At 42.9% G+C, this 115,343-nt stretch carries 98 protein-coding genes and 1 riboswitch (2 of these 99 cut by a window edge); of the genes, 83 read left to right on the forward strand and 15 right to left on the reverse strand.

Annotated features, from left to right (window positions below):
- The 3 genes from QR40_RS29600 to QR40_RS07085 form a co-directional block, all read right to left on the reverse strand.
- Positions 1–94 carry the start of a M56 family metallopeptidase gene (locus QR40_RS29600; protein ID WP_052430732.1) on the reverse strand. Its footprint begins 2,063 nt before the window's first position, so 94 of the gene's 2,157 nt are visible here — the first part of the coding sequence; it begins with the start codon at positions 92–94; the stop codon falls past the left edge of the window.
- Between the two features lie 9 nt (positions 95–103).
- Positions 104–463 (reverse strand): BlaI/MecI/CopY family transcriptional regulator, encoded by a 360-nt coding sequence (locus tag QR40_RS07080; RefSeq protein WP_027293051.1) that lies wholly within the window; start codon positions 461–463, stop codon positions 104–106.
- 118 nt (positions 464–581) lie between these two features.
- On the reverse strand, positions 582–845 hold the full coding sequence (locus QR40_RS07085; RefSeq protein WP_044294114.1) for a CD3324 family protein: 264 nt from the start codon (positions 843–845) through the stop codon (positions 582–584).
- A 420-nt stretch (positions 846–1,265) separates the two neighbouring features.
- On the opposite strand from QR40_RS07085, the gene QR40_RS07090 reads away from it, so the two are divergent.
- The 4 genes from QR40_RS07090 to rbr all read left to right on the forward strand — a co-directional run bounded on the left by QR40_RS07090 (position 1,266) and on the right by rbr (position 4,049).
- Complete coding sequence (locus QR40_RS07090; RefSeq protein WP_044294116.1) at positions 1,266–1,685, forward strand: YjdF family protein; 420 nt, start codon at positions 1,266–1,268, stop codon at positions 1,683–1,685.
- An 87-nt stretch (positions 1,686–1,772) separates the two neighbouring features.
- Complete coding sequence (locus tag QR40_RS07095; RefSeq protein WP_052430733.1) at positions 1,773–2,618, forward strand: ATP-binding cassette domain-containing protein; 846 nt, start codon at positions 1,773–1,775, stop codon at positions 2,616–2,618.
- Positions 2,605–3,333, forward strand: coding sequence for a hypothetical protein (locus QR40_RS07100; protein ID WP_027293055.1), 729 nt, complete (start codon positions 2,605–2,607; stop codon positions 3,331–3,333). Before QR40_RS07095 ends, QR40_RS07100 begins: the two co-directional genes overlap by 14 nt.
- A gap of 116 nt (positions 3,334–3,449) precedes the next feature.
- Entirely contained in the window at positions 3,450–4,049 is a 600-nt protein-coding gene (gene rbr / locus QR40_RS07105; RefSeq protein WP_027293056.1) for a rubrerythrin, read from the forward strand.
- Between the two features lie 42 nt (positions 4,050–4,091).
- On the opposite strand, the gene QR40_RS07110 is transcribed toward rbr, so the two are convergent.
- The gene (locus QR40_RS07110) at positions 4,092–4,952 is read right to left on the reverse strand and encodes a PHP-associated domain-containing protein (RefSeq protein WP_044294118.1); all 861 of its coding nucleotides are present in this window, start codon (positions 4,950–4,952) and stop codon (positions 4,092–4,094) included.
- A 238-nt stretch (positions 4,953–5,190) separates the two neighbouring features.
- On the opposite strand from QR40_RS07110, the gene QR40_RS07115 reads away from it, so the two are divergent.
- The 8 genes from QR40_RS07115 (at position 5,191) to epsC (ending at position 14,155) form a co-directional block, all read left to right on the forward strand.
- Positions 5,191–5,724: a cysteine hydrolase family protein gene (locus QR40_RS07115; protein ID WP_027293057.1), complete on the forward strand. Its 534-nt coding sequence runs from the start codon at positions 5,191–5,193 to the stop codon at positions 5,722–5,724.
- Between the two features lie 246 nt (positions 5,725–5,970).
- The gene (locus QR40_RS07120; protein ID WP_044289808.1) at positions 5,971–6,429 is read left to right on the forward strand and encodes a superoxide dismutase family protein; all 459 of its coding nucleotides are present in this window, start codon (positions 5,971–5,973) and stop codon (positions 6,427–6,429) included.
- 195 nt (positions 6,430–6,624) lie between these two features.
- Complete coding sequence (locus tag QR40_RS07125) at positions 6,625–7,956, forward strand: MATE family efflux transporter (RefSeq protein WP_027293059.1); 1,332 nt, start codon at positions 6,625–6,627, stop codon at positions 7,954–7,956.
- Positions 7,957–8,029: 73 nt separating this feature from the next.
- The gene (locus QR40_RS07130; protein WP_027293060.1) at positions 8,030–8,707 is read left to right on the forward strand and encodes a response regulator transcription factor; all 678 of its coding nucleotides are present in this window, start codon (positions 8,030–8,032) and stop codon (positions 8,705–8,707) included.
- A gap of 44 nt (positions 8,708–8,751) precedes the next feature.
- Positions 8,752–9,834, forward strand: coding sequence for a sensor histidine kinase (locus QR40_RS07135; protein WP_160295779.1), 1,083 nt, complete (start codon positions 8,752–8,754; stop codon positions 9,832–9,834).
- Between the two features lie 106 nt (positions 9,835–9,940).
- Positions 9,941–10,615: an ABC transporter ATP-binding protein gene (locus QR40_RS07140; RefSeq protein WP_200889735.1), complete on the forward strand. Its 675-nt coding sequence runs from the start codon at positions 9,941–9,943 to the stop codon at positions 10,613–10,615.
- Entirely contained in the window at positions 10,612–13,080 is a 2,469-nt protein-coding gene (locus tag QR40_RS07145; RefSeq protein WP_044294120.1) for an ABC transporter permease, read from the forward strand. Before QR40_RS07140 ends, QR40_RS07145 begins: the two co-directional genes overlap by 4 nt.
- Positions 13,081–13,195: 115 nt before the next feature.
- Positions 13,196–14,155 carry a serine O-acetyltransferase EpsC gene (epsC, locus tag QR40_RS07150; protein WP_044294122.1) on the forward strand — a complete coding sequence of 320 codons (960 nt, stop codon included), beginning with the start codon at positions 13,196–13,198 and terminating at the stop codon, positions 14,153–14,155.
- Positions 14,156–14,292: 137 nt separating this feature from the next.
- Here epsC and QR40_RS07155 read toward each other — a convergent pair whose 3' ends face one another.
- Both QR40_RS07155 and QR40_RS07160 read right to left on the reverse strand, forming a co-directional pair.
- Positions 14,293–15,681 (reverse strand): MATE family efflux transporter, encoded by a 1,389-nt coding sequence (locus QR40_RS07155; protein ID WP_027293064.1) that lies wholly within the window; start codon positions 15,679–15,681, stop codon positions 14,293–14,295.
- A gap of 16 nt (positions 15,682–15,697) precedes the next feature.
- On the reverse strand, positions 15,698–15,871 hold the full coding sequence (locus QR40_RS07160; RefSeq protein WP_027293065.1) for a hypothetical protein: 174 nt from the start codon (positions 15,869–15,871) through the stop codon (positions 15,698–15,700).
- Positions 15,872–16,112: 241 nt separating this feature from the next.
- Between QR40_RS07160 and QR40_RS07165 the strand changes: the two genes are divergently transcribed.
- The 8 genes from QR40_RS07165 to QR40_RS07200 all read left to right on the forward strand — a co-directional run bounded on the left by QR40_RS07165 (position 16,113) and on the right by QR40_RS07200 (position 29,719).
- Positions 16,113–17,492: an aldehyde dehydrogenase gene (locus QR40_RS07165; RefSeq protein WP_334291768.1), complete on the forward strand. Its 1,380-nt coding sequence runs from the start codon at positions 16,113–16,115 to the stop codon at positions 17,490–17,492.
- A 39-nt stretch (positions 17,493–17,531) separates the two neighbouring features.
- Complete coding sequence (locus QR40_RS07170; protein WP_027293067.1) at positions 17,532–17,906, forward strand: metallopeptidase family protein; 375 nt, start codon at positions 17,532–17,534, stop codon at positions 17,904–17,906.
- Between the two features lie 105 nt (positions 17,907–18,011).
- Positions 18,012–19,298, forward strand: a complete 1,287-nt coding sequence (locus QR40_RS07175; protein WP_027293068.1) for an aspartate aminotransferase type Ic — start codon at positions 18,012–18,014, stop codon at positions 19,296–19,298.
- A gap of 323 nt (positions 19,299–19,621) precedes the next feature.
- On the forward strand, positions 19,622–21,235 hold the full coding sequence (locus tag QR40_RS07180; RefSeq protein WP_052377723.1) for a L,D-transpeptidase family protein: 1,614 nt from the start codon (positions 19,622–19,624) through the stop codon (positions 21,233–21,235).
- Positions 21,236–21,400: 165 nt separating this feature from the next.
- Positions 21,401–22,429, forward strand: coding sequence for a D-alanine--D-alanine ligase family protein (locus QR40_RS07185; protein WP_044294125.1), 1,029 nt, complete (start codon positions 21,401–21,403; stop codon positions 22,427–22,429).
- Positions 22,430–22,502: 73 nt separating this feature from the next.
- Positions 22,503–23,873 carry a UDP-N-acetylmuramoyl-tripeptide--D-alanyl-D-alanine ligase gene (locus tag QR40_RS07190; RefSeq protein WP_044294413.1) on the forward strand — a complete coding sequence of 457 codons (1,371 nt, stop codon included), beginning with the start codon at positions 22,503–22,505 and terminating at the stop codon, positions 23,871–23,873.
- Between the two features lie 224 nt (positions 23,874–24,097).
- Complete coding sequence (locus QR40_RS07195; protein WP_044294127.1) at positions 24,098–25,057, forward strand: aldo/keto reductase; 960 nt, start codon at positions 24,098–24,100, stop codon at positions 25,055–25,057.
- A 12-nt stretch (positions 25,058–25,069) separates the two neighbouring features.
- On the forward strand, positions 25,070–29,719 hold the full coding sequence (locus tag QR40_RS07200) for a lectin like domain-containing protein (RefSeq protein WP_044294129.1): 4,650 nt from the start codon (positions 25,070–25,072) through the stop codon (positions 29,717–29,719).
- A gap of 148 nt (positions 29,720–29,867) precedes the next feature.
- Here the strand turns inward: QR40_RS07200 and ade are convergent, their stop codons facing one another.
- On the reverse strand, positions 29,868–31,565 hold the full coding sequence (gene ade, locus QR40_RS07205; RefSeq protein WP_044294131.1) for an adenine deaminase: 1,698 nt from the start codon (positions 31,563–31,565) through the stop codon (positions 29,868–29,870).
- A gap of 172 nt (positions 31,566–31,737) precedes the next feature.
- Here ade and QR40_RS07210 point away from each other — a divergent pair, with 172 nt between their 5' ends.
- From QR40_RS07210 to QR40_RS07220, 3 genes are all read left to right on the forward strand, one after another.
- The gene (locus QR40_RS07210; RefSeq protein ID WP_027293074.1) at positions 31,738–33,114 is read left to right on the forward strand and encodes a monomethylamine:corrinoid methyltransferase; all 1,377 of its coding nucleotides are present in this window, start codon (positions 31,738–31,740) and stop codon (positions 33,112–33,114) included.
- Between the two features lie 66 nt (positions 33,115–33,180).
- On the forward strand, positions 33,181–34,734 hold the full coding sequence (locus QR40_RS07215) for a hypothetical protein (protein WP_044294132.1): 1,554 nt from the start codon (positions 33,181–33,183) through the stop codon (positions 34,732–34,734).
- A gap of 12 nt (positions 34,735–34,746) precedes the next feature.
- Positions 34,747–35,010, forward strand: a complete 264-nt coding sequence (locus QR40_RS07220; protein WP_027293076.1) for a hypothetical protein — start codon at positions 34,747–34,749, stop codon at positions 35,008–35,010.
- Positions 35,011–35,071: 61 nt separating this feature from the next.
- Here the strand turns inward: QR40_RS07220 and QR40_RS07225 are convergent, their stop codons facing one another.
- Both QR40_RS07225 and QR40_RS07230 read right to left on the reverse strand, forming a co-directional pair.
- Positions 35,072–36,244, reverse strand: coding sequence for a DUF6179 domain-containing protein (locus tag QR40_RS07225; RefSeq protein ID WP_044294134.1), 1,173 nt, complete (start codon positions 36,242–36,244; stop codon positions 35,072–35,074).
- Positions 36,237–36,692 carry a DUF6323 family protein gene (locus QR40_RS07230; protein WP_052430735.1) on the reverse strand — a complete coding sequence of 152 codons (456 nt, stop codon included), beginning with the start codon at positions 36,690–36,692 and terminating at the stop codon, positions 36,237–36,239. The genes QR40_RS07225 and QR40_RS07230 overlap by 8 nt, the downstream gene beginning before the upstream one ends.
- 237 nt (positions 36,693–36,929) lie before the next feature.
- On the opposite strand from QR40_RS07230, the gene QR40_RS07235 reads away from it, so the two are divergent.
- Together QR40_RS07235 and QR40_RS07240 are read left to right on the forward strand one after the other, a co-directional pair.
- Positions 36,930–37,628, forward strand: coding sequence for a response regulator transcription factor (locus QR40_RS07235; protein ID WP_330373682.1), 699 nt, complete (start codon positions 36,930–36,932; stop codon positions 37,626–37,628).
- The gene (locus QR40_RS07240; protein WP_052430736.1) at positions 37,621–38,916 is read left to right on the forward strand and encodes a HAMP domain-containing sensor histidine kinase; all 1,296 of its coding nucleotides are present in this window, start codon (positions 37,621–37,623) and stop codon (positions 38,914–38,916) included. The genes QR40_RS07235 and QR40_RS07240 overlap by 8 nt, the downstream gene beginning before the upstream one ends.
- On the opposite strand, the gene QR40_RS07245 is transcribed toward QR40_RS07240, so the two are convergent.
- Positions 38,913–39,209 (reverse strand): YciI family protein, encoded by a 297-nt coding sequence (locus tag QR40_RS07245; RefSeq protein ID WP_027293081.1) that lies wholly within the window; start codon positions 39,207–39,209, stop codon positions 38,913–38,915. The two genes, QR40_RS07240 and QR40_RS07245, sit on opposite strands and share 4 nt — an antisense overlap.
- A 233-nt stretch (positions 39,210–39,442) precedes the next feature.
- On the opposite strand from QR40_RS07245, the gene QR40_RS07250 reads away from it, so the two are divergent.
- The 3 genes from QR40_RS07250 (at position 39,443) to QR40_RS07260 (ending at position 44,074) form a co-directional block, all read left to right on the forward strand.
- A complete protein-coding gene (locus QR40_RS07250) occupies positions 39,443–40,201 on the forward strand; it encodes an ABC transporter ATP-binding protein (protein WP_044294137.1) in 759 nt (252 codons plus the stop codon).
- Complete coding sequence (locus QR40_RS07255; protein WP_081998816.1) at positions 40,137–42,566, forward strand: ABC transporter permease; 2,430 nt, start codon at positions 40,137–40,139, stop codon at positions 42,564–42,566. The genes QR40_RS07250 and QR40_RS07255 overlap by 65 nt, the downstream gene beginning before the upstream one ends.
- A gap of 521 nt (positions 42,567–43,087) precedes the next feature.
- The gene (locus QR40_RS07260; protein WP_044294139.1) at positions 43,088–44,074 is read left to right on the forward strand and encodes a reverse transcriptase family protein; all 987 of its coding nucleotides are present in this window, start codon (positions 43,088–43,090) and stop codon (positions 44,072–44,074) included.
- A gap of 101 nt (positions 44,075–44,175) precedes the next feature.
- On the opposite strand, the gene QR40_RS07265 is transcribed toward QR40_RS07260, so the two are convergent.
- Together QR40_RS07265 and malQ are read right to left on the reverse strand one after the other, a co-directional pair.
- Positions 44,176–44,919, reverse strand: a complete 744-nt coding sequence (locus QR40_RS07265; RefSeq protein WP_027293085.1) for a lysophospholipid acyltransferase family protein — start codon at positions 44,917–44,919, stop codon at positions 44,176–44,178.
- Positions 44,920–44,960: 41 nt separating this feature from the next.
- On the reverse strand, positions 44,961–46,481 hold the full coding sequence (malQ, locus tag QR40_RS07270; RefSeq protein WP_044294141.1) for a 4-alpha-glucanotransferase: 1,521 nt from the start codon (positions 46,479–46,481) through the stop codon (positions 44,961–44,963).
- 196 nt (positions 46,482–46,677) lie between these two features.
- Here malQ and QR40_RS07275 point away from each other — a divergent pair, with 196 nt between their 5' ends.
- From QR40_RS07275 to nadA, 41 genes are all read left to right on the forward strand, one after another.
- Positions 46,678–47,268, forward strand: a complete 591-nt coding sequence (locus tag QR40_RS07275) for an anthranilate synthase component II (RefSeq protein ID WP_027293087.1) — start codon at positions 46,678–46,680, stop codon at positions 47,266–47,268.
- Complete coding sequence (gene pabB / locus QR40_RS07280; RefSeq protein ID WP_044294143.1) at positions 47,261–48,607, forward strand: aminodeoxychorismate synthase component I; 1,347 nt, start codon at positions 47,261–47,263, stop codon at positions 48,605–48,607. Before QR40_RS07275 ends, pabB begins: the two co-directional genes overlap by 8 nt.
- A 13-nt stretch (positions 48,608–48,620) precedes the next feature.
- Entirely contained in the window at positions 48,621–49,274 is a 654-nt protein-coding gene (locus QR40_RS07285; RefSeq protein ID WP_044294145.1) for an HAD family hydrolase, read from the forward strand.
- Between the two features lie 6 nt (positions 49,275–49,280).
- Complete coding sequence (locus tag QR40_RS07290) at positions 49,281–50,000, forward strand: aminotransferase class IV (RefSeq protein ID WP_044294146.1); 720 nt, start codon at positions 49,281–49,283, stop codon at positions 49,998–50,000.
- A gap of 69 nt (positions 50,001–50,069) precedes the next feature.
- Positions 50,070–50,489: a protease complex subunit PrcB family protein gene (locus QR40_RS07295; RefSeq protein WP_027293090.1), complete on the forward strand. Its 420-nt coding sequence runs from the start codon at positions 50,070–50,072 to the stop codon at positions 50,487–50,489.
- Between the two features lie 75 nt (positions 50,490–50,564).
- Positions 50,565–52,133 carry a DUF3794 and LysM peptidoglycan-binding domain-containing protein gene (locus tag QR40_RS07300; protein WP_044294148.1) on the forward strand — a complete coding sequence of 523 codons (1,569 nt, stop codon included), beginning with the start codon at positions 50,565–50,567 and terminating at the stop codon, positions 52,131–52,133.
- A gap of 135 nt (positions 52,134–52,268) precedes the next feature.
- Positions 52,269–53,144, forward strand: a complete 876-nt coding sequence (ispE, locus tag QR40_RS07305) for a 4-(cytidine 5'-diphospho)-2-C-methyl-D-erythritol kinase (RefSeq protein ID WP_027293092.1) — start codon at positions 52,269–52,271, stop codon at positions 53,142–53,144.
- 66 nt (positions 53,145–53,210) lie between these two features.
- Positions 53,211–53,885 (forward strand): GntR family transcriptional regulator, encoded by a 675-nt coding sequence (locus QR40_RS07310; RefSeq protein ID WP_027293093.1) that lies wholly within the window; start codon positions 53,211–53,213, stop codon positions 53,883–53,885.
- A 142-nt stretch (positions 53,886–54,027) separates the two neighbouring features.
- Positions 54,028–55,509: a spore germination protein gene (locus tag QR40_RS07315; protein WP_027293094.1), complete on the forward strand. Its 1,482-nt coding sequence runs from the start codon at positions 54,028–54,030 to the stop codon at positions 55,507–55,509.
- Between the two features lie 18 nt (positions 55,510–55,527).
- The gene (locus QR40_RS07320) at positions 55,528–56,619 is read left to right on the forward strand and encodes a GerAB/ArcD/ProY family transporter (RefSeq protein WP_044294153.1); all 1,092 of its coding nucleotides are present in this window, start codon (positions 55,528–55,530) and stop codon (positions 56,617–56,619) included.
- Positions 56,616–57,275, forward strand: a complete 660-nt coding sequence (locus QR40_RS07325; protein WP_044294155.1) for a Ger(x)C family spore germination protein — start codon at positions 56,616–56,618, stop codon at positions 57,273–57,275. Before QR40_RS07320 ends, QR40_RS07325 begins: the two co-directional genes overlap by 4 nt.
- Before the next feature lie 186 nt (positions 57,276–57,461).
- Entirely contained in the window at positions 57,462–58,100 is a 639-nt protein-coding gene (gene spoIIR / locus QR40_RS07330; protein ID WP_044289222.1) for a stage II sporulation protein R, read from the forward strand.
- A gap of 69 nt (positions 58,101–58,169) precedes the next feature.
- A complete protein-coding gene (locus QR40_RS32480; RefSeq protein WP_255348070.1) occupies positions 58,170–58,292 on the forward strand; it encodes a hypothetical protein in 123 nt (40 codons plus the stop codon).
- Positions 58,293–59,311: 1,019 nt separating this feature from the next.
- Positions 59,312–60,136: a purine-nucleoside phosphorylase gene (locus QR40_RS07335; RefSeq protein WP_044294157.1), complete on the forward strand. Its 825-nt coding sequence runs from the start codon at positions 59,312–59,314 to the stop codon at positions 60,134–60,136.
- A gap of 217 nt (positions 60,137–60,353) precedes the next feature.
- Positions 60,354–61,574 (forward strand): BMP family lipoprotein, encoded by a 1,221-nt coding sequence (locus tag QR40_RS07340; RefSeq protein ID WP_044294159.1) that lies wholly within the window; start codon positions 60,354–60,356, stop codon positions 61,572–61,574.
- Between the two features lie 5 nt (positions 61,575–61,579).
- On the forward strand, positions 61,580–63,157 hold the full coding sequence (locus tag QR40_RS07345; protein WP_044294160.1) for an ABC transporter ATP-binding protein: 1,578 nt from the start codon (positions 61,580–61,582) through the stop codon (positions 63,155–63,157).
- Positions 63,120–64,217 (forward strand): ABC transporter permease, encoded by a 1,098-nt coding sequence (locus QR40_RS07350; RefSeq protein WP_044294161.1) that lies wholly within the window; start codon positions 63,120–63,122, stop codon positions 64,215–64,217. The genes QR40_RS07345 and QR40_RS07350 overlap by 38 nt, the downstream gene beginning before the upstream one ends.
- On the forward strand, positions 64,217–65,176 hold the full coding sequence (locus QR40_RS07355; RefSeq protein WP_027293103.1) for an ABC transporter permease: 960 nt from the start codon (positions 64,217–64,219) through the stop codon (positions 65,174–65,176). Before QR40_RS07350 ends, QR40_RS07355 begins: the two co-directional genes overlap by 1 nt.
- 72 nt (positions 65,177–65,248) lie before the next feature.
- On the forward strand, positions 65,249–66,517 hold the full coding sequence (locus QR40_RS07360; protein ID WP_044294162.1) for an amidohydrolase family protein: 1,269 nt from the start codon (positions 65,249–65,251) through the stop codon (positions 66,515–66,517).
- Positions 66,518–66,756: 239 nt separating this feature from the next.
- Positions 66,757–67,512, forward strand: a complete 756-nt coding sequence (locus QR40_RS07365; protein WP_044294163.1) for an alpha/beta fold hydrolase — start codon at positions 66,757–66,759, stop codon at positions 67,510–67,512.
- 206 nt (positions 67,513–67,718) lie between these two features.
- The gene (locus QR40_RS07370) at positions 67,719–68,051 is read left to right on the forward strand and encodes a helix-turn-helix domain-containing protein (protein ID WP_027293106.1); all 333 of its coding nucleotides are present in this window, start codon (positions 67,719–67,721) and stop codon (positions 68,049–68,051) included.
- 104 nt (positions 68,052–68,155) lie between these two features.
- Positions 68,156–68,887: a LytR/AlgR family response regulator transcription factor gene (locus QR40_RS07375; protein WP_044289226.1), complete on the forward strand. Its 732-nt coding sequence runs from the start codon at positions 68,156–68,158 to the stop codon at positions 68,885–68,887.
- On the forward strand, positions 68,884–70,188 hold the full coding sequence (locus tag QR40_RS07380) for an ATP-binding protein (protein WP_044294165.1): 1,305 nt from the start codon (positions 68,884–68,886) through the stop codon (positions 70,186–70,188). Before QR40_RS07375 ends, QR40_RS07380 begins: the two co-directional genes overlap by 4 nt.
- A gap of 468 nt (positions 70,189–70,656) precedes the next feature.
- Positions 70,657–71,685 (forward strand): LacI family DNA-binding transcriptional regulator, encoded by a 1,029-nt coding sequence (locus QR40_RS07385; protein ID WP_027293109.1) that lies wholly within the window; start codon positions 70,657–70,659, stop codon positions 71,683–71,685.
- Between the two features lie 483 nt (positions 71,686–72,168).
- Complete coding sequence (locus tag QR40_RS07390; RefSeq protein WP_044294167.1) at positions 72,169–73,197, forward strand: LacI family DNA-binding transcriptional regulator; 1,029 nt, start codon at positions 72,169–72,171, stop codon at positions 73,195–73,197.
- Positions 73,198–73,252: 55 nt separating this feature from the next.
- Positions 73,253–74,215: a hypothetical protein gene (locus QR40_RS07395; protein WP_044294169.1), complete on the forward strand. Its 963-nt coding sequence runs from the start codon at positions 73,253–73,255 to the stop codon at positions 74,213–74,215.
- A 16-nt stretch (positions 74,216–74,231) separates the two neighbouring features.
- Positions 74,232–76,295, forward strand: coding sequence for a glycoside hydrolase family 36 protein (locus QR40_RS07400; RefSeq protein WP_027293112.1), 2,064 nt, complete (start codon positions 74,232–74,234; stop codon positions 76,293–76,295).
- A 125-nt stretch (positions 76,296–76,420) separates the two neighbouring features.
- Positions 76,421–78,154 carry a type 2 periplasmic-binding domain-containing protein gene (locus QR40_RS07405; RefSeq protein ID WP_044294170.1) on the forward strand — a complete coding sequence of 578 codons (1,734 nt, stop codon included), beginning with the start codon at positions 76,421–76,423 and terminating at the stop codon, positions 78,152–78,154.
- Between the two features lie 93 nt (positions 78,155–78,247).
- Positions 78,248–79,180 carry an ABC transporter permease gene (locus QR40_RS07410; protein ID WP_027293114.1) on the forward strand — a complete coding sequence of 311 codons (933 nt, stop codon included), beginning with the start codon at positions 78,248–78,250 and terminating at the stop codon, positions 79,178–79,180.
- Between the two features lie 33 nt (positions 79,181–79,213).
- Positions 79,214–80,125, forward strand: coding sequence for a carbohydrate ABC transporter permease (locus QR40_RS07415; RefSeq protein ID WP_152614179.1), 912 nt, complete (start codon positions 79,214–79,216; stop codon positions 80,123–80,125).
- Between the two features lie 46 nt (positions 80,126–80,171).
- A complete protein-coding gene (locus QR40_RS07420; RefSeq protein ID WP_044294171.1) occupies positions 80,172–82,205 on the forward strand; it encodes an alpha-galactosidase in 2,034 nt (677 codons plus the stop codon).
- 15 nt (positions 82,206–82,220) lie between these two features.
- Entirely contained in the window at positions 82,221–84,386 is a 2,166-nt protein-coding gene (locus QR40_RS07425) for a glycoside hydrolase family 36 protein (RefSeq protein WP_044294172.1), read from the forward strand.
- Positions 84,387–84,441: 55 nt separating this feature from the next.
- Entirely contained in the window at positions 84,442–85,860 is a 1,419-nt protein-coding gene (locus tag QR40_RS07430; protein WP_027293118.1) for an L-fucose/L-arabinose isomerase family protein, read from the forward strand.
- A 35-nt stretch (positions 85,861–85,895) separates the two neighbouring features.
- Positions 85,896–87,071: a uroporphyrinogen decarboxylase family protein gene (locus tag QR40_RS07435; RefSeq protein WP_044294173.1), complete on the forward strand. Its 1,176-nt coding sequence runs from the start codon at positions 85,896–85,898 to the stop codon at positions 87,069–87,071.
- 6 nt (positions 87,072–87,077) lie between these two features.
- Positions 87,078–88,163, forward strand: a complete 1,086-nt coding sequence (locus tag QR40_RS07440; protein WP_044289228.1) for an aldose 1-epimerase family protein — start codon at positions 87,078–87,080, stop codon at positions 88,161–88,163.
- A 38-nt stretch (positions 88,164–88,201) separates the two neighbouring features.
- Positions 88,202–90,127 carry a transketolase gene (locus tag QR40_RS07445; protein WP_044294174.1) on the forward strand — a complete coding sequence of 642 codons (1,926 nt, stop codon included), beginning with the start codon at positions 88,202–88,204 and terminating at the stop codon, positions 90,125–90,127.
- 27 nt (positions 90,128–90,154) lie between these two features.
- A complete protein-coding gene (locus QR40_RS07450) occupies positions 90,155–91,201 on the forward strand; it encodes a zinc-dependent alcohol dehydrogenase (RefSeq protein WP_027293121.1) in 1,047 nt (348 codons plus the stop codon).
- Positions 91,202–91,213: 12 nt separating this feature from the next.
- A complete protein-coding gene (locus QR40_RS07455; RefSeq protein WP_027293122.1) occupies positions 91,214–92,725 on the forward strand; it encodes an FGGY-family carbohydrate kinase in 1,512 nt (503 codons plus the stop codon).
- A gap of 22 nt (positions 92,726–92,747) precedes the next feature.
- On the forward strand, positions 92,748–93,869 hold the full coding sequence (locus QR40_RS07460) for a uroporphyrinogen decarboxylase family protein (RefSeq protein ID WP_160295781.1): 1,122 nt from the start codon (positions 92,748–92,750) through the stop codon (positions 93,867–93,869).
- A gap of 15 nt (positions 93,870–93,884) precedes the next feature.
- Entirely contained in the window at positions 93,885–95,021 is a 1,137-nt protein-coding gene (locus QR40_RS07465) for a Gfo/Idh/MocA family protein (protein WP_044289230.1), read from the forward strand.
- A gap of 342 nt (positions 95,022–95,363) precedes the next feature.
- Positions 95,364–96,263 carry a quinolinate synthase NadA gene (gene nadA, locus QR40_RS07470; protein WP_044294176.1) on the forward strand — a complete coding sequence of 300 codons (900 nt, stop codon included), beginning with the start codon at positions 95,364–95,366 and terminating at the stop codon, positions 96,261–96,263.
- Between the two features lie 161 nt (positions 96,264–96,424).
- Here the strand turns inward: nadA and QR40_RS07475 are convergent, their stop codons facing one another.
- Both QR40_RS07475 and typA read right to left on the reverse strand, forming a co-directional pair.
- Positions 96,425–97,246 carry a hypothetical protein gene (locus tag QR40_RS07475; RefSeq protein WP_044294178.1) on the reverse strand — a complete coding sequence of 274 codons (822 nt, stop codon included), beginning with the start codon at positions 97,244–97,246 and terminating at the stop codon, positions 96,425–96,427.
- 22 nt (positions 97,247–97,268) lie between these two features.
- Positions 97,269–99,089: a translational GTPase TypA gene (gene typA / locus QR40_RS07480; RefSeq protein ID WP_027293127.1), complete on the reverse strand. Its 1,821-nt coding sequence runs from the start codon at positions 99,087–99,089 to the stop codon at positions 97,269–97,271.
- 236 nt (positions 99,090–99,325) lie between these two features.
- On the opposite strand from typA, the gene QR40_RS07485 reads away from it, so the two are divergent.
- From QR40_RS07485 to QR40_RS07525, 9 genes are all read left to right on the forward strand, one after another.
- The gene (locus QR40_RS07485) at positions 99,326–99,952 is read left to right on the forward strand and encodes a single-stranded DNA-binding protein (RefSeq protein ID WP_027293128.1); all 627 of its coding nucleotides are present in this window, start codon (positions 99,326–99,328) and stop codon (positions 99,950–99,952) included.
- A gap of 98 nt (positions 99,953–100,050) precedes the next feature.
- A complete protein-coding gene (locus QR40_RS07490) occupies positions 100,051–100,554 on the forward strand; it encodes a cob(I)yrinic acid a,c-diamide adenosyltransferase (RefSeq protein WP_027293129.1) in 504 nt (167 codons plus the stop codon).
- A gap of 39 nt (positions 100,555–100,593) precedes the next feature.
- Positions 100,594–100,772: riboswitch (Lysine riboswitch) on the forward strand.
- A gap of 69 nt (positions 100,773–100,841) precedes the next feature.
- Entirely contained in the window at positions 100,842–101,732 is an 891-nt protein-coding gene (gene dapA / locus QR40_RS07495) for a 4-hydroxy-tetrahydrodipicolinate synthase (RefSeq protein WP_027293130.1), read from the forward strand.
- Positions 101,733–101,751: 19 nt separating this feature from the next.
- Positions 101,752–102,513 (forward strand): 4-hydroxy-tetrahydrodipicolinate reductase, encoded by a 762-nt coding sequence (dapB, locus tag QR40_RS07500; RefSeq protein WP_027293131.1) that lies wholly within the window; start codon positions 101,752–101,754, stop codon positions 102,511–102,513.
- 146 nt (positions 102,514–102,659) lie between these two features.
- Positions 102,660–104,603 (forward strand): fructose-bisphosphatase class III, encoded by a 1,944-nt coding sequence (locus QR40_RS07505; RefSeq protein WP_044289816.1) that lies wholly within the window; start codon positions 102,660–102,662, stop codon positions 104,601–104,603.
- A 249-nt stretch (positions 104,604–104,852) separates the two neighbouring features.
- On the forward strand, positions 104,853–106,184 hold the full coding sequence (locus QR40_RS07510) for an extracellular solute-binding protein (RefSeq protein WP_044294180.1): 1,332 nt from the start codon (positions 104,853–104,855) through the stop codon (positions 106,182–106,184).
- Between the two features lie 82 nt (positions 106,185–106,266).
- A complete protein-coding gene (locus QR40_RS07515; RefSeq protein WP_044294182.1) occupies positions 106,267–107,154 on the forward strand; it encodes a carbohydrate ABC transporter permease in 888 nt (295 codons plus the stop codon).
- Entirely contained in the window at positions 107,154–107,999 is an 846-nt protein-coding gene (locus QR40_RS07520; RefSeq protein ID WP_044294184.1) for a sugar ABC transporter permease, read from the forward strand. The genes QR40_RS07515 and QR40_RS07520 overlap by 1 nt, the downstream gene beginning before the upstream one ends.
- Positions 108,000–108,008: 9 nt before the next feature.
- A complete protein-coding gene (locus tag QR40_RS07525; protein WP_052430737.1) occupies positions 108,009–109,763 on the forward strand; it encodes a glycoside hydrolase family 13 protein in 1,755 nt (584 codons plus the stop codon).
- Here the strand turns inward: QR40_RS07525 and QR40_RS07530 are convergent.
- Positions 109,735–110,244 carry an alpha-amylase family glycosyl hydrolase gene (locus QR40_RS07530; RefSeq protein ID WP_044294187.1) on the reverse strand — a complete coding sequence of 170 codons (510 nt, stop codon included), beginning with the start codon at positions 110,242–110,244 and terminating at the stop codon, positions 109,735–109,737. The genes QR40_RS07525 and QR40_RS07530 overlap by 29 nt on opposite strands.
- 212 nt (positions 110,245–110,456) lie before the next feature.
- Between QR40_RS07530 and QR40_RS07535 the strand changes: the two genes are divergently transcribed.
- From QR40_RS07535 to rd, 5 genes are all read left to right on the forward strand, one after another.
- Complete coding sequence (locus QR40_RS07535) at positions 110,457–111,482, forward strand: LacI family DNA-binding transcriptional regulator (RefSeq protein WP_044294189.1); 1,026 nt, start codon at positions 110,457–110,459, stop codon at positions 111,480–111,482.
- 119 nt (positions 111,483–111,601) lie between these two features.
- Positions 111,602–113,491 carry an anaerobic carbon-monoxide dehydrogenase catalytic subunit gene (gene cooS, locus QR40_RS07540; RefSeq protein WP_027293138.1) on the forward strand — a complete coding sequence of 630 codons (1,890 nt, stop codon included), beginning with the start codon at positions 111,602–111,604 and terminating at the stop codon, positions 113,489–113,491.
- A gap of 14 nt (positions 113,492–113,505) precedes the next feature.
- The gene (locus QR40_RS07545) at positions 113,506–113,967 is read left to right on the forward strand and encodes a 4Fe-4S dicluster domain-containing protein (protein WP_027293139.1); all 462 of its coding nucleotides are present in this window, start codon (positions 113,506–113,508) and stop codon (positions 113,965–113,967) included.
- Between the two features lie 3 nt (positions 113,968–113,970).
- A complete protein-coding gene (locus tag QR40_RS07550; RefSeq protein ID WP_044294190.1) occupies positions 113,971–115,206 on the forward strand; it encodes an NAD(P)/FAD-dependent oxidoreductase in 1,236 nt (411 codons plus the stop codon).
- 72 nt (positions 115,207–115,278) lie between these two features.
- On the forward strand, positions 115,279–115,343 hold the 5' end (the start) of the coding sequence (gene rd / locus QR40_RS07555; RefSeq protein WP_027293141.1) for a rubredoxin. Its footprint extends 97 nt past the window's final position; the window shows 65 of its 162 coding nt (coding positions 1–65); it begins with the start codon at positions 115,279–115,281; the stop codon falls past the right edge of the window.

Raw genomic sequence — 115,343 nt, forward strand, 5'->3', positions numbered from 1 at the left:
TCTTTTTCGGCAGCCTATTCACAGCTATAGCACGAATGGCAATGATTGCTATAATTAAAACGGTTGCATAAAAACTCATCTCCCATAATGTCATAACTGCCTCCTATTCCAGATCCTGTACAAGCTCTTTAAGACGTTCAATTTCTGGTTTGGATAAATCTTTTCTGCCAAGTATGGATGCTACAAGGCGGTCAGCAGAACCATCGAACATTTTATTAATCAGTTCGTTCGTTTCTGTCTCCTGGGCGGTTTCCTGTGTTACCAGCGGGTGACAGACAAAATTCGGATCTCTTCGTTCAATTGCCCCTTTATCGATACATTTTTTTATCACGGTATAGGTGGTTGTCTTACTCCATTCCACCTGTTCTTTTAAGATTTTAGCAATTTCTTTTGCTGTGGTATCCCCGTCTTTCCAGAGAATTTCCATGACCCGTAGTTCAGAATCAAATAATTTCATATCCATGTGCATGCACTCCTTTTATACTGTGCTGTTAGTCAGCAAGTTAAAATGTTCTATTCTAATAGAATTCTATATTGAGATTCTACCGCGATAGAACAGAAATGTCAAGTGTGTCTATAAATTATTTCTTATAGATTATTTTTCGAATTGTATAAACCGACAAATGATACTCATCTGCCAGTTCCCAAAGTGATAACCCGGCAGCATATTTTTTAAAGATGTCCAGATTTCGCTGCGCAATTTCTTGCCGGTAACCGGATCGTTCGCCCCATTGTTTCCGCTGTTCTTTTTTTACCGGAATATAGAGATATTCTCCCTGGATATATTTTTGCAGTTCTTCTACCAGATGTTCCGGAAGAATTGTATTCGCATTTTCATAATTCATATGGCTTTCTCCTTTAATTTAAACTGAAATTCAGAAGCAAAGCCAGAAAAGCGGCATATCTACTCCATGCAGCCGCCGCTTTTGGGTACTGGCTCTGCATGGAGAGAAACGTCGTTCTTCTTACGTTTATTCATAATTATCACCACCTGTTACGGTCCATAAAAATTACTGGAACCTATTTTTACCATTATAAGAGATATGTGGGGGAATTACAAGGAAGGGGAGAATTTCGGATGGCTTTTTGAAGTAAAAAAATAGTTGCCAAACTTGACAAATTTTTGAAAAATGCTAGTATTTAAAGTACAAAGATAAAAACACAGTCCGGTTGGTAGTCCGGGCGCAGAATAAAGAATTCTGTCAGTAACCTGCCTCCTTTGGTTGTCCGTTCTTTGTTCAGCTAAATTAAAGGAGGAAATTTAAATGAACAAAGTAAAGACCAGTCTCACTATTATTTTCGATCCGCCCTTTTGGATTGGTGTTTTTGAACGGTCCACAGAGCATGGATATGAAGCTGCCAAAGTTACATTTGGTACGGAGCCGAAGGACTACGAGGTAAACAAATGGTATCTGGAAAATTGGAAGCGGTTGAAATTCAGCCCTCCGGTTGAGTCAGATGAGCATGAAGAGCGCAGGATTAACTTCAAACGTATCCAAAAAAAGGCGAAAAAAGCAGTAGAGGAAAAGGGGATTGGAACCAAGGCACAGCAGGCATTGAAGCAGCAGCATGAGTTGCGGAAGCAGGAACGAAGCGTCATGAGCCGGGAACAAAGAGAAGAAGAAAAAAGGCGCCAGTTTTTGATTCATCAACAGAAGAAAAAAGAAAAGCATAAAGGCAGGTAATCCGAAAAAAGGCTCCAGAGCGTGTAGGCTTCCCCTAAGTTTTTATTTCCAGTGCCGTTAACAGGGGAGAAGAGAGAGGGGATTTTAATGGCGGAAAATTTAATTGATGTAGTCGGTGTTTCAAAGCACTTTGGAAAAGACCAGATATTAGAGGATATTAACTTTTCAATAGAAAAGGGGAAGACGATCGCTTTAGTAGGACATAACGGATGTGGAAAAAGCACATTACTCAGAATGATTGCACATTTGACAACGGTGTCAGAGGGGAAAATTATCCATCATAAGAAATGGAAAATTACATATATTCCTGAGCGTTTTCCAAAGTCAGACTTTACGGCAAGAGAGTACGTGGTGAGTATGGGGATGCTGGATGGTCTGACGAAGGAAGAAGCAAAGGAGAGAGGCAGTTTTCTGTTCCGGCAGTTTTTTATGGATTCCATGGCGGATAAGCCCATGAAGTATCTGTCGAAAGGGACGCTTCAGAAGACAGCAGTGATTCAGGCACTACTTACGAAAGCCGATATCCTGCTGATGGATGAACCGCTGTCTGGGCAGGATGTGGAATCGCAGAACATATTTATGGCAATGATTCAGAAGTATGTAAATGACGGAGGATCTGTGGTGATGTCCTGTCATGAGAAGAAATTAATTAACCGGCTTGCAGATCTTGTTTATGAAATAAAGGACAGACACTTAAAACAGGCGGTATTAGAAGACACTTTTTTACAGGAATATGATGTCCTGATATTTGAACGGGAAGAGGAGTCTGGTGCCGGAACACTGCCAAAAGAGGTAAAAGATGCGGCTGATATGGTGGAAATGAACAGTTTTCATATTAAAATCAGATCATCCGCTGAAAACAGTAATCAGATTATCCGGCTTATGTTAAGCGCAGGATTTCAGTTAAGGGAGATGCAGAATGTACAAGAATAGAGTGTTATTTCGCTATATATTTGAATCTTATAAAAAATCAAATAAGTATATTCTGCCTCTGCTTGTTCTGGCTATGTATATGGGTTTTGCTTATACATTTTCACCTTTGGGTGTACTGGAAGGATATACCATGTCCATGGTATTTGTGATATGGATTATGACCTGGATCGGATGGACATTTAATGAATTGAAAAGCCCTGTTCAGGAGCAGATACTAATTTTGAAGGTACAAAGTGAGACCAGGTATTATCTGACCAATCTGTGCTGCCTTGCAGGTATAGGGATTTTGGTCAGTCTTTTTGCGGTACTCTTTCCGGTTTTTCAAAATGCTGTGAATCATTTTGCATTTTTTAACAGAACGATGACGGTAACGGATATATTGACTGCACTGGTCTTACATATTTTTGCAGCATATACGGGAGGTATTACGGGTGCTTTCCTCCATACCAGAATTATGCATAATAGAAAGGTTGCAGCTCTGATTACTTTTTTATATATGCTGATAGGTCTTGTGAAAATGGGCATTATGGAGGAGTATCCGGTTACCCGGTATTTTATGTGGATATTCCCCCCAGTAGCAGAATTTGTGAAGAGATTTGTCAATGAAGATTATTATTCTGTCTCCATGGTGATCCAGACACTGGCAGTTTTTTGTGTTTACTGTTTTATTTTGACGGTAGTACAAGTAAAGCTGCTGGTGAAAAATAAATTTTAATCAAACAGATAAATTTACAGTTACTGGAATAAAACTCTGCCGTAAGAGCATACTAAAAACATAACCTGGGTCTAAAGACAGGTTATGGAATGATTGATAAGATTGGAGTAGTGATTATGGCAGTGGATTTCAAAACAAGTGAAACAAAAGAGAATCTTATGCGTGCATTTGCTGGGGAGAGTCAGGCGCGTAACCGGTATACATTTGCCGCATCGGAAGCAAAGAAGCAGAACCTGCAGGTCATAGAAGCAATTTTTACTTTTACGGCGAATCAGGAAAAAGAACATGCGGAGATATTTTATGGTCATTTAAAGGAACTGGCAGGAGAAACCATTGAAATCGATGGGGGTTACCCGGTGGACTTGTATGATGATGTGGTTCAGCTGTTATATGCAGCACAGCATAATGAATACGAGGAACATGATCCGATCTATAAAGCATTTGCGGAAAAAGCAAGAGAAGAAGGCTTCCTGAAAGTAGCAGCCTCTTTTGACGGGATTGCAGGGATTGAAAAAATACATGGAGACCGTTTTGGAAAATTTGCGAAGTTACTGGAAGAAAACAAACTTTTTGTTTCCGATGTAAAAACCGGATGGATGTGCCTGAACTGCGGGTATGTATATGAAGGGGAAAGTGTTCCTCCCATGTGCCCGGTGTGCAAACATGACAAAGGTTATTTTATCAGACTGTCTCTGGCACCATATACGGAAGCCTGAGGAAAGTAAGGACCGCTGCAAAGGGATGCAGCGGTCTTTGTTTTATTTGGAAGCATGGTGGGGATGTCCGTTCCGGTACAGATCAGCTTTGCTTTCGGGAAGAGCTTCATGCTTGAATTTTTCCCAAAGTTCCTTTAAGTTTTTCAGGTTTACCTTTCTGGAATATGCCTTCAGAAACCCAAGTCCATAGTTATAAACTTTCCAGGCCAGACTGACAGGAAGTATTTTGGTAACGACCTTAGGTTCTGAGTACACTTCGTCCCTGCAACGGCAGCCTGCTATCTTTTTTAAACGCACGGCATTAATAAAATCGTTATTTCCCTTTATCGTATAATCAATGTCAGTATAAGCTGTGCCGATATATTTGATTTTATGAGCATCTGATCCCGCAATGGCTGGTTTGTGGTATCTCTTTGCCAGATCCCGTGCAAGTATATTTCCCTGATGCGGGTTACAGGTATTGTCCGTTTCTATAAAATCAAAATCGTAGATAAGTTCAGGGTGTCTTTTTAACTTTTTAGAATGCATGGCACTTAAGAATTTTGCACCATAAGGGTGGGCTGGTCCCAGGATTCCGCCAAACACATGTACAATTCTCATTAGCAGAGAGAGCGGCATTCCACGGATTTCCAGGATTGGGAGTTTAATTCTATCCGGCATAATCACCAGAAAGTGTCCGGCATCCAGGGTATCGTATTCCACACCTTTTAATACGATGAAGTCATCATATTTATGAGTGGATTCATGGAGTTTTTTGTAGGCACGGTAGCCATTATAGGAGTTGTGGTCAGTGATTAACATGCCGTCAAATCCGTGTCTTTGTAATAATTGAATATAGTTTTCTATGCTGACTTTACCATCCAGAGAGCCATGGCTGGTGTGGCAGTGCAGATCAAATTTCATAGTCTTACGTCCTTTCTATTCATTTTCCAGACAGACAGATGATGCGTCCGGTTAAAACACGCTCTGGTACTTAAGGTTATTATGTACAGTTTACATGAGAAGTTGCTATTGATTTTTCCTAACTATAGTGTATCACTTTTGTGGAAAAGTGCAATTACACAAAATGATCAGGTTGATAGTTTTTTTATATGATGTTAAGATAAATTATACAAAAATGCAAGGTAGAGGAGGTTCGAACATGAGCAGGATGTTGGTAGTGGTGGATATGCAGAATGATTTTATCGACGGCGCTCTTGGTACCAAAGAGGCGCAGGACATAGTAGCAAAGGTAGTGGATAAAATGAAAGCCTATGAGGCAGCAGGCAGAGAGATGGTATTTACCATGGATACCCATGATGATAATTATGCAGATACGCAGGAGGGAAGAAAACTCCCCGTGGCTCATTGCATAAAAGGTACGAAAGGATGGGATATCTGCGATGAGGTGAAATCAGCAGTAGATTTTACACAATATAAAAAATATGAAAAATCGTCATTTGGTTCTGACAGATTTGCAATGGATTTAGCCCATGGGGCATATAAAGACGTGACAGAAATGGAATTTGTAGGCTTGTGTACGGATATCTGTGTTATCTCCAATGCAATGCTTGCCAAGACGTTTCTTCCGGAGGCAAATATTATTGTAGATGCAGGATGCTGCGCCGGTGTAACCCCGAAAAGCCATGAACAGGCATTAGGTGCAATGAAAATGTGCCATGTGGATATTATCTGATCTACGCCCTATACTTCCGGGATTCCGGCTGCCGGTACAAAGCTAATTTTTTCAACATGGTTAGGGGATTTTTGAAAAGTGGTACAATTACTGGAATTAAGGCATATATATATTTTGCATGGTAGTTTATATACCGGAGAACTAGCCGGACACAGACATTTTCAAGACTTGCTCTGAGCTGGTGGGGAGACCGGGGCTGCTATATCAGGAGGTGTATTATTGTATCAGTCCAGTACAAGTATCATAATGCAAGAGATAAATAGGATGCCGGATGCCTGCGCCGTTGTTCATGGAAGTAGCAAATATCCGGGCATCAAAGGGCAGGTATATTTTTATCAGATGGATGGAGGAACAGTTGTAATTGCTGAAATTTACGGGCTGCCTACGAAGAAGGGGGCATGTGGGGAACAAATTTTTGGATTCCATATCCATAGTGGAGGTTCCTGTACGGGAACTAATACGGATCCGTTTGCAGACACTGATGGTCACTATAACCCGCGGGATTGTGAGCATCCTGACCATGCCGGCGATCTTCCACCGCTTTTTGGCAATGGCGGATTTGCCTGGATGATGGTGTTTACAGAACGCTTTTATGCACGTGAAGTAATGGGAAAAACCGTAGTCATTCACAGAAATCCGGATGATTTTAAAACGCAGCCGTCAGGAAATGCAGGAGAAATGATAGCCTGCGGTGTTATTTACTGATAAGCTGCAATTTCGAAATGGATGAAGCGGGAGGATAAAGAAGATAACGAATAAAAGCAGAACTAAATAAACGATTAATCAGAAGCAAAGGTGCATTGGAATTTCCGGCACCTTTGTTTTTTTGCTGTTTTTCTTTACATATAAATAAAAAGGAATATAATACATAAGAGTAAAGAAAACAGGGAGGCGATAGATTTGATTAAAGATTTGACAAGCGGTAAGCCCAGAAATGTACTTTGGGCATTTTCCATACCCATGTTAATCAGTGTGATGTTTCAGCAGATTTATAATATAGCTGACAGTATGATTGCCGGGAAATTTGCAGGGGAAGACGCTTTGGCAGCAGTAGGGGCATCTTATCCCATTACCATGATATTTATGGCAATAGCAATGGGCAGCAATGTAGGATGTTCTGTGATTATTTCCCAGCTGTTCGGCGGTAAAAAATTTAAGGAAATGAAGACGGCGGTTACCACAACTTTTATAGCCAGCGCAGTATTATGCGTGGTTCTGACAGTTCTGGGGCTGGTTTTCTGCCATCCGTTAATGCGTTTGATCCAGACGCCGGATAATATATTCCATGATGCGGCGCTTTATCTGAACATTTACATAGGCGGTCTGGCATTTTTATTTTTATACAATATCTGCACGGGCATTTTCAATGCGTTAGGGGATTCTAAGACACCTCTGTATTTTCTGATCGGTTCTTCTATTGGAAATATCATATTGGACCTGGTTTTTGTGATTAATTTCAAAATGGGTGTGGCAGGTGTGGCCTGGGCTACCTTCATTGCACAGGGGATATCCTGTGTCCTTTCCATTTTAACTTTGCAGAAAAGAATACGAGAGATTAAGACAGCAGACCGTCCGCCGCTTTTTTCAGGGAGAATGCTGGGGAAGATTGCATATGTAGCGATTCCCAGTATTTTACAGCAGAGTTTTGTGTCGGTAGGAAACATGTTTGTGCAGGGCCTGGTAAACAGTTTTGGTTCTGCGACTATTGCCGGCTATTCAGCGGCAATCAAGCTAAACACCTTCTGTATTACCTCCGTCACAACCCTTTCTAACGGATTGTCCAGCTTCACGGCACAAAATATGGGGGCAGGAAAAGCAGAACGTGTGAAAGACGGATTTAAGGCTGGGCTGGTTATGGTTGAAATAGTAACGGTACCGTTTTTTGCAGCATTCTTTTTCTTCAACGACACCATGCTGGGATTATTTATGAATGAAAGCAGTAAAGTGGCATTGGGAATTGGTACGGATTTTCTGCGGATTGTGGCACCCTTTTACTTTGTAGTGGCGCTTAAGCTGATTATTGACGGTGTCCTTCGCGGATCCGGTGCTATGATTTATTTTATGATCGATACCTTTTCAGATCTGGTACTGCGGGTTATCCTGGCATTTATATTTTCAAAGTTCCTGGGTACAACAGGCATATGGCTTTCCTGGCCGGTGGGATGGTCCATTGCCACCGTTATGGCTGTCATATTTTACGCACGGGGTGTTTGGAAAAAAGCACGGCTGTAGTCTGGGAGACGTTGACAATACCCTTGGGGGTGCTCTATAATCAGATTATCATAAGGCATAAGGAGAATATCAGGTGAGAAAAACCATTTTGCTTCTGGAGGACGATGAAAATCTGAACCGGGGGATTACCATGCGGCTGGAAAAGGAAGGATATCGTGTTCTGTCCGCATTCGGAGCGTCACAGGCGGAAGAGCTGTTTGAACAGAATAAAATTCAGCTTATTATCAGTGATATAACCTTGAATGAGGGAAATGGGATTGATTTCTGTCATAAAATAAGGGAAAAGAGCAGTGTCTATCTCATATTTCTAACGGCGCTGGACCAGGAAATTGATATTGTAAACGGCTATGATGTAGGGGCGGATGACTATATTACGAAGCCCTTCAGCCTCATGGTATTAGTGTCTAAGGTTCATGCGCTGATGAAGCGGGTAGAAGTAAAGCAGATCTCCTATCTTCTGTGCTCAGATATCCGCGTGTCCTTAAGGGAGATGAAGGCATGGAAGGGACAGGAGCTGCTGCTTCTGAGCAAAAAAGAAATGCAGTTACTGATTTTCTTTTTGGAAAATCCCAGGCAGATCTTTTCCAGAGAACAGATTGCGGAAGCCATCTGGGATATTGACGGGCAGTTTGTGGATGACAATACAGTACCGGTTAACATCAGCCGTCTGAGAAGAAGGCTGGAAAATGATGCAATACAGAATGTAAGAGGCATGGGTTATATATGGACAAAGGAAGTAATAAAAGAGTAGCCCTTTTTGCAGGACTGCTCTTTCTTGTAATAACAGGGTGTGTAATGGCTTGTATAGGATGGGTTGATACGGTACACAGGGAAGAATTGAAGCTGCTTGGACAATGCATTCTTATGGAGCCAAGAACGCAAGGAGAGTATGTCAGCATTTTCAAGGGGAAAACAGAGGCAGACAGTGGTCAGGCTGCCATAGCAGGACAGGAAGCGGCGGAAAAATACGGCTATGAATCTGGTTATCGGTCATTTTCCCCAGCGCTTTCCTCTTTTTTGCCGGTAATAATTTCTGCTTTTATTTTTATGACGTTTTTGATTGGGATTCTGGTCTTATACCAGAGGAGAAAATTTCAGCAGGCAGAAATAAAATTATTTGAAATGGACGACAAGCTGCAGCAGCTTAGTGAAGAGAACCAGGTATTAAGAGAAAAAATGAAACGGGAGGAAGTGGAGACAAAAGCTCTGGTTACCGATATTTCACACCAGTTAAAAACGCCGCTGGCTTCATTGAAAATGTGTTATGAGATTGCAGATACCGGAAGCTTTACAAAAGAGGAACAGCAGTCATTTTTACAACAGGGATTTCATGAAGTGGTAAAGCTTGAGAATCTGACGAAATCATTAATACAGCTGTCCAGACTGGAAGCAAACATGATACGGATTGAGAAAAAGCAGGAAAGTCTGAAAAAAACCCTTCTTGGCGCAGTTAACGGAGTTTTTATGAAGGCTTTCGATAAGAATATTTCTATTTCGGTCAATGAATTTGATGATGAAGAAGTTCTGCAGGATCCCGGATGGACCCAGGAAGCTTTACTGAATGTGCTGGATAATGCTGTAAAATATTCAGGGAAGGGAACCTCCATTGAAATACGGGTGATGCCCATGGTAAGTTATTTTTTGATCGAAATAGAAGATCAGGGAGTTGGAATTCCAAAAGAAGAGATGCATCGGATATTCAAACGTTTTTACCGTGGGAGATCATCTGCGGTTCAGAAAACAGAAGGAACAGGGGTTGGCCTGTATCTGACTAGAAAGATACTAGAGGAACAGGGAGGTAGTATTCGTGTAAAAAAAGGAATGAAGGGCTGTATTTTTCAGATTACGTTTCCAAAGAAGTATGGCAGAGTTCATTAAACGGGCAGGAGTTTTCTTACAAATCTGTTATCTTATCCGCAATGCTGTTGTAAGAATAAGCGTGTAAGATGAAGGAAGAATAACAGAGAAGAAAAGGAGAGTTCTAATGAGCACGATGTTACTGGAAATAAGGGATTTGTGTAAATATTATGGCAGCGGGGAGAGTCTGGTAAAAGCTATCGACCATACCTCCATGAATATCCAGAGAGGTGAATTTACTGCAATAGTGGGGCGTTCGGGATCCGGAAAGAGTACGCTGCTTCACATGCTGGGAGCGTTGGATCGACCGGACAGCGGAAAAATTCTGATTGAGGGGAAAAGTGTTTTTGATTTAAAAGATGAGCAGCTGGCTGTTTTCAGAAGAAGAAAAATCGGATTTATATTCCAGAACTATAACCTGATTCCGTCGCTTAACGTATGGGAAAATATTGTCCTTCCAATGGGGCTGGATAAGAAAAGGGTGGACAGAAACTTTGTAATGGATTTGGCGGAGCGGATTGGAATCTCAGATAAATTGAAGTCTCTTCCCAACACACTGTCCGGCGGACAGCAGCAAAGAGTAGCGATAGCCCGTGCCCTGGCGGCAAAACCGGCGATTATACTGGCGGATGAGCCGACAGGAAATCTGGATTCCAAAACGGAGCTGGAAGTGATTTCCCTGCTGAAGGCTTGTGTAAATGAATATGGGCAGACATTGGTGATGATTACCCATGATGAGACCATTGCCCAGATGGCAGACCGGATTCTGGTCATCGAGGACGGTAAGGTGGTGAGCCAATGAACACAGTAAATAAAACAGCGCTGTCCAACCTGAAACAAAATAAGGGAAAAAATATATTAGCCGGTATAGCAATTGTTCTTACTACCATACTTATATTTGTCATTCCTACAGTGGGTTTTGGAACCATAGATGTTCAAATGGCTGCTATCAATAAAGTTTTTCCTACCTTTCACGGGATGTACCGAAATGTAGATTTCCAAACAGCAGAGGAGATTTCCCACCGGGCTGAGATTGAGACCATGGGTCTGCGGCAGGACCCGGCACAGATTTCTATACCGGAAGGATCCGGAATGCTGTGTTATATGGATGACGAGGCTTTGAGACTTGGTAAAATGGAATTGGAAAAAGGAAGTTTTCCAAAGGGCGGAAATGAAATAGCAGTTTCTTCCGGACTTTTAGATGTAATGGGCATAGAAGCAGGTGTAGGTGATACCATTGAACTGCCATATCAGCCCATAGAGACAGGCGGTATCGGTTATGAGAAGAGAGAAGATTTTCTGATTACCGGACTGCTGCCTACGTCGAAAGAGCAAAAGGAACTGAAAGTTTATTCAGCGCTGGTTTCCAAAGACTTTATGGAGCGGGTACAGCCTGTGAAGGAACGGAAATACAGGGTTCTGTTCCGGGTCTCAGGAGCGGAATCCATGACAAAAGATCAAATTAAAAATGTCTACCGGGATTTGGCGGCAGACGTGGGAATTGTGGAAGCAGATATAGCGGATAACTCGGAATATCTGTTGGCTAATTATGTGGACCCTGCGTTTTACGCAGGAGTTGCGGCTATTCTTCTGGTGGTGATTTTTGCAGGCATCATGACCATATACAGCATCTATTACATTTCCATGATTTATAAAGTACAGGAATTTGGTAAGATTAAAGCGCTGGGTGCCACCAAACGTCAGATCCGTCAGATTGTATTTCGGGAAGGAATGCTGGTGGCAGCTGCGGCAATCCCCATCGGACTGATCATTGGGAGTATATTATCGTTTGTAGGATTCAGGTATTTGATGACGGTTTACTCACCGGATGATACCATAGGAATTGCAGTCAGGCAGCTGATCGATCAGCATGATGTTCCTATATTTAAAGCATGGATTTATATTATGGCATTGGCTGTAACGCTGCTTACCGCTGCAGTTTCCATGGTTCGTCCCATGCAGATTGCCGCTAAGATATCTCCGGTAGAGGCCATGCGGTATGACGGCAGCATGAAGACCCGGAAAAAAGGAAGAAAAGGCCATTCGGAGATGCGGCTTGTACATTTAACCGGAGCAAACCTCTCACGGAATAAGAAACGAACAGTAATGACAATCATCACGCTGAGTCTGACGGGTATTTTATATATGGTGCTTTCCACAGTTTTATCCTGTGCGGATCCGGTAGAGATTGCAAGAGCTGCCATGTTTGATGATTTCGAGGTATCTATTGACAGTTCCAGAGGTGATAAAATGCATCCGGAACGGGAATGGACTGCAATCTGCCAGAATAATCCGTTAAATGGGGAAATGGAAAAGAAAATCGCCGGCATCCCGGGAGTGAAAAAGATCACAAAATCCAGTGAAGCAGAAGTCCGGCTAAAGGATCTGAAAGACGGGGAAGAGCTTTGGAATACGCGTATTATTGGTATACCGGAAGAATATGCAGACGAAATGGAAAAGAGTATCGTGGAGGGAAACTGCACCTATGAGGATTTGCTCCAGGGTGACAAAATTATTATGGATGAAAATATGCAGCACTGGGCACCCGATTGGAAGTTAGGTGATACAATCCGCATAATTGTGGGAAATGGAGACAACAGTATTGAGAAGTCATTTGAAGTTGCGGCGGTTGCTGATATGCCCTATAGTTTAAATCAGTTGTGCAACTTTCTGCTCCCGAAATCAGTCGCAGATGAGCTGGGGGGATACAATATGGATTACCACTGGTCCATAGCTGCAGACAAAAAAGAACTTAAGAATGTGGAAAAGCAGCTGCGGGAAATTACAGACGGACAGGAATTTCTTAAACTGGAGACCTATGAAGAGGAAGTAAGTACGAATAAAAAGACAACGGCGCTTCTTTCTCAGCTGTGTTATGTTTTCATGGTTGTTTTAGGCGGCGTAGGCATCATGAATCTGGTGAACACCATGATAAACAGTATCTATGTAAGGAGAAGAGAACTGGGGGTCATGCAGGCTATCGGACTCTCGGAAAAGCAGATGGTAAGGATGCTTCAGTTGGAAGGAATCTTTTACACTGCCGGGACACTGGTACTTTCTCTGGGGATTGGAAACCTGCTGGGATATCTGACCTTCCTGAATGCGAAAAAGGACCGCATGTTTGGGATTATCAGTTACCATTATCCTGCTATGCAGACGGCTGCTCTGATTGCCGTGGTACTTATTATTCAGCTGCTGCTGACTTATTTAATCATGAAAAATTTCAGAAAACAAAGTATGATTGAAAGAATCCGATTTTCTGAATAGTGGAGGTTTTATCAACAAACCCATACTTTTGCTTGTAAATCAGTGACTTTATGATATATAATCAATATTATATTACGAAAGCAAAAATAAGCAGGCAGCTTTAAGGAGGAACACTATGTATAAAGCAACACCGGAGGAAATGAAAAATTTAGTGGATTCGTTACTGGTCAGTTATCAGAAGCATCCGGTTATTTGTAATATTGATTGTACGAACCGTTTGAATAGAAATATGACTATTGAAATATTGGAAATGATCCGCTTTGTTTTATTCCCGGGGTATTTTGAATTGAAGAATTTAAAAGGAAGTTCCATTGAATATCATGTGGGTGAACTGCTGGAAAATATTCAGTACAAACTGAAAAAGCAGGTAGCCAAAGCATTGCAGCATGAGCAGATTACCGGTGAATTACCGGAAGAAGTGGCGGAAGCAAGAGCAGAGGAAATTGTACTGCAGTTTCTCCAAAAACTTCCGGAACTGCGGGATATTCTTGCGACGGATGTCCAGGCGGCTTATGATGGGGATCCGGCGGCATATAATACGGATGAAATCATCTTCTCTTATCCTGGAGTATATGCGGTTACCATCAACCGGATTGCACACGAACTGCATGTTCTGGGAGTACCGCTGATTCCCCGTATGATGACAGAATATGCCCATAACCTCACCGGAATCGACATTCATCCCGGCGCTACCATCGGAAAGAATTTTTTCATCGATCATGGAACAGGTGTCGTAATTGGGGAGACAACAATCATCGGGGATAATGTAAAGATCTATCAGGGAGTTACCCTGGGAGCGTTATCGACCAGAGGCGGTCAGAGTCTTAGAAATAAAAAGCGTCACCCTACCCTGGAAGACAATGTTACCGTATATTCCGGCGCATCAATATTAGGTGGGGAGACGGTAATTGGAACCGGTGCTGTAATTGGTAGTAATGCCTTTTTAACTTCCTCCGTTCCGGCGCATACAAGGGTAAGTATCAAGAATCCGGAACTGCAGTTTAAAGACCGTTCTACGGTACGGACTGCTGAGATTGGCCAGGAAGGCTTCTTTAACCGGGTTGAGCAGGATTAAATAAGAGGACGCTTCGGAAGGAGCAATTTTTTAGAAAGAGTGGGCTGCAGGACGTTTCTATCCTGCAGTCCACTCTTTTTCAGCAGCAGAGCGCCAGATGGCAGGCATACCTGGCTATGCACAATTCAAATTCGCATTTAAGCAATATTGCAGGAATCCGGGTTTTGTTTTGCGTGATCCCTGAGAATTTTTTTGAATTTAAGGATAAACAGCGTTAGGGTTGTAAGTGCGGCCAGGATATCGGCAATGGGTTCTGCCAGAAATACAGCAAAAACTTTGTCTGATATAAACAGCGGCAGTATGTAAATAAACGGTATCAGCAGAATTATTTTACGCAGCAGCGCCAAAAACAGGGAAATTTTGGCCTGTCCCAGTGCGATAAAGGTTTGCTGGCAGGCAATCTGAACCCCCATCATAAATACACCGCCGGCATAGATCCTCGCTGCCCAGGCTGAGATATCCAGCAGTTCCTGACTGCTTGCGAATAAGGACGGCATCAGGTGCGGGAAGAACATAATAATCAGCCAGAATACCGATGTATATAGGATCGAAGCAATTAACAAAAGTCTAAAAGCGTGTTTTACACGATCCAGTTTGCGGGCTCCGTAATTATAACTGATGATTGGCTGGGCTCCCTGTGACAACCCCTGTAAAGGAAGCAGGACAAACTGCATGATACTTCCCAGAATGGTCATGGCGCCCACAGCCAGGTCGCCTCCAAAACGTTGAAGGGAAGAGTTAAAGCATATATTCAGCAGGCTTTCCGTGCTGCTCATAATAAAGGGAGAAGCTCCCAGTGCCAGCACCGGAATAATGATCTTTTTGTTAATTTTAAAATCCGCTTTTTTAATACGAAGAATAGTTTTCTTCCCGGTGAGAAAACGAAGTACCCAGATTGCGGATACACACTGGGATAAAATTGTTGCAAGTGCGGCACCTTTCACACCCATGCCAAAGCCGAAGATAAATATCGGATCCAGTACAATATTAATGATGGCACCGATAATAGTGGTCATCATACTGATTTTTGCAAATCCCTGTGCAGTGATAAAAGAATTTAACCCAAGTGCAGTCATAACAAATATGGTTCCCAGGACGTATATATTCATATAATCCAGTGAGTAGGATATTGTATTTTCACTGGCACCAAAAAGGAAAAGCAAAGGTTCACCAAAGATTAAGAAAAAAGCAGTTAATACAACGGCCAGGCCAATAAGCATCACAAAACAGTTGCCAAGGGTCTTTTCCGCCCCATCCATGTCATTTTCCCCCATCTTCATAGAGATCTGGGGAGCTCCGCCCATTCCGATCAGACTGCTGAAAGCCGTAATCAGGATAATTATGGGGAAACAAAGCCCGACACCGGTCAGCGCCAGGGGGCCTACATCCGGCATATGCCCGATGTAGATCCGGTCTACAATATTATAGAGCATGTTAACCAATTGGGCTGTAATTGCAGGCAGCGCCAGCTGGAGCATCAGATGGCTGACTTTTTTTGTACCAAGAAATTCATTACTGTTATTCATTAACGTTACCTCTTATCTAATCTATAATTGTGTATTCAAAGAATTCCTGACGAAGATGGGTGCCTTCCATAATTTCCGGCGGCAGAAGTGCACGGGCTGTCAGTTTTAACTCGCCGCATTCCTGATCCGTTCTCTTTAAATGCGCATAATCTCCGTCAATAGCTTCCACAACATACTCAAATGTTTCCATGTGTGATCACCTCCCAATCTTTCATTTGTCAAATTATACCTCTGCATATCGCAGGCTCAGATGCGATACTGCATTAATTGATAATGTGAAAGCAGTTTTCTTTCACACTTTAACTCTCAATATTATAGTATAGCGAAGTTGGGTATAATAAACAATAGTTTTATTTGCGTTTGTTAAGAATCTTCGTTATAATACTACTTAATGAAGCAAGTGGTCTGTATTATTATTTGAAAGGGGGAAAATGTCTATGAATTCAATAGAATCCATCATAAGAGAACAAAGAACTTTTTTTCGGGAAGGGCATACGCTGGATATCTCATTTCGGATCGAACAGCTTGGTAAACTTAGGAAAATAATAAAGAAATATGAAAAAGAACTTTACCTGGCATTAAAGGCTGATTTGAATAAGCCGGAATTTGAGGCATATGGAACAGAGATCGGGCTTGTCCTGGATGAAGTGAAGTATATACAATCCCATGTAGAGTCATGGGCGAAACCGAAGCGTGTAAAGACATCGCTGGCGAATTTCCCGTCAGCCAGCCGCATTTACCAGGAACCCTATGGTGTAACCCTGGTGATGTCGCCATGGAATTATCCGGTATTGTTATCTTTGGATCCCCTGGCAGGAGCTATTGCTGCTGGAAACTGTGTTGTTTTAAAGCCGTCTAATTATTCACCAGAGGTTTCCGGACTATTGAAGAAAATGCTGGGTGAGATTTATCCGGAAAAATATGTAGCGGTGATAGAGGGCGGCAGAGCGGAGAATCAGTCGCTTTTGAACCAGCGCTTTGATTATATTTTCTTTACGGGCAGTGTGCAGGTGGGGAAAATGGTTATGGAGGCAGCATCCAAAAACCTTACCCCCGTAAGTCTGGAACTTGGCGGAAAAAGTCCTTGTATTGTGGATGAAACGGCTGATTTAAAACTTGCTGCAAAACGGATTGTCTGGGGGAAATATCTGAACTCCGGACAGACATGTGTAGCTCCGGATTACCTTCTGGTCCAGGAAGAGGTAAAGGAGCCGCTTCTAGCCTATATGAAAGGATATATTGAAAAGCTTTATCAAAAGCCGGTAGATGGGGTGGAGATTTATACCAGGATCGTAAATGAAAAACACTACAGACGAATAATGGGTCTGATAGAAGGGGAAAAAGTAATAGCAGGAGGAACCGGGAATCCGGATAAACTGCAGATTGCCCCTACTATCCTGGATGAAATAACGTGGCAGTCACCGGTAATGCAGGAGGAAATTTTTGGTCCGGTGATGCCGGTACTGACTTTTCGGACACTTCAGGAAGCGATACGGATGGTATCCAGGCGGCCAAAACCCCTGGCGGCTTATTATTTCACCTGCAGCAGAAAGCGCGAAAATTATTTTCTGCAGCATACTTCTTTTGGAGGAGGATGTATCAACGATACGGTAATGCATCTGGCAAGTTCCCATATGCCTTTTGGAGGTGTTGGCGACAGCGGAATGGGAGGATATCACGGGAAGGATAGTTTTGAGACCTTTTCTCACAAGAAGAGTATTTTAAAAAAAGCGGGATGGCTTGATCTGCCGTTTCGGTACCCTCCATATAAAGGGATCCATTTTAAGATATTAAAAATGATCTTAAAATAAAGGAACTGTTTGAATAATGCCTGGCAAAGGAGGAGCTGCATGGTAACCATCGAGGAATTTGAAGAGATGATGTCTGAAATAGTAGCCACACTTCCGGAAGAATTTTTCCGGGAATTAAGCGGAGGTGTTATCTTAAAGGAAGAAGAGAAGCGCCACCCGGAGAGCGTTGGCAGAGAATTGAGCATCATGGGTCAGTATTGCAGGAATCCTTTTCTGGGAAGGTACGTTGTGATATACTATGGGTCTTTTCAGCGGATTTATGGCACATTGCCGAAAGAAAGGCTGAAAGAGAAACTCCGTAAGACTATTTTGCACGAATTCAGACACCATTTGGAGTCATTGGCAGGAGAACGAGATCTGGAAATCGAAGATGCCGTCCAAATTGCCCGGTATAAAAGTGAAAAAAAGACTTGACGAATGTGGACGGTAGTAATAAAATAGCAGATAGCGATAGAATATGTTTGTAGGACGCACAAATGTATCTCAGAAAAAGACAAAGCCGAAACGAGGAGGACTATTATGGCAACGTATATGGAAATGAGCAAAGAGGAACTGTTACAGGAAAAAGCAGAGTTGGAAGCACGCTTCCAGGAAATTAAGGAAAAAGGCTTACAATTAGATATGTCCCGTGGAAAACCTTCCGCAGCACAGTTAGACCTGGCTATGGGGATGATGGATGTTTTAAACAGCAGTTCTGACTTGAAATGCAGAGCGGGAGTTGATTGCAGAAACTATGGCGTATTGGACGGAATTCCGGAAGCACAGGAATTACTGGCTGATATGACAGAAGTACCGGCAAACCAGATTATTATCCACGGAAACTCCAGCCTGAACATTATGTTTGATACTATTGCCCGTTCCATGACTCACGGGGTTATGGGAAGTACTCCATGGTGTAAATTAGATAAAGTAAAATTCTTATGTCCGGTACCGGGATATGACAGACATTTCTTAATTACCGAATATTTCGGGATTGAAATGATCAACGTTCCCATGACGATGGATGGACCGGATATGGATATGGTAGAAAAGCTGGTAAGCGAAGATGAAGCGATCAAGGGTATCTGGTGTGTGCCAAAGTACTCTAATCCACAGGGCATTACCTATTCAGATGAAACAGTAAGAAGATTTGCACGTTTACAGCCGGCAGCAAAAGATTTTCGGATTTTCTGGGATAATGCATACGGCATCCACCATTTATATGATGACAAACAGGATAACCTGATTGAAATCCTGATGGAATGTAAAAAAGCAGGGAATCCGGATATGGTTTATAAATTCTGTTCCACTTCAAAAGTAAGTTTTCCGGGTTCCGGTGTGGCAGCAATTGCAGCATCTCCTGCAAACTTAGAAGCGATCAGAAGGCAGATGACAATTCAGACAATCGGACATGATAAATTAAACCAGTTAAGACATGTGCGTTACTTTAAAGATATTCACGGTATGGTTGAACACATGAAAAAACATGCAGACATTATGCGTCCGAAATTTGAAGCAGTAATTAACGGACTGGAATCGGAATTGGGTGGTTTAGAGATCGGAACCTGGATTCGTCCAAGAGGCGGATACTTCATTTCCTTTGATGCACTTCCGGGATGTGCTAAGGCAATCGTTGCTAAAGCAAAAGATGCCGGACTTGTTATGACAGGAGCAGGCGCAACCTTCCCATATGGAAAAGATCCTCAGGACAGCAATATCCGTATTGCACCTTCTTATCCTACTCCGGAAGAGCTGGCAGTGGCAACCGACATTTTCGTGCTCAGTGTAAAACTGGTAAGTATTGACAAAATATTGGAAAGTAAATAAGAATTATCCGGCTGCAGCCCCTGTATTACGGGCTGCGGCCTTTTCTTTGCAGCAGCGGCAGAAATTTTAAAAATTCCCGTTCTCTATATTAATATTTCCTGAAGTTTATTTACAAATGGCAGAGACGTGGTAGAATAAATGTAGCTATTCAGCAGGTCTGCGCATTTACTGCGCTGATCTTGAGAAAATATGGGGACAGCAGGCAAAAATTCCATCGCCATATGCGAATTTAAAATGGATTTTTGCTCATACCTGTGAAGATACTGAACAGGTACGGATAAATTGTGTATGCCACAAAAATGAACATGCAAAGGAAAATTAATATGAGAAAATCACGAAAGATGTTATTAATAGGCGCGATTATTTATGTGCTTGTCATGATTGCAATTTATATGGGGGTAAGTGTATATTTTATGAAACACTTTTTCCCGGGATCAATTATTAATGGAATTGACTGCTCCTCCAAGACAGTGGAAGAAGCAGAAAATATGATAGCGAATAAAGTGCAGGATTACAGTATCACCATAGTGGGGATGGATGGGAAAGAAGGAAGCATCAGCGGCGCACGTATGAACTTTGCCTATGTTGCAAACGGTCAGGTGCAGGCCCTCAAAGACAGCCAGAATCCTCTGGTGTGGCTGTATGCTTATTTTAATCCGGAGAGTTACAGCATGGTTGCCAAAACGACTTATGATAAGGAAGCACTTCGCAGCAGTATGGAAAAACTGGAATTTTTTGATGAGACAAAAATAGTAAAACCGGAAGATGCAAAGATTGTACAGGCCGGTACAGGTTACCGCGTTGAAAACGAGGTAGCGGGAAATGAACTGGATAAAGAAAAGGTATTTGAACTGCTGGTAAAAGCTGTGGACGAGGGTGATGCCAAACTGGATCTGGTTGAGAATGACTGTTATCTGAAACCTGCAGTTTATGCAACGGACGAGAGTCTGACAAAGAAAGTTGAAGTACTGAATAAGTATTCAAATATGACAGTTACATATGAGTTTGGAAGTGATCAGGAGGTTATCAGCAGCGATACGATCAACCAGTGGATGAGCCTGGATGTGAATAATAATATTACCTTCAATGAAAGCGAAGTCAGTGATTATGTGGATCGTCTGGCAGATGATTATGATACCTATGGACGTTCCCAGCCTTTTAAAACATCCCGCGGGGAGCATGTCACCATTCAGAATGTTACCTACGGATGGCAGATCGACCGGGATGGAGAAAAAAAGGAATTGATGAATATATTAAAGGAAGGGAAATCGGTTTCCCGTGAGCCTGTTTATGCACAGACTGCCTTCGCAAGGGGAGAAAATGATATCGGGGATACCTATGTAGAAATTGATTACAATTTCCAGCATATGTGGTATTATAAGAACGGAAACCTCGTAATAGATACAGATGTGGTTACGGGTAACACTTCCAAAAACTATGATTCTCCGATTGGAGTTTTTACGCTTCAGGATAAAGAACGGGATGCAACACTTGTGGGAGAGGACTACAGGACTCCGGTAAGTTACTGGATGCCATATTACAACGGCGTGGGAATTCACGATGCCAACTGGCAGCCTGTGTTTGGCGGGGACTGGTATAAGACCCACGGATCCCACGGGTGCATTAATACGCCGATTAATATTGTATCTGTCATCTATGACAATATAGAAGTAGGTACACCGATTATCTGCTATCAGGGTTCAACAGCGGCACCGCCTAATACTCCGGTTACGCCGGTTGCTCCGGAGACGAATACACCACAGAGTGAAAGTAATACGTCCCAGAGTGAAACAAATAAACCGGACGGCGAGACAAACAAACCTGGAAGCGAAACGAACACACCGGAAAGTGAAACGACTGCACCCCAAAGTGAGAATACACCTCAGACGGATATTCCTTCTCCGGAAAATCCAGACAGTCCGGATGGCGAAGAGTAGAAAAGGAAGAAAAAGTCTCAGAATAAGGGGACAGAGCAGCACTGTAAAGATGTCCAAAATGAGATGGTTCTGAAAATAGAACATAGTAAGAAGAATCATATTAGAATTATGCCGGGATGAAGTCGGCGGGTTGAATGAAAAGAATTGAGTATCAGGAGGAAGCATATGAATATTGTAGTACTGGCAGGTGGAATCAGTACGGAGAGAGAAATCTCTATCGTATCAGGTACAAAAGTGTGTGAAGCTTTGAGAGAAAAAGGACACCGTGCTATTTTACTGGATGTGTTTTTTGGAAATACAGGGCTGCAGGCAGACTGTGCGTTTACGGAAGCATATGATGTAAATGCGGCTGCAGCATATATGAGAAGTTTTGACAGTAAACTGGAAGAGGCTGTTAAAACTCAGAAGGAATTTTTCGGGCCGATGGTTCTGGAGCTCTGTAAAGCAGCGGATGTAGTCTTTCTGGCGCTTCATGGAGAAAATGGAGAAAATGGGAAAGTTCAGGCAGCATTTGACCTGCTGGGAATTACTTATACCGGCAGCGGATATCTGGGCAGTGCACTGGCTATGGACAAGGGAATTTCAAAACAATTGTTCCTGGAAAACGGAGTCCCCACACCCAAAAGTGTGATGCTGAAAAAGGCAGAGGGAATGAAACAACCGGAAACAATTGGAATTTGCCTTCCCTGTGTGGTTAAGACCTGCTGCGGCGGTTCCAGTGTAGGCGTTTATATTGCAAATACCCGGGAAGAATATGAGCAGGCGGTAAAGAATGCTTTTCACTATGAAGATGAAATTATCATTGAGACCTATGTAAAGGGCAGGGAATTCTCTATAGGTGTTGTGGATGGTGAAGCGTATCCCATCATCGAGATTGCCCCGATACAGGGCTTCTATGATTACAAAAATAAATATGAGGCAGGCAGTACCATTGAAACCTGTCCGGCGGAACTTGCTGGAGATCTTACGAAAAAAATGCAGGATTATGCGGTGATGGCATATCATGTATTGCGGCTTGAAAATTATGCCAGGGTTGATTTCCTGATGGATGAGAGCAATAACATGTACTGTCTGGAAGCAAACACCCTGCCGGGAATGACGCCTACCAGTCTTCTTCCACAGGAAGCCGGTGCTCTCGGGATGTCATTTGCGGATCTGTGTGAAAAGCTGATTGAAGTATCATTAAAGAAATAGAAACCGGATTGCAGCTGCTTCTTTACGCAGTATGGTAAGCCGGCATAGATGCATGGGAAGGTTGGTAAATGAGATGAAAAATATGTCTTTAAGTCAGATTGCAAAAGCATGTCAGGGCATATATTACGGAGATAAAGACAAGAGTGAAACTGAGGTTACCAGCATTACAACAGACAGCCGTAAAGCAGAAGACGGCTGTCTGTTTGTTGCGGTAAAGGGGGAACGGGCAGACGGACATCGATTCCTTCCCCAGGTATTTGAAAAAGGAGCCCTTGGTGCATTGGTGGAAGTAAAACCGGAGAATCAGCCAGGTCCTTACATTCTGGTAGATTCGACTCTGCAGGCGGTAAAAGATATTGCGGAGTATTACAGACAGCAGCTGCCTGTGAAAGTGGTTGGTATTACCGGAAGTGTTGGCAAGACCAGCACAAAGGAAATAATAGCTTCTGTATTGGCTGAAAAATATAAGGTCCTGAAGACTCTTGGTAATTTTAATAATGAGCTGGGTCTGCCTCTGACCGTATTCCGGTTAAGAGAGGAACATGAGATTGCAGTTCTGGAAATGGGAATCAGTGACTTTGGAGAAATGCACAGACTGAGTAAAGTGGCAAAGCCGGATATCTGTGTACTGACAAACATTGGACTGTGCCATCTGGAATTTTTAAAAAGCAGAGATGGGATACTGAAAGCAAAGTCTGAGATTTTTGATTATATTGCCGAAGATGGAAAGATTATCTTAAACGGAGATGATGATAAACTTGCCACGATCAATGAAATAAAGGGGATTACCCCAATATTCTTTGGTGTTGAAAGCGGCAGGGAAGTCTATGCAGATCACATTATTCCACGAGGTCTTAAGGGTATCCAGTGTGAGATCCACGCCGGAGGGGAAAGCTTTCAGGCAGTTGTGCCAATTCCCGGATACCATATGGTGTTAAATGCACTGGCAGCCACAGCGGTGGGAAGAACCCTGGGGCTTAGCATGGAGGAAATTAAAACAGGGATTGAGAAGTTAGAATCTCTTGGCGGCAGATTCCATATTATTGAGACAGATACCATCACTATCGTGGATGACTGTTATAATGCCAGTCCATCCTCCATGAAAGCATCTTTAGACGTATTAAAAGATGCACAACAGAGGAAAGCTGCAATCCTGGGCGATATGTTTGAGCTTGGGGAAGATGCTGCACTCCTCCACGCAGACGTGGGCGCATATGCGGCAGAACATAAAATTGATCTCCTGATCTGTGTGGGAGAAATGAGTAAGAATATGGCGCAGGCTGCTAAGGAAGCGGGCGGCTGCCAGGAGGTGGTCTATGCAGAAAACCTGGATTGCCTGACAGAAGTCCTGCCGGGATTGATTAAAAAGGGTGATACGGTACTGGTTAAGGCTTCTCATGGAATGCATTTTGAAAATGTAGTAGAAAAGCTGTGCGAGCTGTAGAGTATGTTTGAAAATTTACATCGTTAAACTGGGATGGAAAGCAGAAAGACTTCTGTAACCCGCAGACAGGCAGTTTCCGTAACAGGAAGCGCCTGGCCGGACAGAAGGCTTTCTGCTTTTATATTTCGATAAATAATGATACCGGTAAGATATGATTTCTGGTTGTGTAAACAGATTTTACCAACTATAATAAAAAGAAAACCAAAGTATAGCAGGAGGATTCTATGAAAAAGAATATCATGATACCCGATACAGACCTGAGTGTGCTGCCCCTGGGGCTGGGTACAGCTACAGCCGGGTTGAACTTTGACGGACAGGAAGCAGACAGGCTTTTTGATACGTTTTTATATCTGGGCGGAAATATGATCGATACGGCAAGAGTGTATTCTGACTGGGTTAAGCCGGAGACGGGAAGAAGTGAAAGAGTGATCGGAGAATGGATTCACAGAAGTAAGAAGAGACATGAGACGGTAATTGTGACCAAAGGCGGTCATCCGGATATGACGGTGGAAAAGCCTGACTTACATCTAAGCCGTATGGGCAAAGGGGAAATGCGCCATGATCTGGAAGCTTCATTAAGAGCTTTGCAGACAGATTACATAGATCTTTATTTTTATCACCGGGATGATACAAATCAGTCGGTGGAAGAATTGACAGAGGTAATGGAACAGTTTGTGAGAGAGGGGAAAATCCGTTATTATGGCTGTTCTAACTGGTCCGCCAAACGTATGCAAGAGGCGGATGCATATTGTAAAAAGATGGGATATCGGGGATTTGCTGCAAATCAGGCACTTTATAATCTGGGATCTTGTTTTATGAAACCATTGCCGGATGATACGATGGTGAAAGTGGATGAGGAAATGTTGTCTTATCACAAGGAGAATGCCAATAATGTACTGATGCCTTATATGGGTGTCTGCGGGGGATTCTTCCACAAGTATATAACCCAGGGTGCAGAAGCAGTAAAGGACAGTCCTTATTTTGTAAAAGAAAATGTGGAGATGGCAGAGCGGGTAAAATTACTTACCGGAAAATACAGCGCTACTGTTTCCCAGGTTGTATTGGGCTTTTTTACACAGCAGGACACTTTTTGTGTGCCGCTCTATGGGCCAAAGAACATAGCCCAGATTGAAGAGGCTGTTGGGATGTTGGATATTGCGTTTGAAAAGGCAGATTTTTTGTAAGGGGGGGGTTTTTTGAAAGAGAAAAAATTATTACAGTATATCGGTAAATTTACACAGACGGCAGCACTTTCCCTATTTTTCTTATCGGCTGTTTCACTGACAGCGTTTGCTGAGAATGAGACGCCGGAAAGACTGGGCAGTGACCAGAAACCGGAAATTTCTGATATGGGGCATATCCCAAGCGGAATTGACCAGCAGTTTTATAATTATGAGGGGAGAAGCAGACGCAGGACCAGATCTGTTTTGCCACAGCAGTTTGATCTGCGGCAGCAGGCGTTGGCTTCCCCTGTCAAGAACCAGAGTCCCTGGGGCAGCTGCTGGGCATTTGGGACACTTTCTGCTATGGAAAGTTCTGTTATGGTACAGGCAAGTGGGAGTAGAAGTACGAATGCAGAAATCCCGGACTATTCAGAAAGACATCTGACCTGGTTTTCCTATCAGCAGCAGGAAGGGGAAGGAATTATTTCCTCAAAGGGACAGCCTTTTGACGTAGGAGGAAACCGTCAGATAGCTACCGGACTTTTGTCTTCCTGGGCAGGCGTGGAGTTGGAATCGCAAGTGCCCTACCTGACAGGAAAATCACAGGTCTGGTCGGTGGATAAGGAAAAACTTTACGATTCCGCTGGACATCTGCAAAATGCAGATTTTCTTCCCGGAACGGCTGTTTTTGATAACTTTGCTGCAAAGAGCGGATATAGGCTGGACCGGGATGCAGTTAATACAATAAAAAAGGCTCTGATGAATAACGGGGCAGTGGATGTATCGTATTATGCAGATCAGAGCAGACCGGATCAGACTTCGGTCAATGGCACTTATATTAACAATAAAACTTATGCTCAGTATACGGATCAGTATTTAACAGCCAATCATGAGGTATCCATAGTAGGGTGGGATGATGACTATTCAGCAGACAATTTTCTGCCGAACCGCCGTCCTCCGGGAAACGGAGCGTGGATCGTGAAAAATAGCTGGGGCAAAAACTGGGGAAATGAAGGCTGTTTTTATTTGTCTTATTATGACCAGTCTGTCTGTGAATTCACCAGTTTTTATCTGGATCTGCCGGATAATGAGGGAAATTACCGGTATGATCACAATTATCAGTATGATTTTTTAGGAATGAAAAGCGTTTATGGTATATTGAGATATCCTCAAAGTAAGGTGATGGTTGCAAACGTATTTACAGCGGGGGCATACGAAACATTAAAGGCTGTTTCCGCAGTTACCACAGAGCCAGGATCAGAGGTCCGGATTCAGGTTTATAAAAATCCTGAGGGGGATAATCCACAGAGTGGAATGCTTGTGGCAGAACAGACAGAAACCGTTTCCTATGGAGGATACCATACCTTAGAATTAGAGAAACCTCTTCTTCTGCAGACGGGCGACCAGTTTTCCGTGGTACAGTTAATCACCGGAGATAAGGGAAGCTACGTACCTCTGGAACTTGCATCTACGTCACCTGTGTTCGGAGGTGAAGCTTTTACGAATGCTAAGGTAGAGAAAGGGCAAAGTTTCTGGAATCAGGGAAATGGCTGGACGGATTTAGCCGAAAATCCATATAAAAGTAACAATGTGTATTCCGGAAATGTTATGATCAAAGCATTTACAGTAGATAATGCAGTTACCGCCAGGGTAAAGTCGGTTACGGTTGACAGCCTGGATTCCCGTATGCAGGAAATCGAAAGCGGAATCAGTGCAGAAGTGTCGGATTCACAGGAAGTTCAGATTACCTTGCCGCCTGCTTCTGCATTTGTAAGGATACATCCGGTTTTGGAAGATCAGGGTGAAGTTGAAATACAGATAGACGATCAGATTTATAATGGGGAGGATGCAATTCCCAGATCGGCTTTCGAGGATAAAATTGTAACGGTTGTGGGAAAAGGCCAGTCCGGCAGCATCTGCTACAAGTATCGGTTTACTGTCCCGGATACGGTATTAACGGATAACGGGGTGACATTGACTGACAGCCGCAGTTATCTGCCAAAAGATGTGAATTTCAGCGCACGGGTCTGTGATATGGAAGAAGGAATCTATGATGAGATCCGTGAGAGCCTGAGCAGGATGGGGGGCAGATTATTTACTGTTTATGCAATCAGTACTACCGCAGACGGAAATGAAATTTCTTTATCCAGTGAAGAAAATGTCGTGCTGCATTTTCCAAAGCCTCTGGAATATGAGGAGGACAGAACCAGGCTATTTGCGGTAAGGGTTACGGAGGATCGTCTCCTGACCGAGATTTCTGATATGGAAGATGGCCTTCAGGCGCCGGTAAATCACATTGGAAATGCTTACTATGTTGTGGCTGAAACGAAAAAAAGCGCACAAAATCCACCTGCACAGGCTGAAATCGCTAAGTTACCGGATGCAGTGACGGATTATAGTATTGTGGTGAAAGTTGTGTATGGGCAGGAGTATTCCATTGACAATGGAGGAAACTGGAAGATGGCTGAACAGACAGAAGGCGGATTTAGCGGACTGTTTGAAGGATTACTCCCTGGTACAGATTATCAGGTAATTACGAGATTTGCTGAAACAGAGGATACCGCTGCCAGCAAACCGTCCGTTCCTCTGCATGTGCGAACCAAGAATGCGCCGCCTCAGGCACCGGACGCACCGGCTGTCCTGGAAAGGCTGGACAGGAAAATTACGGTTCAGACAGTGCCGGGGCAGGAATATGCCATTAAGCTGTCAGCGGAAGATAATTACGGGGAATGGCAGGCAGAAGGCATTTTTGAAGGACTGAACCCGGAAACGGAATATGATATCATAGCCAGAATCTGTGAAACGGATACTGCCATGGCAAGCAGTGCAGGTAATCCGGCACAGGCAAGAACAAAGGCGGAGCCGCCGGCTGCTGTGGAAAAACCGCAGTTATTATATGCAACGGATAATAGTATAACAGTCCAGGCAAGACCGGGGCAAGAATATATATTAATAGGCCAAGTAAGTGGGGAAGAGGTCATAGATGTGTTATCAAGTGCAGGAGATGATGCTTTAAATGCTGCTGCAAATAACCCGGAGGATTTCATAAATGATGGTGCAAACTGGCAGGAATCTGGAATTTTTACAGGGTTACAGCCGGAGACGGAATATCTGATCTTTGCAAGGAAATCGGGAACAGAGACGGAAATGCCCGGAAAAGTGAGCGAAGGGCTAGTGGCAGAGACCAGGAAAGTGGCGCCAGATGCAGTTTCTGCGCCTGTAGTGATAAAACGTACAGATATATCTGTGGAAGTGGAAACCCAGCCAGGCCAGGAATACAGTATAAAAGTTTCGGGGGAAACGGAGTTTGCCCAATGGCAGGACAGCGGATTATTCGAAAGACTGGAACCTGGAACTGAGTATGAGATTGCCACACGCATAGCAGAAACCGCGGCAGGAAATACCAGTGAAGTATTGTCCTTGCGAACGAAAGATAGTGCGCCCCAAGCGCCAGCGGCACCGGAAGCAGCCCAGCGATTGGATCACAGCATTATAGTAAATACAGTACCGGGGCAGGTCTATGCGATTACAACAGAAAGCAGCATAAATGGGGATGCACTCATTTGGCAGAGCAGCGGAATATTTGAACGATTGGAAGATCAGGCATGGTACTATATTTTTACAAAGCAGGCAGAGACCGATACAGTGATGGAAAGTGCTGTCAGCGAACCTTTAATAGTTCTTACGCTGCAGTCTTCGGCAGAAGCGCCGGATGTACCGCAGCTGAAATCTGCAGGAAGTGACTTTATAACAATAAAGGAAATGAGCGGTCAGGAGTATTCCATTAACGAAGGCAAGAACTGGCAGCGGGGCAGTACGTTCAGCGGACTTGTACCAAATCGTATCTACCGGGTTATAACCAGGGTATGCAGGACAGCAAACAAAATGGAAAGTCCGGTAAGCCAGGCATTGGATGTGAGAACTGACAAACGTAATGCCGTGGCGCCTGCGGCGCCCGTATCTATAGGAATAACGGAGACTGCGGTTACCATAAGAACGGTGAATGGTCTGGAATACTCCATTGATGGAGGAAAAAGGTGGCAGAACGGCGGTGTATTCTCAGGTCTGAAGCCTAATACAAATTATCGGGTTCATGCTAGGTCGAAAGAAAATGAAATTTATAAAGCGAGTCCATTAAGTCAGGTTTTGTCAGTTACCACAAAAAAGATTTCGGAATTTCAGGTTATCCTGAATGGTAACGGAGGCAAGACAGACAGATCGTCCTTTAAGGCAAAAAATGGGAACCGTTACGGCAGTCTGCCAACCCCAAAGAAATCCAAATATGCATTTAAAGGGTGGTATACAGCGAAAACAGGAGGAAAGAAAATAACTTCAGGTTCCGTAGTATCACTTCAAAAGAAGCAGACGCTGTATGCACATTGGTCAAAGGTAAGCACTACCAGGGTAAGTTCCATTAAACTGTCCAATTCAAAGAAAAGGCAGCTGGCTGTAAAAATAAAGGATGTGAAGGGAGCAGGCGGATATCAGATCTGTTATGCAGAAAATGCATCTTTCAAAAAGAGCAGAAAATCATTAAACACGACGAAAACAAGCAAGAAAATCAGTAAGCTGAAAAAGGGCAGAACCTATTACGTAAAAGTCCGGGCTTATAAAAAGGATTCTTGCGGTAAGAAAATCTATGGAAAGTACAGTAAAGTAAAAAAGATTGTGATAAAAAAATAGAAGGTATTCCAGTAGTCTTTGGAACTAATGTGCAGATATTCCGATCTGTCCATAACGGTATAATCAAATGCCCGTATGGAACGATTGGAATATCTGCACTTTTTTCAGTTGTTTTTAGCAACAAATCGATGTTTTTCTTTATTCGATTTTAATTTATGAACTTCTGTGCCGTACTGTCAAAGAGTCCCAGGTCTGTTAGGCGGATTTCCGGAATTACCGGAAGTGCCATAAAGGACAGTGTTATAAATGGGTCAAAATATTCGGGGATACCCATTTCATGTGCAAGTTTTAACATTTTGGAAGTGATTTCACTGGTAACTTTTCCGGAAGCGGTGCTCATAAGACCAAATAAAGGAAGGGGCAGAGATGACAGGACCTTGCCCTTTGAAGCGATTACATATCCCCCCTGAATCTGTTTTAAATGGTTTATGGCGGCGGCAAGATCCTGGTCATTGTCTCCGGCGGCTATAATATTATGACTGTCATGAGCTACGGTGGTGGCAATTGCCCCATCTCTAATTCCAAAGCCTTTTAAGGGGGCAATGGCGATATTTCCGGTTCCCCTGTGCCTTTCCACAACGCATAGCTTCGTATAGCCGTCTCCCGGACAGAAGAGTCCGTCTTTGGCTGGAACCTGAGCGATTACATTTTTAGTAAGGATCTGGTGTGGAACCATTTCAATAACATGCATGTCTTCTTTACAGGGCAGTGCTAACTGTGAGGTAGTAATTTCCTGGAAATGTACGGTATGCAGCAGGTCTTCGGGAATGGGAATGTCTTCTAACTGCTCCATCCACTGAGGGGTCACCAGGCGCCCGTCTTTATATACGGAGGATACCGCAAAATTTTCCAGGTCATCCAGAATCAGCAGGTCTGCATGGTATCCTGGAGCTATGGCTCCGTAACCGGTAAGACCGTAGGTTCTGGCCGTATGTATGCTTGCCATGGCAATGGCAGCAGCAGGTTTCAGGCCAAGGGCAATGCTTCGGCGTACACAGTGGCTGATATGGCCTTCTTTCCAGATATCCTCCAGATGCTTATCATCGGTGCACAGGAGAAATTGATCCAATGGCAGCTGGCTTTGTACCAATCCGGGGATGATGCCGTCTATATTTTTGGCAGCACTGCCTTCCCGTACCAGAATTTTCATGCCCGCCCGGCATTTTGCCAGAGCTTCTTCAAAATGTACGCATTCATGATCTGTCGCGATTCCGGCACATGCATAGGTCTGAATTTCCTGCCCGGAAAGTCCCGGCGCATGTCCATCTGCTGTTTTTTCTTTAGCCAGCTCTAATTTTTCAAAGATGGAGGCATCCCCTGATAGTACCTGGGGAAAGCACATAACTTCGCCCAGCCCTAACACACGGGGATGATGGATATAAGTATGAATATCTTCGGCTTCAAATTTGGCACCATTTGTCTCAAATGGTGTTGCAGGTACCGAAGAGGGAAGCATAACGAATAAATTTACCGGCAGCTTTGCGGCGGCTTTCAGCAGATAGTCAATAGCTTTGCTTCCACATACGTTTACCATTTCATGGGGATCTGCAATAAGCGTTGTAGTTCCATCCGGCAAAACAGATTTTGTCATTTCGCAGGGGGTTACCATGGAGCTTTCGATATGCAGATGGGCATCCATTAACCCCGGACAGAGATACTTTCCACTGCAGTCGATTTCACTGCTTCCGTGATAAGAGCCAATGCCCACAATCATGCCCTGGTAAACAGCCACATCTGCAGCATAAATCTCCTGAGTAATTACATTAATAATTTTTCCGTTTTTAAAGACTGTATCAGCCGGGATCCTGCCGGAAGCAGCCTCGCATAAGGTTTGTTTTGATGTCATAATTAGAAACCTTTCCTGAATTATATTTGGTTTTTCTTAGGCGGAATTACCGTTTACAGGCGCCTGTGAACAGTAATACGATTCTTTTGTAACAGTCTAACACAGAGATTATTCTGTTGCAAGTTGAAGGAGCTTTCTGCTATAATGATTACACAAACGAAGGAGGAAAAACATGGATACGAAGAAATTTTTAGAAATTTGTGCAAGAGGAAAAACAGGTCCTGCAGTGGAAAAAGATGATTGGGATCTGGACTACATCATCGACGGAGTAAGGGATTTGGTTGAGGATTATGACTTTAGCTGGGATAAACAAGTCATTATTCCAAATGATGAAAAACTGTTGGATGATATGTTCGAAGCAGCAAAAAAACTGATCGTAGATCTTGGTATTTACAATATGAGTACAAAGCGGATCATTCATTTTGAAAAAGAAGAGATTGAAGAAGGTCTGAGAAATATGAAGACCGAGCTGGTAATGGGGGAAGGCAAAGATGCGGTAACTTTGAAAGCCCGAAAAATAGAAGATGAATCCTTACCGGTTGTATGGGCAGGAAACCCGGGATGTCCGACACCGGAATCCTTATATTATCCCATTATTTTAAGTGCTGCAAAGGAGCCGGTCATTGACCTTTTGACTTGCGGATCATTAGTAGATGTAGATGGTTATGCGGTAACCAGCGGTGATGTAACGGAAGTAGTGGCAGTGCGCCGCGAAATGGAATATCTTCACAAAGCCCTTAAGGAAGTCGGAAGAGAAGGAATGGGGCTTTTAGCGGCAGAAAGTGCTGTTACAGAAGTTGGAGATTATGCGGCAGTTGGAGAAAAGCGTCTTCGTCCATGCGATTCCCATCTGGTTGCAATGTTTAATGAATTAATGATTGATAACGGTAATTTAGTACGTGCAGCAAATTCACTGGACTATGGAATGAAGAATGCATCCCTGGCATGTACCATGGTTGGTGGTCTTGCAGGGGATGCTCCGGGAGCAACGATTGTCATGCTGGCATCCATAATGGCAGCGAATCTGGTCTGTATGGCGGATTATCATCTCTGTCATCCGATCCATATCCAGGATGTGGCAACCACAGCAAGAGGCTGTCTGTGGCTCCAGTCTGTACTCTGCCAGACATTTGCCAAGAATGCTCCGGCAATTATAGTATGCGATCTTTGGCCAAGCAGCGGCGCTATGACAAAAGAACTGTTGTATGAAGTAGCCGCAAATACAATCGTGGTTACCGTCAGCGGCGGGCATCTGGAAGGACTGGGATCTGCAAATGGAAATAAACCAAACGGAACCGGGCTGGAAGTGCGCCTTATGGGTGAAGTGGGCAAAGCGGTTGCAAAACAAAAGATGACGCGTGAAGAGGCAAATGAAATTGTATTAAAACTGCTGGATAAATATGAGCATGTATTCCGTATGGAAGACGGAAACTGCGGAAAGCCATTTAATGAAGCATATGATATGGAGACAATTACCCCGCTTCCGGAATGGCTGGCAATGTATGAGGAAGTAAGAGCAGAACTTACAGAAATGGGTATTCAGTTTTAGAATAAATGGATGAGTTGTATTGAACTTTGATAAAAGAATAAAGGACAAAAGAGAGAGGAAAGAAAAATGAATACAAAAGCAATGCGCTTATTTAAGGCAGAAGATGTAGGCGGCGTAGTTTATTCTTTCGTGGGAAACCTGGTCAATTACATTATTATAATTTACGCATTACAGGGTATTGGATGGACAGATGATATCATCTATGGCAGAGTGGTTCCGGGATTGTCCATCGGACTTATGGCCAGCGGTTTTATCTATGCCTATATGGGCAGAAAACTGGCAAAGAGAACAGGAAGAACAGATGTCACCGCACTACCTTCCGGTGTATCCACTCCGGCGATGTTCGTCTATCTGTATGGAGTTATTTATCCGCTTCATTATGCTGGGCTGTCACCGGAAGAATGTTGGACAGCAGCAGTTGCAGCTTGTTTCCTGGGAGGATTTATTGAGTTAATCGGAGGATTTGTCGGACCGTATATCAGAAGAATTATTCCCAGAGCAGCTATGCTTGGTGCAGTTGCGGGAATTGGTCTCGTATGGATGGCAACGGTTGGTTTATTTGAGGTTTATCATGATCCCGTATTGGGAATGCCGGTTCTTATCATTGCAATTATCGGTTTAATCGGCGGTTATGTATTTAAGAAGAAGATCCCTATGCTTTTGGTATCCGTGGTCTTTGGTGTGGTGTACGCTATCTGTCTTGGAAGAGTACAGATTGACACCTCTACAGTCGGAGTAGTACTTCCATATTTCTCCGGAGCAAATATACTGGCCGGATTTAAACTGATTGTGCCGTATCTGGGAGTTATTATCCCAATTGAAGTATATAACTTTATCGAAACCATGGATAACGTGGAATCCGCCATTGCAGCAGGAGATGACTACAATGTGGGACATGCGCAGATTGCGGATGGGTGCTGTACGATGTTATCTGCATTGTTTGGTGGAATCATACCCAATACAGTATGGCTGGGTCACCCGGGTCTGAAGAAAAGCGGAACAGGAACCGGATATTCATGGGTTACCGGAGTACTGTTTGGAGCATCTGCGCTGTTTGGCGTTTACGGATTCTTCAATTCTCTGATGCCTGCAGTGATAGCATCCATAACCTTCTTATGGTGTGCAATTCTGATGGTAGTCCAGTCCAGCACAGATGTGCCTAGAAGACACGGCGCTGCAGTTGCCATTGCACTGATTCCGCATATAGCGGACGTTTTGTATACATATGTACGAGATGCCTTAGGTTCTTTTGGAATCTTTTTGGAAGATACCCTTACGATGAACAGCAGTGATACGGTTTCTCAGACCATGCTGAATTACGGAGTCACCTGGCATGGTGTTGCAGCAATGCGACATGGGGCAATTCTTACTAGTATACTCTGGGCAACGGTTGTGGTATTCATCATTGACAGAAGACTGGATAAGGCAGGATATGCACTTATCATAGCATCCATACTGTCGTTCTTTGGATTTATGCATGCCCCAATGCTGGGATTTGGGATCGATACAATGTCCTTCCCGTATGCTGTAGGGTATCTGATCTGCGCTGTAATCTGCTTTATTTTCCATTTTACCCACAAGAAGCTGATGGATGTGCCGCGCAGATATGATTACGTATAGGAGGAAATTAGAATGGATGTTAAGTGTGTCAGAGTATTAAGACCTTATGAAAAAGCAGATGATAAGAAAAAAGTGATTTATATTGATGAGGATGCAAAGTATTCGCTGATGAAAGAATGGGGAGATAAAGTATTTATCAAAGGACGCAATGATGTCAGGGACGTAGAAATCCAGCCCCTAAAAGAACTGGATCAAAACGGTTTTATTGCCCGGGCAGGACAGCAGTTAATTGATGAGCTTTATATTGAGTATGGGGAAGAAGTCATGATTATATAAGTGTATTTTATGAGGGAGCAGCGATTGAGCTGCTCCTGCTTTTATATATGTGCCAAAATTTTTATATACGTGCCAAATATTTTTCCCATTCTTCCAGCGGGCTGCCAAAGTCTTGTTTCAGTTTTATATTCGCTTGCAGAGCATCCGCCTCCGGCGGTGAAAGAAGCTGAAATACTTCCGGATATTCCGCATCCCAGAAACATTCTTTTAAAACTTCTTCCAGGTCGCTCAGGGAATGGATCTGTTCCCGTATCATCCCGATCTTATCGGAAAGATACCGGCATTCCTGCATCTCTTCAATGAATAACCGCAGTTTTTCATCATCCATCATTTCGCCATCTTCAAATTCAGATACAGGTACAGTCACGTCAACAGACCGTGAAACAAAGACATGGCCGATTTGACCTAATTGGATATATTGATATAGGGATTCCTGGAATAATTCCAGTGCACAGGAAAGAAAGGAAACCAGTTCATCTTCTTTTTCCAGGGAAAGTTCCAGGATTAAATGCGCAAGTGCTGTCCGTAAAAGACGTTTTAGCTGTACCTTGGTAAAAGCGGATAAATGGCGGTAAAGCCTGGATCTGATCCGTGGGTGGATGTCCAGCATATAAACGCTGGTATTGCATAATACACAGCCGATCGCATTTTGAAATACAATCTGAAAAATGTTAACCAGAAGATTTTCAAAATCACTATGGTAGCCCCGCAGTACCTCCCTGATAACAGATACAGAAAAATAAGATAAAAAGGTTTCTTCCAAATGAAATCTGTGCAGATATTCTGCTATAAAATCAATTCCTGTCAGTCCCTCTATTTCTAAACAGAGGGGATAATCAATGGAGCCGGGGCTTAGATGTGCTCCAAAATAAACATCATAATCATGGAAGAATGGAGGAATACCGGTTAAGATGGTCCGTTTGTAAACATCGTTTTCGATAGGAAGTAAATGTGCCTGTATATGTTCCAGCAGGTACCGTGACTCATCCAGTAACTGCTGTTTGTGTTTCAAACCGGATGAAAAACGCTCCTCGACAGACTCTGTTCCTGTTATAAGATTCATAGAGGAAGCATTTGTATCTTCCAGACAATACAAAATAGAAAGAAGAATCTGCCTGGCAGTTTCGTTTGTAACAGAGGTACTTTCAGCACTGGTATATTTTCGAACCCTTTTTGCAAGAAGGGGAAGCACTTCTTCCAGGGTGACATCAGAGGGGAATTGGCTTTTATTCATCAAATTGTCCTTTCCATCCTTTTCGGATTTTACGGCAGAAATGATTCAGGCAGGTGTCTTCCAGGTATTCCAGTGAACCTTCGCATTCGCCTTCAAAGTGTACTTTCATATAATGAAGAAGGTCGTCATCACTTAATTCATCGAGAGACTCATTTTTGTACAGGTAAAAAATATTCTGAAGTGATATAAGAGTATCCAGATAATTGTCCTGATAAATGTAAGAAGAGTCACAAAATTCATAGATCAGTTTTGGAAGAATACCACCCTCAAATTCAATACGTCCAAATTCTGTCAGTACTTCTCTGCGGCATTCCATAAGCTGTGCAGCATCTTCTTCCGAGAGCGCAATACCAAACTGCTGAGTGTATTGGTTACAGGATACCAGGTTAGTGAGAAAATTTTTTTTATCGGCATTTAACAGGAGTGAAGTCAGTGCGGATTCATTCATAAGAATATCCTTTCTATTTATAAAGTTCGGAGGGAGAGTATTCCCACCGAAATTGACAGGTATATAATATATACACCCTTAGAATTGTAACTGCAAGACTTGAAAAAATCGCGATTTTGTGGTAATATAATAGCAGAAAAACTATAAAAAAGTGTCCGTTTGGGGCACTTTTTTACTTTAAAATAAAATACCGGAAAGTAGAAAGGAAGTATTGCAGGATGTATCCTGCAGCACTGGGTGAGTATCAAGATGAAATATGACTGCCTGATAGTAGATGATGAGGAAGCACTTGCTGACAGTACCTGTGAATACTTTAATATGTTTGATGTGAAAACAGCGGTTGTTTATACAAAAAGCCAATGTATGGAATTTTTTGGAGAGAATCAGGCGGAGATGATTCTTCTGGATATCAGTCTGGGGAATGATTCTGGATTTGCATTGTGTAAAGAGCTCAGGGAAAAAATACAGGTTCCTATTTTGTTTATCAGTGCCAGAACCAGCGATGATGATGTGCTGATAGCTTTAAATATCGGTGGAGATGACTATATAAAAAAACCATATTCACTCAGTATTCTCCTGGCGAAGGTAAAGGCGGTACTTCGGCGTCAGAAGCTGTCAAATGTCAGAGATTTGTTTGAGGACAGAGGTCTGGTTGTGGACTTTAAAACTTCCAGGGCCAGTTTAGATGGTACGCTATTAAAATTAAAGACAATGGAATATCAGCTGTTAGAATATCTGGTACAGAATGCAAACCGCATTATTCCAAAAGAAGAACTGTTCCGAAAGGTCTGGAAAGATGCTATAACCGGAGATGGAACACTAAACGTGCACATACGAAGGATACGTGAGAAGATAGAAGAAAATCCTAATGACCCCAAACGAATAAAAACAATCTGGGGAACGGGATACGTATATGAGGAGGAGTATCGTGATTAATAAAGGATTCATAGCGGTGACAGCAGCATTCCTTGTCATGATGGCGGGGTTTATGTTTTGGACGGCGACAGATGCCAAAGTGCAGAACCTGGATATTACTGCCGTGAATGATGTTGTAATGCAGGCAGCAGATCATTGGGATGAATTACTACAGGGAAGAAGCCGACAGGCTGTAAACCATGCCTATTCTTTTGCATTTTCCATATTTGACAGGGACGGGAAGATTCTGATGGCGACAGAAAAGGGGCTGTCAGAGAACCTGTCAATGTCGATTATTAATCGGGATACTATCGTGGATATCGAAAAAGATGGGGTGTTACTTGGCAAGGCAGTATTTCATAATAATTCTCAAGAATTTCTAAAATCAAAAACAGAACAATTTCTTTTATGCGGCGTGATTTTGATTTGCGGCATTCTGTTCTGCATCGTAATATATTATTGGTATCTGAGAAAGGAATTATTTGTACCATTTCAGAAAATGGAGTATTTTGCAAGAAATATAGCAAGAGGGGATTTCAATGTTCCGCTGGAAATGGATCATACAAATTTATTTGGAGCATTTACAGAAAGTTTTGATCTGATGCGTGAAGAATTAAAAAGGGCGAAGGAAAATGAGCGTCAGGCAAATCAAAGTAAAAAAGAGCTGGTTGCATCATTAAGTCATGATATTAAGACTCCGGTAGCTTCCATTCAAGCCATATCTGAGCTGATGCTGGCATTCCAAAGAAGCGATAAAGAGAAGAAACAGTTGGAAACAATCGGACAAAAAGCTGAACAGATCAATCAACTGATTACAAATTTATTTCAGGCAACTATGGAGGAATTAGAGAAGCTGAAAGTGGAAACTTTAGAAATGGGCAGCCAGATTCTGAGTTCTTATATAGCGGCAGCTGATTACAATCATCTGGCTGATCTGAAATCTATCCCGGAATGCATGATCGCAGCTGATCCACTACGGCTTCAGCAGGTGATCGATAATGTAATGAACAATTCCTATAAATATGCTAATACCTCTATTGAGATTTCTGCTTTCTGTGAGGAGAATTATCTGAGAGTATGTTTCCGGGATTTTGGAAAAGGAGCAGCGAAAGAGGATTTACCATTACTATTTGAAAAGTTCTACCGGGGCAGAAATACTGCAGAGATAAACGGAGCAGGACTGGGGCTGTATTTAGCCCGGTATTTTATGGAACAGATGGGGGGCAGTATCAACTGCGAAAACCGGGAAGATGGCTTTGTGGTTACCCTGTTTGTAAGACTTGCAGGAAAAGAGCAGTTCACGTATTAATTATCAAACCATTCTGCGGGTGAAGAATTAACGTAATGGGAATGGAATTCAAGAATACGGTATTCTTGTATGCCATGTATTTTAAAAGGCTCTTGAGATAAATACTTTTCAATTTTTTCTTTTGAATCGGATTTCATAATAAATACACCGCCGCTCATATCGGTTTTCAGCCCGGACAGTAATGTTGTTCCTTCATCCATTGCTTTTTGTGTATATGCCATATGTTCTTTCATTATATCATCTGTCATTTTATCTGCATCTAGTATCATTCCTTCGATCATAAAATATTTCATGTTGTTTTCCTCCTGAATTTATATTTTCTTCAATTATATACCTGGCTCGTGGAAAATAAAAGGGGGGTAGTAAGCTGAGTAAGGGGAGTGTGCGTTATTGTCAGGATTTTAAGTTTTAAGGATTGGTTAAGAATCAGCTAAAGACGCGCTAAGAATTTTCTGTGTAAAATAGGATTATGATAACAAATAATCTTATTTATACCGGCATGTATTTGTCTGAAAGAGGAGAGAAAATGGGAGAAACAATATTAACTACCAATAAATTGTGCAAGACGTTTTCAAATGAAGGGGTCCAGCAGCATGTACTGAGAAATTTGGATATCAGTTTTGAGAAAGGGGATTTTACCGTAATTATGGGCGCATCCGGAGCTGGTAAATCCACGCTTTTGTATGCGTTATCCGGTATGGATAAACCAACCCTTGGAGACATCTATTATGGAAATACGAAAATTTCGGGCTACAGCAATGACAAACTTGCTGTTTTCAGGCGCAGACACTGTGGGTTTGTTTTTCAGCAGATTTATCTTCTGGAGAATATGAGTGTGTTGGATAATGTTATGGCAGTTGGACTATTGGCTGACAAAAATAAAAAGGAAGTATCGGGAAGGGGAAAAGAACTGCTAAAGCAGGTAGGACTGGATAAAAATTCATGGAAGAAGTTTCCTTCTCAATTATCGGGCGGAGAAGCGCAGAGAGTAGGAATTGTCAGAGCTCTTATTAATAAGCCGGAGATTGTGTTTGCGGATGAACCTACAGGCGCACTTAATTCTGCCCATGGGAAAGCAGTTCTGGATACCTTTACCAATTGTCACCAGGAAGGGCAGAGCATTATCATGGTGACACATGATCTGCGTTCAGCACTGAGAGGAAATCGCATTATTTATCTGAAGGACGGCATCATTTGCGGAGAATGCCGATTAACGGATTATGATGAAGTTGATCAAAACAGGATTGGAATACTGCGTGATTTTCTGGAAGAAATGGGGTGGTAAGATGGATACTGCAGAAATGTTAATGAAATCTTACCTGAAAAAGAGCAAAGGCCAGATGTTGTCGTTGTTCCTATTGATTGTAATTGCAGTTACCATTTTAAATACGGGAGCATTGGTATTTTTTAATTATCAGCAATCTTTTCTTAACAGAATGGAAGCGCTGAATGGAGCGCATTTTATGGCGGCATTGGCTGAAAGCGATGATCAGGATAAGAATATTGAGTTTATCCGGAATTATAAGGGGGTAAACCAGGTAGAGACACAGAAAGCTCTGATTTTTCCGGGAGCATCGCTTCCCTATGCAGACAGCAGGCTGGAACAGGTTTTTCTGATTACAAGTCTGAGAGAGCAAAGAAACATATCAAAACTTCATATTATGGAGGAAGATACATCTATACAGAACGGAATATACCTTCCTTATATTATGAAAACAGGAGGATATCATAAAATAGGGGAACCTTTTGATATTCAGTTTAACCACAAGAGCTATTTATTTACTATAGCAGGATTTATAGAAGATGTGTCCCTCACAAGTTCCATTAACTTAGGTGGAATTGGAGCGTACTTAAAAGAACCGGATTTTGATAAACTGCAGGAGGATTCGAAAGAATGGAATAACCTTGGGACGCTGGTTTCAGCAAGAATGGAAGACTATCGCGATTCTGTGAATCTGACTTCTGACTTTAAGAAACAGCTGTCGGGAATGCAGCGTCTGGAAGGTACGGCTATGAACTTCTGGTGTCAGGATGCGGTATTGGGGGTACGTGCGAGGACTTTGACCTCCAACATCGGTGGGTCAATCATGATTAGCTTTGCGCTTATTATTGTGTTGATCAGCATGGTGGTAATCCGATTCCGGATTATTAATATGATTGAAGAAGATATGAAAAATGTAGGTGTTTTAAAAGCGCTGGGCTACACCAGCAGACAGATTGTAATTTCCTTTGTCCTGCAATTTGCTCTTATTGGAAGTATAGGCGCTGTGCTGGGCGTATCAGCATCTTATGGTGTTTTGCCCTTGATTAATGAGTTGTTTTCTGCACAGACAGGAATTGTATGGCACCAGGGATTCCACGCAGCCATTAGCAGCATCGTTTTTGTATTTATCATCATTATGACTGGCAGTATTGCATTTTTTGCTTCTGGCAGAATCAACCACCTGCATCCGATTATTGCCATCCGGGGTGGAATAGCGACTCACAGTTTTCGAAATAATGTTATTCCATTGGATACTTCGAAAGGAACCCTAAATCTTATGTTAGCCGTTAAGAACACGCTGCAGAATACCAAAAAGAATATTATGATTGGGATCATCATTTCATTTTTGACCTTCGTAGCATTGTTTGCATGGACGATGTATTATAATATAGCATTAGAAAAAAGTGCATTTTTAAATATTATAGGAGCAGAAATGGCAGATTTGATGGTTGTACTGCCAGACAATGAAAAAGTGGAATCTTTCCCAAAAAAGATTCGGGAAATGGATAATGTAAGAAAAACATTCTATTTTGATACCCTTAGTACCCTTGTAAATGGTATGGACTGTATGACCACTGTGATAGAAGATTTTAATATGGTGGAAAACAATACAATTTATAAAGGACGTTATCCCAAACATGACAATGAAGTGGCAATGGGTGCGCTATTGGCAGAGGTTCTTGTGAAAGATATTGGAGATACCATAACGGTAGAGACCGGAAATGAGCATAAAGAATTTCTGGTTACTGGGCTGACACAGGGATCTAACTTTCTCGGTATGGATATAATGATAACGAAGGCGGGAATTGAAAAAATTCTGCCGTCATTTAACCAGAGTAATCTGTACGTATATTTGAATCAAAGTGATGAAGGGGCAATGGAGGACTTCCAAAATGAAATCAATAAAATTTACGGAGAAGAAGAAATATCACTGACGAAAAATAAAGAAGTTATGTTCAGTGTGATCAATATATACTCCACTATGACAACGATTATAGCGATTGGTATTTTGTGTACCACAGTACTGGTTATTACACTGGTGTTGTATCTGATTATAAGGATGATGATTACCAGGCAAAAGCGGTATTACGGAATTCAAAAGTCCATCGGATTTACCACGGGTCAGATCATCAGACAGATTACATTCAGCTTAATGCCTCCAATTGTAATTGGTGCAGCAGCGGGAGGAATTATCAGCATGCTGGCTATGAACCGGGTTATCTCTGTACTATTCAAAAGCCTGGGGGTTATGAATGCGCATTTTATTATCCAGCCACTGGGGGTTACAGGAATTATAGCGGGTATTATTGCGGTAAGTTATGTATTGGGATATTTGATCGCAGGCAGAATACGCAAGATCACTCCTTATAGCTTAATAACGGAGTAAATCTGATTGTATTTCAAAGTAAATGGGATCTGAATAAAAATAAAATTTACAGTTCTCCAATACTTATGGTATGATAGAGATATAATTTGGCAGAGACATTAGTATTTCCATAAATTTTGGCCGGGCAGCGAGTCGCTGTCTGGAATTGTATTCTTGCAGATCGGTGAAGGCCTGCCTGCACACCGTAAACTGCTGCGATGTACTTCAGCACAATGCTTGTGCGGCCTTCGGTTGGTACAACTTCGCATTTTACGTATCACCTTTTTGTTTTGCCTTTGCCATCTAATAAAACCAAGCCGGACAATTCATTTATATTTGAATAATCCGGCTTGAATTACAGTAGAGTGTGCTTGAAAATTCATTGCACCCGTCTGGTCGCTCCACTTTGCAGGCTGCAATTGTGCAATTTAAGGGACGTAGCCCCACTACGCACCTGAAATTGCTCGGTCACATCCCATAAATTGGAACAACCAGCCAGGTACAGGCAATTTTAAAACACGCTCCAGGATGGAGGAAAGCATATGGGAGATCATAGGTTGTGGAAATATTGTACGGCGGAACATTGCAGGCAGCTGATCATGGAGTTTCAATTATTTGGAGAGATTAATTGGCCAGAGGAGCGCCAGATTGCATGTCTGTATGCTCTTAGCAATCATATTCCCAGTCACTATCGCACTGCAAAAATTCCAAAGAGGGACGGTACCTGCCGGCGGCTCTGCATACCTGACACACTTCTGAAAATGGTTCAGAGAAATATTCTTCATCATATTCTGGACCCGATCCCTGTATCATCATGCGCAACTGCTTACCGTAAAGGAGTCTCGCTTATCTCAAATGTATCCGGCCATGTGGGGCAGGAAAAAATTCTAAAACTGGACATCCATGATTTTTTCGGAAATATACCTTTTATACTGGTATATCAGAGGGTTTTCCATAGTTATCGGTTTCCGCCTGCAGTAGGAACACTGCTGACACATCTCTGCTGTTACGAAGGCTGTCTGCCCCAGGGAGCACCCACCTCAGCTGCAATATCAAATATTGTTATGATGCCCTTTGATGAGTACATGGGGGAATGGTGTGCTAAACGTGGGATAACCTATACCAGATACTGTGATGATATGACCTTTTCCGGCAGCTTTGAGGCATATAAAGTAAAAAATAAAGTTCGCGGTTTCTTACAGGTGATTGGTTTAGAGTTAAATGAAAAGAAGACGAAATTACTTTTAGCCGGTCAGAGGCAGGCAGTTACCGGTATTGTAGTCAATTGTAAACCACAGGTATCCGGGGAATATAGAAGGAAACTGCGCCAGGAAATATACTATTGCTGTAAATTTGGCGCAGCTTCTCATCTACAGCATGTACAAGATCAAAAATACGGGACAGATGCAACAGAAAATATTCGTTATCTTCAGAAACTGCTTGGTAAAATTAACTTTGTTTTACAGGTTAATCCTGAGGATAAGTATTTTAAGACGGCCAGAGAGAGTTTGAAAAATTTAGTGACATGAAAGGAAGTCAGAGAGATCGGGGATAGGTAGTTTTTCCAGTTTTGGGAAAGCCTAAAGAATCCGCCATGTCAATCAGATACATGGCGGATTCTTCCTGTACTTTATTTTATGGACAGCGTTTTATGCTCATCCAGCATCCCCTGAATCACCTTCTGTGTATAAGCTCCAAGGAATTTCTTATCTTCTTTGCTTAATTCTTTCGGATAAATTGGCTTTCCATACTGCAGAATTACATGTGCGGAACGTATTTTAGGAAAATGATTTTCAAAAATCTCGGCAGAGTTAGTGATGGCCATAGGAATTATGGCACAGCCTGTTTTTTCAGCCATTTTCAGGCTGCCTTCTTTAAAGGGTAGCATTGGGGCATCCGGTACTTTGTTCCTGGTTCCTTCCGGAAAAATGCACATGGATATTCCGGCTTTTATTTGTTCAATTCCTTTAAGAATCGTTTTCAGACCTTCTTTGATGTCTTCCCGATTGAGAAACAGGCAGTAGAGCCGTTTCATCCAGTGGGAGAGCAGAGGTATTTTTTCCATGCCATCTTTCGCCACGTAGCCTGTAAGCCCCGGACATCTGGAATAGGTAAGCAGAATATCAAAAAAACTTCTGTGATTGCCTACATACAGCACTGCTTCATTCTGGGGGACGTTTTCAGCACCGATGATGGTTGCCTTGGTTCCGCTCACAAACAATACCAGTTTAAAAACGTTTTGAACCAGACGTAAAGATGATATATCTCTCAATCTCGGATTGAATTTACCAAGGATCCACTCAAATATCAGAATTGGAATGGATAAAATAAGAAAACCTACAACAACTATTACAACAATAATAAAACGTATCATGTCTATCTCTCTTTTCTACTAATTAGTTATATCTTATGAAATTAATACCGCCCAAATAAGTGGGAGGTCTGACGCAGCCATTCAGAACGGCTGGAGTTCAGATCTTCCTGCAGGTAGCGGAATTCCCAGTTTCCCTCGGCAACACCTGGTGTATTCATCCTGTGACGGCTGTCAAGCTGGAGAATATCCTGTATCGGGAAAATAGCAAATCTTGCAATTGTGCCCATGCAGAAACGTATCATATCAAGGCTTATATTTCCGCCATCGGTATTTCCGTATCTGCGGATTTTGTCCTTTAATTCTTCGGACAGACCCTGATACCAGCCGGCAGAGGTATCGTTATCATGGGTACCGGTATAACAGATGCAGTTGACAGTAGTGAAATTATGGGGAAGGTATGTACTTTCACCCATATCCTGAAATGCAAACTGTAAGATCCGCATACCCGGAAAATGAAACATATCCCGCAGCCATTCAACATCAGGTGTGATGATCCCAAGATCTTCCGCCAGAATCGGAAGCCGATCCCCCAGTTCTTTTTGGATACATAGAAACAGGTCTTCGCAGGGACCCTTCACCCATTTGCCATTCAAGGCAGTTTCTTCCTCCGCAGGAATAGACCAGTAAGCCTCAAAGCCCCTGAAATGGTCGATACGAAGATAATCAACCATCTTCAGCTGATGTGCAATTCTGCTGATCCACCACTGATAACCATCTTTTTTGTGAACAGGCCAGTCATAGAGCGGATTGCCCCAGCGCTGTCCGGTAGCAGAAAAGTAGTCAGGAGGAACTCCGGATACTCTGGTGGGATGACCGGTACTATCCAGCTGGAACAGCCCTTTATTTGCCCAGACATCGGCGCTGTCGTATGCTGCGAAGATGGGGATATCCCCGATAATAAAGACCTCTTTTTCATTGGCATAGGCTTTTAATTTCGCCCATTGGGAAAAGAAGATAAACTGCAGGAACTGGTGATATCGGATTTGGTCTTTTAAGCTTTTTTTCAGACTGACCCTTACTTCTGGTATGGGTGAAATTAGTTCTTCTTCCCAGTCTGCCCAGCATTCGCCTTCGTGAGTATCTTTAAGTGCCATAAAGAGGCTGTAATCTTCCAGCCAATCTGCATTTGCCATACAGAAATCGTCATACTCTTCCAGGAGCATTTTATTGGGGGTGTGCTTAAATGCGGCATAAGCCTGCTGAAACAGTGTTTCTTTGTATTTGCGGACCTCAATGTAATCAGCTTTTCTGGGATCTTTCCATTGAGGAATCTTTTCAATATCACTTTTTTCCAACAGTTCCATATCAGCCAGATCATCGAGACTGATCAATAACGGCTGCCCTGCAAACGCAGAAGGGCTTTGATAGGGGGAGTTCCAGAAGCCGGTAGGACCAAGTGGAAGAACCTGCCACAGGTGCTGGCTGGATTCATGGAGAAAATCGATGAAATCATAAGCGCCTTTTCCCAGGTCGCCAATGCCATAAGGGGATGGAAAGGAGGTAGGATGCACCAGAATGCCCGACAGACGGCGCATATCCTCTTCGTTACTTGTATTAACCATAAAATTCTCCTTTACGTTATACGTACTATGCTTTTTATTATACTGGACTTTTGAAAGGGATTCAAGAAGAACAGATAAATTTATACTTGAAGAATTCGCATATTTTGTATATAATAGGGGCATCTGCAAGTTACGGACCTTTAGACTCACTTTAGGATAACGACTTGGTTTTAAAAACGAAAGTGAGGAGAGGTCTATGTTTTTGTGTATTGATAATTATGATTCTTTTGTGTACAATCTGTCCGCTTATTTTGAAGAGCTGGGTCAGGAAATTCTCGTAGTGCGAAATGATAAGGTTACGTTAGAGGAACTTTCCGGTATGAGACCGGAGGGGATCGTAATTTCGCCAGGTCCTAAAAACCCGAAATCAGCGGGGCTATCCAATGAAATTGTCCGGAAATTTAAAAATGAGATACCAATATTAGGTGTATGCCTGGGTCACCAGGTTATAGGCTATTCTTTTGGTGCGGATATAGTGAAAGGAAAACGGCCCATGCATGGAAAAGTTACCAGAATCCACCACAGTGGAAGGGGGATTTTCCGTGGAATTCCAAAAGAATATGGGGTAACCAGATATCATTCCCTTGTGATAGACAAGACTACTTTGCCGCTTGATTTTCAGGTGGATGCCTGGACAGAAGATGGGGATATTATGGCAATATCCCACAGGGAAGCCCCTGTTTTCGGTGTACAGTTTCATCCGGAAGCTGTGCTGACCGATTTCGGACATGAACTTTTAGATAACTTTATAAATATTAGTAAAGACTGGTGGTGCAGACATGCTTAAGAAAATTCAGAAATTACAGCCGTATATCCCGATTCAGGACATCCATATGGTTTTTCAAAATGAAAAGGACGCCGTTTTTCTGGACTCGTCTCTGAGAAATAAGCTCGGCAGATACTCTATTATCGGTCTGTACCCCTATCTGAAGCTGGTAAAAGGGGAAACTTTTACGATCAACGGAGAACCAGGCAGTGTTTCATTTGAACAATTTATGAGAAATTATCTAAAAGAAAATAAAGAAGAAAATGTAACGGGACTTCCTATTATTTCCGGAGCAATCGGATATTTTTCTTATGATTACGGGCGCAAAAAAGAAGGGGTAAAAGCAAAAGATCCAATAGAAGCAGATATCCCGGACTGCATTTTGAATTTCTATGATGTATTTATTATTGAGGATCATGAGAAAAAGGAAGTTTCGCTGATCGCAAATGGGAAGCTGAAAGACAGCAGCATTCGTTTGGAAGAGTTAAAGAAGTCCATTTTTAATGGTATTCGTATCGCACACCCATTGGAGGAGAGAAGAGAAATTGAGGTAATCCCTAATTTTCAAAAAGAAGATTATTTAAAAGCAATTGATGATATGATAGGATATATTATCGAAGGTGATATTTATATTGCGAATATGACCCAGCGGCTTAGCATAAAAAGCAGCAAATCTCCGTATGAAGTATTTAGTAAGTTACGGGGAAATAATCCTGCTCCATTTGGCGGATATCTGAATTATGGCGATTTTCAGGTCATCTGCGCTTCTCCGGAACGGTTTCTCCAAATGAAAAAGGGGCATGTGGAAACCAGACCGATCAAGGGGACCAGAAAAAGGGGAACTACACCTGAAGAGGATAAAATGCTGAAGGAAGAGCTGGCATCTTCGGAAAAAGATAAAAGTGAACTGCTGATGATTGTAGATTTGGAGCGGAATGATCTGAACCGGGTATGCAGGCACGGAAGTGTTCAGGTAACGGAACTTTTTACCGTAGAAGAATATGCAACGGTTTTTCATCTTGTATCTAACATCACAGGAGATCTGAAGCCTGGAATGACGGTGATGGATCTGATAGAAGCGGCATTTCCGGGAGGTTCCATCACCGGTGCCCCCAAGCTGCGTGCCATGGAGATTATTGATGAGCTGGAACATGGCAGAAGAGGATTGTATACTGGTTCAATCGGATATCTGACGCTGGACGGAGATTGTGATTTTAATATTGTGATACGGACTGCCGTGCACAAAGACGGCATATATCATTTAGGAGTAGGCGGAGGGATCACCTACGAATCGGAACTGGAATTTGAATATGAAGAGACGCTGCAAAAGGCGAAAGCGATACTGGAAGCCTTACAGTAGCGCAGAAAGGTTTATGATGAATAAGAACTATATGTTATTCGATCTGGATGGAACGCTGACAGACCCGCAGGAGGGAATTACCAATTCCGTTGCCTATGCTTTGAAACAATATGGGATCCATATAGAGGAAAAGGCAGCACTGAACAAATTCATAGGACCTCCCCTGAAGGATTCTTTTGTTGAATATTATGGGTTTTCCGATGAGCAGGCAGAGGAAGCGGTATGGAAATACAGAGAATACTTTAACGAGGACGGAATATTTGAAAATAAAGTTTATCCCGGCATACCGGAGATGCTGCAGCATTTAAAGGAACAGGGGAAAGTACTGATTGTGGCAACATCAAAACCTACCGTATATGCAAAGCGGATCCTGGAACGTTTTGAGCTGATAAAGTACTTTGAGGATGTTCAGGGAAGTGAATTGGATGGAAGACGAACGAAAAAAGATGAAGTAATCAGTTATGCCCTGGATCAAAATCATATTTCCGACAAAAACCGGGCTGTTATGATCGGAGACCGGGAACACGATATAATCGGCGCAAAAAAATGCGGTCTGGAAAGCATTGGTGTGCTGTTTGGGTATGGAACCCGGGAAGAACTGGAAAAAAGCGGAGCAGATAAAATTGCGGATTCCGTTCAAATGCTGGAGAAATTATTGACGGAGTAGAAAATAATGGATATCAAATTAGATGAAGGGTATTGGTTTGGCCTTGGAGTATTTGAAACAATAGCGGTAGTAAATGGCAGGGCGGTACTTCTTGAAGAACATTTAAAACGGATGGAAAAGGGAATACACTTTCTTAAGTTAAAAATGTATGTTTCCAAAGAAAAGATTGTGGAATATCTGATGGAGCATCCTATGTCACATGGAGTTCTTAAAATATCTGTATCAGATGAAAATATGATTTTAACCCACAGACAAAATCCATATGGAGATGAACGGTTTCAAAAAGGGTTTCGGGCAAAGTTCAGCCAGGTAATCCGAAATGAGACTTCCGGGTTCACCTATCATAAAACTACGAATTATGGAGACTGCATTCTGGAGAAAAGGAAAGCATTAGAAGAAGGATATGATGAGTTTATTTTCTGCAACAGCAAAGGAGAGATCTGTGAAGGGACTTCCAGCAATATTTTTTTTGTAAAAGATAAAGTCATATATACACCCCGATTGTCCTGCGGACTGCTTCCCGGAATTATAAGAGACTATCTGATGCGCAGAGAAAAGATTGTTGAGACTGTGATATATCCTCATGAGATTTCCGGCTATGAGGAATGCTTTCTCACGAATTCCCTGATGGGGTTGATGTCCGTTACTTCATTAGATGGTTATACGTTTCCTCAAAGAACCATTGCAGCGCGGTGGAATCAAATATTCTGGAGGGAAATGGAATAAGATGAATGTTCCCTTGCTCATCCTGCATAAGATATTAATAATAAGGCAAGGAAAAGGATAGGAGAGTAAGTGAAAAAAGTAATATCCATTACCATTAGTATCTGCTTTCTGCTGACACTATGCTTGGCAGGGGGCTGCGGCACCCAGGATGACAGTGATAAGGGGAAAATAAAGGATCTGGAATTTACTGTTGTTACTCCGGAAGAGATGCCGGAAGAACTGGCACAGACAATAGAAGAGAACAAAAAAACAGAAATAAAGATGACATACCAAAGCGATAAGTACCTGTATATGATCCGCGGATACGGAGAACAGAAAACAGGCGGTTACAGCATTCAGGTCGACAAATGCTATCTGACGAAGGACGGAATCATGGTACATACCAGTCTGATTGGCCCGTCACATGAAAAGACCATACAGCAGGAACCATCGTTTCCATTTGTAGTAATTAAAATCCCATTTATGGAAGGATCTGTGACTTTTGAATAAAAAGACAAAGCCTTCCACATAATTTACACCCTCCCGGCATAAAATTATAAGAGATCATGCTGGGAGGGATTTTTTGTGGAATTATTAAAAAAGAATATTCATATGAATCATGAAAAAAGCAGAGCATCCAGCCAGGTAACCCTGGAGGAAGACTACAACGTATCTGACAGCAAACCGGATGTGGGAAAACTGATACAAAAGAAAGCAAATATCAAATTGGATGATATGAAGGTAAGCACGGATCATTTACTTTTAACCGGAGCACTGGAAGTTTGGGTATTGTATGTAGCAGATACACCGGACAGACAGATACATAGGCTGGAATCTAAGATTCCGTTTGAAGAGCAGATGAATCTGGACGGTGTGGAGCCGGGAGACAATATCTGCCTGAAATGGGATGTGGAAGATATCTCTGTTTCGCTGATCAATTCCAGAAAGCTGAGTATGAAGTCACTGCTGTCCTTTAATGCATCCGTAGAGGAACTGTACGATGCTCAGGCGGCTGTAGAGATTCACGGGCTGGGTGATATTAGTACAAAGTCCAAGAACCTGGAATTGCTGCAGTTAACTGTTCAGAAAAAAGATATTTTAAGGGTAAAGGATGAAATTGCCATTCCATCCAATAAACCTAACATCCAGGAAATACTTTGGGAAAATGTGCAGCTCCGGGGAACTGATATCCGTGTTTTAGACGGTCAGCTGGATATTAAAGGAGAACTGTTCATCTTTGTGCTTTACGCAGGAGATGATGAAAATGGTACAAAACAATGGCTGGAAACTGTACTTCCCTTCCAGGGGACGGTGGACTGTCCGGGCTGTGCCCAGAATATGCTTGCCAATGTGGAAGTTTCCCTTGCTTCGGCGAATCTGGAAGTAAGACCTGATTATGATGGCGAAGAGCGCCTTGTGCAGGTTGATGTGGTTCTGGATCTGGATATCCGTCTCTATGAAGAAGAAAAGGTACAGATTCTGGAAGATGTCTACACACCGGTAAAGGATTTAATCCCGGTTACGATGGAACAGGTATGTGAAAGTCTGGTAGTAAAAAACTTTTCCAAGTGCAGAGCCAGTGACCGTATGAGAATGGAAAGCAGCCAGCCAAGGATGCTTCAGATCTGCCACAGCCAGGGTGAGGTTAAGATTGATGACACCAGCGTTACAGAAAATGGAATAAAAGTAGAAGGTGCAGTATTTATAACCATTTTGTATATTACATCGGATGATACGCTGCCTTATGCCCTGATGGAAGGAGCTGTGCCATTCCAGCATATCATAGAAGTGCCTGAGATTGATAAGGACTGCCGATTTACGCTGCAAAGCGAGCTGGAGCAGCTGTCAACGACCATGATCGACAGTGAAGAACTGGAAGTAAAGGTCTGTGTAAATCTGAATGCAATGGTCATCCGTGTTCATAAAGAACAATGTATTATTGATGTGGAAGAGCATGACTTAGATATGAAGAAGCTCCAGGAACTGCCGGGAATTGTAGGATATATTGTTCAGGCAGATGATAATTTGTGGAGTATAGCAAAACAATATTATACGACTCCGGAGAGGATTCGGGAGTTAAATGAAATTGAAGAAGACGAGGTTTCACCCGGTACGTGTCTGCTGGTTATGAAGGCTGTTGAGAATTTGAGCTGATCTTTTGACAAAAATTGTAAACTCTCCGGAAAATTTGTTGATTTTTGAGTGATTTACCATTGACTTTTGTGTATGAAATGAGATACAATATTGCTAATCAAGATGATTGTATACAAAGTGCAACGGGGGTACACGATGAGAGAGATGAAATTAAAGGCTCTTGCAAAGATAAATTTGGGCCTTGATGTGGTACGAAAAAGAGAAGATGGGTACCATGAAGTACGAATGATTATGCAGACAATTCATCTGTATGACCAGATCCGGATCCATGAGCTGCAGAAACCCGGAATTAAAGTAAAGACAAATCTATATTATCTGCCGGTTAATGAAGATAATCTGGTGTATAAAGCAGCAAAACTTCTGATGGATGAATTTGGAATCAAAAAAGGGTTGTCCATAAATTTGAAGAAATTTATTCCTGTTGCGGCAGGAATGGCGGGCGGAAGTTCTGATGCGGCGGCAGTAATGGTAGGAGTGAACCGTTTGTTCAAGCTCGGCCTTACCAGGGAAGAACTGATGGAACGCGGGGTGAAGATAGGTGCAGATGTACCGTATTGTATCATGCGGGGGACAGCACTGGCGGAAGGAATTGGGGAAAAACTCACTATCCTGCCGCCAATGCCTGCATGTCATATACTAATTGCCAAGCCGGGCGTACATGTTTCTACGAAATTTGTTTATACAACGCTGGATGCCGGAGAGATTACCGACCACCCGGATATAGATGGACAGATTCGGGCGCTGGAAAATGGCGATCTGAAGAAAGCGGCAGCACTTATGGGAAATGTTCTGGAAACGGTTACCGTTCCGGAATATCCGATTATTGCGGATATTAAAAATATAATGCTGGAACATGGCGCGTTAAATGCCATGATGAGTGGAAGCGGACCAACTGTTTTTGGAATCTTTGATGACAAAAAAGCAGCCAAAAAAGCTTATGATGTATTATATCAGGGGGACCTTGCAAAGCAGGTTTACCTCACAGGCATTTTTAATAATTCGGTAAAATAACCCACAATATGTAACCACAGAAGAAATGTTATGGATACACAACAGGATAGGTATGGAGGTCTACAAATGAATGAAAATTTTCACATAGATATGAATGAATATCTGCCACTGCGGGACGTGGTTTTTAATACTCTGCGAAATGCAATTTTAAAAGGCGAATTAAAACCGGGAGAACGCCTGATGGAAATTCAGCTGGCTCAGCGACTGGGAGTAAGCCGTACTCCGGTGAGAGAAGCGATACGTAAACTGGAATTAGAAGGGCTGGTTCTGATGATTCCAAGAAAAGGCGCAGAAGTTGCGCAGATTACTATCCGTGATCTGGAAGACGTACTGGAAGTACGTTGTGCGCTGGAAGAACTGGCGGTCAAAGATGCTTGTGACCATATAACGGACGAGCAGCTCATAGAACTTAAGAAAGCTGCAAATGATTTTAAACGGTCCTTAGATGGCTCAGACATTATCGATTGTGTAAAAGCGGATATGCATTTTCATGAAATTATCTATGATGCAACCAACAACCGCAGGTTATTACAGATCTTAAGCAATCTTCGGGAACAGATGTACCGTTACCGTATGGAATATCTGAAAGACCGGTCGATGCATAAGAATCTTCTGGAGGAACATGATGCAATCCGCCGGGCTCTGAAAAAGCATGATAAAGAGAAAGCAGGAAATGCAATTCATACCCATATTGAAAATCAAAAAGAATCAATTATTAATAGTCTTCGCGAAAAAGAATAAAATGTAAATAATTACATATGCTACACCTAAAAGGATAAGAATCTTCTTATCCTTTTTTTGTGGCCTGACAGCGCTTATTTTATGGCTATTTCTATGAAAACTCGCTGTATTTTATACAAAGGCCCGGAGAGGAGGCTGAAAAATGAGTGATAACGTTTCCACACGTTTATCGGATAATGAAACGAAAATCAAAGCCTGGTGTGAAAATTGTGATGATATCATCATTCGTCCAATGCGCCTGGGGCTTCCGCCAAAGGTAGACTGTCTTGCCGTATTTATTGAGGTGGCAGTCAGCAATATGCTTCTGGAAGAATCCATGATCGGGCGTTTGTTAATTCAGATGCAGGAAATGTCACCGGATGAAATCCGCCGAACGGTAAATGAAGACGGACTTGGAATTACCGATGCAAAAGAACTTGCAACCATGGAAGAAGCTATGGCAGCCATGCTGGCGGGAAATGCCATTTTCTTTATTGACGGATATGATAAAGCACTAAAAGTAAGCAGTAAAGGATATCCTGGAATGGGAGTATCCAAATCTGAGTCTGAAAAAGTTTTAAGAGGTTCCAAAGAGGCATTTACAGAATCTGTTAAATTAAATGCAGCCCTGGTACGAAAACGTGTCCGGGATACAACAATGAAGATTAAAGAGCGTCCGATTGGAAAGCGATCAAATACAATGACCGCCATTATTTATATGGAAGGACTGGTCTATCCGGATTTGCTGGAGGCGATGGAACAAAAGCTGGATTCTTTTGAAATTGACGGAATCATGGACAGCGGGGTAATAGAACAGCTGACAGAGGATACCTGGTATTCGCCGTTTCCCCAGTATCAGACAACAGAACGGCCTGATAAAGCTGCGATGGCAGTATTGGATGGAAGAGTCGTATTATTAAGTGACAATTCTCCGGAGGCATTGATTCTGCCTACAACCATAAACAGTTTTTTCCAGACAAGCGATGACTACTACCGCCATTTTGGAATTGTATCATTTTTAAGAATTATTCGTTTTGTTGCGGCATTTCTGGCAGTTTCCCTGCCTGGGCTGTATGTGGCAGTTACGAATTACCACACGCAGATTCTTCCGACAAACCTGATACTCTCTTTGGCTGAAGCAAGGCAGGGGGTACCGTTTCCAAGTGTGATTGAGGTGCTTTTGCTGGAATTATCCTTTGAGCTTCTTAGGGAGGCAGGGGTACGGATGCCGGGGCCCATTGGAAATACAATTGGTATCGTAGGCGGCTTAATTATCGGACAGGCAGCGGTCAGTGCCAATCTGGTCAGCCCCATCGTAGTTGTGATTGTTGCTTTGACGGCGCTCAGCTCTTTTTCCATACCGAATGAAGAACTGTCAGAAGCACTGCGTCTGATTAAATATGCCATGATTCTCGGAAGCGCTTTTTTTGGAATCCTCGGTCTGGTTTTGGGCTGGTTTGTCCTGCTGACCCATCTGAGTGCGCTGAAAAGTTATAATATACCTTATCTGATGCCATTTGTGGCAGCTGATATCAACCAGGGAATGGATAAGAAGGATGCGCTGGTACGGGCCCCGTTAGACAGACTGAAAAGCCGTCCTGTTTTTGCCAGAAGACAATCCAGAACCCGGTTAAAAATAAAGTGATAAAGAAAGGAAATGCTCATGTTTTCCAATAACCAGAAAATTTCGGTACGACAATTGAAAAGGCTTTTAGTCATGGACTGGATTGGTAAAATAAGCTTATTGCTGCCCCGGTTTATTGTGCAGTCAAGCGGAAAAGATTTAATATTGAGCCTGATTCTGGGAGTTGGGATTACGGCAGTATATACCTGTATTGTCTGCTATTTAAGCCGATATATCACCAGGAGTTTTGGAGGTTACGTAGAACTCCGTCTGGGAAGGGCTTCTGCATTTGCGCTGTGTCTGGTCTACTGGAGTTATATGTTTGTCAATCTGCTTTACATCACCCGGGTATTCGGAGCAGTAACCAGGCAGTATATGCTTCCGGAATTGTCCGAAAATATTCCATGTATTCTTATGCTTCTGGGAGGATTTTATGCCTCTATGGATCCAAAAGAGAGAAGAGGTCGTATTGCAGAAGTACTTTATCCTTTTGTGCTTATTCCGCTTCTGATACTTCTGGTAATAGCGTCCTTCGGTGTTCAAAGTGAGTATTTTACTTATGAAAGTGCCAACTTTAATGCAGTAACGATGAAGCAGAGCTTCCAGGTATTTACTGCATTTGGTGGCGTGAGCCTCATTTTATTTGAAGCACCGTTTATACAAAAAAGTGGGATGCGTCTGAGAACTACATTAAAAGGGCTGATGATAACTGCAATTGGTATTGGTGCGGCAATCCTTATTGGGATTGGTTCTTTTGGAGACCAGGGAATGAAAGCGTTAAGATGGCCTGTTGTTACTTTGATGAGTAATGTAGATATACCGGGAGGTTTTCTGCAGCGGTTCGATATTTTGTTTTTGGCACTTCTTCTTATGAGCTTTTTTGTAGCAGCCAGTACGGGAATATTCTATTTGAATCTGATCTTTAAGGAGATGTTTAAGCAGCCGGAAGAAAAGCACTATCACTTTTTAATGCTGATACTTAGTATCGCAGGTGTTCTCTGGTGCAAAAATGTTGAGATAGCCCAACAACTTTTTTTAACCGTAAACTGTTATTTACTGATACCGATTATGGCGGTATTCACAGTCATCTTTGCGATACTGGAATGGGAAAAGAGGAGGCGTAGCAAGTGAGAAAATGGTTTGTGACAGTAGTTTTAATGGCAATCATGCTCTGCCTGTCAGGTTGTACCAAACGAGAGTTGGAAGACCGCTATTTTCCTTTAGCAGTTGAAGTACACAAAGAAGAAGAAGGGTATCGGATCGAATATGCCCTTCCAAATATGGGAGAAGAGACGGGACAGAAAAAGGGCGGGGAAGAGGAATCAGAACAGGAAGAAAAGGATACCAAAGAAGAAAGCGCTGTGGGGAAGACCATAGAGGAGGCAGCAAAAGCTTATGCAGCTTATGTAGACAAATATATTGATTCCGGTCACACAAAGGCAATTATCCTGGGCCCGGAAATGCTGGAAGATGCAAATACCAGAAAAGAAATGCTGACATATTTTGAAAGTCATACCTCATTTGCCAGGAGCATTTCCGTCTTTGTATATGACGATGAAGGAGAAGAAAGCCTGGTTACCAAGACCGCTTCTTCTATAGATTCACTGGGAACCTATCTGCAGGATCTGATAAAAAATAATCCGGATAAAAAGGGAGTAGGAACGACACTAGGGGATCTTCTTAATTTTTGGCATAATAATGAAGAAGAAGTGACAATTCCCCAGGTTCATCTGAAGAAAGACAAACCGGTAGCAGACGGAGAAGTTGTTTTTATCAGCAGTCCATAATGCTGGTTCTTCGAACAATACCACTGTACCTAATAGATTGCAGATACAAAATCTATGGAATTAAGATTGTACAACTCAAAAATAATGTGGATAACCTTGTTTAAAACCCTAAATCCTGTGAATACTTAAATTGTACTAACAAACAGTTTGGTACAACAAAGTAAAAACAGGAGGGTACATAGGAATATGAGTATAATAAATCGATTTTATCAAAAATGGTATCTTGTAATTGGCGGTATGGGAATTGTAAGCGGGATTTTGATCTGCATGTTTCTGGCAGGCAGAATGACTCAGGAAACATCACTGCAAAAGGGAATTGCAGATCAAATAATACGTTTTCATGTTATTGCAAACAGCGACAGCGATGAGGATCAGGCACTAAAAATGAAGGTAAAGAATGAAGTGGTAGCATATATGGAAACTCTTTTAAAGGACGCACATTCAATTGATGCCACAAGAGCCTGCATCAAAGATAACATGGATAAAATACAAAAAAAAGCAGTTGAAATCATAAATAGGGAAGGCTATGCATATCCTGCTAAAGCCAGCCTTACCTGGTGCTATTTTCCCATTAAATCATATGGTGACATTACATTTCCTGCCGGTGATTATGAAGCACTCCGCATACAGATAGGAGAAGCCAAAGGAAAGAACTGGTGGTGCGTACTGTATCCAAACCTGTGCTTTATTGATTCGATACATGCGGTCGTACCGGAAGATGAAAAAGAAGAGCTTAAAAATGTGTTGACAGAAGATGAGTATGACAGTTTATTTTCCTGGAAGAAGAGTGAGTATAAAATTGGGTGGAAGTATTTGCCGTTTTAAAATACACTCTAGTACTACAGCGAATAATTTGGGTTTTGCTGAGTAAGGGACGCTTTGTAGATGTAGGTAGTGTACGGAAAGATGGGAGTGGGAAACTTGTATGGACTCCGTCAGCTGGCCGCAGAACTGGTATTTTCTAACCTTTCCGAAGCGCTTTTTGGCGGCACGCGGGTATTCACCGAGAAATCCTGATGCATTTCTCGGTTCAGTACCCGCTTAGTATCCGATGGGAGCCAGTCGAATACTATCCGCCAAAAAACACTCCGGAAAGGTAAGTAAATACTCAGCTCTGCTCTACGCTTCCTCCGTCCATACAAGTTTCCCACTCCCATCTTTCCGAGATTCATGTTACCGCCACAAAGCTGAATTTCTCAGCATGGTTGGACCCCTGGGCTGTGGCAGGCTGTTCTTTATTGGATGTAGCGTAGTATGTTTCGGCTATTTAAGCGTAAAAGGAGATGAAAGTTTGCTACTTTTTCTAGAATGAAGAAACAAATCACTGTGATAAGTCCAGTTGCTTTATGTTACTCGTTCTCAGCATGATAGATTCCCTGGGTGTAGAGCGGTATATTTTGACAATTTATGCATAATAGAAGATGAAAGTCTATTCCTTTTTCTGATTGCAGAATATAAAACAAATCCCGTTCTCAAGATCAGTTGCTTAACGCCAATATTGTTCAGCATGCCACAACCCCAAGGTCCCACCACGCTGAGAAAACCAGCTTTGTATCAACGAATGCTATCTCGGAAAGAGAAGGGGGCGAGCCAGGATATTGATTTGGAAGGCGTATAGCAGAGCTGAGTATTTACTTACCTTCCCAGAGTGCTTTTTGGCGGATAGTATTCGACTGGCTCCCATCGGATACTAAGCGGGCAGTGAGCTGCGAAATGCATCAGGATTTCGGAGCGAATGCCCGCGTGCCGCCAAAAAGGGCTCTGGGAAGGTTAGAAAATGCCAGTTCTGCGGTAAGCCTTCCAAATCAATGTCCTGGCTCGCCCCCTTCTCTTTCCGTACACTACCTATCATTTACAAAGCGTCCTTCCTCAGCGAAACCCAAATTTAAGCTAAAATTGTTCGCTCTAAATTTTAATAGGTGTGCCCCCTCAATGTCAATTGACTTTTCCACCAGTAAATCTTATTATAGTAGACAAAGGAAAATATACACCGTTAAACCTGTCAATGAGTAAAAGCAATCAGTAGGAGGAAAAGCATGAATCCAGTATATGAAAAATTATTAAAGTGTTACGAAAGTTTTCGACAAAAAATTAATTTTACGCCCAGGGTAGCCTTAGTTCTTGGATCGGGACTGGGAGGCTATGGAGATGAAATCCGTGTAGAGGCAGTCCTGGATTACCATGATATAGAAGGATTTCCGGTGTCTACGGTACAGGGGCACAAAGGGAGATTTATCTTTGGATACGTGGGAGAAGTGCCGGTTGTTGCTATGCAGGGCAGAGTCCACTATTATGAGGGTTACCCAATGACAGATGTGGTGCTTCCGGCGAGACTGATGAAGATGATGGGAGCAGAAGTACTGTTTTTAACAAATGCGGCTGGCGGTGTCAATTATGATTTCAAAGCCGGTGACTTTATGATGATAACAGATCAGATATCAGATTTTGTGCCATCTCCGCTGATCGGACAGAATATTGACGAGCTGGGACCGAGATTTTGTGATATGAGCCAGATATATAATCCGGAACTACAGGACATTTTACGCAAGGCGGCAAAGGAGCTTTCGATAGATCTAAAAGAAGGTGTGTATATCCAATTATCCGGACCCAATTTTGAATCACCCCGGGAAGTTAAAATGTGCCGTATTCTGGGAGCCGATGCCGTAGGCATGAGCACGGCCTGCGAAGCAATTGCGGCCAACCATATGGGGATGAAGATCTGTGGCATATCCTGTATTTCTAATCTGGGATGTGGAATGACGGAGACACCGCTAAGCCATAGTGAAGTTCAGGAGACAGCAGACCGTGTGGCACCGCTGTTCAAACAGCTTGTGACAGAAGCAATAAAACGCATGGGTTAAATAATTCTAAAACTATTGATACCAGAGCAGGTATTTAATGAAAGAGTATACAGCGTATCCGGGCACAGGAAGTGTCCGGATACATTTTTATTAGTCATCATTCGGATAGGTGAGCCGGAGATTTTCAGGTATAAGAAATCAGATAGTGAGGAACACTAAAACCAAAAGAGCAGCATCAGATATAAGGATACTGCAGATTCTGGTTAGGAGGAGTACTTTGAAAAAATTACTATCAATATTTCTTTGTATTTGTATATTAGGAAGCGGGGCTGCCGGATGTGGAAGCAGTAAAGATAATACTGGGAGCACAAAACAGGCGGAAACAAAAGAATCAGCTGTAAAAGAATCAGCTGGGAAAGAATCAGCTGCGAAAGAATCGGCTGCAAATGAGTCATCAGAAAACACAGCGCTGAAAATAGCAATTGTTACTAGCGGGTCAGGTGTAGATGACGGAACATTTAACCAAAATATTTACAGCGGAATTCAGTCTTTTATTGAGAAATATCCGGATTCATCGGTAAAGCCGGTCCAGGAGTCTTCCGGTGACAGCGCTGCTGCAGTTACCGCAGTAGCGGATATCGCTGCGGACTATGATGTAGTGGTCTGCTGCGGCTTTCAATTTTCGCAGATTGCAGCTACGGCAGAAGACAATCCGAAAGTAAAATTTATTCTTGTAGATTCCAACCCTGCATATGAGGATGGCAGCGAAGCAGATCTTCCAAATATCTGTGCTATGACATTTGCTGAGCAGGAAAGCGGATTTATGGCGGGAATGGCAGCAGCTTTGGAATCAAAGACGAAAAAGGCAGCTTTTGTTGGTGGAATAGCCTATCCGTCTAATGTCAATTACCAGTACGGATTTGAATCCGGTATAAACTATGCCAATCAGAAATATAGCACAGGCATTGAACTGATAGCGCTTCCTTCATATTCCGGAACGGATGTAACCAATAAAGATGTGGGCGGAAATTATATCGGAAGCTTCGCGGATCAGGCTACCGGAAAAGTTATTGGCAGTGCATTGATCAAAGAAGGCTGTGATATCCTGTTTGTTGTTGCCGGAGACTCTGGAACAGGAGTATTTACTGCTGCAAAAGAGGCAGAGGATGTAAAAGTAATTGGATGCGATACAGACCAGTATGATTTTGGCACTAAGGGCAGTGAAAATATCGTGCTTACATCTGCGGTAAAAGTGATGGGCAAAAATGTTGAAAAACAGCTGGAAAAGATTGCAGCTGGAGACTTTACCGGTGGAAATATACTACTGAAAGCGGATACAGATTCAACAGGATATGTGAAAGAAGAAGGAAGAAACCAGCTGTCTGAGGATTCGATTGCAAAATTGAATGAAGCTTATGCATTAATTCAAAGTGGAGAAGTCGTTCCTGCAGCAAATTTTAATAATATTACACCGGATGACTTTCCAGGGTTGAAATAACGAATATGGAATCAGAATACATCGTTGAGATGAAAAATATAACAAAGCAGTTCCCGGGAATTACAGCGAATGATCATGTGACCCTCGGGATTAAAAAGGGCGAGATTCTTGCCCTTTTAGGTGAGAATGGAGCAGGAAAATCAACGCTTATGAGCATGTTGTTTGGAATGTATGAACCCGACGAGGGGGAAATATATGTCAGGGGAAAGAGAGTCGTAATATCTTCCCCCAGCTTTGCTTCCCGTCTGAATATCGGGATGGTACACCAGCACTTTAAACTGGTAAGTGATTATACAATAACTGAAAATATAATTCTGGGAATAGAACCCAGAAAATATCTTCTGGGATTTATTCCGGTGGTAAATAAGAAGGACGCCAGTGGAAAAATTGCCGGAATTTCAGAAAAATACGGACTGAAAGTTAATCCGGAGCAAATCATTGAAACGGCTGACGTATCGGTGCGGCAGCGGGTGGAAATATTAAAGATGCTTTACCGTGAGGCAGAAATCCTGATCTTTGATGAGCCTACGGCAGTATTAACCCCCCAGGAGATTCAATTTTTAATGAAAATATTAATGGGGCTGCGTGAAGACGGAAAAACAATTATACTCATTACGCACAAACTGGAAGAGATAAAACAGGTGGCAGACCGGTGTGCTGTTTTATGCAGGGGAAAGCTAACCGGTATCTTTGACGTTTCAAAAGTCAGCACCAGTGAGATGGCAAGACTTATGGTAGGCAGAGAGGTAGATTTTACGCCACCTAAAAAACCCGCCGATTTTAAGAAATGTGTATTGGAGATTGAACATCTTACCGTAAAGAATGAGTCTGGTTTTGAGGTAGTAAAAGACGTATCCTTTCAAATACGCCAGGGCGAAATTTTTGCCATTGCAGGCGTTTCCGGTAATGGGCAGATCGAAATAGCAGATGCCATAGCGGGACTGATCCGGGTGCATCATGGCTCTGTTTTACTGAGTGGAGAAGATATTACAAGATCTTCGATCAGATCCAGGGTTCTTTCCGGAATTTCTTATATACCGGAAGACCGGCAGAATTATGGTCTGGTAATGGACTTTTCCTTAGAAGAAAATCTTGTTTTAAAATCCTATTTCAAAGAGCCATTTTCAAAAAGAGGGGTATTGCAGCAGCTATTGATACGCAGCCATGCAAAACACCTGATTGAAAAATATGACATCCGGTGCAGCAGAGGAAGCGTGACTAAAGTCCGTTCTATGAGCGGAGGAAACCAGCAGAAGGCGATTATTGCCAGGGAAACCCAGAGAGATGCATCACTGCTGATATTCGTACAACCTACCAGAGGGCTGGATATCGGTGCAATTGAACGAATTCACAGCCTGATTCTTAAAGAGCGGGATAATGGAAAAGCCATATTGCTTATTTCTCTGGAACTGGAAGAAGTAATGAACCTGGCGGATACCATAGGGGTTATCTATAATGGATCGCTGAACCGGATTGCGGCAGCAGACCATTTGAGCTCAGAAGAAGTGGGGCAGTTTATGATGGGAGTGAAGGGAGGCAGGCAAAATGAAGAAACAGATCGTTCCCTTAAGGGAAAAGGATAAGTTAGGGACAGCTGTAATCCCGGTAGTTTCCATCGCTGTCAGCTTCCTTGTATGTGCAGTTGTACTGCTGATCTTAAAGAAAAATCCAGTGATGGTTTATGGAGATCTGTTAAAGGGATGCGGTATACTCCCAAAAGAAAGCTATGCAGGTTCCAAGAATATGCTGACGGATTTTACCGGCTTTTTGAATGCATGGACCCCTCTGCTGTTTTCGGCATTGGCAGTTGCCGCAGCCTTAAAAGCTGGTCTTTTTAATATTGGAGTTTCAGGGCAGATGCTGGTATCCGGCTATCTCGCCACTGTTCTGGTAGGATATGGCGATCTGCCTGCAGTTGCAGCCAAACCCCTTGTGATTGTAATAGGCATCATAACAGGTGCTCTTATAGGAGGGATGGTAGGGAGTCTTAAATATCGTTTTGGCATAAATGAAGTAGTATCCACTATCATGATCAATTATATTGCCCAGTATGTGATCAGTTTCTTTATTAATACATTTTATATCAATCCGGTATCCCGTCAGTCTAATCCGGTCAGCAAAGCGGCGAGGCTGACATTGATGGATGTTACTGCAGGAAATATCAGGATTGACATACCGCTTGGCATTATACTTGCAGTTGCCGCCGTGGTATGGATGCGCTTTTTCTTTCAGAAGACGACATCCGGATTCGAAATAAAAGCAGTTGGTGCCAGTCGCACCGCAGCCAAATATGCCGGAATGAATGTTGGAAAAAACATGGTGCTTGCAATGGTTATTTCCGGGGGGCTGGCGGGTTTGGCGGGCGTCACGTATTATCTGGGGTATTTTGGCTCTATTGGTCCAAGGACTTTGCCATCTGCAGGATTTGACGGTATTGCTGTAGCATTGCTCGGTGGAAATCAATCGATAGGTATTTTTTTCTCTTCCTTTCTCATCTCCATAATCAGCAAAGGAAGTACTTATATGAGTTCGGCATCTGGTGTAGAGGCTGAAATTGCATCTGTAATCACAGGGCTGATTCTGCTGATTTCTGCATGTAATGCTTATTTCTCACACCGGCTAAGCAAAATGGGAGGAAAGTGATGGAAGGGATAATTATAGATGGACTGTCATTTGCACTGCCCCTGTTTGTCATGGCAATTGGAGGGATTTACAGTGAAAAAAGCGGAATAACCAATCTGGCATTGGAGGGCTTGCAAGGTTTTGGGGCATTTTCAGGAGCTTTGGCGGCTGTATTTGCCATGTCTTATTTTGGGGCTGAGTCACAGATAACTTTTTATATTGCATTGGCATGTGCTGTTGCCGGAGGTATTGTGTATTCCATGCTTCATGCGGTTTTGTGTATTCGTTTCCGTGCCAATCAGGTAATCAGCGGAGTGGTAATGAATATACTTGCCATGGCGCTGACATCTTTTATGACGAAACAGATAAACAGCAGTATTTTCTCCAGCCCCTCCGATAAATTCGTACTTGGGGTATCCAGCCGTTTTAGCATACCGCTATTATCAGAGATTCCGATAATTGGAGCAGTGTTTCAGGATATATATCCGTTTGAGATTATTATACTGGCAATTATGGTTTTGGCATGGTATATTCTATATAAAACAGGTTTTGGTATGCATCTGAGGGCGTGTGGAGATAATCCACATGCAGTTGACGCTGCCGGAGTTGATGTTGAAAAGGTGCGTTTTCTGGCGGTCGGCATATCGGGAGCCCTTTCTGCGGTGGCTGGAATCAGTTTTGCATATTCCATATCTGCTAATTTTTCATCGGGAATTTATGCCGGATACGGATACCTTTCTATAGCGGCAATGATATTTGGAAACTGGAGAATCATTCCCACCTTAGGAGCCTGTCTGCTTTTTGGCTTTGCCAGATCAGGAGGATATCAATTGGTCAGGGTTTTGAATATGCCGGGTACTTATTCTGATCTGGTGATGATTCTGCCTTATGTCCTTACGCTGCTGCTGCTGGTGTTCTTCTCCAGGCATAACCATGCGCCGCGGGCTTTGGGCGAAATATATGATAAAGGGAAACGGTAATTTAACGTTATTAATTTAAATGAATAAAATAGCAGATGAATTTAAGAAATGATGAAATGGGGGAAGAGACACATGAATATACGTTTATATAATGCAAGAATTTTAACACTGGCAAATGGATTTGAGATTGAACGTGGGGAAGTACATGTTAAAGGCAGTTTGATTTCATATGTAGGAGAGGAAAAAGAGAACAGGGAAAACTGGGACAGGGAAATCAACTGCATGGACAATTTACTGATGCCGGGATTTAAGAATGCACATACCCACTCCGGGATGACCTTTCTGCGCTCTTTTGCAGATGATATGCCGCTGCTTGACTGGCTGCATCAGCAGGTCTTCCCTATGGAGGCGAAATTAAATGCAGATGATATATACCACCTATCCAAGCTTGCCATTATGGAATATCTGACAAGCGGAATAACTGCTAATTTTGATATGTACCTTACTCCGGATACTATAGCGCAGGCATCTGTGGACTGTGGTTTTCGAACCGTCATGACCAGTGGATTAAACGACTTTACCCAGTCGGTGGAGCTGATGGATGAGTGGTATCGGAAATACAATCGTTATCATGAATTAATTAGTTTTAAAATTGGATTTCATGCAGAATATACCACGTCCAGAGAATTGTTAGAAGGAGTGGCAGATCTGGCCGGGAAATATCAGGCTCCCGTTTATACCCATAATTCCGAGAGTCTTTCTGAAGTTGAGGGATGCATGGAACGCAATCATATGACGCCTACTGCTTATCTTAATCAGTTTGGGATGTTCCGATATGGAGGGGGAGGGTACCACTGTGTGCATATGACGGAAGAAGATTTACAAATCTTTCAGGAACATGGTATGTCAGTCATAACCAACCCCGGCTCCAATGCTAAACTGGCAAGCGGAACAGCCCCCATTAAAAGAATCCTGGATCTGGGAATTAATCTGGCGATAGGCACAGATGGCCCGGCAAGCAATAACTGTCTGGATATGTTCCGTGAGATGTTCCTAACTACCGGATTAGCCAAACTCAGGGAAAATGATGCGTCCGTAGTAGATGCCAATCAGGTACTCTATGCAGCGACCGTTGGCGGCGCAAAGGCAATGGGATTAAAAGATTGTGATACCTTAGAAGAAGGAAAACTGGCGGATCTGATCCTGATTGATTTGAACCAGCCCAATATGCAGCCTATAAATAATATAACAAAGAATATTGTATACAGCGGAAGCAAACAAAATATTAAGCTGACTATGGTAAATGGGAAAGTGCTGTATGAGGACGGGGAGTTTCATATTGGTGTGGAGGCACAGGAAGTGTACGATAAAGTCAGACAGATTACGGAAAGTAAAAAATAATTTATGAACTAAAAAAAAATACAAACACAATTAATAAACTAAAACTAATAGCCAGGACTAATAGCCAGAACTAATAGCCAGAACAGTTAGCCAGAACTGATAGCCAGAACTAATAGCCAGAACTGATAGCCAGAACTGATAGCAAAAACGAATAAACAAAAACGTATAGCCAGAACTAATAGCCAAAAAACGAATAAACAAATAGAATAAATAACAACTAAATTTAACGGAGGAAACATATGCCATATTTTATATATCGAGACAAGAAATGCTGGTACGAAGAAAATGGGAAGGGATATCCCCTTCTGTTACTGCATGGTAATACCGCGTCATCCAGAATGTTTGCAGAAGTTGAAAAATTGTACCGAAAGAATTTTAAAACCATATTGATTGATTTTCTGGGGAATGGCAAATCAGAACGTGTGGAAGAATTCCAGACAGATTTATGGTTTGACGAAGCGATGCAGGTAATAGCATTTTTAGAACAAACTGGCTATCAGAAGGTAAACCTTATCGGAAGCAGCGGTGGTGCCCAGGTTGCAATTAATGTTGCGTTAGAGCGGCCGGATCTGGTAAATAAAGTAATAGCTGACAGTTTTGAAGGGGACACCCCTTTGAAGGCATTTGTAGAAAATGTTATAGAAGACAGAGAAGCATCCAAGCAGGACGAAGGTATAAGGGGCTTTTATATATTTAATCATGGAGAAACCTGGGAACAGGTAGTAGACTGTGATACAAAAGCGATCCATGATCATTACATAGGGAACGGGAAATTCTTTCACAGGCCTTTATCAATGCTTAAGGCAGATATATTATTTACAGGAAGCCGCGAGGATGAGTTTGCAACGCCTCAATTTTATGATGATGTGTATCAGGGACTGATTGAGAAAATTGGGCATGGCAAAATAAAGCTCTTTGAAAAAGGCGGACATCCTGCACTGTTGTCAAACGGGCAGGAATTTTATGAGGCAGCATGTAGTTTTTTACAAGAATAGAGAACGCATAAAAAAATTTTAATGCCAACAGCTTAGTTCTGTATGGGAGAAAAGGTTTTTACTATAATCATTACATGGATTTTTTGCAAAAAATCAATGAATAGTTATATAAAAATATAATTATTAGAATGAATTAAACTTATAGTCCATTATAATTTTGCCGTATCTTGCATAAAATAAAGTCAAATGCAGGAGGGAAGAGCAATATGGTAGTGGATTATATCGAATTAGGAAAAAGAATCAAGAAGATTAGAAAAAGTAAAGGCATTACCCAGGAACAGCTCGCGGAAAACATTGGCTTATCTACACAATATATCAGTAATCTGGAAACTGCTAAGTCGAAAGGCAGTCTGGAAACAATCGTGAAAATAGCCAATATTTTCGAAGTCTCCGTGGATGAACTTTTATGTGACAGTGTCAAGAAATCGAGAGATTTTCAATTGAATGATATTACGATGGAAATGCGTGATTGTACAAACAAAGAGATGAAAATGATATTAAAAGTAGTAAAAGCGTTAAAGGGAGGGATGAGAGAATAAACAGCAAGCCGTATGTGTAGAGCGTACGGCTGTTTTTATATATAGTTAAAAAATTGATGAAGTACATCGGTTGCAGGATAAAGTGTGGGAATGAGATAAATACTATGGAGAGTGCAGTTATGGTTAATATTGCAGTTGTAGATGACAATGAAAATTGTGCGGATTTGATAAAACAGAATATTATTAATTATTTGAACAGCGAGAGGATAGAGAAAAATGTAGAAGTCTTTGGGAGTTCTAAGCAGTTATTATTTGCTTTAGGCGGTAACAAAAGTTATCAGATCTATTTCCTGGACATAGAACTACCGGATATGGATGGTTTAACACTCGCAGAAAAATTAGTGAAGCAGAGTGTTGAATCTTATATTATATTTATTACTTCGCATTTTGAAGTGGTTCTGGATGCTTTCAAGGTGAGGGCATTTCGTTTTATCCCCAAAGAAATGCTGGAAGAAAAGATTCCGGAAGCTCTTGAGGCAATTCAAAAGGAACTCAGTCTTCAGGCCGAAGAATACTATATTATTAATACGGAGCTGCGGTTTGAAAAAATATTATATCGGGATATCATCTATATATTCAGGGATGGTAAGAATGCTGTATTTGTAACGAAAACAGGCAGCAGGCATGAACGGAAGAGCCTTCGCCAGGTATATGCAAAATTGTCGCCAAGGGATTTTGTTTTTATTGAAAAAGGATATATCATTAATATTTTTCATGTAGTTGGTTTGATGGGCAATGTTCTGGAAATGGAAGGCCGGATTAGTCTGAAAGTCAGCCAGTCCAGGCTGAAGGAAGTAAAAGAGAAAATACATACGTTCTGGAGGTATTATAAATGAACATATTTCTGGAAGGAATGCAATTTCTATTAACAGCGGCAGAAATACAGCTTTGTTTGAAAATGATGGGGATCTTCTTTGATAAAAGAGTATCCGGAAAAAAATATAATGTATTAATAGAGATCGTAACGATCTTCGTTGCGGCTATACTGGTTATGAACAGACGGGTTCTTTTATTTTCAAGATGGGTTCTGCTCCTGACGATCTTACTGGTCTTTCTTTCCGGATTTTTGCTGTACCGGCAGAGTATTATACAAATTTTTACAATCTCTGCAATTTTCAATATTGGTCTGGCTTTGTCTGATCTGATGAACATATATCTGGTAAGCATTTTGGTCAGACGGCCTGATTTTGGGATTATAATTGATAATGATTTAAGTGTCAGCAGGGTCCTTATTCTGCTGTTTACAAGAGTGGGAGCATTTATTTTATATAAACATTTAAAAGGTCTGTTTGAAAGGTCGTCCATTCGTATCAGCTATTATACAAAGGGACTCCTTATGCTTAGCGGGATTGGATTTATCGGAGTATCAAACTTTCAGAAGGTTTATGCAAATGAAGTCAGTATGGGATTTATAGCTGACTGGTTTTTGTTTTTGGCTCTGATTCTTATGATTGCTATGATATTTGGACTTTATGTAATGTATCGGAACGAAAAAGAAAATACCAAGATGATACTTATCCGAAACCAGCTTCTGGAAGACAGCTGGGGTGATTTGAATCAGATGTACCGCGATAATCAGAAGATTTTTCATGATTTAAAGAAACATGTGAATATTATGTACCGGTATATGAAGGTGGGAAAGCAGGAAGCTGCTATGGAGTATATGGAAAGTATTATTGGTCCGGTAGAGGCATTAAACGAATGTGTATGGTCGGGAAATCAGATTATAGATTTAATCTTGAATTACAAAAAGACAGAGGCTATACATAAAAATATTCATATGAAATGTAAAGTAGAGAAATTGAATAAGGTTATGGTAAAAGACAATGATATATGTGTTATTCTGGGAAATCTGCTGGATAACGCCATTGAAGCGTGTGAATTAGTCCATTATGGGAAGAAATGGATTTCTGTGGAAATATCACAAAAAAACAGACTGCTGTTGATTTCTGTTAAAAACAGTATGGAAGTTCAGCCAATAAAAAGAAATGGACGGTTTGAGACCGGTAAAAAGGACAAGAAACTGCATGGCCTGGGGATGGAAAGTATTCAGTCGGCAGCGGATAAATATGGAGGCTGTGTGGAGTATGAATTTGATGACAAAATATTCAGGGTTTTTGTGACTTTATTTTTCTAAAGCGTGTCTCAGAATCCTAAGTATGTGGTCAAAAAACCTATCGTTAACGGACATCGCAGGACAATATTAAGAAAATGTGTTATGATTTCCCCATAGCAAGCAATGGTATATAAGAACGAAGGAGGAGATTAATGACAAGAAATGGATATCGGGGAATTTTGGGAGAAAATGTGTGTACCCGATAAGAAGTGTGAGTGAAGAAAAGTTAGTGGGAAAATTCCTGACGCTGTAACAGAAGGCAGCGGTTCAGGAGAAAAATGAATGTAAAGGTAAGGCAGAAGCATGGGAGAAAAGCTTTTGCCTTATTTTTCTCTGGATTTTCAGGAATAATGTAATTTTGAACAATGCCATTTCAATAAAAATATGGAATTTTGGAAACGGATAAAGTATAATGGAAATGCAATCCGGTATTTTCCGGCATTGCCTGTCGGATTTTGGATAAAACATAGGATGAAATGAGGAAATCGGATGGAACGTGTGACAATGAAGGACATATCAAGAGAAGTGAATGTCTCTGTAAATGCTGTTTATAAGGCTTTGAATGGGAAAAGCGGGATTAGCCAGAAAACCAGGGAAGCCATTTTGAAAAAAGCAGATGAGCTGGGGTATCAGGTGAACCGTGCTGCCCAAAGTCTGGCACGTAAGCCCATCTGCATCGGAATCATTGCAACTGAGGAATGGCCAGAATATTATAATAATTTAAAAAAGGGTATACAGTTGGAGTTGGAGCAGCTGGCTGATTATAACATTTTGGGGAAATTTTATACGATTTCAGCACCCTATACCAAGGAGAAGGCCATGCAGGCAGTTTCGGATTGCCTGGACGATCAGGTGGACGCTATTATTGCCTGCTCCTTCCATCAGGATGCAGGCAATAAAGGATTTGTGGAAGCCATGAATAAGCTGGCTGTTCCGGCGGTGGCATTGGGGTCCGGTTTGGAGGGATTTAACTGTCTGTGCTGTGTAAAGGTAGATACCTATACTTCGGGAAGACTGGCAGCAGAACTCATGAGTCAGATAATACAGCCGGAGCAGGCTGCGGTCGCGTTTATTGGAAATAAGGATTTTGCGGAGCATAAAGAGAAAATGTCGGGCTTTTTGGAAGAAGCTAATGATAGAGGTATGAAGGTTGCAAGTGTCTTTGAAACACAAGATGATTCGCAGATTGCGTATTATTTGACGGATAAGCTTCTGGAGAGCGGTTCCAATATCGGCGGAATTTACATCGCAACGGGCAACTCGGTTGCCGTTTGCAAATGCCTGAAGGATCACAAGGTTAAAAATATTAAGATTTTGGGAACGGACGTTTTTGAAGAACTCAGAAGTTATGTGAAGGATGGAACCATGAGCGGAATCATATTTCAGAATCCTGTAAAGCAGGGCAGATATGCCGTGAAAATGCTTTATCGTCATTTGGTTGAGCACGCGGAGGTGGAAAAGGAGCTCTTGATTGCACCCCAGGTTGTATTGAAAAGCATCATTGATTACTATTCTTGAATATTATCCGAATGAGAACACTTATATCTATGAAGTAACATAGGTATAGGTGTTTTTTATTATAGGAAAAATGCACTCTTTAAACTGTATGAATAAAAAAATGGATGTAAAACCATATCTTAGTGCTAGAGAGAAAATAACTATATACAAAATGCATAAAAAGTAAAATGTTTTTCTGGATATATTCACAAATATACCATAACATAATCAGGTATAAGAAAAAAGTATTAAACATAATGGATAAAATAAATAAAAAAGACTATTGACATACGAAAAAGTATATAGTATTATGTGCTTAAAGGATAAACGTTCACCCTGTAAAAAAAGAAAAAAGTATAGACTAATACAGTTTATAAGAAGATTTATCTAAAAAACGAGTTAAATACAGAAGAAATTACTTTGTATAAGTGAAAAACTGTTATATAACGCATCATTTAAGCGACGACAATAAGATAAACGTTTATCCAAGAAACGAGGATTAAAATGCAGCGTGTAACAATGAAGGACATATCCAGAGAAATGGATGTCTCTATCAATACGGTGTACAAGGCTTTGAACGATAAAAAAGGAATCAGCCAGAAAACCAGAGACATTGTTCTAAAGAAGGCGGATACTATGGGGTATCGGGTGAACCGTGTGGCACAAAGTTTGGCACGGAAGCCAATACACATTGGAATCATTACAACAGAGGAATGGCCGGAATATTATAATGAATTAAAGAAAGGTGTACAGCGAGAGCTGGGGCAGCTAGCGGACTATAACGTTTCGGGAAGGTTTTATACAATTTCAGCACCTTATACCAAGGAGAAAACCATGCAGGCGGTCACGGACTGCATGGAGGATAAGGTGGATGCTATTATCATATGCTCCTATCACCAGGATGCCGATAACAAGGGCTTTGTGGAGGCGGTGAATAAGCTGGCGGTTCCTACAGTGCTGCTAGGTTCCGATTTGATGGGCTTTGAACGCTTGTGCTGTGTGAAGGTGGATACCTATGTCTCGGGAAAGCTGGCAGCGGAATTTATGAGTCGTATTGTACAGAAGGAGCGAACAGTAGCGGTTTTTATCGGAAATAAGGACTTTGTTGAGCACAAAGAAAAGCTGGCAGGCTTTTTAAAGGAAGCGGACAGCAACGGCTTGGAGGTGGAAGGAGTTTATGAAACACAGGATGATCCTCAGATTGCCTACTATTTGTCTGAAAAGATTTTAAAGGGCAGCGAAAGTATTGGCGGTGTGTATATCGCAACGGGGAATTCGGTTGCGGTATGCAAATGTTTGAAGGACAACAATATCAAGAATATTCAAATATTGGGAACCGATGTTTTTGAGGAGGTCAGAAGCTATGTAGAGGATGGGACGATTAGTGGAATTATATTCCAGGATCCCATAAAGCAGGGAAGATATGCCGTAAAAATGCTTTATCGCCATTTGGTGGGACAGCTGGAGGTGGAAAAAGAGGTTTTAATTGCGCCCCGGGTTGTTTTGAAAAGTATTATTGACTATTATTTATAGTTCCCCAGGTTCTGTTTATTCTGTGGGTACGTTGAGTGAAAGGGAGGAAGTGACAATGGGGATATTGACATATGGCTCCTGCTATAAGGATAAAAAATCCGTTGTAATAGAAAATGATTGCATAAGAGCGGAATTTTTACCAGGGTGCGGAGGAAAGATGGTTTCCCTGGTTTACAAGGAAAAACAAAAGGAATTATTGGTGCAGGCACAGTCCTCTGCTTATAAGGAATATCACTATGATGGGAACTATGTTGAGGCAGAATGCAGCGGGTTTGACGACATGTTTCCCACCATAGACCCGGTCTACTATGAGCAGTATCCCTGGTCAGGAATCAAGCTGCCGGACCATGGGGAGATATGCAGCCTTGAATGGGATTATGCAATGGAGGACAGTTGTATTCGCATGTGGGTATATGGTGTCCGGCTTCCCTATCGGTTTGAAAAGGAAATCCGATTTTATTCTAAGAGCCGCCTTTCTATTAGGTATCGGGTTTTGAATCTCAGCCAATTTGATATGGATTTCCTTTGGGCGGCACATGCAATGCTTGAATCGGAAGAGGGAGCGGAAATATTGCTGCCAAGTATGGAGGATCCCAAGCTGACTTGTGTGTTCGCATATGATGCCGGGTTTGGACTGTACGGAGACAAAATGACCTGGCCGGTGACACGGCGGCGGGATGGCAGTATTCAGAATTTGAGCACTACCCCTGCAATCCGGGAGGATGGAAATAATTATAAAATTTACTTTGACCATACTCTGGGGGAAGGTTGGTGCGCCTATCGATACAATCAGACCGGTATGAAGCTGACCATGTATTTCCCGGTAGAGACTGTTCCGTATTTTAGTATTTGGGTAAATGAGGGAAGCTTTCACGGATATCATAACATTGCGTTTGAGCCCTGCACTGGGGCATATGATCGGATAGATCTGGCTAGAATGCATAAGCAAAACAGTGTGCTTCCTGCAAAAGGGGAATATAAGTGGTATCTTAGTTTTGAAGCAGAATCAATAAGATAAGAGAGAGAGGAAGATTATGTCTTACGAAAATTGTCTGAAAAAAATAGGAGCATCTCAACTTCCGCCGTTTACTATTCAGTATGGACGGAATCAGCTGGATAACATTGACAAGGAGTGGAAGTGGAAAGACGAAATTGCCTGGCAGGATAGTGACAGAATCCTACACAAACGAGTCTATGTATCAGACGATGGGCTGATTCGGCTCACCTGTGAAATGACTGAATTTTTGAACAACAATGCAGTGGAATGGATTCTTTATCTTGAAAATATTGGAACTTGTCATTCGCCTGTAATCTCCAACCTTTTGCCGCTGCATATGAATTTGACAGTGGATCCAGACATCATTCCCTCGGTTCTGTATTCTAAGGGCTGCTTCCCGGAGGCGGGAGTGGACAACTATGCGCTGCGCAATTATCCGTTGAAGCCGGGTAGAAAATTTCAGATTGACAGCCCCGGAGGCAAGACAATAGAATCGATTCCGTTTTTCAATATCTGTCAGAATGGCCGCGGCTGGATTGGTGCGGTGGGCTGGGCAGGCAGCTGGATCATATCTGCAGAAAAGACAGGAGCTGATGAAATAGAACTGAAGGCCGGCATGAATGAGACTAACATTTCCCTTAAGCCAGAGGAAAAGATCAGAACCCCAAGGATTCTGCTGATGCCATGGGAGGGAGAGTGGATTGAGGCTCAGAACAGTCTTCGCAGACATAATCTTATTTATCATACACCCCATTACAACGGAAAACCGGTGGAGGTTCCCATTTGCCACGGCGGCTGGGGCGGCCTGAAGGAGGAGCATGCGCTGGAATTGATGGATAAGATTCAGGCAGAAAATATGCAGTATGATGCTTTTTGGATGGATGCTGGCTGGTATGGACCGGATCGTGAGGAAGACGAATATCAGGTATTTGGCGAGGAAGACTGGTTTTTGTATACCGGTGACTGGCGGATCAACAAAACAGCCCATCCCAGAGGACTTAAGCCAATCAGTGATGCGGCTCATAAACATAACATGAAATATCTGCTTTGGTTTGAACCGGAGCGTGTAGTGGTGGGAACACCCATCAGTAAGGAGCATCCGGAGTGGATTATTGGAGATAAGGCTACGAATTTTGGTGGACATAAGGATCTTCCCTACGTTCGGTTCGGACTGTATGACTTCGGCAATGAGGAAGCTAGAAAATGGATGACAGATATGATTTCCAGGACGATTTCGGAGATTGGAATTGACATTTTTCGTCAGGACTGCAATGATTCAGGTTTGGCATATTATTGGAACTCTGTGGATACACCGGACCGTAGGGGAATGACCCAGATCCGTTATGTGGAAGGGTTGCTGGAGTTTTGGGATGAGCTAAGGCGTAGGCATCCGGATTTAATTTTCGACATTGTACAGAGGGGAGACCTAGATACGATTACCCGTGCAGTGGATTTATCCCGTTCAGATTATCCCATTGCCCCAGATTCCGATCCCATAGGCAATCAGATTGCAACGGAGGGATTGTCTTTCTGGCGTGCTCATTACGGTACCCTGGTCACCACCATACCGGAGGATACCTACCATATGCGAAGTGCGTTTTGCCCCGGAGTAGGTTTTGCCATAACAGATTTAAACGGTACAAGGGAACAACTGGGAGCTTTTAAAGAGCGTGAGTTTCCGTTCTCTTGGGCACGCTCCATTATGAACCAGCTCCGCCGTGCAAGGCCATATTATTACGGTGATTATTATCCACTAACGATTTCGGGACTGAATCAGGCAAAGTTATTTGGAGGTCCTTGGGCATATGAAGAAAATGTATGTTCCTTTGAGCGAACTGACTGGTTTGCTTATCAGATGAATCGTAAAGATCTTGAGGAGGGCATGGTAATGGTTTTGAAAAGGCCGTTCAGCGCTTATTGCACAGCACAGTTTGTCCTGCGCGGATTAGAAGCGGAGGGAATGTATGAGATAGAGGATGTAGATACGGAAGAACGGATATGTAAAAAAGGCTCAGAGCTGTCAGAGACAGGACTTGAGATTACAATTTCTGAAAAACCGGGAAGCAAGTTGTATTTCTATAGACAAATGCAAGAGGAATAAAATCGGCAGGAGAAGCAGGAAAGATGAAAGTATGATTAATCAAGGGATGTGAAGGGTGTATTACCCGAAAAGGGTTTGCCCTTGATATAATAAATAAAACCATATGAAAGGGAAAAGGTGTATTGATGAAAAAACATGTAAAGGCGGTTTCGTTATTATTGAGTGTTACTTTGACGGCAGGTACACTACTGATGGCAAGCGGCTGCGGTAACGGGGGAAGCAGCGGAGAAGCACCCGACAGTGAAAAGTCCGGAGGAGAATCAACAGACTCGAAGGGTTCGGATGAGGAAGCGTCCGACAGTGCAGAGGGAAAGTCAGATGATCTGGTCATCTTAAATGCGTGGGTAGGCAATGCTTTGGTTTCGGCAGCTACCTCCGTTAATCAGATGGACACTGAAATCGGAAGGCTGATTGCAGAGAAAACTGGAGTTGCCTTTAATACGACCTTCCTGAATTCGGGAACAACAGCAGATGAAGCATTTAATCTGATGATAAGCGGAGGTGGATATGAGGATTATGATGTTATCATGCTGCCGTCCTCAACCACCATGTCAATGACCTGGCAGCAGAAGCTGGTTAACTCGGGGGCAGTAGTTCCAATTGATGAATATTTAAACCAATCTGACAAATATCCTAATTTAGCTTCAATTCCCTCCGAGGTGATGGATTTATGCAAGTATGAGAACGGCAGCATCTATGGCTACCCTCATAACTGGTATGAGGATATGGAATCCAAATACGGGTTCTGGGCAGCCGATGGATGGTACATTTTCCCGGAATATCTGGAAGCGGTGGGTATGACGTCAGATGACGTCAAGGATCTGGAGGGAATCGAAACGTTTCTGAAAGCCGTGAAGGAGAAGGGGCTGCAGAACGAATCAGGACAGACTATACAGCCAATGTCAATGGGCGAGGCGGGTGAATGGTATAGGAGCCTTCTGACTTCCTTCGGAGTTTCCACGGCGGGAAGCGGTTTCCATGAGGTGGATGGCAAGATGCTTCACTTCAGGGATCACATTAAAACTATGGAAGCAATGAAGTGGATGAACAGATTGTACAATCAAGGGCTGATCGATCCGGAATTCATTACCCAGAAAAATGATCAGTTGACAGAAAAGATTATGACCAAGCGGGTTGGTCTGGTGATGACGAATGCATTTAACTTCTGGAGTGCAGTGACGGTAGGCAAAAATGAAGCCAGTGAAATGGATATCCTGGAGTACCCACTGGCGGATGGAATAGAAAAAGCCGGAGCGGCTGCACAGTATGATCCCTATGGTACACCCGCGCTTTATGTCACAAAATCATGCAAGAATCCTGAGGCAGTTGCAAAGTTAGTTGACTATTTTGCGGAGCAGGGTAAGTACAGACAGTGGGAGCTGAGCTATGGCCCCCGTGGTACAACCTGGGACTTTGATGAGGAGCTGGGAGAGCCGTATTTCCAGATCACCGATGAGAAGCTGATTGAAGCCATGAACGATTACAATGCTATGACCGAATATGGCTATACAACCACAGTGGGCGTTGCGCCTTTCGATAAAGATTTGAATTACTATCGGAAGGAAAATGAGGAACAGCTATTCTGGATTTTCAATATGCATAAATCGAATTCTGAGGTAGAAGGCTATGCAATTAAAAGACCGGACTCGGATAGAATCCAGTTTTCAGCCAATGGTGCTTACACTACCAACTTTAGTATTTTGAAGCAGTTGGATAACGACTATTTCAGCAGACTGGTAGCCTGCGGTGAGGCAGAATTTGACACTTTGTGGGCAGAGTATCAGGCACAGCTTGAGCAGCAGGGGCATTGGAGTGAGGTAAAGGCAGAGTTTGATACGGAATATGCAAAAATGAAGTAAGACAGTGATTTGTCCGGTGTGGTGTGGCAGTGAAAAGATGTGAGAACACTGCCACGTTTCACCAAATACGAGTAAAAGGATGGAGGAGGAAGTATGTTGCGGACAAACAGCCAGGTAAGAAATAAACGTTCGGTAAAAAAGATAATTCAGAAATATTCATGGAATTATTTATTTATTTTGCCGGGCATTGTACTGTTGTTTCTGTTTTCCTATAAGCCGATGGTAGGAATCTTGGCAGCTTTTAAGGATTACAGAATGGAATTGGGACTTTGGGATAGTAATTGGAATGGTCTGAAAAACTTCTCCTTTTTAACCGATCCGTATTTTTGGCAGTCCTTTAAAAATACCATACTTATAACCGTTTTAAGGACAGTCATAAATTTTCCTGCACAGATTATATTTGCGTTGATACTCAACGAGCTGGCAAACGGAAAATATAAGAAGCTGGTTCAAAGTGTATCTTATATCCCCTATTTTATATCCTGGATTGTTGTTGCATACATATTGAACTCGTTACTGGCTCTGGATACAGGTGTTGTCAATTCTATGCTGGGTTCCCTGGGGATGGATCAAATACATTTTATGGGAAAAGTGGAATATTTCAGAGCATTGATTGTCCTCAGTTATTTGTGGAAGAACCTTGGCTGGGGAGCGATTATCTATATTGCGGCACTTGCCAACATTGACCCACAGCTTCATGAGGCTGCAAAGATAGATGGGGCTGGACGAATTAAACGTATTTGGCATATTAATCTGCCGGGTATTGTTCCTACTATTGCTATTATGTTAATTTTAACAATGCCTTCCTTACTGTCGGCGGGCTATGATCAGATTCTGCCGTTGTCGAATCCGGTTAACATGGAGGTTTCAAATGTGCTGGATGTTTATATTGTGCGATTAGGACTTGCACAGGCACAATACAGCGTGTCTACAGCAATTGGCCTGGCGTTATCCGCAATTAATCTGATACTGGTAGTAGCGACGAACAGCATTAGCCGAAGGCTCAGTGATTCCAGCTTGTGGTAAGCAAAAGTATGCAGGAGAAGGGAAGGGATTGTTTTGAAAAAAGCAAAGGTAAGAAAGATTAAATCCAAAAGTGACATTGCTTTTGATGCTGTAATCAAGATACTGTTAGGGTTTTTTGGTTTTCTTTGTGTCTATCCATTGTGGTATATTTTAATACTTTCATTTAATGATGGAGTGGATACCATGCGGGGAGGAATTTATTTCTGGCCCAGGCAGTTTACACTTGCAAATTATATTGTATGTCTCCGGGACAATATTATTCTGGGAGCATATGTCAATACAATTCTCAGGACTGTCCTTGGTACGGTAGCGGGTGTTGCCGTCACGGGGATGGTTGCATATGGTGTTTCGGAGAGAAATCTGCCTGGAAGAAAATTTATTATGATTTACATGATGATTCCAATGCTTTTTAGTGCGGGACTCATTCCCACTTATTTGAATCTGAAAAGCTTAGGCCTGATTAATCGCTTTGGAGTGTACATTTTTCCTGCAGTCTTCAGTATATGGAATTGTATCATCATGAGAACTTCTTTTGAAGGGATTCCCACTGAACTGAAGGAATCTATGCGGATAGACGGGGCCAATGAGCTTCAGATACTGATGCGTCTGATTCTCCCTATTTCCAAGCCCATACTGGCGGCGATTGCACTGTTTACGGCTGTCGGTCATTGGAACGATTGGTTTACTGGTGCTTATTATGTGACCAACAGTAAGCTGGTACCGATTCAAACTTATTTGCAGAGTGTTATGAACCGTTCGCTGACTAATTTTGAACAGGGTTCGGTGAATCTTATGGGGCTGGATTTTGGAAGTCTGGCAAATGCCAATTCCATGTCTATTAAGCTGGCAGTGGTAGTGCTTTCCACAGTGCCGATTCTGATGATTTATCCGTTCCTTCAAAAGTACTTTATCAAGGGAGTTATGGTAGGGTCCGTAAAAGGATAATCAGATTGAAATAAAAACAAAAACAACGACAAAGGTGGTAGGAAAGATGAAAGGATATTCTGATTTTGTTCAATTTAATCATACAGGGGAAAAGCTATACCTGAAAAGCTTTCAGAATATGGATACGGGGTTCGAGTGGGCTGATTCCCAGTCGGCCTGCGGAATCCTGGCAGAGGAAAACGGAACCGAATTGACAGAGAACTGGCACGACTGGCAAATAAAGGAGGAAATTCTGGGAGAATGCCGTGTAATTACGATTACAGCATCGCATAAAAATGGGCTGGTCCTGAGCTGCCAGTACAAAATTCATTCGGACTGTCAAGTAGTGCAGATTGGATGTACTTTAAAAAATATAGGCAGCCATCCCCTTTGTATTACCAATTTCAGTCCAGTAAATATTTCCCTTCAGTGTGCAGAGCCGGTAGTGGCTTACAGCATAAGGAAAGACGTTTACTCCATGCAGACCCAGGTGATGGAGGATCCGCTGACCATCCGGGGAGGAAAATGGAATATGCCGGAAAATGCCGGCTGGCTGGTTTTGGAGAACACGCAGAGGCAGGAAAGTCTGTTTTTGGGTATCGAATGGGAGCGGGAATGGAACTTGTCTGTGACTCCTGACCCAAAGGGGCACATTGTGCTGAAAATGGGGCTTGAAAATTTTAGCCAGACCTTGGAGGAAGGGGGGGTACTGACTTCGCCGACTGTATTCCTGGGAGCAGCCACAGGGGGTCTGGACGAGGCCACCAACAGCATGAGACGCTATATGGTGGGACATGTGCTGCCCCAGCCCATGAAGGATTTTCCATGGGTTTCCTATGATATCTGGTCAACAGAGAGTGAGGATGTGGAGGAAACGATCCGCAAAGAAGCTGATTTTGCAGCAGATATCGGTGTGGAAAACTTCTATATTGATGCCTCCTGGTGGGCGGGCTCCTCTGTGGAGGGAGATGGTGCATGGGGCTATCGGCTTGGAAACTATCTGCCTGACAGGAGGAAGTTCCCGAAAGGGCTTCGCGCCATGGCAGAGTATGTCCATGGCAAGGGAATGAAATTTGGTATTTGGGTGGACCCCATGATCATAGACGAATATTGGGTATCCACCGGTATGATACCGGAAAAATGGCTGGTAAAAAATCAGGATGAGCATGCCGTTCTTGACCTGACCGAGGTGGCAGGGTGGCCGAGGGTGAAGCAGATTTGTACGGGATGTAAGGAAGTACAGAACTACATAGTAGAGACAGTGAGCAGAATCATTGAGGAATTTCGGCTCGACTGGATTAAGTGGGATGACTCTGCATTTTCTCAGCCGGTTGTATGTACAAGAACCGATCATGGACATCAGGAGGGAGACGGTAATTATATGGCGGTGGCCGGTAAATATGAGATTTTCAAAGAGCTACATGAACGCTTCCCGGATTTGGTGATAGAGGCCTGCGGCTATCCGGCCAGGATTGACTATGGCCTGGCACCCTATATCCGCACAAGCTGGCTCAGCGACAGCTCGGCACCAGCGGAAAAAGTCATTAACAACATGGAGTTTGCCAGCTATGTTTATCCCAACTCCTATAATTCAGCATGGCTGATCGAGCATGATGAGGTGCTGAAGGAGAGCGACCCTGCCGCATTAGATACGGTTGTAAGGAGCAGGATGATGGGGCTGTTTGGTTTTGGAACATTGACCGGTCATCTGTCGGAACGCATTTCACTATGGCCGGCAGCAGTTCATGATGCGATCAGAAGAAACCTGCCTTATTATAAAACCATGCGGCATCTGCTGTCCCAGGACGTTTACCATTATAATAATGATTCGGATACCTGCTGTGACTGGCGCATGATGGCATGCGTATCCTATGACAAGGAGCAAGCGGTTACCTTTGTGTTCCGTGCTGATGCGGAGCAATCTTCCGGTAAAATAAGGCTCAAAGGACTTGATGCAGCTGTCGACTACACAGTGTTCTCCCTGAATACAGGAAAAACAGTGTCAATGTCAGGGAAGGAATTGATGACAAAAGGTGTGCTTGTTGATCTGTCTGTCCACGGACAAGCCTCTGATATTTTTGAAGCAAAAAGGCAAGCGTAGAAAGGGTGAAGGAATATGGCAAAAAAAGCTTTAGAATTTTATAAAAACGGAGGAAGGGATGTTACACGGTATATATCCGGCACCACGGTGTATGAGGAGACTCTCCAGGACGGATATTATGTTGGACTGTATTGGTCGGCATCCGGACAGATCCACAGAGAAAATATAACCGAAACCCTGCCCATGCGGGGGATGAGTCAGATGGAATTTCGAGGAATTCACCCGGTGGGACACAGGCTCAACAGCTTTGGGCTGGAAATTGACGGGCAGTCTCTGCATAACTGCTGGCGGATGGAGAGCCAAGAGGAAACGGTGCAGGACGGACACACTCTGGTTATGGTCACCTTGAAGCATCAGCTGCGCCCCATAGAGGTAAAGGTATGCACAAGGCTGGACACTACGGATTTTCTCACCAGATGGCTGGAAGTTACCAATCTGGGTGACCGTCCTGCGGCACTGTCAAGAATTGCGCCTATGAGCGGTCTTCTCTGGGATGTTCACTATACGCAGGAGTATGGCTTTCTGAAATCTCTGCCAGACAGCGGTAATCCTGACTATCCTTTCGCAGTGGCATATCTGGATTCTTATGTCCAGTCCGAGGAAGGAAACTTGAAATGGATTGATTTAGAGGAACCGGTTACCACCCTGGAAAACAGACAGAGAAATGTGTTCGGTCCCCCATACTATTATGTGAAAAACAAAATTACAGGAGAGATATTTTGTATGGCCTTGGCCTGGTCGGCAGGCTTTACCACATCCCTCTACTACGACAGGGTCAGTAAAATGCTGTCATTTGAGATGGGGCCGTCGGGGAAAGCACCTCTGCGGGTAATCGCGCCCCAGGAAAAGGTCGTCTCGCCGGCGATCCATATAGGTCCACAGCATGGAAATGTGGATGGTTGCGTGGCAGAATGGCATCGTCATCTGAGAACCTCTGTCATTCCCCAGCGAAGGGGAAAAGCCGGCATGTATACGGTAGCCGGACGTGTTGTGGAGGAGCCCGGGGACTGGATACTGCGGGAAATCGATATTGCAGGAGAAATGGGCATAGAGGCATTCGTGGTTGATGCGGGGTGGTACGGAGATCATTTTGCCGGCTGGTGGGATAACCGGGGAGATTGGTTTGAGGGTGATTTTCTGCCTCAGGGAGGTCTTCGCGGGATTCGGGATTATGTGCATAAGCAGGGAATGCTCTTTGGCCTCTGGATGGAGCCAGAGGCAATCGAAGCTACTTCCCATTTATATCAGGAGCATCCGGAATATAAGATACATTATGAACCTGAGGGTGTCAAGCACTTTGAAAATGATGCGGATGTGGATCTTTCCAATCCACAGGCAGCGGAATATGTAACCGGATATATCCGAAGCATCTTTGAACGGGTGCAGCCGGACATTTTTAAAATTGATTATAACACCAGAAATTTTGAGGGAGCTCAACATCCGGTGAATGGCTATGCAGAAAATAATGCCTGGCGGCATTTTGAAGCCTTGTATGGAATTTTCGAGGAAATGCTGCAGAAATATCCGGATACGGTTTTTGAAAACTGTGCCAGCGGTGGTGGACGAAATGATTTGGGGATGCTGTCCAGATTTCATTACTGTACTCAGTCGGATTTTAGTCAGATGCCCCTGAGCATTCGCTGCATTAACACCATGAGTATGTTTTTGCCGCCGGAGGCGATTTGCTATTACCATAATCACATAGCATTCGCTCACCTTCAGGCAGATTTGGATACGCATTTGCGGGTATGTCTGTTTGCTGTACCCATTTTTGTAGGCTTTGGGGCCCAGGATGCAGATCGCAGCGTTCCTTATTTTGAAAAAAGTAAAAAATACATTAAGCTTGCAAAGGGATTTTGCAGGGAGGTAATGGAAAATCATCCTACCGTATATCACCATACACCTTATATTGGGGTCAGCAGCCCGACCGATTTTTGTGTGCTGGAGTATGCTAATGCAGACAAAACTAAAGGGTATTGCGGTATATTCAAGCTATCGGAGGCTGCCCCGGACTATCAGTTGTATCTGCGGGGAATTGACGGGGCAAGGGAATACGAGATTACCTGCCACAATAGCGGTTCCGTATTGCGTGTTCCGGGAAGTGAGCTGATGAATCAAGGACTTAGAATCCATCTGGAATCAGCCAATACGTCAGAACTTATTTTGTATAGAACATGTTAATAGCTCCAGCTAGAAACATATTCAAAGCGGCATGGAATTTAAGGAGGAAGAGAATATGAAACAAATAAAAATAGGCTTTTTGCCATCAAATTGGGAATCATGGGACGGAAATCAGTTTACGGGAAAATGGGCAGGAAAAATGCGCGACCGTTGTCTTAAGGTAATGGAGCAGGTGGACAAGGTCCAAATTGTGGTTCCGTCCGCTGAATTGACGGAGGATGGCTGTGTCAGCACTCCGGAGGAGGGAAAAAAGGCTTTGGAGCTCTATCTTTCAGAGCAAATAGATGCGCTGGCAGTGGGAAACATGACTTTTGGTATGGAGGTGGCAGTGGGAGAGGTCTTGAGTGGCCTGAACAAGAATATTCCAATTCTGCATTTCTGTACCAAAAGCGGGCCGATTCACAAGGGATCCCGCTCAACAGATACTTGGTGCGGGCAGTTTATGACTACTTCCGCAATCCGGAGGCGCGGATTTAAGTTCGTGCATATCAATACCTGTAATCCGGAGGAACCGGAGTTTCAGGAAGGTTTTGAAAGCTTTGCCCGGGTAGTTTACGCAATCAAGCGGTTCAAAGGAGCAAAAATTGCACAGCTGGGCACTCGTCCACTGCTGTTCGAATCTCAGTTTTTCAGCGAGGAAAATTTCCAGAGAACCTTTAGCCAGATGCTCAAGACCATGGATTTGGCAACTCTGTTTGACCAGCTGGATAGAATAAAGGATACCGATCCCCAGGTTGTGGATACTGTCACGGATATCAAAGCCGGCTTTGTCTGTGATCAGACTATCCCGGAATCAAGTATTATCATGCAGGCCAAATACGAAATTGCATTGAAGCGTGCCTATGATGAGCTGGATGCAGACTGTATGGCGGTGAGCTGCTGGGCAATGCTGCAGAAGAAGTACGGTATTGCTGCCTGCTCAACCTTTGCCAGATTGAACCAACAGGGATATATCACTGCCTGTGAGGTGGATGTGCTGGGAGCGGCAACTATGCTGCTGACCCGGGCGGTGACCATGGATGAGGAGACACCCGTCTTTATCGACTGGACAGATCTGCATCCCACGGAGGATAACATGTGGCTTGCCTGGCATTGTGGAAATGCAGCGCCCAGTCTTTGTGCACAATCAGATACCAAAAAACTTATGGCCAATGAGCGTCTTGGCATATGGGGTGATGCCTGTGATGGTTCGGTTGAATTCCGCATGAAGGAGGGACCTGTTACGTGTGTCCGACTGTTGGAATATGAAGGCGAATACAGAATGTTTATTTCTACCGGAGAATCAGTGAACATAGAACCCTTTATACGCGGTACCTATGCCTGGATAAAGGTTAGGGATATCAAAAAGATGGAGGCTGCGATGATAGAAGCAGGAGCAATCCACCATGGTGTTCTGGTGTTTAGCGAGACAGCGGCTGATGATTTGGAAATGTTCTGCAAGTTTATGAATATCAAAGTGATTCGCTGTGACTGATTATAAGATGCGGCAGGCTGTTTAGGAGGATAGATATGGGTGTATTAAAGACATGGCGGGGATTTGAGATTGAGAGCCGCTGTAAAAAGATAGAGAAAACGTTTCGCCTTGAGCCGGTTACGAAATCAGAGGATGTGCCGTTGGTGGTTAACACACCCTGCTATTTCGGCTATGGAAATAACCCGATGCCCTGGGATTATTGGAAGAATCCGTCCAGCATGGTACGCTACCAGGAGGAGAGTTTTGAAAGGCATCTGAAGTCGGTAACGGGAGATGATACCGTTCCATATTTTATGCCCTGGTTCGGTACGGGGGTGACGGCATCTGCCTTTGGATGTAAATTCAAGGAGGCAACCGGATTCGGAGACGACCCGGGTTTGAAAACAACCTGTATCAGCTCTGTCTCTGATATTGCAAGATTAAGACAGCCGGATCCCTATCGGGACGGAGTCATGCCCAGGGTGCTTGAATTTATTGATTATGCCAGGTCCCACAGTGATCTGCCGGTAGGGCTAAGTGATATGAACAGCCCCTTGTGTACAGCGGCACAGCTGTGTGGTTATGACAATCTGTTTGTCTGGATGTATGAGGAGCCGGAGGCTGTTCATGAGCTGATGGAAAAGATTACAGACGCATTTATCCACTGGGTAAGGGTTCAAAAAGAACATACCGGAGAGAGTCTTGACAGCAGCAATGGTCTTCAGGGAGTATGGGCACCTAAGGGTGTGGGCATCTGGGTATCCGATGATGATCTGGTCTCTATAAGCCCGGAGCTTTATGAAGAATTTGTGGTGCCTTACAATTCCAGGATATTTGAAGCTTTTAGCGGTGGAACGGTTCATTTTTGCGGAAATGGTCTTCATCAGGTGAACAACCTGATCAAGACCGGAAATATCAGAGCCGTGAATAATTCCCCAATGTCAGGTTTTGCAGTGTTCTCCAGCATGGTCAAGGAATTAAGTGGAAAAATGGCCATTTTGATTCAGGATGCGGCCCCCCTGGAGCCGGAACTGTACTATCCCAGATTGTTTGAAAACATTGAAGATTTCAGAGGAATTATGCTTGCCACATTCGTGGAGGATACGCTGGGCATGGCTATGGATGGCAGCACTCAGAATACGCAGTCCGAGGCCTTTGCCCGTGCAAATCGGACAGTTAAAGTGGTGAGGGAATGCATTGGTAAAAAGCTGAACATGGAATCAAGGCGGTGAGTGAGAATGAAAACATTTGAAATAAACAAGAACCATGATTTCCTGATGAAGAGAATGGGAGATATTTCCCAGCTGGCCGGTCTTAAGCGGTACGAAATGCTTGACGGAAAAGCCAGGGGTGTGGAGGCGGTGGATTTTAAAACCGGGACAGGATTCCAGTTTACTGTTCTGCCTGGCAGAGGAATGGATATTGCCTGGGCAAGTTATCAGGGAGTTCCCATTAGCTATATGTCTAAAACAGGCATCGTCTCTCCGGCATACTACAACCCCGAGGGAATGAATTGGCTGCGAAGCTTTTTTGCCGGTCTGCTTACAACCTGCGGGCTCTCAAATGTGGGAGGTCCATGTGAGGATGAAGAACCGATTATCGGTTCTCAGAAATACGGTCTCCATGGGAGAATTAGTCAGATCTGTGCGGATCATGTCTGTGTTCGGGAAGAGTGGTCAGATGATACCTTTCGCATGGCAGTATCCGGTCGGGTTCAAGAATCCATGGTGCATTGTGAAAATCTGGCATTGACACGGGAGGTCAGTACGGAGCTTGGGAAAAATTTTCTGCGCATTCATGACACGGTGGAAAATATGGGATTTAATGCCCGTCCGCTGATGCTATTGTACCATATAAATATCGGATATCCAATATTGGATGTGGGAACGAGAATCGTCTTGAAATCCAAAAAAGTTGAGCCAAATGATGAGCTGTCCAGACAGAACCTGAAGCAGTTTGATCAGGTGGGAGAGCCGGTGGGAGGGGCAAAGGAAAATCTGTTTTTTCATGATTTGTGTACCGATCCGGATCAAACCACGTATGTTGGACTGATTAATGATACGCTGGAGGTAGGAGTCTATATCAGGTTCAACAAGGCCCAGCTGAAGAACCTGGCAGAATGGAAGCAGCTGGGGGAGGCAGAATATGTAGTCGGGATTGAGCCCGCCAATTGCCGTCCCGCAGGCAGGCTGGAGCAGAAAGCAGACGGAGCGCTGGAAATGCTGCAGCCCGGTGAAAAAAGATGCTTTGAGCTGGAAATTGGAATCTTGACAAACAAGGATGAGATTTGTGTGTTTGAAAAAAGGGTCGGGAAGTTGAAATAGTCTCTATGGTAAACTTTGGAGAAAAGGGAGGTATAGGAATGGATTTATTGTCGCTGAAACAATTTCAAAGTGAAGATATCACCATTGAACAGATAGAAATAATACAGGCACTGGCGAATCATGCACGTGCAGATATTCTCCGAATGACTACAAATGCAGGGTCAGGACATCCGGGGGGCTCGCTGTCCTCCATAGATATTTACCTAATGCTATGGCTGTGTGGGAATGTCAGTCCCCAAACAGTTCAGGATCCCAAAAGAGACAGGATCGTGATTAGCCATGGACACACCTCTGCAGCAATTTATGCGACACTTGGCAGATTGGGATTTTGTAATATTCAACAAGCAGTGCAGGAGTTCCGGCAGAAAGGCAGTGTGTTTGAAGGTCATCCCGGACTGCAGGTGCCGGGTGTTGAATGGTGCAGCGGCAGTCTTGGGCAAGGCCTTTCCGTGGGCAGCGGCTTTGCGCTGGCAGCAAAGCTGAAACAGGAAAAGCACCATGTTTTCGTGATAATGGGAGATGGTGAGCAGGGAAAAGGTCAGCTGCAGGAGGCCAGAGAATTTGCGGTAAAATATCATCTGGATAATCTGACTGCAGTCATTGACTGTAATGGACTTCAGGCCAGCGGGGATATAAAACGGATTATGCCACAGCAGCTGCAAGAAAAATATGAATCAGCTGGATGGAAAGTGATTCTGACGGATGGACATAACTATCAGCAGCTGTATCGTGCATTGCGCAAGGCACACCAGTGTAAAGAAGGACCAACAGTAATCCTGGCGGAAACAGTTATGGGAAAAGGTATTCCCATGATAGAAAATGATTATCATTTCCATGGAAAGATACTGACTGCTTCACAATGCAGGGAGGTATTGGGGCAGCTGGAGCTTGCAAAAGCAGCAGAGGAGGATGTGCATAGGGATGAAGTAAAGAGGCAGATACCTACGGCCGCATGCAGCCCAGAGGAAAAAATGAAAACGGGCAAGCCGATTGTATATGAAAAGGACTGTTCTGCTGATTGTCGGAGTGCTTTTGGAAATGCATTATGTGATTTGGCAAAATCCAATGAAGATGTCCTGGTTGCGGCCATAGATTGCGATCTTGCTGAATCAGTAAAAGTGGCATCCTTTGGAAAGGAATTCCCAGAACGTTTAATTGAATGTGGAATTCAGGAGCACAATGCCGCAACGGTTGCGGCGGCATTGTCAAAATGTGGAATATTAACATTTTTTGCTGACTTTGGTGCCTTTGGAATTGATGAGACCTATGGACAGCATCGAATGAGTGATATCAACCATTCCTCTGTGAAATTAATCTGCACCCATAACGGGTTGGATGTGGGAGAGGACGGGAAAACCCATCAATGCATTGACTATATCAGCCTGATATCCAACTTATTGGGATTTCAATTACTGATACCGGCGGATTCCAATCAGACGGATCGCATGATACGGTATGCAGCCGCAGCACCTGGAAATATATGTGTTGTTATGGGGCGTTCCAAGGTGCCGGTGCTTACGGATGCGGCAGGAGATCTGCTGTATCATGAGAATTACCGATATCGGTATGGGGTCTATGACTGGATTCGGGAGGGCAGAGACGGTGTCATTATCACTTGCGGGAACATGACTCATAAAGCGGTTAAGGTGACGGATATTCTCAGGCAGCGGAATCTGGAACTAGGTGTTCTTAACTGCACAAGTCCTCTGGAGATAGATGAGGAAGCAGTCAGACAGGCAGCAGATACGGGGATGATTGTGACATACGAGGATCATAATGTGCGTTCCGGGATCGGAACGATTATCGGGTCCTATCTGGCAGAGAAGGGATTACATTGTCGGTTTGCAAAAAAGGGTGTTTCAGTCTATGGGGCATCTGCATCACCGGAGTGGCTGTATCAGCGGCAGAAGCTGGATGAGCAGAGTGTCGCAGAATTCATAGTACAGCTTTATCAAACAAAATAACGAGGATAGAGACCAGGAGGAATCAATATGAAAGAACAAATGCTGCGAGCCACACTGGTGGGGCCGAAAAAAATTGTTTTAGACAGGACGGAGGTACCGTCTCCGGCCAAGGGAGAGGTACTGATAAAGGTGTGCCGGGTAGGTGTCTGCGGCTCAGATCCCACCATTTACTTTGGGAGACACCCCTATGTGACGTTTCCGGTTATTATGGGACATGAGTTTTCGGGAGAAGTGGAGGCGCTGGGAGAAGAGGTTGACAAGCCTGCAATCGGCACCAGGGTAACCGTGATTCCACATCTTGTCTGCGGAATCTGCAAGGCTTGTGAGAGCCAAAACTATAATTTGTGTGAAAGCCTGCGGTGCACGGGGGCGGAGGCGGACGGCGCGCATGTGCAGTATATCTGTATGCCCCAGGAAATGGTAATCCCTATTCCGGATACTATGACCATGGATGACGGCGCAATGGTGGAGCCGGCCTGTGTTGCTTATCATGGTGCCAAAAGAGGGGAAATCCAGAACACAGATACCGTTTTAATCATCGGTGCGGGACCCATTGGTATTTTTTGTATGGAAAGCTGTAAGGCTTTGGGGGCGAAAAAGGTAGTCATCGCTGATAGGGATGGAGAAAGACTGTGTCTGGCTGAAAAGCTGGGTGCCGATGGAACCATTGATGTGTCTGTGGAAAAGCTGGAGGATGGATTGACCCGAATTCTGGGTGGAGCCAGGGAGGTCGACGTATTCTATGACTGTGTTGGTGAAAAGGGGAAGGTATTAGACCAGATTCTGCAGATTGCAGGCAGGGGGACCCGTATCGTTATTATCGGAGTTCTGCAGAATGGGTATGACATTCCGCACCTGCCCGATTTCGTCCAGCATGAGCTTCGGCTGTCTGGTACTACCATGTACACGCCTCAGGATTATAAAGAGATGATTCAGCTAATGGGAGAAGGAACTATCAAAATAGATGGAATGATTTCGCATTATTTCACCCTGGATCAGATCAAAGAGGTTTTTGAAATGATAGAAAATCGTGAAGAAAAATTTTTTAAAATTATGATCAAGGTCAACGAATAGGGGGTAAGCGATTTGAGTTTACTGGGAATCGATATTGGCTCTGGCAGCTGTAAGGGAGTTGCCTTTGATTATAACGGGAGCATATTGGCAAGCGCAAATTACGCATACGCCACCTATAGTCCCGGTCCTGAAATGGTTGAGATTGAACCGGAGATTTTCTGGACAGCAGTTGTAACAATTATTCGCCAGATAGCGGAACAGACCTGCGGAAATCCTGTTGAGGCGCTGGCAGTCAGCTCACATGGGGAGACCTATATTCCGGTGGGCCAGGATGGAAAAGCCGTTGGCCCAGGGGTGATGAACTCCGATAATCGTGCGACGGAACAGTCCGAGTGGTGGGATAATACCGTTGGAAAACAAAAAATATATGAGATTACCGGTGTTCCGTTGCACCCCATGTTCGCTTTAAATAAAATTATGTGGCTAAAAAAGCACAGGCCCGATCAGTTTGAAAAGACTCAGCGTTTTCTCAGTGTAGAGGAATTTATCCTTGGAAAATTAGGACTTTACCCGGTTATTGATTTTTCACTGGCCACTAGAACCATGGCATTTGATATCCGACGCCAGAGATGGTCGGAGGATATTCTTGCAGCGGCCGGTTTGCCGGAGAGAAAATTAGGGAGCTTACAGCCAGCAGGAACAGTGGCGGGAAAATTGACTCCTGCCGTATGCCATATGCTCAGCCTGCCGGAGGGAGTGACCGTGGCGGTGGGGGGGCATGACCAGCCCTGCGGTGCGTTGGGGGCGGGGGCAATCAACCCGGGAGAGGTGTCTGATTCCGCGGGAACCTACGAGTGTATCACTGCTGTTTCAGAACGTCCTGCTAATACCTTAGCGTCTCTGGAATGCAGCCTGAACTCCTATTGCCATGTAGTGCCGAATCGCTATGTTACCCTGGCGTTTTTTCCCGCCGGCCTGTCGGTTAGATGGTTTGTAGAGCAATTTTGTACGGAAGAGGTACGTATTGCAAAGGAGCTGGGAATCAGTCTGTATGATATCTTGAATGAAAAGGTGGAAAGCATGTGCAGCGGGCCTACCGGTGTGTGCATGACCCCGCATATGGTTGGATCCTGTAATCCTCACTGGGATGTCAGGGCCACAGGGGTAATCGCGGGGGTAGTCCCGGGCATTACAAAATATCATATGTACAAGGCTATCTTTGAAGGCATTGCATTTGAGATGGCCGAAAACATATCTATTTTAGAAAAGGCTATCGGAGATTTTGAAGGTATGGCCGTTAGCGGAGGTAATGCATCCTCTGCTTTTACAGTTCAGCTTCGTGCGGATATAACCAACAAGCGGATGGTTACCCTGAAAAATAAGGAGGCTGTTTGCCTGGGGTCAGCTTTGCTGGCTGGTGTTGCAACTGGAGTGTATACAGGGTATGACGAGGCCGTGAAGATGGCAGTGACGGTGGGAGATGCGTTTATTCCTGATTCGGCAGAGCAGGAACGCTACCAGAAACAATACCGGAAGTATAGGCAGTTGTATCCGGCACTGGAGGGATTTCGTGGTATTGTATGAGGAAAGAAAGGACGGAGTCAAGATGAATTCTCGAGAAAGAGTGATCAGGACGCTGAATCACCAGGAGGCTGATAAGGTGCCGGTAGATTTTGGAGGCACAGTGGTCACCTGCACTGATTATCATGCCCACAAAAGGCTGAGGGAATACTATCACATGGAGGATGAAGAAGATCCTATCATTGATTATTCCATGGGAACGGTGGAACCATGTCAGGAACTTAAGATAAGATTTGAATCAGATTTTCGGAGAGTGGGACTTAATGTAGGGGTTCCCCATATTGTGGATGGTATTTTCGAAAATGGGTTTGGAAACCGCCTGAAGCGTGCAGATCCACATTTATATTATGATACCATCTATCACCCGCTAAAGGATGCGGTGATTGAGGATTTAGACAACATGAAAATGCCCAATCCGGATGATCCAGATCTGTATATCGGGCTGCGGGACAGGGCCAGGGAACTATATGAAAACAGTCCCTATGCGGTGGTGGCCGATTTTGGGGTACCGGGCTTCTATGAAACCTCCCAGAAGCTGAGAGGCTATGAAAATATCAGCTGTGATTTACTGATTGACCAGGATTTTGTGCGGGCACTGTATGACCGGTTGTTTGAATTACAGAAACGATATTTTAAAAACTATTTGGATCAGGTAGGAAAATACGTTCAGGTGATTGGCTATGCAGATGATTTGGGAATGCAGGATCGCCCGCAGATGTCACCAGAGATATACAGGACCGTGGTGAAGCCCTATCATAAAAAGATATTTCGGTTTATCCATGAACAGGCCGATGTAAAAATTCTGCTGCATAGCTGTGGAGATATTTTCCCTCTGATTGAAGACCTGATTGATGCAGGGGTAGATATTTTGAATCCCGTTCAGGTAAGAGCCAGAGAAATGGAACCGGATGCACTGAAAAAGACCTTCGGTGACCGTGTCTGCTTTTGGGGAGGCATTGATGAGCAATGTATTTTGCCCTTTGGCACTCAGGAGGAGATTGAGGCCGAAGTGGAGCGGATGATTCGGATTATGGGTCAGGGAGGCGGCTATGTGTTGGGGCCCGGACATAATATTCAGGAAGATACCAGGCCAGAAAGTATTGCTGCACTGTACCGGGCAGCCAAAAAATACAGAGATTACAAATAGAAAGGAAGTATCAGAATGAAAGAGATTAGAGTAGGTATTGTTGGATTTGGATTTATGGGAAAAACACATACTTATGGATATAAGACGATTCCATTGTATTATGGTAATCTTCCCTATAAAATTAAGCTGGTTGGAGTTTGCGATGCGGTAAAATCGGTAGCGGAGCAAGCGAAGGATAGTTTAGGATTTAAATTTGCCACCGATAATCCGGATGATATTTTTAATTGCAGTGAGATTGATGTGGTAGATATTTGTACGCCCAACATTTATCATAAGGAAGGGGTAATGAATGCGCTGAAAGCAGGAAAGCATGTTTACTGCGATAAGCCCCTGGCTACCAGTTTCGAGGAGACAAAGGATATCATCACTCAGCTGGAGGAGAGTAAGCGCATAGGGCAGGTGGCATTGCAATACCGCTTTTTACCTGCAACGCTGCGTGCTAAGGAGCTGCTGGAAGAGGGAAGGCTTGGGAAAATCATGTCCTTTCGAGCATGTTATCTCCATTCCGGGTCTGTTGACCGGGATAAGCCAATCGGCTGGAAGCAGGATAAGAAGTTTGGTGGTGGTGGGGTTTTATTTGATCTTGGCTCGCATATTCTTGATGTGATGTACTTTTTGCTGGGGAAATATATCTCGATTATGGCGGATACCAGAATTGTTTATCCACAACGCCCGGATAAGAATGGAAACATGGTTGATATTGAAGCGGATGATGTTGCACTGATGTTGGTTCGAATGAAGGAGGGGGGCATCGGTACCATTGAGGCATCCAAGGTAGCCACCGGTGCCAATGATGAACTGCGATTTGAAATTCATGGAGAAAAGGGTTCTCTGCGCTTTAATCTCATGGATCCCAACTGGTTGGAGTTCTATGATAACGCGGCTTCAGATCAGCCCTTTGGTGGCCTGAAGGGATATACGAAAATCGAGTGTGTACAGCGGTTTGAAAGCGTAGGCGGAACCTTCCCGGGACCCAAATTTTCCATCGGGTGGATTCGCTCCCATGTGCACAGCCTATACAGCTTTTTGAACTGTATAAATGAAGATAAAGCGCCTAGCCCGTCCTTTCAGGAGGGTGCATATATACAATATGTTATGGAGCAGGCTTATGAGTCGGACCGATTAAAAAAATGGATTGACCTGCAGGATTGAAGGGAAAGGAATCCATGATAACAGCCTACTCCGTAGAGAATTACCTGTGGTGTCAAGGGATATTATGTCGAAATAGTTTTGACCGATACCTCAGATAGATGCATTTTTTTCAAATGTTATATTATTCTGGAAGTTCTGTTTGATAAAGGACAGAGCTTCTTTTATGTAGAAGTGGAAAGGCTCTTGGTGACCATAACTTTATAACTTTAATCTTGAAAACCCCCAATATCTATTGACAAATAAAGGTAATATAAATATAATTCCTATAAGAACAATATATATTGTATGATATAGTATATGATATGATTCAAACTAATTGCAGACAGCAAGAAAGGATTCATAATGACAGAAGAAATAGAGAAGTTAAAGAAAGAGAAAGATACCGTAATACTCGCCCACTACTATGTGGATGGAAAGGTGCAGGAGATTGCTGACTATGTAGGAGATTCTTTCTACCTGAGCAAGCTAGCAACTACAGTTAAACAAAAGAATATTCTTTTTTGCGGCGTAACTTTTATGGGAGAAAGCGCAAAGCTGTTGAATCCGGAGAAAAGAGTAGTGATGGCGGATATTTATGCGGACTGTCCTATGGCGCATATGGTCGATGTGAAAGCAATTGAAGAAGTCAGAGAGAAACATCCTGATGCAGCGGTAGTCTGTTATGTAAATTCATCAGCAAAAATAAAAGCGCATTCAGACGTATGCGTGACCTCTTCCAATGCTGTTGACATTGTGAGAGCGCTGCCTCAGAAAGAGATCTTTTTTATTCCCGATAATAATTTAGGTCGTTATGCTGCATCACAGATTCCAGAGAAGCAGTTTATTTTTCACGATGGATTTTGTCATGTACATAAAAGTATCACTAGGGAAAATGTTCAGCAGGCAAAGGAACTGCACCCAAATGCATTGGTTCTGGCACATCCGGAATGCAGTATGGATGTGCTGCAGTTGGCAGATTTTGTGGGAAGTACAGCCCAGATTATTGACTATGCGGACAAGAGCGGTAAGGATGTTTTTATTATCTGCACGGAGATTGGAATCTTTTATGAGCTTCAGCAGCAAAATCCGGATAAGAAATTTTATTCCGTTGGGCATCGCCAGTTTTGTCCCAATATGAAGAAGATCAGTCTGGATAAAGTTCTATATCAATTGCAAAATATGGATAACAGTGTAGAATTAGATGAATCGATTATGGAGCTGGCCAGAAGGCCGCTGGAAAAAATGCTGTTGCTAGGAAAATGAAAATAGGTAAAAAAATAGGTAAAAGTAAATAGGTAAAAGAAAATCGAGAAAAGAACATAGACAAAAGAACATAGACAAAAGAACATTAGCAAAAGATATACAATTAAATAACATAATAAAAAAGGAGAGATTAAATCCCTCCTTTTTTGATGTATTCAGAATCAGCCGTTAGGGCTCAAATTCATATATTTTAAAATACGGTTAAACCATTGCTGGGTCACATACTGATTAGGATGCTGGTCAGCAGTCGCACCGGCTTTACCAGGTTTCTTATGATAAAGCTTTTTTGAATATTCATAAAATTTCTCATACTTAATATTTGGCAGCGCCTGTTCCGATAAAATCCGTCTTAATTCTTTGTTGAATGCCCTGGATTTGCGGTTTACTTTGCTCTTTTTAATACCGGGCGCATAAGCAGATTTGGATATAACATAGAAGTTATAGGATGGATATCTGCGGGCCAGCGACAGGTAATAATCTGCATATACCTGAGCCTGCTTACGAATTTGAGATCGTTTCCTGGCTTTGCGGATATCGTTCCCTTCAATGATCAGTGCGACAGAATAGTGTACGTTCTGTGGTTTATCACTGTCAAGAAGCTTCCTCAGATATGCCCCTCCCTGTGGATGGGTACTGTCATAAGAAGTGGAAAAACAGGAGAACCTGGATAAAATTGTCTGTCGTTCAGACGGCGAAAGAAACCATAGTATTCCAGATCCTGACTTCGTAATAAAAAATAAATCTTTTCCTTTTTCCCATTTTCCATAGTTTATATTCTGAGGTCTTTTGGTATCTCCGTCATTTCTGGAACCTTCCATAAGGGCAGTTCCGGATGCACCTGTGAATATAACCTTTTCTGTTTTCTTCGAGTGTTTTTTCATTCCATTTGCAGCTGATGCAAACGCGGTTGTCTGAGCGGCATAAAGTCCTGTTATTAAAAACAGGAAACAGATAATGATCAGAAAAGATTTGTTTTTTACCATATATTATGTCCCTTCTAAAGATTTATTTTCTGGCAGATCTCTTTCTCATTGTAGGATCCAGTATTTTCTTACGAATCCTGAGACTTTCCGGTGTGATCTCTAAAAGCTCATCCGTGTCAATAAATTCCAGAGCCTGTTCCAGACTTAATACTCTTGGAGTAGTCAGTTTCAGGGAATCATCTGATCCGGAAGCTCGGGTATTGGTCAAATGCTTGCTCTTGCAGACATTTAATTCAATATCTTCTGCTTTTCCGTTCTGTCCGATAACCATACCAGCATATACTTTTTCACCGGCACCAATAAACAAGGTACCACGTTCCTGTGCACTGAAAAGACCATAAGCTACAGACTCACCGGATTCAAAAGCAATTAAGGAACCCTGTTTGCGGTACTGGATATCACCTTTATAAGGACCATATCCATCGTAAGTGGTATTCAGAATACCATTACCCTTGGTATCAGTTAAGAATTCTCCACGATAACCAATCAGGCCTCTGGCCGGGATTGAGAATTCCAGACGGGAATAACCGCCTCCTGCAATACTCATGCCCTGTAATTCACCTTTACGAAGGCTTAATTTCTGAATAACGGTTCCGGAGAACTCTTCCGGTACATCCACATAGGCAAGCTCCATTGGCTCTAATAATTTGCCGCGTTCATCTTTTTGATAGAGTACTTCGGCTTTACTTACTGCAAATTCGTATCCTTCACGGCGCATATTTTCGATCAGTACCGATAAATGCAGCTCGCCTCGTCCGGAAACTTTATATGCTTCTGTAGTTTCTGTTTCTTCAACGCGAAGGCTGACATCCGTATTTAATTCACGGAACAGTCTGTCGCGGAGATGTCTGGAGGTTACGTATTTTCCTTCCTTGCCAGCAAGAGGGCTGTCATTTACCATGAAATGCATGGCAATGGTGGGCTCTGAAATCTTCTGGAATGGAATAGCGTCCACATCTTCCTGTGCACAAAGGGTATCTCCGATATGAAGGTCAGCGATTCCGGAAATAGCAACAATAGATCCGATCGTTGCAGACTGAACTTCCACTTTGCTAAGTCCGTCAAATTCATATAATTTACTGATTTTCACTTTTTTTTGTTTTTCAGGCTCATGATGGTTGACCAAAACAACTTCTTGGTTTACCTTTATAGTACCACGGTCTACTTTACCTACACCAATACGGCCTACATATTCATTGTAGTCGATGGTACTGATTAAAACCTGGGTAGGAGCCTCCGGATCACCTTCCGGAGCAGGGATGTAGTCTAAAATTGTTTCAAATAAAGGAGTCATATCCTTTGCTTCATCCGTCATATCCAGAACGGCATGGCCTGCTTTTGCAGAAGCGTAGACAAATGGGCAGTCTAACTGCTCGTCGGAAGCATCGAGATCCATAAACAGCTCCAGGATTTCATCGATAACTTCATTTGGTCTGGCCTCCGGACGGTCAATCTTATTGATACAGACAATAACCGGAAGATTTAATTCAAGGGCTTTGCGAAGAACAAATTTTGTCTGTGGCATAGAACCCTCAAAAGCGTCAACAACGAGAACAACACCATTTACCATTTTTAATACACGCTCTACTTCGCCGCCAAAGTCGGCATGTCCTGGTGTATCGATGATGTTGATTTTTGTACCTTTGTAATAAACAGCTGTATTCTTGGATAAAATCGTAATGCCGCGTTCACGCTCAATGTCGTTGGAATCCATGACACGCTCTGCGACTTCCTGATTGGCGCGGAATACACCACTTTGTTTTAATAGCTCATCAACTAATGTGGTCTTACCATGGTCAACGTGGGCGATGATGGCAATGTTACGAATATCTTCTCTTTTCATAAAATGATTTTCCTTCTTTCCATATAATGAACAAAATATAACTCATACAGTTTATCATATTTTTCCCAGATTACAAGGGGTTTTGTCGATTTTAAGGGACATTCATTCATAATTCTAAAAAAAATTATGAAATTTTAAAAATTTGTGGTTCTAAAAGTGATTTTCGCCGAATAGATATATTAATATACAAAATACGAAAAGAGATACTTCGTAAGAAGAAGGGAGAACTATTATTCATGACAGATAAGATTATTGAAAACAATCAGGTATCCATTATTGGAGAAATTGCATCAGGCTTTACTTTTAGCCACGAGGTTTTTGGGGAGGGATTCTACATGTTAGATGTGCTGGTTAAGCGACTCAGCGATTCCCTGGACAGAATACCAGTGATGATTTCAGAGAGACTGATTGACGTGACACAGGATTACCAGGGAGAATACATACAGATCACGGGGCAGTTCCGCTCCTACAACAGACATGAAGAAAAAAAGAACAGGCTGGTGTTGTCCGTATTTGCCAGAGAGGTCACTTTCGTTGAAGAAGAAAATGACAAGGTGAAGACAAATCAGATATTCCTGGATGGCTTTATCTGTAAGCCTCCGGTATATCGTAAGACTCCGCTTGGAAGAGAAATTTCCGATATGCTGGTTGCAGTCAACCGTCCATATGGCAAATCGGATTACATTCCCTGCATTTGCTGGGGAAGAAATGCAAGGTTTACTTCCGGTTTCTCCGTAGGTGGACATGTGCAGGTATGGGGACGAATACAAAGCAGAGAGTACATGAAAAAACTGGAGGGAGATATTACTGAAAAAAGAATTGCTTATGAAGTGTCAGTAAGCAAGTTGGAATATATGGAATAAGTATTGCATTCTTTATTTAACTGTAGTAAAATAATAAAACTGATGATGTAGTTTGGTATATGGCGGTTTAACCACCAGTCAGTTAAGAGAGGTGCGCTATGGATAAAGGTTCAGTACATATATTTTGTGGTGAAGGCAAGGGTAAAACGACTGCAGCTATCGGTCAGGGGATCCGCGCTGCCAGCCAGGGCAAATCTGTGATTGTCATTCAGTTTCTGAAAGGCAGGATGGTCGAAGAGATCAGTTTCCTGCAGCGCCTGGAACCGGAGATTAAGTTATTCCGGTTTGAAAAATCAGATGAATCCTTCGATAGTCTGAGTGCAGAAGAAAAGGAAGAAGAGGCACAGAATATTCGCAATGGAATGAATTTTGCAAAAAAGGTTCTGGTAACAGAGGGGTGCGAAGTCCTGATCTTAGATGAAGTACTGGGACTGATTGAACATGGAATTGTGACAATTGATGATATCCGCACTTTAATTGAAGCGAAGGATGATGAGACAGAGCTTATAATGACCGGGATCTGCAACGGACAGGAACTCTGGGACTGTGTCGATGAAGTGACACAGATGTCGACGATTCATAAAATCGAAAACAATTGTTGACAAGGATTTTTAATGATGCTATAGTTAGATTAACTGAATAGGTTTGATAGAGGTCGCGTGTTTCATCAGTATAGAATTGGATATGTTCAGGCATAGATGAAGATTTTAGAAAGGGAAAGACGCCGAAAGGTGCGGTACCTGTAGCCGTATTCTTGGGCATGTGGCGAAAAGCTATATGACTGTCATCATAATTTTTATGATGGGGAGCTATCCAAAAGAATTTTTTTACGTAATCTTTAGGGGCAGGCTCTTTAGCCTGTCCTTATTTTTTTAAGGAGGAAAAGCACATGGCAATATTTACAGGCGCAGGTGTGGCAATTGTTACACCGATGAAAGAAAATGGAGACGTTAACTTTGAAAAATTAGGAGAGATTCTGGAAGATCAGATCGCAAATGGAACAGATGCAATTGTTATCTGCGGTACGACCGGTGAATCTGCTACTTTGACTCATGAGGAACATTTAGAAACAATTAAATATACGATTGATAAAGTAGCAAAAAGAATTCCGGTAGTAGCGGGTACAGGGTCAAACAGCACAGATACAGCGGTGTATTTATCTGTAGAAGCAGAGAAGTACGGAGCTGACGGTCTTCTTCTGGTATCACCATATTATAATAAAGCAACGCAAAAGGGATTGATCAAACATTATACAACAATTGCAAATGCAGTTAAGATTCCGATTATTTTATACAATGTGCCAAGCCGTACCGGATGCAATATTTTACCGGAAACTGTGGCTGAACTTGTTAGCAACGTGGAAAATATCGTTGGTATCAAAGAAGCTACCGGAAATATCTCCCAGATTGCTAAGCTGATGCAGCTTACGGATGGTAAAATTGATTTATATTCCGGAAATGACGATCAGGTAGTTCCGCTCTTGTCATTAGGCGGTAAGGGAGTTATTTCCGTATTATCAAACATTGCTCCACAGCAGACACATGACATGGTGGAAAAGTTCCTTCAGGGTGATATTGAAGGCAGCCGTAAGATCCAGCTGGATGCACTGCCATTGATCAATGCACTGTTTAGCGAAGTTAATCCTATTCCTGTTAAAAAGGCTATGAATCTGATGGGTATGGAAGTCGGACCTCTTCGCGGACCGTTAACTGAGATGGAAGATGCAAATGCAGAAAAACTTGCAAAAGAAATGGTGGATTTCGGATTAAAGCTGTCATAAGCACAATAAGGAGTAACGTATGATAAAGATAATTATGCATGGCTGTAATGGAAAAATGGGCCAGGTGATCAGCCAGATTGTAAATGAAGATCCCAATGCTCAGATTGCAGCTGGGATTGATATTGTAGATAACAGGGATAATGGATATCCGGTTTTTACCAATATCCGTGAATGTGATGTACAGGCGGATGTTGTAATAGATTTTGCATCAGCCAAGGCTGAGGATGCACTTTTAGATTTCTGTATGGAACGCAATCTTCCGGTGGTTGTCTGTACGACAGGTCTTTCAGAAGAACAGATTGCAAGGGTGAAAGAAACCAGTAAAGTGGTAGCAGTTTTAAAATCTGCAAACATGTCTCTGGGGGTGAATACTCTCTTGAAATTGCTGCAGGATGCTGCAAAGGTATTGGCACCGGCGGGATTCGATATGGAAATTGTGGAGAAACATCATAAACATAAAGTAGATGCTCCCAGCGGAACGGCACTTGCCATGGCTGACAGCATGAATGAAGCTTTGGGAAATCAGTATACCTACAAATTCGACAGAAGCCAGGAACGTAAAGAGCGTGATGCCAAAGAAATTGGTATCTCAGCGGTACGTGGCGGCAATATAGTGGGCGAACATGAGGTGTTTTTTGCCGGCACAGATGAAGTGATCGAGTTCAAGCATACGGCATATTCCAAAGCAATATTCGCTAAAGGAGCCGTGGAAGCAGCTAAATTTTTAGCGGGCAGAGAAGCAGGATTCTATGATATGAGCGATGTAATTGCAGCAAAATAATAAAGGCGTTGTTAGTCAAAGACCCCGTAGCAGGCTGCGGGGTCTTCTACCCTCACGCAGCGGATAAGTCAGGATTGTCTGTCCTTGGAACGTTGCCGGGGGATTAAAGGAGCAAGGGGGATATTTTTGTGGAACAGGATTATGAAATGAGATATTTAAAAAGTCTTGCTAAGCTCTATCCTACGATAGCAGCAGCTTCAACAGAAATTATTAACCTCCAGTCCATTTTGAACCTGCCAAAGGGGACGGAACATTTTTTGACAGATATTCATGGAGAATATGAACAGTTTCTTCATGTGCTGAAAAATGGTTCCGGGTCTGTCCGCAGGAAAATTGATGAAGAATTTGGAAATACTTTAAGTAGCCGGGATAAAAAAAGCCTGGCTACTTTAATTTATTATCCAAAGCTCAAATTGGAACTGGTGGAGAAGACGGAAGATAATCTGGAAGACTGGTATAAGATTACGCTGCACAGGCTGATACAGATCTGTAAACGGGTGGCATCCAAATATACCAGGTCGAAGGTGCGTAAGGCATTGCCCAAAGATTTTTCGTATGTAATTGAAGAGCTGATTACAGAAAAGGAAGAGGTCCAGGATAAAGAAGCGTATTATAATTCTATTTTGAATACGATTATACGAATCGGCAGTGCCAAGGAAATGATCATTGCCCTGAGTAACCTGATTCAGCGGCTGGTTATCGACCATATACATATTGTCGGAGACATATTTGACAGGGGACCGGGTCCGCATATTATCATGGACAGGCTTATGACTTATCATTCTGTGGATATCCAGTGGGGAAATCACGATGTTGTGTGGATGGGGGCTGCGGCTGGGCATAAAGCCAGTATCGCAAATGTCATCCGTATTGCGGCTCGCTATGGTAATCTGGATATGCTGGAAGAAGGGTATGGGATCAATCTGATTCCCCTTGCGAACTTTGCGATGAACACTTACGGGAATGACAAGTGCAGCTGCTTTAAGATTAATTATGATAAGGAAGAATATAATACCAAGGATCTGGAATGGGACTGCAGAATGCAGAAGGCAATTGCTATCATTCAGTTTAAACTGGAAAGCCAGGTTATCATGCGCCGTCCGGAATTTGAGATGGAAGACAGGCTTTTACTGGATAAGATTGATTATGAAGCAGGTACGATTCAACTGGAAGGTAAGGTTTATCCTTTATCTGATACGAATTTCCCAACGGTAGACCCTAAGAATCCTTATGAACTCTCGGCAGCGGAACAAGAAGTTATGGATCGGCTTCAATCTGCTTTTATGAAATGTGAAAAGCTGCAGAAGCATGTGCGGTTTTTATTCTCCCATGGGAGTTTATATAAAATCTTTAATTCCAATCTTTTATATCATGGATGTATGCCCTTGAATGAAGACGGAAGCTTTAAAAAGGTAAAGGTTTTTGGAACGGAATACAGTGGAAAAGCACTTTATGATATTCTGGAAATTTACGCCAGAAAAGGTTATTATTCGGTACTGGATAAAGAGGAACGGGAAAAGGGGCAGGATATCCTATGGTATATCTGGAGCAACGGAAACTCCCCTGTTTTTGGAAAAGATAAAATGACTACATTTGAACGTTATCTGATCAAAGATAAAGAAACCCATCATGAAGAAAAAAATCCATATTACCGATATATTGAAAAAGAAGAGACGGTAAACCGTATTCTGGAAGAGTTCGGGCTGGATATTACGCAGTCGCATATTATTAACGGGCATATGCCGGTTCAGCTTTCAAAGGGAGAAACACCGGTTAAATGCAATGGCAAGCTGTTGATTATCGATGGCGGATTTTCCAAGGCGTACCAGAAAGTGACGGGCATTGCAGGTTATACCCTGGTTTACAATTCCTATGGTCTGCGCCTGGTAGCACATGATCCCTTTACTTCGATGGAAGATGCTATTGCAAAAGAGACGGATATCCATTCTGAAAGTATGGTTGTAGAACAGGTGATGCGCCGCAGGCTGGTTGCGGATACCGATATCGGAAAAGAACTGCAGCACACAATTAAGGAATTGGAAAGCCTGTTGTCGGCATACCGGCATGGGATTATCAACGAGAAGATTTAGCAGTAAAAAATGGGGCTTCGCTTTTATGCGCAAGTCCCATTTTTGTTATAGTTTTATTTTTATGTTTTTGAATAGGAACTGTAAAATATATTTTGGGAGTAAAACGCTTTCCCTATTTTATCTGTGATTTTGCACAGAAAATATTGATAGCTAATCAATATTATGATAAAAATAACATATAAAAACAGAGTAAATGAGTTAATTCAACTGGAAACTAATGAAAACAGTTTCCTAAAAAGGAGGAAAAACATGAAAAAAGGGTTAAGTGTATTTTTATGTGCTGCTATGGTAACAGGAACGTTGGCCGGATGCAGTTCAGTCAGCAGTAATACGAGTGAACAGCAAAAAGAAAATACGGAGAATACGCAGAATACGGAGAATAAGGAGAATACGGAGAATAAGGAGAATACAAAGGACACGCAAAATACAAAGGTTACGGAAAAAATGGAATCTGCCAGTGTGAAAATCTGGCATGACGGTGATGAGGCTATCATGAAGACAATTCAGGATACAGTCAATAAAACCCTGGAGAAGAATAAGATAAGTGTAACATTTGAAAAGAAAACAGGATTGACAGATCAGATAAAGCTGTATGGCAATGATGCTGCAAATGGACCGGATATGTATTTATATGCCCATGACTCACTGGGTACCTTTGTTGAGATGGGGGTCCTGGCTCCAATTACCGATGTGGTCGGAAAAGAGGAACTGGAGAATCTACTGCCAATGACAGTAGAGGCCGGTGTGTATAAAGAAAAGCAGTATCTGCTGCCAGTGTATTTTGAAACGCTGCTGTTCATGTACAATAAGGATCTGTGGCAGGGGGATATTCCGGATACTGCGGATGGTATCTATGACTATATGAAGGCAAATACAGATACCGCAAACGGTACTTATGCATTAGTGAACCAGCATTCTACCGCATATAATGTATCTCCGTTCATCAATGGTTTCGGCGGGTATATTATCAATGAAAAAGGGGAACCAGGATTAAATGTCAAAGAGACAAAAGAAGCAATTACCTATAATAAAAAGTTCGCGGAGCTGGAGGCAGATGGAGATTATAATACGGTGACGACACTTTTCAATGATAAAAAAGCGGCAGCGATTATCGGCGGACCCTGGCTGGTTTCCGGTATCAAAGATGCAGGAATTAATCTGGGTATCAAGTCTCTGTCGGATATCAAACTGCCAAATGGAAAAGCGCTGGCACCTTATGCCGGAATTCAGGGAGTAGGTGTGATGGAACATGCGGTAAAGGATAAGAAGGATGTGATCGGAAAAGTCTTAACGGCAATGCTGGATGTGAATCTGGGCATCGCCTTGGCTAAGGATTCAAACTGTGCGCCTGCCAATGAAAAAGCTTATGATGATCCTGACGTAGCAGGAAACGAAATGATTACAGCAATGAAAAAAACCGCTCAGACGGCACAGCCAATGCCGAATATTCCGGAAATGAGTGTTATGTGGGGACCTGCGGAGTCTCTGCTGGCAGCTGTGAATAAGTCTGGTGAAGATGTAGACCAGGCAGCAGATAAATACCAAAAAGAAGCGGAGTCCGCTATTTCCGATATGAAATAAATGCAGAGTGGGCAGTGATGTCCACTCTCTTATATTAGAGAGCTTGCCGAAAATGTATAGGTTGGTGGAAAAGGAGTCAGAGATGAATAAAAAAAGAAAATTACTGCCGTGGCTTTATTGTACACCGGCAGTAATCTTAATCGGAGCCATTGTCGTCTTTCCAATTTTATATACCGGATATATATCCCTAATGGATATGAATCTTTATCATTGGTTTGATTTTAAAGTTATCGGCTTAAAAAATTATGAGCGGGCATTGTTAAAAATTGATTCCGGATTTTTGTCTGCTCTTTTTACAACTATTATCTGGACTGTTATGAATATGGTAATACAGGTTGGGGTGGCTTATCTGATCGCCTTAGGATTAAATGTTAAGGGATTAAAGTTAAGCAGATTCTATAAAACCCTTTTGATGTTCCCATGGGCAATGCCTGCATATGTATCCATTCTTTTGTGGCGGGTGGGAATGTTTAATACGGAGTTCGGGTTGTTTAATAAGGTACTTGCAGCACTGGGGATGCCAAAAGCTGAGTTCCTTTCTCAAAATGTTCCGGCATTTTTGTCTAGTATGGTTCTGAACCTGTGGATGGCACTGCCGTTTATGATTATGATGATTGACGGGGCACTGCAGAGTATCGACCAGAGCTATTATGAAAGTGCAAAGTTAGATGGGGCAGGGCCGTTGAAACGCAATATTTATATAACGATTCCGGCATTAAAGCCAATTATGGCGCCCGCTGTTATTATGACCACCTTTACCACTTTTAAGCAGTTCGATATTATCTATCTGCTGACAAAGCAAAAAGGTTCTCTATCCGGTGCAACGCTGGATACTATTATTACCTATGCCCATGAAAATGCTTTTGTCTCCAATAATTACGGCCTTTCTTCCGCCGTATCAATCATTATATTCGGATTTATTATTCTATTTTCGTTTTTTACAAATCGTGGGTTAAAGGAGGAAGTGTGATGAGCAGACGTAAAATGAAAAATATTCTTGGATTATCCATATTAAATCTCGTATTTATAATTTTGTGTTTAACCGGGCTTGTTCCAATCCTGTATGCGCTGTCGCTTTCCTTTAGCAATGGGTCTGCGGCACTTTCTTCCGGACAGTTTTTTATCCCGCAGGAGTTTACCTGGGAAAACTACCATTCCATACTGGTTGATGAGCCGTTTCTTCTGTGGCTGAAAAATTCTGTTGTCCTGAGTGTGGGAACCATGATATTTGCCATGGGGACGGCGGTAACAGCATCCTATTCTTTTTCACGTTTCCGCTATAAAGGAAGAAAACAGATCCTACGGCTGCTTTTACTGCTGAATGCTTTCCCGCAGATTCTTTCGATGTTTGCAATTTTCCGTCTGTTTAAGACATTCCATCTTCTGAATTCCAATATCGGTCTTGTAATAATCTATGCAGGATCCATGAGTATCTTTGCGATTTGGAATATGAAAGGGTATTTTGACACGATACCGGTGGAGATTGAAGAGGCATCAAAGATTGATGGCGCCAGTAATTTTCAGTTACTGTACCGGATTGTGCTGCCACTTGCAAGACCCGCAATTATTGTGACTGCGGTAATGGTTTTGATTTTTGTGTGGAATGAATATCTCTTTGCTACCACATTTATGATGAATGCGGATCATTATACCCTGGCAGGAGGACTGTATCAGCTGCAGTCAAGTGATTACAGCAGAAGCTGGCCTTTGTTTTCGGCAGCAGCAATTCTGGTATCTGTTCCGATCTTAGTAGTTTTCTTCTGTATACAGAAATATATGATATCCGGATTGACAGCCGGAGGAGTGAAAGGTTAGGTGGTTCAAATGGAGAAAAGTGCAATATTACATATTCCCCAGTCACAATATGCATTTGTGAGAAGCGGGAACGTTTTAACAATAAGGCTGCGCTCAAAGGCAGGGGACTTAACAGAATGTTCCTTTTACTATGCCGACCGGGCAGATATGCATACCCCGGTAAAGTTTACATATCTGCCTATGAGAAAGGTTCTTAGGGATGCCCTTCATGATTATTATGAAGTGACCTTTGAAAGCCCTTATCAGAGGGTTTGTTATTATTTTAAATTAGAAAAAGAAACGGAATGGACCTATTACTATGGGGAGGGATTTACCAGGGAGTTAGCGGATCTGGAGATCGGAGACCAGATCGTGGAGGGACGCAGTGAGTATTTTCAATATCCATTTATGCTGCGTCAGGAGGAACAGCAGATTCCGGAATGGTTTCGAAATGCCGTGGTTTATAATATATTTCCCGACAGTTTTGCGAATGAAAAAGAGAATTTAGAAATCCAAAGCCGGGAGATCCTTACGGAAAGCGGTAACAGAAGTAAAAACCGCCTTGGAGGTACGATCAGAGGAATTCTGTGGAACCTGGATTATATACAGGAGATGGGTTTTAACTGCATTTATCTGAATCCTGTTTTTGCGGCGGGAGAGTATCATAAATATGATATCTGGGACTATTATCATGTAGATCCCTGTCTGGGTACGGACGAAGACTTTGGCTGTCTTGCCGACGAGGTGCACAGACGAGGCATGCATTTGATAATAGATGGAGTATTCAATCACTGCAGCTGGCATTTTTTTGCATTTGAGGATGTGGTGCAGAAAGGGGAAAAGTCCATTTATAAGGATTGGTTTTACGAGTTAGAATTTCCGGTTGTACGCCCGTTAGATGATGAAATCCCATCTTATGCCTGCTTTGCTTATGAGAAAAAAATGCCGAAGCTCAATACGGCAAATAAGGAAGTGCAGCAGTATTTTGCCGAGGTAAGCCGCTATTGGATTGAAAAATATCATATTGACGGGTGGAGGCTGGATGTGGCAAATGAGGTGTCTAAAGAATTCTGGCGATTTTTCAGACAGACGGCAAGAGAAATAAATCCGGACATTGTCCTGATCGGTGAAGTATGGGAAAATGCCCGGGTCTGGCTACAAGGTGACATGTTTGATTCCGTTATGAATTATGAATTCCGGGGGCTTTGCCGTGACTTTTTTGCATTGAGGAAGACGGATGCAGATACCTTTGCTTCTTCTATGGGAAAAATGTATTTCCGATATCCCGACAATGTATCCGGCTGCCAGCTGAATCTGCTGGACAGTCATGATGTACCGCGTTTCCTTTCACTGTGCGGAGGTGATCTGAGGAAATGGAAGCTGGCATTTCTGGTATTGGCATTTTATCCCGGAATACCAAGTTTATTTTATGGGGATGAAAAAGGAATAGAGGGAATACGGGAGTTTGCATACCGGAGTCCCATGAAATGGGAGGAAGGGGATGAGACAGCTGCTTTTGTAAAAGAAGTGCTGCAGATCAGGAAGAAGTTTATTAAAAGCAGTATGAAGGCAAGATTATATGTTTCAGAGAACCATGCTAATCTGCTGATATTAGAGCGGAGTGGTGAAAATGAAGCAGTGGAGATACGGATGAATACCGGAAGGGATTTATACTTCCTGGAAGAACAGGAAGAGTTGACGGATTTGTACGGTGAAGGGAATATAAAGGGAGGCATTGGGGCCTTCGGATTTATGATTAGTCACCGGAAGGGAACTTCTGATTAGCAAGTTTCAATACGGCAGCGTTGTGGTTAACGCTATTACTTGCCTCCGGGTCTTCGGTACCGAAATACCGGCTGGCCCTGTTGGGATCATATACATTGTAGCCGTGATAGGCGGTCGGCCACTGTTTGCCGGAAGCATCCGGTACTCCCCAGAGCTGTGGATCCGAAACGGGAGAGATCCAGATAGCAGTATAGCCCATGCCTTTTATGTAGGGGATTTTGTCTATAATACCCTGCCAGTCACCGCCGTGCATATACCGGAAATCATCCTGGCTGTTTTCGGTATAGCGAAAAGCCTCTCCGGCTGCATTATTACCGGAATCCCCGTCATAGAACCTGTCTACCATAATCTGATAAATGGATTCGCCTCTGAGGGATGTGGCTGCAAAGGCATTTGCGGGCAGTAATGTGACTGAGAGTAAAAGAATGCTCAAAAAACAAAACAGATAACGACGCAGCTTTTTCATTTTACTTAATTTCATACTCTTCCTCCTTTTTTGGGAAAACGATTTACTGGATTTGTTACAGCGGACAAAACAAATTGCTTAATAAAATCTTACATATCATGATATATATGTGAAATTATACTATAAAATTTGCGATGATCAATACAAATTAAGGCAAAATGATTAAATAAATTAGGAAAGCGCTTTATCATATAGATAATTATATAAAATAAGCACAGGAGGTGCATATGAAAATAACAATAAAAGATGTGGCAAGAGAGGCGGGAGTATCCATTTCAACAGTTTCCAAAGTAATCAATGACGCTCCCACTATTTCAGATGCCACGAAAATCCGTGTGAAGGAGATCATGGAAGAACTGCATTACCAGCCGAATTCCCAGGCAAGTAATTTTGCAAGGCAAAAAACGAACAATATTATATTTTTGACAAAGCTGGAGCCGCGCATTGCTTTTTCCAATCCCCATATGTTCGAAATTATGTGCGGGGTACAGACCATACTTGGAGCGAAGTCCTATAATATGAGTTTTACAGGAGCGAGGAGCAAAGAAGAGGCACTTTCTATTGCAAAGGATGCCATTGCCAGAAAACGTGCAGACGGAATCGTAGTCCATGGGTCCGCCACATCGAAGGAACTGGCTGAATTGCTTGTGAATGAAGCATTTCCCCATATACTGATCGGAAAACCCAGATTTCGAAGCCCTGTGTGCTGGATTGATATCAATAACTGTATCTCAGGGGAAATGGCGGCAACGCACCTGGCGGAGTATGGATATACCAGGATTGCCTTTGTGGGGGGAAGAAAAGAAGACGAGATATCCACAGACAGGCTGCTGGGCTTTACTTCGGCAATGAGGGAAAATGGGCTCAGCGTGCCGGAGCATTTTATCAAACATGGAACCTATACCAAGGAAAGCGGATATCAGCTTACAATGGAACTATTAGATGCACCTGACAAGCCGGAAGCGATTATCTGCGAAAACGATAAGATTGCTTACGGTGTAATGCAGGCTCTGGATGAGCGGAAATTCCGGATACCCGGGCAGATGTCCGTCATCTCCTTTGATGACTTTCCGCTATCGCATATGATTGAGCCGCCTATGACGGTGGTGGACATTGATGTTTACGATATGGGAATTCAGGCAGGAAGGCTTCTGCTGCAAAAAATCAGGCATCCGCTTCTCCAGGTCCAGTATTATACCACCCTTCCGAAACTGGTTGTCAGGGAAACAACATGCAGAAAAAAGACATTTTAAAGATTTGATAAAAATTTATCAATACCCTCTTCACAAATAGAAAATTTCATGTTATAGTATCAATAACAGTTATTGATATCAAATGAGTTTATAAGCATACATTAAAGGAGGATATTTTCATGTCAAATTGTAGTTCATGTTTCAGCTGCAACACCTGCAAAAGTGCAGACAAACCTTTGGAGGCTTTTATTAAGACATTACCCATGGAGACATCTCATCACAGAGTGGAATCCCAGTCTACAAAATGTGGATTTGGACTGCAGGGTGTCTGTTGCCGTCTCTGTGCTAACGGACCATGCAGAATTACCCCGAAAGCTCCAAGAGGTATCTGCGGAGCAGATGCAGATACCATTGTTACCAGGAATTTTTTAAGAGCAGTGGCAGCCGGAAGCGGATGTTATATTCATGTTGTGGAAAATACGGCTCTGAACCTTAAGAATACGGCACTTGCGAAGGGTAAGATCCGTTCGGAAGCGTCACTTCGGAATCTGGCTGAAGTACTTGGCATTGAAGGTGAAGATGTTTATGATCTGGCAGTAAAGGTTGCAGATGCTGTTCTGGCTGACCTCTACAAACCGGAATATGTGCAGATGGAATTGATTGAGAAACTGGCTTACGGCAAACGCCTGGATGCCTGGAAAGCACTTGGAATTATGCCGGGCGGATCCAAGTCAGAAGTATTCTCAGGCGTAGTAAAATGTTCCACAAACCTGAATTCAGATCCAATGGATATGCTGGTTCACTGCCTGAAACTGGGGGTTTCTACCGGTGTATACGGACTGATGCTTACAAATTTGTTAAATGATATCCTGTTAGGTGAACCGGAGATACGATTTGCACCGGTTGGACTTAACGTGATTGATACTGATTATATCAATATTATGATTACCGGACACCAGCACTCCATGTTTACATATATCCAGGATCGTCTGATTGAAGAGGACGTAGTGGCGAAAGCGAAAGCTGTGGGTGCAAAAGGATTTAAACTGGTTGGATGTACCTGTGTAGGCCAGGATCTTCAGCTTCGCGGTGCACATTATACGGAGATTTTTGACGGTCATGCAGGTAACAACTATACAAGTGAAGCAATTCTGGCTACCGGAGGCATTGATGCGGTTCTTTCAGAATTTAACTGTACACTGCCGGGTATTGAACCTATTTGTGAAGAACTTCAAATTAAACAGATCTGTATAGATGATGTGGCTAAGAAGAGAAATGCAGAATTGATTCCATTTAAATTCGAGAGCAGAGTAGAAGACGGAGACCGTATTATCGATGAAATTATTGCCGGCTATGTTGCACGCCGCGGCAGTGTAGAAATGAATCTTCTTCCGGAACATGGAAATAAAAATACGTTAACCGGCGTCAGCGAAATTTCTCTGAAAAAATTCCTGGGTGATTCCTGGAAGCCGTTAATCGACCTGATTGTATCCGGCAAGATCAAAGGTGTGGCTGGAGTTGTAGGATGTTCAAGCGTAGCATACGGACACGATACTTTGACTGTAGAGCTTACGAAAGAATTGATCAAAAGAGATATCATTGTACTCAGTGCAGGATGTTCTTCAGGCGGTATTGAAAACTGCGGACTGATGACACCGGAAGCAGCAGAACTTGCCGGACCAAACTTAAAAGAAGTATGTAAATCACTTGGAATTCCTCCGGTATTGAACTTTGGACCATGTCTTGCAATCGGAAGACTGGAAATGGTGGCAACGGAACTTGCGAAGGAAATCGGCATTGATATTCCTCAGCTGCCGCTGGTATTATCAGCAGCACAGTGGCTGGAAGAGCAGGCACTTGCAGACGGATGCTTTGGACTTGCACTGGGTCTGCCCCTTCACCTTGGCGTACCGCCTTTTGTAACCGGAAGTTCACTGGTGACAAAAGTCCTGACAGAAGATATGAAATCACTGACAGGCGGTCAGGTTATTATAGACGGAGATGCGAAATCATCCGCTGATACTTTAGAGAAAATCATAGAAGAAAAGAGAAGTGCTCTTAATATCTAGAAAGGTGGCGCCTTATGAAACGTATATTTGTGGACGCATCGAAATGTGACGGATGCAAGAACTGCAGCATTGCCTGTATGAATGCCCACCGTAAGACACCTGGTACCATCTATGACCTGTGCCTGACGGACCCGGAAAACGAATCCAGGAACTATATCTATAATGATGGAAAGGGCGGCTATACTCCGGTATTCTGCCGCCACTGCGATGAACCGGACTGTGTGGGTGCCTGTATGAGCGGAGCATTGGTGAAAAACCTGAAAACCGGGTTGGTGGAATACGACAGGGATAAATGCGCAGCATGTTATATGTGTGTGATGAACTGTAAATTCGGGGTTCCAAAACCTGATTATTCCAGAACCTATATGATAAAATGCGATTTCTGCCAGGATAAAGATGGAGATCCATCTGGCGAAGAAGGCCCGTCTTGTGTGGCAGCCTGTCCGAAGCAGGCAATCTTTGTAAAGGAGGTGTAATATATGGAGAGATTTGTAATCATCGGAGCTGGTGCTGCGGGAATCAAAGCGGCAGAACGTATTCGTAAAATGGAAGATGAAGCCCAAATTACAGTGATTTCTATTGATGACCAGGTTCATTCACGCTGTATGCTGCACAAAGTCCTTGGCAAAGAGCGGACAGAAAAAGGAATTAATTTTGTTCCTGAGAATTTCTTTGAAGTAAATAAAATTCGTTTTATTGATACGGAAGCAGTAACCCGGGTGGATACAAAGAAGCAGGAAGTAACTCTGGCCTGTGGAGCTTTCGTTCCTTACGATAAGCTTCTTTTGGCAACTGGATCCGCTTATGTGGTACCGCCGATTCCTCATTTCCGGGAGGCAGAAAATGTCTTTGGCTTTCGTGATCTGAGTGATGCAAGGGCAATACAGACTGCCCTGGATACTTACGGAAAAAATGTATTTATTGTAGGATCCGGACTGGTTGGACTGGATGCGGCATCAGCATTGACACATTTAGGAGGCAAGGTTACAATAGCAGAAATGGCGGATCGTGTAATGCCACTTCAGACAGATGCCTATGCAGCAAGTGTTTATCAGGCGGCATTTGAAAAGGCGGGATGCAAATTTAAACTTGGGGTATCCGCTAATGATTCCGTGGTAGATGATAATGGAAATATCATAGCAGTTCAGCTGTCAAATGGAGAAAGCATTCCCTGTGATTTTATCATTGTTGCAGCAGGTGTCCGTCCCAAGGTGGATTTTCTGAAGGACAGCGGCATTGAGATAGAACGTGGAATCGGGGTAAATGAATTTTTACAGACAAATATCCCGAATGTCTACGCAGCAGGCGATGTGACAGGTTTATCCGGAGTATGGCCGGACGCTATGGAGCAGGGGAAAACTGCAGCAATGAATATGTGTGGTGCAGTGCTGGAATACGAGAAGCCGTATCCATTTAAAAATACCAGTAATTTCTATGGAATAACTATGCTTTCAGTGGGAAAACTGGATGATAAAGAAGAAGGTGTGAAGATCTTTACCCAGAAGGGAAAAGGCAGCTACAAAAAAGCCTTCATTAAGGATGGAAAACTTCAGAGTATTCTGATTCAGGGAGATATTTCGAATACCGGTATTTATTTATATCTGATTCGTAAACAGATTCCATTGGGAGATTTGTCAGAAAAGGTATTTAATTTGTCTTTTGCAGATTTTTATGGGTATAATGAAAATACCGGCGCATACGAATTTGCTGGATAAATTTTTAAAATATGATATAATACAGTTTATAGTTTTGAAAAGACTTACACTATTTAAAGGAGGTGAAACAACATGAAAAAATATATTTGTGAACCATGCGGATATGAATATGATCCGGAAGTAGGTGATCCAGATGG

It is taken from the genome of Robinsoniella peoriensis, assembly GCF_000797495.1.
In the GTDB taxonomy this organism is placed as follows: Bacteria; Bacillota; Clostridia; order Lachnospirales; family Lachnospiraceae; genus Robinsoniella; species Robinsoniella peoriensis.

Coding starts and splice junctions, on each gene's coding strand:
- QR40_RS07550 (WP_044294190.1), top strand. CDS start 113,971: ATGGAGAGATTTGTAATCATCGGAGCTGGTGCTGCGGGAATCAAAGCG.
- QR40_RS07100 (WP_027293055.1), top strand. CDS start 2,605: ATGTACAAGAATAGAGTGTTATTTCGCTATATATTTGAATCTTATAAA.
- QR40_RS07190 (WP_044294413.1), top strand. CDS start 22,503: ATGAAAAATATGTCTTTAAGTCAGATTGCAAAAGCATGTCAGGGCATA.
- QR40_RS07445 (WP_044294174.1), top strand. CDS start 88,202: ATGGATTTATTGTCGCTGAAACAATTTCAAAGTGAAGATATCACCATT.
- QR40_RS07195 (WP_044294127.1), top strand. CDS start 24,098: ATGAAAAAGAATATCATGATACCCGATACAGACCTGAGTGTGCTGCCC.
- rbr (WP_027293056.1), top strand. CDS start 3,450: ATGGCAGTGGATTTCAAAACAAGTGAAACAAAAGAGAATCTTATGCGT.
- QR40_RS07525 (WP_052430737.1), top strand. CDS start 108,009: ATGGAGAAAAGTGCAATATTACATATTCCCCAGTCACAATATGCATTT.
- malQ (WP_044294141.1), bottom strand. CDS start 46,481: ATGGTTAATACAAGTAACGAAGAGGATATGCGCCGTCTGTCGGGCATT.
- QR40_RS07400 (WP_027293112.1), top strand. CDS start 74,232: ATGTCTTACGAAAATTGTCTGAAAAAAATAGGAGCATCTCAACTTCCG.
- nadA (WP_044294176.1), top strand. CDS start 95,364: ATGACAGAAGAAATAGAGAAGTTAAAGAAAGAGAAAGATACCGTAATA.
- QR40_RS07160 (WP_027293065.1), bottom strand. CDS start 15,871: ATGGAAACATTTGAGTATGTTGTGGAAGCTATTGACGGAGATTATGCG.
- QR40_RS07430 (WP_027293118.1), top strand. CDS start 84,442: ATGAAACAAATAAAAATAGGCTTTTTGCCATCAAATTGGGAATCATGG.
- QR40_RS07345 (WP_044294160.1), top strand. CDS start 61,580: ATGGAATCAGAATACATCGTTGAGATGAAAAATATAACAAAGCAGTTC.
- QR40_RS07385 (WP_027293109.1), top strand. CDS start 70,657: ATGGAACGTGTGACAATGAAGGACATATCAAGAGAAGTGAATGTCTCT.
- QR40_RS07155 (WP_027293064.1), bottom strand. CDS start 15,681: ATGAATAACAGTAATGAATTTCTTGGTACAAAAAAAGTCAGCCATCTG.
- QR40_RS07490 (WP_027293129.1), top strand. CDS start 100,051: ATGGATAAAGGTTCAGTACATATATTTTGTGGTGAAGGCAAGGGTAAA.
- QR40_RS07320 (WP_044294153.1), top strand. CDS start 55,528: ATGTTTTCCAATAACCAGAAAATTTCGGTACGACAATTGAAAAGGCTT.
- QR40_RS07115 (WP_027293057.1), top strand. CDS start 5,191: ATGAGCAGGATGTTGGTAGTGGTGGATATGCAGAATGATTTTATCGAC.
- QR40_RS07140 (WP_200889735.1), top strand. CDS start 9,941: ATGAGCACGATGTTACTGGAAATAAGGGATTTGTGTAAATATTATGGC.
- QR40_RS07120 (WP_044289808.1), top strand. CDS start 5,971: ATGCAAGAGATAAATAGGATGCCGGATGCCTGCGCCGTTGTTCATGGA.
- QR40_RS07355 (WP_027293103.1), top strand. CDS start 64,217: ATGGAAGGGATAATTATAGATGGACTGTCATTTGCACTGCCCCTGTTT.
- QR40_RS07425 (WP_044294172.1), top strand. CDS start 82,221: ATGGCAAAAAAAGCTTTAGAATTTTATAAAAACGGAGGAAGGGATGTT.
- QR40_RS07265 (WP_027293085.1), bottom strand. CDS start 44,919: ATGATACGTTTTATTATTGTTGTAATAGTTGTTGTAGGTTTTCTTATT.
- QR40_RS07180 (WP_052377723.1), top strand. CDS start 19,622: ATGAGAAAATCACGAAAGATGTTATTAATAGGCGCGATTATTTATGTG.
- ispE (WP_027293092.1), top strand. CDS start 52,269: ATGAGAGAGATGAAATTAAAGGCTCTTGCAAAGATAAATTTGGGCCTT.
- QR40_RS07165 (WP_334291768.1), top strand. CDS start 16,113: ATGTCTATGAATTCAATAGAATCCATCATAAGAGAACAAAGAACTTTT.
- QR40_RS07275 (WP_027293087.1), top strand. CDS start 46,678: ATGTTTTTGTGTATTGATAATTATGATTCTTTTGTGTACAATCTGTCC.
- ade (WP_044294131.1), bottom strand. CDS start 31,565: ATGACATCAAAACAAACCTTATGCGAGGCTGCTTCCGGCAGGATCCCG.
- QR40_RS07210 (WP_027293074.1), top strand. CDS start 31,738: ATGGATACGAAGAAATTTTTAGAAATTTGTGCAAGAGGAAAAACAGGT.
- QR40_RS07175 (WP_027293068.1), top strand. CDS start 18,012: ATGGCAACGTATATGGAAATGAGCAAAGAGGAACTGTTACAGGAAAAA.
- QR40_RS07365 (WP_044294163.1), top strand. CDS start 66,757: ATGCCATATTTTATATATCGAGACAAGAAATGCTGGTACGAAGAAAAT.
- QR40_RS07395 (WP_044294169.1), top strand. CDS start 73,253: ATGGGGATATTGACATATGGCTCCTGCTATAAGGATAAAAAATCCGTT.
- QR40_RS07370 (WP_027293106.1), top strand. CDS start 67,719: ATGGTAGTGGATTATATCGAATTAGGAAAAAGAATCAAGAAGATTAGA.
- QR40_RS07255 (WP_081998816.1), top strand. CDS start 40,137: ATGATGAAGTTGATCAAAACAGGATTGGAATACTGCGTGATTTTCTGG.
- QR40_RS07440 (WP_044289228.1), top strand. CDS start 87,078: ATGAAAACATTTGAAATAAACAAGAACCATGATTTCCTGATGAAGAGA.
- QR40_RS07450 (WP_027293121.1), top strand. CDS start 90,155: ATGAAAGAACAAATGCTGCGAGCCACACTGGTGGGGCCGAAAAAAATT.
- dapA (WP_027293130.1), top strand. CDS start 100,842: ATGGCAATATTTACAGGCGCAGGTGTGGCAATTGTTACACCGATGAAA.
- QR40_RS07085 (WP_044294114.1), bottom strand. CDS start 845: ATGAATTATGAAAATGCGAATACAATTCTTCCGGAACATCTGGTAGAA.
- QR40_RS07505 (WP_044289816.1), top strand. CDS start 102,660: ATGAGATATTTAAAAAGTCTTGCTAAGCTCTATCCTACGATAGCAGCA.
- QR40_RS07230 (WP_052430735.1), bottom strand. CDS start 36,692: ATGAATGAATCCGCACTGACTTCACTCCTGTTAAATGCCGATAAAAAA.
- QR40_RS07290 (WP_044294146.1), top strand. CDS start 49,281: ATGGATATCAAATTAGATGAAGGGTATTGGTTTGGCCTTGGAGTATTT.
- QR40_RS07090 (WP_044294116.1), top strand. CDS start 1,266: ATGAACAAAGTAAAGACCAGTCTCACTATTATTTTCGATCCGCCCTTT.
- QR40_RS07095 (WP_052430733.1), top strand. CDS start 1,773: ATGGCGGAAAATTTAATTGATGTAGTCGGTGTTTCAAAGCACTTTGGA.
- QR40_RS07220 (WP_027293076.1), top strand. CDS start 34,747: ATGGATGTTAAGTGTGTCAGAGTATTAAGACCTTATGAAAAAGCAGAT.
- QR40_RS07435 (WP_044294173.1), top strand. CDS start 85,896: ATGGGTGTATTAAAGACATGGCGGGGATTTGAGATTGAGAGCCGCTGT.
- QR40_RS07460 (WP_160295781.1), top strand. CDS start 92,748: ATGAATTCTCGAGAAAGAGTGATCAGGACGCTGAATCACCAGGAGGCT.
- QR40_RS07390 (WP_044294167.1), top strand. CDS start 72,169: ATGCAGCGTGTAACAATGAAGGACATATCCAGAGAAATGGATGTCTCT.
- QR40_RS07250 (WP_044294137.1), top strand. CDS start 39,443: ATGGGAGAAACAATATTAACTACCAATAAATTGTGCAAGACGTTTTCA.
- QR40_RS07405 (WP_044294170.1), top strand. CDS start 76,421: ATGAAAAAACATGTAAAGGCGGTTTCGTTATTATTGAGTGTTACTTTG.
- QR40_RS07185 (WP_044294125.1), top strand. CDS start 21,401: ATGAATATTGTAGTACTGGCAGGTGGAATCAGTACGGAGAGAGAAATC.
- QR40_RS07285 (WP_044294145.1), top strand. CDS start 48,621: ATGATGAATAAGAACTATATGTTATTCGATCTGGATGGAACGCTGACA.
- QR40_RS07380 (WP_044294165.1), top strand. CDS start 68,884: ATGAACATATTTCTGGAAGGAATGCAATTTCTATTAACAGCGGCAGAA.
- QR40_RS07535 (WP_044294189.1), top strand. CDS start 110,457: ATGAAAATAACAATAAAAGATGTGGCAAGAGAGGCGGGAGTATCCATT.
- QR40_RS07310 (WP_027293093.1), top strand. CDS start 53,211: ATGAATGAAAATTTTCACATAGATATGAATGAATATCTGCCACTGCGG.
- QR40_RS07360 (WP_044294162.1), top strand. CDS start 65,249: ATGAATATACGTTTATATAATGCAAGAATTTTAACACTGGCAAATGGA.
- pabB (WP_044294143.1), top strand. CDS start 47,261: ATGCTTAAGAAAATTCAGAAATTACAGCCGTATATCCCGATTCAGGAC.
- QR40_RS07170 (WP_027293067.1), top strand. CDS start 17,532: ATGGTAACCATCGAGGAATTTGAAGAGATGATGTCTGAAATAGTAGCC.
- QR40_RS07475 (WP_044294178.1), bottom strand. CDS start 97,246: ATGGTAAAAAACAAATCTTTTCTGATCATTATCTGTTTCCTGTTTTTA.
- QR40_RS07080 (WP_027293051.1), bottom strand. CDS start 463: ATGGATATGAAATTATTTGATTCTGAACTACGGGTCATGGAAATTCTC.
- QR40_RS07420 (WP_044294171.1), top strand. CDS start 80,172: ATGAAAGGATATTCTGATTTTGTTCAATTTAATCATACAGGGGAAAAG.
- QR40_RS07260 (WP_044294139.1), top strand. CDS start 43,088: ATGGGAGATCATAGGTTGTGGAAATATTGTACGGCGGAACATTGCAGG.
- typA (WP_027293127.1), bottom strand. CDS start 99,089: ATGAAAAGAGAAGATATTCGTAACATTGCCATCATCGCCCACGTTGAC.
- QR40_RS07465 (WP_044289230.1), top strand. CDS start 93,885: ATGAAAGAGATTAGAGTAGGTATTGTTGGATTTGGATTTATGGGAAAA.
- QR40_RS07520 (WP_044294184.1), top strand. CDS start 107,154: ATGAGCAGACGTAAAATGAAAAATATTCTTGGATTATCCATATTAAAT.
- QR40_RS07545 (WP_027293139.1), top strand. CDS start 113,506: ATGAAACGTATATTTGTGGACGCATCGAAATGTGACGGATGCAAGAAC.
- QR40_RS07410 (WP_027293114.1), top strand. CDS start 78,248: ATGTTGCGGACAAACAGCCAGGTAAGAAATAAACGTTCGGTAAAAAAG.
- QR40_RS07510 (WP_044294180.1), top strand. CDS start 104,853: ATGAAAAAAGGGTTAAGTGTATTTTTATGTGCTGCTATGGTAACAGGA.
- epsC (WP_044294122.1), top strand. CDS start 13,196: ATGTATAAAGCAACACCGGAGGAAATGAAAAATTTAGTGGATTCGTTA.
- QR40_RS07145 (WP_044294120.1), top strand. CDS start 10,612: ATGAACACAGTAAATAAAACAGCGCTGTCCAACCTGAAACAAAATAAG.
- QR40_RS07315 (WP_027293094.1), top strand. CDS start 54,028: ATGAGTGATAACGTTTCCACACGTTTATCGGATAATGAAACGAAAATC.
- dapB (WP_027293131.1), top strand. CDS start 101,752: ATGATAAAGATAATTATGCATGGCTGTAATGGAAAAATGGGCCAGGTG.
- QR40_RS07335 (WP_044294157.1), top strand. CDS start 59,312: ATGAATCCAGTATATGAAAAATTATTAAAGTGTTACGAAAGTTTTCGA.
- cooS (WP_027293138.1), top strand. CDS start 111,602: ATGTCAAATTGTAGTTCATGTTTCAGCTGCAACACCTGCAAAAGTGCA.
- QR40_RS07485 (WP_027293128.1), top strand. CDS start 99,326: ATGACAGATAAGATTATTGAAAACAATCAGGTATCCATTATTGGAGAA.
- QR40_RS07135 (WP_160295779.1), top strand. CDS start 8,752: ATGGCTTGTATAGGATGGGTTGATACGGTACACAGGGAAGAATTGAAG.
- QR40_RS07530 (WP_044294187.1), bottom strand. CDS start 110,244: ATGAAATTAAGTAAAATGAAAAAGCTGCGTCGTTATCTGTTTTGTTTT.
- QR40_RS07375 (WP_044289226.1), top strand. CDS start 68,156: ATGGAGAGTGCAGTTATGGTTAATATTGCAGTTGTAGATGACAATGAA.
- QR40_RS07245 (WP_027293081.1), bottom strand. CDS start 39,209: ATGAAATATTTTATGATCGAAGGAATGATACTAGATGCAGATAAAATG.
- spoIIR (WP_044289222.1), top strand. CDS start 57,462: ATGAGTATAATAAATCGATTTTATCAAAAATGGTATCTTGTAATTGGC.
- QR40_RS07350 (WP_044294161.1), top strand. CDS start 63,120: ATGAAGAAACAGATCGTTCCCTTAAGGGAAAAGGATAAGTTAGGGACA.
- QR40_RS07515 (WP_044294182.1), top strand. CDS start 106,267: ATGAATAAAAAAAGAAAATTACTGCCGTGGCTTTATTGTACACCGGCA.
- QR40_RS07225 (WP_044294134.1), bottom strand. CDS start 36,244: ATGAATAAAAGCCAATTCCCCTCTGATGTCACCCTGGAAGAAGTGCTT.
- QR40_RS07110 (WP_044294118.1), bottom strand. CDS start 4,952: ATGAAATTTGATCTGCACTGCCACACCAGCCATGGCTCTCTGGATGGT.
- QR40_RS07215 (WP_044294132.1), top strand. CDS start 33,181: ATGAATACAAAAGCAATGCGCTTATTTAAGGCAGAAGATGTAGGCGGC.